This is a genomic window from Actinoplanes nipponensis (assembly GCF_016862275.1).
GTDB lineage: Bacteria > Actinomycetota > Actinomycetes > Mycobacteriales > Micromonosporaceae > Actinoplanes > Actinoplanes nipponensis.
The window spans coordinates 57,161-166,949 of the sequence record NZ_BOMQ01000051.1; the positions used below are offsets into that span (position 1 = coordinate 57,161).

Here is a 109,789-nt window from a genome sequence, read left to right on the forward strand (position 1 = left end):
CTGCAGTTCGATCAGCACCCCCTCCGGCGCGCGCACGTGGGAAACGCGCAGGTGCGGGCCCCAGTCCGGCCGGTCGGTCGGCGGCGCCACGAGCGTGGCGCCCAGCGTCAGGCACAGTTCGGTGCCGGCGTCGACGTCGGGCACGCGGCACACCAGCATCACCGTGCCTCCCGGGCTCGCCTCCGTCCCGGTCGCCGCGCTCATCGCCCCGGCGTCGAACATCGACAGCAGGCCTTCGCCGCCGACGTCCCAGCTCGCGTAGGGACCGTCCGGGCCGCCGGCCGCCTGGTGCGCGCCGACGAGTTCGGGCAGGAGGGCGGAGAAGAACGTGTGGACCGTCCGGAAGTCGTGGACCAGCAGGCGGGGATGCAGCGCGTCCATGCCTCTCCAATCGTAGGTTGTCACCCACTATAGGTGGTGACCTAGGATCGAGACCATGGAGTTTCCCACGGCCGCGCCGCCCACTCTGCTGGGCGTCACGTCCTACCTGCTCTCCCTCAACGGCAAGGCGGCGCGGGAACGCGTCACGACCCGGCTGGCCGGGCGCGGCCTGCGGCTGTGGCACATGGCGGTCCTCGCCGCCCTGGTGGATTTCGGCCCGCACGCCCAGCGCGATCTCAGCGTCCGCCTGTCCGTCGACCCCAGCGACATGGCGAAGGTGATCGACCAGCTCACCACCGCGGGTCACGTGGCGCGGGCGCGCGACGGCGCCGATCGTCGACGCGTGCTGGTCACCGTCACCGGGAGCGGGCGGGACCTGCTCGCGCGGCTCGTGGACGAGGCCACCGCGGTCGACGAGATCGTGCTGGCCGACCTCACCGCCGCCGAACGGGGCCAGCTGCACGCGCTGCTGCTCCGCGTGTTCACTGCCGCGCGTGCCCCCGGGGTGGCCTCGCGGAGCTGAGGCGCGGTGCTCGCGACCCGGCTCAGCGGCGCCGCGCCACCACAGAGCCGGCCAGCGCCGCCAGCGCCGAGCGGGCCTCGGCCGTCAGCGGCGCGCCGGCGAGGGCGGCCGTGGCCTCGGCGGCCCGCTGGGCGATCAGGTCCTCGATGCGGTCCCGGGCCCCGGTGGCCGTGATGAGCGCGCGCAGTTCCTCGGCCCCGGCGTCGTCGAGCCCGGGGTCGCCGAACAGGCGGCGGATCCGGGCCGCCTGGGCGCGGTCGGCCCGGTCCCGGGCCATCGCGATCATCACCGTCGGCTTGCCCTCGCGCAGGTCGTCGACCACCGGCTTGCCGGTGACGGCCGGGTCGCCGAAGACGCCCAGCACGTCGTCGCGCAGCTGGAAGGCGTCGCCCAGCGGGTCGCCGAACGCCTGCAGCGCGTCCAGCAGCCCGGGCGGGGCGCCGGCCAGCGCCGCGCCGATCTGCAGCGGGCGGGTCACCGTGTAGCGGGCGGCCTTCATCCGGATAACGGTCAGCGCGCCCGCCACCGAACCGTCGCCCACGCCCGAGACCAGGTCCAGGTACTGCCCGGCGATGACCTCGGTGCGCATCACCGTGAACAGCCGGTAGCCGCGGTGGATCCAGTCGACCGGCAGGCCCGACTCGTGCAGCATGTGGTCGGCCCAGGCCGCGCAGAGGTCGCCGCAGAGCAGGGCCGCGCTGTGGCCGTACCGGGTGGCCTCGCCGCGCCAGGAGTGCCGGGTGTGCACCTCCGCGAAGTGCCGGTGCACGGTCGGCTGGCCGCGGCGCAGCGTGCTGCCGTCCATGATGTCGTCGTGGATCAGGGCGAACGCGTGGAACAGCTCCAGCGCGGCCGCCGCGACGACGATCTGCGGGGTGTCCGGCTGGCCCGCCCCGCGCCAGCCCCAGTAGCAGAACATCGGGCGCAGCCGCTTGCCCCCGCTGAGCACGAACCGACGGACCGCGTCCAGCACGCCGGCCGGGGTGCCGTCCGGCCAGTGCGGCCGCTGCCGGTCCAGGTACGCCACCAGCGCCGACTCGCACCGGCGGGCCAGCTCGGCGTCGGTGCCGGGCGCGGCCTCGACGCTCACGGCCGGGGCCCGGGTCGGGCGAGCGCCGACGACCCGGCGCCGGCGGGTGCGGACGGTGGCAGGCCGGCCAGCGAGAGCAGCAGCTCCTTCACCTCGGTGGCCGCGACCGCGTCCCGCGCGGCCGCCGGGTCCGAGCAGATCAGCACCGGCGCGTCGCGCGGGTCGGCGGGCAGCCGCCCGTGCGAGCCCCGCACCGCGCGGGCCCCGGCGTCCAGGCCGACCACGCTCATCAGGTACCGCAGGCCCAGCTTCTTGCGCAGCAGCGCGAGCCCCGCGCGGGCCTTGGCGGCGGTCGGGCCGGCCGGGTCGAAGAACAGCTCCGCCGGGTCGTACCCGGGCTTGCGGTGGATCTCGACCAGCCGGGCGAAGTCCGGCGCCGCCCGCTCGTCCAGCCAGTAGTAGTAGGTGAACCAGGCGTCCGGCTCGGCCACCAGCACCAGCTCGCCGGAGCGTTCGTGGTCGAGGCCGTACGCCGCCCGGCCGTCCGCGTCGAGCACCTCGGCGACGCCCGGCAGGGTCGCGCAGAGCTTCGCCACGGCCGGGACGTCGGCAGGGTCGCGCACGTACACGTGCGCGATCTGGTGGTCGGCCACGGCGAACGCGCGCGACGTCCACGGGTCCAGGTATTCCATGCCGGCCTGGGTGTGCACCCGCAGCAGGCCCTCGGCCCGCAGCAGGCGGTTGATGTCGACGGGGCGGGAGACATCGGTGATGCCGTACTCGGAGAGCACCACGACGGTGGCGCCGCGGGCCGTGGCGGCGTCGAGCAGCGGGCCCAGGGTGGCGTCCAGCTCGGCGGCGGCCGCGGCGGCGCGGGGCGAGGACGGGCCGTGGCGTTGCAGGTCGTAGTCGAGGTGCGGCACGTAGACCAGGGTCAGGTCGGGGTGGTGCCGGTCCATGATCTGCTCGGCGGCCCGGCAGATCCACCGCGACGAGGCCAGGCCGGCGTTCGCGCCCCAGTAGCTGAACAGCGGGAACGGGCCGAGCGCGGCGGTGAGCTCGTCGTGCAGCTCCGGCGGGTACGTGTAGCAGTCCGGGTCCTTGCGCCCGTCGGCGTGGTAGACCGGCCGGGGCGTCACGGTCCAGTCCACGTCGGCGCCCATCGCGTACCACCAGCACACGTTGGCCACCGTGAAGCCGGGCCGGCGCGCCCGGGCCGCGTCCCACAGCTTCTCCCCCCGCACCAGCGCGTTGTGCTGCCGCCAGAGCAGCACCTCGCCGAGGTCGCGGAAGTACCAGCCGTTGCCGACGATGCCGTGCTCGGCGGGCAGCGTGCCGGTGAGGAAGGTGGACTGCACCGAGCAGGTGACCGCGGGCAACACCGTGCCCAGCGGCGCCCGGAAGCCGGCGCCGGCCAGCCGGGTCAGGCGCGGCATGTGCGCCAGCAGCCGCGGGGTCAGGCCGACGACGTCCAGGACGACCACGGGGGTCACGGCGTCACTCCCTCGTGGATCGTGAGGCCCAGCGCGGTCAGCTGGGCCCGGGCGAAGAACAGCTCGGCGGCGATGCCGGCCGCGAGCTCGGCCGGGCTGTGCGGGCGCGAGGTCGGGGGCAGCACGTGCCAGGTGTACGTCTCCACGTCGAAGTGGTCGCAGAGCGCCTCGGAGCCGCCGGCCAACAGCCGCAGCGACTCGGCCAGCACCCCGACGGTGGTCTGCAGCGGCGGCACGGGCGGCGCGTGCAGCGGCACGTGGTAGTGCACCCGCCAGGGCTGGTCGCCGCCGCCGGGCACGGCCAGCGCCTCGTCCAGGTCGTCGGTGGCCAGCCCGAGCCCGCCGCGGGTCTGGTGCAGGAAGCGCGGCTCGACGTACTCGCCGAGCACCGCGGCGTCGGCCCGCGGGTCGGCGCTGGCCAGCGCCACCGACACCTGCACCTTGACGATGGGCAGGCCGGCCGCGGCCAGGGTGCGCAGCGCCTCGGCCGGCTCCTCCCAGGCGCAGGCGAGATGGGCCAGGTCGAGGCAGACGCCGAGCCGGCGGGTGTCCATCCCGGCGAGCAGCTCCGCCGCCTGGGCGGTGTTCTCGATGACGCAGCCGGGCTCGGGCTCGAAGGCCACCCGGATCTCGCGGTCCAGCTGCGCCAGCGACCGGGCCAGCTCGTCCAGGTGGTGCCGGCAGTCGCCGAAGCGGGTGGCGTCCCACGGCTCGCGCCAGGCCAGCGGCAGCGTGGAGACCGAACCGCGGGCGGCGTCGGCCGGCAGCAGGTCGGCCAGCACCCGGGCCAGGTCCAGGGTGTACGCCAGCCGCTGCCCGGTGGTCCAGTCGGGCTGGTAGACCGCGTGCTTGACGACCGGCGCCTGGAACGCCTGGTACGGGAACCCGTTGAGGGTGACCACCTCCAGCCCGCGCGCGTCCAGCTCGCGGCGCAGCCGTTGCCGCCCGGCGACGTCCGCGGCGAGCCCCGCGGCCACCGGCGCGGCCAGCCACAGCCCGAGGCCGAGCACGTCCGCGCCGAGCCGTTCCCGGATCGGCACCGCGTACGTGTCGAGCTGGGCCAGGATGCCGGCGAAGTCCTCGGCCGCGTGCACGTTGGTGCAGTAGGACAGGTGCACGAGCTGGCCGTCCGGGTGGCGCAGGCGCATCAGCTGCCTCCCCGCGCTATCGAGCTGCCGGCGAAGGACGGGCCGGCGGCGGTGGCGGACAGGTCCAGGCGGCCGGACTGGCCGTAGAACTCGACCGGGTTGCGCCACAGCACCCGGTCCACGTCGTCGGCGGTGAACCCGGCCGCCAGCAGCGCCTCGCCGGTCGCCACGGTCAGCAGCGGGTCGGAGTGGCCCCAGTCGGCGGCCGAGTTCACCAGGATCCGCTCGGTCCCGTACGCCTTGATGATCTCCACCATCCGCGGCGGCGACATCTTGGTCTCCGGGTAGATGGAGAAGCCCAGCCAGCAGCCCGAGTCGCGGACCAGGCCGACGGTGACCTCGTTGAGGTGGTCGACGGCGACCCGGCCGGGTTGGATGCCGGACTCGGCGACGACGTCGAGGGTGCGCCGGGTGCCGGCGGCCTTGTCCCGGTGCGGGGTGTGCACCAGCGCCGGCAGCTCGTAGGAGATCGCCAGGGCGAGCTGGGCGGCGAACGCCTCGTCCTCGGCCGGGGTCATCGAGTCGTAGCCGATCTCGCCGACCGCGACCACGCCGTCCTTGTCCAGGTAGCGCGGCAGCAGGTCGAGCACGCCCCGGCAGCGCGGATCGTTGGCCTCCTTGGGGTTCAGCGCCAGGGTCGCGTGGTGCCGGATGCCGAACTGCGCCGCCCGGTACGGCTCCCAGCCGATCAGCGAGTCGAAGTAGTCGGCGAACGAGCCCGGGTTGGTGCGCGGCTGGCCCAGCCAGAACGCCGGCTCCACCACGGCCTGCACGCCGTGGGCGGCCATCGCGCGGTAGTCGTCGGTGGTGCGCGAGGTCATGTGGATGTGCGGGTCGAAGATGCGCATCACGCCTGCTTCCTCGAGGTGGGGGCGACGGTCAGCCGGTTGAGCAGGGCCAGCGCGTCGGCCGGCAGGCGGCGCCCGGCGGCGGCGCGTTCGGTGGCCAGCGCGGCCAGCATGGCGGCCAGCTCCGCGTCGGCGCGGTCGGCGAGGCCGGACACGGCGCTGAGCGGGATGCCCATGAAGACGCACTTGACCACGCCCTGCCGCCAGGCGGCGGCGTCCAGGCGCCGTGCGTACGGGCCCAGCGCCGCGGCGACGAGCCGGGTGTCGTTGGTCCGCAGCGCGTCGTGCAGCAGCGGCACCCCGGCGTCGCCGAGCTCCAGCAGCGGCAGCGCGGCCAGCACGGCGAGCCGTTCGGCGGCGTCGCCCTGCTGGTAGACGGTCACGATCCGCCCGGGGTCGGCCAGCTCCGCCAGCAGCAGCGCCCGGCCGGCCCGCCCGGCCGTCCAGCCGCCGGCGCCGGCCAGCGGATCGCGGCCGAGCTTGCGCCCGGCCCGGGCGAACAGGGCCCCGACGGCGTCCGGGTCGGCCCGCACGCGGGCCAGGGCATCGTCGAGCCAGGGCTTTGCCGGTACGGCGGCGAGCGCCGCGCGCAGGTCGTCAAGGGTCATCGTCCCTCCTGGTCGGCCGCGGTCAGAAAGGCCAGGGAGTCACGCGCGACGGCCGGGGCGGCGTGCGAGTGCCGGGGCAGCTCGACGGCGACCAGCCCGCGGTAGCCGCCGGCGCGCAGGGCCCGCAGCACCGGCGGGAAGTCGATCTCGCCGGCGCCGAACTCGAGGTGCTCGTGCACGCCCCGGCGCATGTCGTCGATCTGGACGTTGACCAGGTGCGGCGCCACGGCGGCCACGCAGTCGGGCACGGGCAGCGGCTCCAGGCAGCGGCAGTGTCCGATGTCGAGGGTGAGGCCGAACATCGGCGGCGCGCCCAGCTCGGCGTGCAGCCGCCGCCAGCCGGCGAGGTCGGCCACCAGCATGCCCGGCTCAGGCTCGAAACCCAGCGGCACGCGGGCGGCGGTGGCCGCCGCGGTGACCTCGGCGCAGCCGTCGACCAGGCGCTGCCAGGCGGTGCGGTGGTCGACGTCGTCGGGGCGTACCCCGGACCAGAAGGACACCGCCTCGGCGCCCAGGTCGGCGCCGACCGCGACCGCGCGCCGCAGGAAGTCCAGCCGCAGCTTGCGGTCGTCGTGCAGCAGGGTGGGCGCGTGCTTGCGCCACGGGTCGAGCAGGTACCGGGCGCCGGTCTCCACGACCACGGCCAGGCCGAGCTCGCGCAGCCGGTCGGCGGTGCGGGCGACCCGCCGGGCCAGGCCGGGCGCGAACGGGTCGAGGTGGTCGTGGTCCAGGGTCAGGGCGACGCCGGCGTAGCCGAGGCCGGCGATGACGGTGAGGGCGTCGGCCAGGCGGTGGTTGGCGAAGCCGTTGGTGCCGTAGCCGAACCGCAGCCCGGTCATGTCGGTGAGATCTTCCGGGCGAGCAGCCGGCCGAGGGGCGCGACGGCCGCGACGGCGGCGCCGAGCCAGGTGCGGCCGGCGCGGGCGGTGAGGGCGCCCTGCAGCGACGGCAGCGCGGTGATGCCGGCGCCGACCGCGGCGCGGACGGCGGCGGGTCCGGCTGGTGACGCGGCTCCCGCCCCGGCTTCCGGCACAGTCCCCGGCGTGCGGAGCGGCCCGGTTCCGCCCGCGGTGGGCGCCCCGGTGAGCAGGCGGGCCTGCGCCCGGCCGTAGCTGGTCAGGTACTCGCCGGCCAGCATCGCGGCGCTGGCGTTGCCGCGGGCGGCGACGGCCGCCGCCAGCCCGGCGGTCGCCGCCAGCGTCGCCGTGGGCAGGGCGGGACCGGCGATGCCGGACACCTCGCGGCGGGACAGCTCGGTGACCGTGTAGGTGTGGGCGGCGACGACCAGGGCGGCGGGCATCGCCCGTACCGGATCGCCGGCGCTCGCGCCCAGCAGGACGTCGAGGCCGCGGCAGAGGGCCATGCCCACCGGCCCGGCCGCGGTGTTCTTGGCCCGCAGGTCGTAGGCCCAGACGGCCGCGGCCAGCGGCACCGCGACGGCGAGGGCCCGCGCTCCCCCGGCCCGGGCCGCCAGCGTCAGCCCGGCCGCGGTGAGCCCCGCGGCGACGCCCAGCGCGGCGGGCGCCGGGATCCGGCCGGACGGGATCGGGCGCTCGGGGCGCTCGACGGCGTCGAGGTCGCGGTCGGCCCAGTCGTTGGCGGCCATCCCGGCCCAGTAGAGGCAGACCGACGCGCCGGCCAGGCCCGCGGTGCGCCGCCCGAGGGTCCCGGCCGCGGCCGCGCCGGCGATGACGTCGCCGGGCACGGACAGCGCCGCCGGCGCCCGGACCAGCTCGGCGAGGGTGCGCAGCGGGGCTTTCACCCGTCCAGTCCCGCCGTGAACGCGGCCAGCGCGGCCCACTGCTCGGCCAGCGCGGACGGCCCGGCGCCGAGCGGGTCCTTGAAGAAGAACCCGAGCTCGGTCAGCGGCCCGGCGTGTCCGGCGCGGTGCGCGGCGGCGGTCAGCCGGGCCAGGTCGAGCACGAGCGGGGCGGCCAGCGCGGAGTCGCAGCCGTGCCAGGTGAACTCCATCCGCATCCCGGTGCCCAGGAAGCCGTCGAAGGTGACCAGGTCCCAGGCCGTCTTGAAGTCGCCGATGGCGGCCACGTAGTCGATCCGGCTGGTGCCCTCCGGCCGGTAGCCGAGGGCGTCGCCGAGCACCCGCTGCTTGCTGGCGACCTTGGCGGCGTTGGCGGCCGGGTCGGCCAGGTTGGCGCCGTCGCCGCCGCCCAGCAGGTTGATCCCGGACCAGCTGCGCACCCGCAGGTTGCGCAGCGCGAACATGGGCGCCAGCACCGACTTGACCAGCGTCTCGCCGGTCTTGCCGTCGTGCCCGGCGTAGGGCACGTGCTGCCGCTCGGCCAGCTCGGCCAGCGCGGGCAGCCGGGCGCCGGTGGACGGCGTGAAGTCGATGAAGGAGCAGCCCGCGGTGAAGGCGGCGTACGCGGCCAGGGCGCTCGGCGGCAGCACCGGCTCCGGGCCGTCCAGCGCGGCGGTCAGCGCGGCCAGGCCGGCGTGCGCGGGGTGCGGCGCGGCCAGCGGCTCGGTGGTCGACACGTTGATCACCACGACCAGGTCGAGGGCGTGGCGCTCGCGGAACTCCCCCAGGTCGGCGGCGATCCGCCCGGCGGTGCCGGCCTGCGTGCCGGCGGCGGGCAGCGGCCGCAGCCCGGCTTCTATCGCGGTCAGCTCCTCGGCGAGGGCGGCGACGAGCCGGCCGGGCAGCACCCCGGCGGCGGCCAGCGCGTCGGCCTTCTTGAGCACCGGCGTGGTGACGATGTCGTGGCCCCCGAAGACCAGCTCGCCCCAGCCGGGCAGGGCCGCGCCGCGCAGCTGCGGCAGCTCGGTGACGCAGCCGGTCGGCTCGACCAGGCGGGCCCGCAACGCGGTGGCGCCGACCATGGCGGTGACCGCGACGGAGCCGCGCGCGCCGATCAACCAGATTCCCGTGCGCATACGGCATCCCTTCCGGCCACAGGCATAGATGGGCTTGACGCTAACGCGATGTGTCTCGCGTGTTACGTGAAGCGACGCTAACTCAGGCCGCAGGACAAAGGAAAGGCTCGATGTACAGAAACTTCTCCACGTGGGATCAGAACTTTCTCCCCTATGGACGAAAGTAGGGCCCGCGCGGGCGGAGTTGTAGCGCTACGGTGACGGCGTGGACTCGCTGACCGGGTTGCTGGACGGGCCGCGGGCGCGGGGGGCGTTCCTGCTGCGCTCGCTGCTCGAGCCGCCGTACGCGCTGCGCATCCAGGACGAGGCCCCACTGACCGTCATCACGCTGCTGCGGGGGACGGCGTGGGTGCTGCCCGACGGCGGAGCGGGGGTGCGGCTGCGGCCGTACGACGTGGCGCTGGTGCGCGGGCCGGGGCACTACACCGTCGCCGACGACCCGGACACGCCCTGGCAGACGCTGATCGGACCCGGGGAGGCCTGCACCACGCTGATCGGGCCGGACCGCACCAGCAGTGTGGACGCCGCCGGCCGCACCTGGGGCGACGGCCCGGACAGCGGCACCCTGCTGCTGACCGGCACGTACCAGCTGCACAGCGAGGTCAGCCGGCGACTGCTGGCTGCGCTGCCGGCCGTGCTGGTCCGGCCCGGCGCCCCCGGTCCGGTGGAGCTGCTCGCCGCGGAGATCGGCCGCCCCGAGCCCGGGCAGGAGCTGGTCCTGGACCGGATCCTGGACCTGCTGCTGGTGGCGGTGCTGCGCGACTGGCTGGCCACGCCGGGCTCCGGGGCGCCGGGCTGGCACACGGCCCGCGACGACGCGGTGGTCGGCCCGGTCCTGCGGCTGCTGCACGAGGAACCGGCCCGGCCGTGGACGGTCGCGGCGCTCGCCGCGCGGGGCGGGGTGTCCCGCTCGGCGCTGGCCCGCCGCTTCACCGAGCTGGTCGGCGAGCCGCCGATGAGCTACCTGACGGCGTGGCGGCTGACGCTGGCGGCGGACCTGCTGCGCGAGCCGGAGACCACGATCGCGGCGGTGGCCCGCCGGGTCGGCTACGGCAGCTCGTTCGCGCTCAGCTCGGCCTTCAAGCGCGAACGCGGGATGAGCCCCCAGGAGTACCGGCGCCGGGCCTGATCAGCCCTTGCCGCCGTGCCGGCCCTTGCCCTTGCCCTTGGACTTGGCGGCCTTGGCCTTCTTGGGGGCCTTGGCCTTCGGTTTCGGCGCGGCCTTCACCCGGTGGGCGACCACCGGCTGGACCGCCACCGGCCGGCGCGCGACCGGAGCGCTGACCGGCTTCGTGGGCTGCCCGGCGGCCGGCGCGGCCGGTGACGGCCGCGCGGTGGGCGACCCGGTGGTGGCGGGCACGGTCGCGGCCTCGGCCCGGACCGACCGGGGCGCGTCCGACGGCCACCAGGTGAACGACGACATCATCGCCAGGGCCACGACGGCCGCCGCCACCAGCAGCGCCGAGCGGCGGGGCCGGCGCGGGCGCGGCGCCGCCAGGGCCACGGTCGGCTCCCCCGCCTGGTCGGCCGCGGCCGGCAGCTCCCACGGCTGTGGCCCGGGCAGGCCCACGGCGGCGCCGAGGATCCGGGCCGCCTCGGCCGCCGTCGGCCGCTGCTCCGGGCGCTTGGCCAGGCAGCGGCGCACCAGCTCGGCCACCCGCGGGGGCAGGCCCTCGATCCGGGGCAGCGGGGCGGGATCGGTGTAGAGGTGGTTGCCGACCATCTGGGTCACGGTCGAGCCGCTCCACGGCAGGCGCCCGGCCAGCGCCCGGTAGAGCAGCAGGCCCAGCGCGTACACGTCGGTGGCGACCCGGACCGGACCGCCGTCGAGGCGTTCCGGGGCCAGGTAGGCCGGGGTGCCCAGGACCTCGCCGTCGGCCTCGTCGACCGCGCCGGCGGCGGCCGAGATGCCGAAGTCGACCAGCTTCACGCCGTCCGGGGTCACCATCACGTTGCCCGGCTTGACGTCACGGTGCACCACGCCGCGGGCGTGGGCGGCGGCGAGCGCGGCGGCCACCTGCGCGCCGATGCGGGTCGCGGTCGGCCACGACAGGGCGGTGCTCTTCAGCACGTCGTCCAGCGTCGGGCCGTCGACCAGCTCCATCACCACGTACGGGCGGGCCCGGCCGGCGGCGTCGATCTCCTCGCCGTAGTCGTACACGTCGACGATGTGCGGGTGACGCAGCCCGGCGGCGGCGCGCGCCTCGAGCCGGATGCGGGCCGGGCGGTGGGCGTCCCCGGCCGCGCCGGGGGCGAGCACCTTGACCGCCACGTCCCGGCCGAGCACCTGGTCGTGGGCCCGCCACACCTCCGACATGCCGCCCACGCCGAGTCGCTGCCGCAGCTGATACCGATCGTCCACGGGGCCTCTGTTTCCCGTGTTCCGGCGGTGAAACCCCGGGCGGCGCGGTTCGCACCCCGAGCGAGACCTGTGAGCACTAGATTGCGGTTTGTGAGCATCGAGGTCGCGGAGCTCGAGCTGCGGCCGGTCACCGAGTTCCGGGCCACGGCCGCCGCGGCGGCGCCGCTGGAGCGCGACGGCGACGAGCGCACCGCCATGCGCGCCCGGCTGATCCGGGCCGACGCGGCGCTGCGGGAGGGCCGCACCGCCGAGGGCGGCACCCTCGCCCAGCAGGTCAACGCCTGGGCGCTGGAGCACGGGGACACCTACGTGCTGGCCTGCAGCCACCGCACGCTCACCCACTTCCACTACTACATCGGCGACCGGGCCGGCGCCCTCGCCCACGCCGGGCAGGCGGTGGCCCACCTCGGCCCGGACGACCCGGCCGCCGTCCGGGTCCGGCACCTGATGACCCTGGCCGTGGTGCTCGGCGAGAGCGGCTCCCCCGGCGCCGCGGCGCGGCGCTACCGCGAGGCGCTGGACCTGGCCACCGCGATGGGCGACCACCAGCAGACGCTGATGATCCTGGGCAACCTGGCCAACCTGGCCACCCAGGAGGGCGACCCGCGCGCGGCCGAGCGGGCGATCGCGCGGATGACCGAGGTCCGGGCGGCCGCCGGCCTCACGTTGGACGGCCCGCAGCTGATCACCGTCGCCCGGGCCCGGCTCGCCGCCGGCGACCACCGGGCGGTCGAGGAGATCCTGCGCCCGCTCACCCAGGACGCGCGCCACCTGGACAGCACCGGCGCGGCGCTGCCGGAGGCGATGCTGACCCTCGGCGAGGCGCACCGGCTGGCCGGGCGGTACGCCGCCGCGCAGGCCGATCTGGACGCCGCCCGCCGGCTCGCCCGGGAACGCGGGCTGCGCGCCACCGAGGCGGCGATGCTGGAGCAGCAGGCCGCCCTGTACGCCGCGATGGACCAGCACCGGGCGGCGTACGACGCGCACATCGCCTACCACCGGTTCTTCGCCGAGCTCCAGTCGGCCCAGCGCGACGCGCAGGCCCGGACGCTGCAGGCGGTGTACGAGGCGACCGAGGCCCGCCGGATCGGCGAGCACTACCGCGAGCTGGCCCACCGCGACGCGCTGACCGGCCTGCACAACCGCCGGTACGCCGACGAGCGGCTGCCCGCGCTGCTGGCCGAGGCGGTGGCCGCGCGCAGCCCGCTGGCCGCGGCGATCGTCGACCTGGACCACTTCAAGCGGATCAACGACACGCTGTCGCACGACGCCGGCGACCTGGTGCTGCGCCAGGTGGGCCGGCTGCTGACCGAGGCGGTGAGCGAACCGGCCTTCGCCGCCCGGCTCGGCGGCGAGGAGTTCCTGCTGGCCCTGCCGGGCACCGCGGTGGCGGCGGCGGTCCGCACCTGCGAGGCGCTGGCCGCGCGGCTCCGCGGGCACGACTGGGCGCCGATCACCGGCCGGCTGCCGGTCACGGCCAGCATCGGCGTCACGGCCACCGCGGATCCCGGGGTCACGCCGGCCGTGCTGCTGGCCCGGGCGGACCGCCAGCTGTACGCGGCCAAGCACGCCGGCCGCGACCGGGTGGCCGCCGACGCCGGGTGAGCCTCGGGCCGGCGCGGTCAGGGGCCGGCGTCGGGCGGACGCCGCGGGCGGGGCAGGTGACCGAGCGCGAGGGCGGCGACCACCGCGGCGGCGAACGCCTCGCGGTCACCCGGCGGGTAGCCGTGGCGGGTGGTCGCCTCCGTCGCCGCGCCCCACACCTTGCGCAGCTGGTCCTCGTCGAAGGCGGGCACGGGCCGGTCCGGCGCCTGGGCCAGGTCGTCGGTGGGCCGCCGGCGCCACAGCGCGAAGAGCGCGGCGAACCGGCCCCGGGCGGGCTCGGCCGCCGGCTCACCGGCGGCCAGGGCGACCACCGTCTCGGCGACGAAACCCAGCACGAACGGCGCCCACGCGTCCCGCGGCCCGCCCGGCACGCCGGTCAGGGTCCAGGGGGCGATCCGGTACGCCTCCAGCACCGAAGCCACGTACGGCAGCTCGCCGGGCGCCAGCGCGGCCAGCACCTCGCGCACGACATCCTGCCCGGTCCGCTCCGCCTCGTCGTCGTCGTCCACGGTCCGCCCCCGTTCGCCGCCGTCCGCGCCGACCATAGGCAGGCCGCGGGCGCCCCGGCGACGGTGGTCATCCGTTCGGGCGCGGGCGGCTCAGCCCGGGTCCACCGCCAGGGCGACGGTCAGCTCCAGCAGCCACCGGGGGTCGCGCAGCCGGTCGCCGTACAGCTCGCGCAGCCGCGTCATCCGGTACCGCACCGTCTGCGGATGCACGAACAGCGCCGCCGCCACCTCGTCGCGCCGGCCCTGGTGCCGCAGCCAGGCGCGCAGGGTCTCGACCAGCTTGGCCGCGCTGGGCTCCTTCTCGCCGGCCAGCGGGGCCAGCACCCGGGCCCGCAGGTCGGCCAGCGCCTGCGGGTCCGCGCCGACCACGAGCGTGACCAGGTGGTCCTCGGTGTCGACCACCGCGCCGCCGCTGCTGGGCGCGAACCGGGCGGTGCGCGCGGCCCGCTCCAGCGAGTCACGGGCCTGCAGCCAGGGGCGTACCGGGCCGACGATCGCGCCCCGCCCGGCCAGCAGGCGGATGAGGTGCGAGCGGGAGACGCCCTGGGCGTCCGGGACCAGCAGCACCGACGTCTCGTCCGGCCCGGCCTCGGCGACCTGCAGGGTGCGGGCGTCGAGCAGGTCGAGCACCGCGCGGGCGAACGGCTCGGGCACCAGCACCGCGGTCAGGGTCTGCGGGGGCAGCCACTCCGCGCGCTCGGCCGCCGCGGTCACCGCGTGCGCCGGCTCCCCGGCCAGCAGGGCCTGGGCGAGCCGCTCCAGGTGCCGGCGGCGGACCCGGCCGGAGCTGGCCAGCTCGTCGGCGTGCCCGGCCACGCTGGCCGCGGACAGCTCGTCGATGTACGCGAACACCTGCTCGGCGAAGTGCGCGATGGTGGCCGAGTCCTGGCCGGCCCCGACGCTGATCGCGGCGAGCTCCCGCCAGGCCACCCGCGCGCCGAGCCGGTACGCCGCCAGCAGCGCGTCCAGGCTGCGGCCGTTGCGCGCCTCGCCCCGGCCCAGCGCGTACGCGGCCTCCAGCGCCGGGGTCAGCGGCGAGCCCCGCCCCTTGCCGGCCGAGCGCGACACCAGGTTGAGGAACGTGGCCAGGGCGGCCCGGACCGCCTTCTCGATCTGCGGGCCCAGCTCGCCGGCGAAGGCCTTGGCGTACGCCGGCACCCCCTCGGTGATCGCCTCCACGGTCTGCGTGGCGACCGCCGGCAGCGCGTGACGGAGCGGCGCGACCGCCTCGGCGGATAGGCGGAAGTCCTTCACATCGCTCACTGCGACCCTCCTTTGTTCGCTAGGAACAATAGCTCCGGGCCAAATTCCCTTGACCGGGTCAGGCATTCGTGCCCGGATCGCCGCACGCTTGTCACATGGCGGTGACTCAGACCCTGCGATCGGGCGCTTGGCGCGTCGTGGAGCTCCTCACGACCCCCGTGGTGCCGGCCGACTACCTCGACGTGGTCGCGCCCCTGCGCAACGCGGGCGTCCTGCGCGCGCGGATCGAGGCGGTCCGGCCCGAGACCCGCGACGCGGTCACCCTGGTGCTGCGGCCCGGCCGCGGCTTCCGGCCCCACGAGCCCGGGCAGTACGTGCGGATCGGCGTCGACGTGGACGGCGTGCGGCTCTGGCGGGCGTACTCGGTCACCAGCGCTCCGGGCCGGCTCTCCGTGACCGTCAACGCCGTCCGCGACGGCGCGGTCAGCTCCTACCTGGTCCGGCAGGCCAGGCGCGGCATGCTGGTCAACCTCGACCAGCCGGCCGGCGACTTCACCCTGCCCGCCACCCGCCCCGGCAAGATCCTTTTCGTCACCGCGGGCAGCGGCATCACCCCGGTGATGGGCATCCTGCGCAGCCTGCTGCCCGAGCTCGACGACGTGGTGCTGGTGCACTCGGCGCGGGAGCGCGAGGCCGTCGTCTTCGGCGACGAGCTGCGTGCCCTGGCCGCCGCGGGCCGGATCCGCCTGGTCGAGCGGCACACCGGCACCGACGGCCGGATCGGCCCGGCCGAGCTGGCCGCGCTGGTCCCCGACCTGGCCGAGCGGCCCACCTGGGCCTGCGGGCCCAACGAGATGCTCGACGACCTCGGCGCCCACTTCGCCGCGGCCGGCATCGCCCAGAACCTGCACGTCGAACGGTTCCGGCCGAAGGTCATCGCCACCGGCGACGGCGGCAAGGTGACCTTCGGGCGCACCGGCACGGTCGTGGACGCCGGCGGCAGCACGCCGCTGCTGGAGGCCGGCGAGGCGGCGGGCGTGCTGATGCCGTCCGGCTGCCGGATGGGGATCTGCTTCAGCTGCGTGCTGCCGATGACCGAGGGCGCCGTTCGCGACCTGCGCGACGGCTCGATCACCACCGCCGTCGAAGGCGACAACGTCCTGGTGCAGACCTGCGTGTCGGCCGCCGCCGGCAACTGCCACCTGGACCACTGAGACTCCGCTCCCGCTCCAAGACAGAATCCCGAGGACTGCCGTGACCACTCTGCAGCGCAAGCCCGTCAACCCGATCGCGCACCTGACCGAAGAGGACATCGAGGCCATCGGCCGCGAGCTGGACGCCCTGCGCGACGAGATCGTGGCCAGCCGCGGCGAGCGGGACGCGAAGTACATCCGCAAGGTGATCAGCACGCAGCGCCGGCTCGAGCTGGCCAGCCGGGCCCTGCTGCTCGTCTCGATCTTCCCGCCGGCCTGGCTGCTCGGCACGGCCGGGCTGTCGGTCGCCAAGATCCTCGAGAACATGGAGATCGGGCACAACGTCATGCACGGCCAGTGGGACTGGATGCGGGACCCGAAGATCCACTCGACCACCTGGGAGTGGGACAACGCCTCGCCGTCGGAGCAGTGGAAGCACTCGCACAACGAGCTGCACCACACGTACACCAACGTGATCGGCAAGGACAACGACCTCGGCTACGGCATCATGCGCGTCGACGAGCAGCAGCGCTGGAGCCCGATCCACCTGGGCCAGCCGCTCTGGAACTTCGTCAACGCCTGCTTCTTCGAGTACGGCATCGCCGCGTACGACCTGGAGCTGGGCAAGAACCTCAAGACCAGGAAGCGCCGCCAGTCGCCGCAGTTCAAGGAGCGGCTCAAGCAGGTCCGCCGCAAGATCGGCAAGCAGCTGCTCAAGGACTACGGCGTGCACCCGGCGCTGTCCGCGCTGACCGGCTCCTGGCTGACCACGATCGCCGCCAACGCCACCGCCAACCTGGTCCGCAACCTCTGGACCCACTCGGTGATCATGTGCGGCCACTTCCCCGAGGGCGTCGAGACCTTCGAGCGCACCTCGATCGAGGGCGAGACCCGCGGCGAGTGGTACCTGCGCCAGATGCTGGGCTCGGCCAACATCGACGGCAACCGGGCGATGCACATCATGACCGGCAACCTGTCGTACCAGATCGAACACCACCTCTTCCCCGACCTGCCGAGCAACCGCTACCAGGAGATCGCGCCGCAGATCCGCGACCTGTTCCAGCGGTACGGCCTGTCGTACACCAGCGGCTCACTGCCCCGCCAGGTCGGCTCCGCCTGGTACAAGGTCTTCCGGCTCTCGCTGCCCAACCGCGGCGAGGCCAAGGCGCTCGCCGAGGGTCCCCGGCCGGTCAGCGGCCGCAAGGTGAAGGCCACCCGCTGGCAGCGCCCAGCCACCCAGCCGGCGACCGAGCCGGCGACCGGGCCGGTGGCGACGGTCACCACGGAGCCGGTGGCGGCCGCTTCCTGATCGCCTAGGCTGGCCCGGTGAGCAACGTGGTGACCAACTGGGCCGGCAACATCACCTTCGGCGCCCGCCGGCTGCACCGGCCGGCGGGCCTGCCGCAGCTGCGCGAGCTGGTGGCGGCCGGCGGTCCGCTGCGGGTGCTGGGCAGTGGTCACTCGTTCAACCGGATGGCCGACACCACCGGCGATCTGATCAGCCTGGCCGACCTGCCGCGGATCGCGGAGATCGCCGCGGACCGCCGGACCGTCCGGGTGGACGGCGGCATCCGCTACGGCGAGCTGGCCGACCTGCTCGACGCCGAGGGGCTGGCGGTGCACAACATGGCGTCGCTGCCGCACATCTCGGTGGCCGGGGCGGTCATGACCGCCACCCACGGCTCCGGCGTGCGCAACGGCAACCTGGCCACCTCGGTCGCGGGCATCGAGCTGATCCGCGGCGACGGCGAGCCGGTGACGCTGCGCCGCGGCGACGACGACTTCGCCGGCGCGGTGGTGGGCCTGGGCGCCCTGGGCGTGGTCACCGCGCTCACCCTGGACGTGGTGCCGGCGTTCGAGCTGCGCCAGTACGTCTACGACGACCTGCCGCGGGCCGCGCTGGAGCAGCACCTGCCGGAGATCCTCGCGCACGGGTACAGCGTCAGCCTCTTCACCGACTGGAGCTCGCCCGACATCAACCACGCGTGGTTCAAGCGCACCGACGAGCTGCCGCCCGGCCCGCTGTTCGGCGCCCGCCCGGCCGACGGCCCGCGCCACCCGGTGCCCGGCCTGCCCGCGGACAACAGCACCGAGCAGTTCGGGGTGCCGGGCCCGTGGCACGCCCGGCTGCCGCACTTCCGCATGGAGTTCACCCCGAGCACGGGCGCGGAGCTCCAGTCGGAGTGGATGGTCCCGCGCGAGCGGGCGCTGGAGGCGATCGACGCGGTGGCCCGGGTCCGCGACCGGATCGCGCCGGTGCTGCAGGTGAACGAGATCCGCACGGTCGCCGCCGACGAGCTGTGGCTGAGCATGAACTACCGGCGCGACAGCCTGGGCCTGCACTTCACCTGGATCGCCGACACGGAGCAGGTGCTGCCGGCCGTGGCGGCCCTGGAGGAGCAGCTCGCGCCGCTGGCGGCCCGGCCGCACTGGGGCAAGGTCTTCACCCAGGATGCGGCGACGGTCCGCGGGCTGTACCCGCGCTTCGCCGACTTCCGCGCCCTGGTGGACCGGTACGACCCGCGCGGGGTCTTCCGCAATGCCTGGCTCGACGACATCCTGGGCGCCTGACCGGCTCCGAAACTTTCAGGTTTCGGCCCGAGAAAAAGGGTCCGAATCGGCGCCGTTTCGACCGCCTATGCCGCGCTTTACCCCGCTCTGAGCTCTCGGCTTCCTTCCGGAAGTTGTTGACAGCCCGTCCCGGCCGACCAATACTCGCCATCGATGGACTTCAACGCGGCCTCACGACAAGGATGCGCGCGCATGACCGACTCCCCCCTCCCCCCGCGCCGCCGGCGTGATCGCCTCCGGCTGCTCACCGGCGCCGCCTGCGCCGTCGTGCTGGCGGCGGCCTCGGTGACCCTGGCCGGCGCCGCCCACGCCGAAGCCGACCGCACGGTCACCTCCAACACCACCGGCACCCACAACGGCTACTTCTTCTCGTACTGGAAGGACAGCGGCAACGTCACCATGAACCTGGGCGCCGGCGGCCAGTACAGCGTCCAGTGGAGCGGCATCAACAACACCGTCGTCGGCAAGGGCTGGAACCCCGGCTCCCGGCACACGGTGAACTACTCCGGCTCGTTCAACGTCAACGGCAACGGCTACCTGGCGCTGTACGGCTGGACCACCAACCCGCTCATCGAGTACTACGTGGTGGAGAACTTCGGCAGCTACAACCCCAGCACCGGGGCGCAGCGGCTGGGCTCGGTCACCACCGACGGCAGCACCTACGACATCTACCGCACCCAGCGGGTCAACCAGCCGTCCATCATCGGCACCGCGACGTTCTACCAGTACTGGAGCGTTCGGCAGCAGAAGCGCACCGGCGGCACCATCACCACGGCCAACCACTTCGACGCGTGGGCCCGGCTCGGGCTCAACCTGGGCACCCACAACTACCAGATCCTGGCGACCGAGGGCTACCAGAGCAGCGGCAGCTCGAACATCACGGTGAGCGAGGGATCGACCCCCACCAACCCGCCCACCACGCCGCCGACGACGCCGCCGACCTCGCCGCCCACGTCGCCGCCGACCTCACCGGGCGGCAGCGGCGCCTGCCAGGTGACCAACGCCGTCAGCGCCTGGAACACCGGCCTGACCGACAACATCACCATCCGGAACACCGGCGCCACCCCGATCAACGGCTGGTCGCTGCGGTTCACCCTGCCCCCGGGACAGGCCATCACCTCCGGCTGGAACGCCACGTACGCGCCGGCCAGCGGCCAGGTGACCGCGACCAACGTCAGCTACAACGCCGCCATCCCACCGGGCGGCTCGACCACCATCGGCTACCAGGCCACCCACACCGGCAACAACGCCGCGCCGAGCGGCTTCACCCTGAACGGGGCCGCCTGCAGCTGAGCACCGCCGCCACGCCGGGTCCGGCCACCGCCGGGCCCGGCGCCGCGCGCCCGCCTCAGCCCAGCGCGGCCACCAGGCGTTCCCCGTCCGGCCAGGGACCGTAGCCACTCGCGGTCTCGAGGTGGCCCGCGTCGCCGGCGTCGACCAGCTCCGCGCCCCAGTCCCGAGGCGTACCGCTCGAACTGCGCGAAGGTGGTGTACGGATCGGTGCGGCTGGCCACCAGCGTCGTGCGGAACGGCAGCTCGTCCCGGGGCGCCACGCCGAACGCCAGGTCGGGCGGGTCGTCCGGGCCGGGGATCCGGCCGGGATCGAGGAACGGCGGCGTGACCAGCAACGCGCCGCGCACCGGGCCGGTGTGCCGGCCGGCCCAGGCGGCCACGGCGAGACAGCCGGCGCTGTGGGCGATCAGCACGGCCGGCTCGTCGTCGGCCCGGACCGCCGCGTGCAGGGCGGCCACCCGCTCCTCGAGGACGAACGGCGGACCCGGCGGCCGCGGCGCCCAACGCCAGCCGGGGTGCGCGCCGGCCCAGCGCCGCAGCCAGTGCTCGGGGCGCGGGATGCCCCGCCCCGGGACGAGCAGATGCCGGGTCATCCGTCCATCGTAGAGCGATCGCACGCCGCCGCGGGCGGCCGCCGAGCCCGGCGGTAACGTGTCGCCCGGCACGAACTTGTTGCGAGGTGCCCCGCCCGCGGGTGGGGAGAATCGGGAAGCCGGTGCGAATCCGGCACGGGCCCGCCGCGGTGACCGGGGAGCTGCCGTCCCTGCGCTCCGGGCGCAGCCACTGGCCCACGGGCCGGGAAGGCGGACGGTGAGGCGCTGATCCGGGAGTCCGAAGACCGGCCTCGCGCCTGACGCCCCGGCCGGCCCGGGGCACGAGCGCGGCGGGAGCCTGCCCATGACCCACGACCTGTACGAGACCATCAACCGGCGCCGGGACGTCCGGGGCGAGTTCACCGGCGACCCGGTGCCCCCGCCGGCGCTCGATCGGATCCTGGCCGCCGCGCACGCCGCGCCCAGCGTCGGGCTGTCCCAGCCGTGGGACTTCATCCTGGTGCGCGACCGGGAGCTGCGGCAGGCGTTCCACCGGCACGTGCACACCGAGCGGGACGTCTTCGCGACCGGCCTCACCGGGGACGCGGCCCGCCGCTTCGCCGGCATCAAGATCGACGGGATCCTGGAGTCGACGCTGTCGGTCGTGGTCACCTACGACCCGGGCCGCGGCGGGCCGGCGGTGCTGGGACGCCACGCCATCGCCGATGCCGGGCTCTACTCGGCCTGCCTGGCCATCCAGAACCTGTGGCTGGCGGCCACGGCCGAGGGACTGGGCGTGGGGTGGGTGTCGTTCTACCGCGAGGAGTTCCTGCGGGACCTGCTCGGCATTCCCGCCGGGGTGCGGCCGGTGGCCTGGCTGTGCCTGGGCCCGGTGAGCCGGCTGGCCGACGTACCGGATCTGGAACGCCACGGCTGGCGCCGCCGGCGGCCGCTGCACCTGGCCGTGCACGCCGACCGCTGGGGCGGCTGAGCCGGGCCCGGCCGCTCAGGCCGGGATGATCCGGCCGCCGATCTGCCGGGCCACCTCGAGGTCGTTGCCCTCGAACCAGCTCTCGGCCACCTTCTCCCCGGCCAGCCGGAAGATGATGATGCCGGTCTCCCGCACGCTCTGCCCGCCGGGCGGCAGGTCCAGGTACCCACCCCGGTACGTCGACCGGATCGTGTAGCGCACCACGACCTTGTCCCCGCTGCCGATGACGTCCTCGACGACCGGCTGCTGGTCGGCGAAGGCGGCCGGGTACCAGCGCAGCCAGGTGGTGAAGGCGGCCCGGTCCCCGCTGCCGCCCGGCCCGTGCGCCACGAAGTCGTCGGTGACCAGGTCGGCCAGCCGCTGCTCGTCCCCCGTGCGGCACATGGCGAACCACGCGCGCGCGATCTCGGTCGCATCCATGCGTCAAGTTCTATGTCATCCGGGCGGGCGGCGCACTGCAACACGGGCCGGCGGCCGGAACATCCCGGCCGCCGGCGCCGCCGTCAGTCCGTGACCGGCGGTGCGGTCCGCGCGGCCTCGCGCAGGTCGGCCCGCTCGGCCGTGTACGGGTTGTACGCGTACGCCCGCGCCAGCTCGCCCGGCACGGTGAAGTACTCGGCGGACAGCTTGGCCGGGTCGGTGGCGATCTCGCCGCGTCCCGGCAGGTCGTCGCCGTCGTCCCAGCCCCACGGCGCGTTGGCCGAGTTGGTGCCGCAGGAGTAGGTGCCCACGCCGCAGTCGCCCGAGGTGTCGCCGGCGAAGGTGCCCAGGTTCGCGAACAGGCCGGCGGCGTCGCGCCGGGCCCACAGCCCGCCGTCGGCGAAGATGTCGATCAGCTCGTACGGCACGTCACGGTCGTTGGTGCCGCTCGGCGCCTCGCCCCGGTCCGACGGGTAGTAGACCAGCCCGTCGCCGTTGATCCGGTACTGCGGGTACGCCTTGAGGCCGTGACCCTGCACCTCCTGCGCGGTGACCGGGTGCTGGAACGAGTCGTGCGGCGACGACTGCAGCTGCAGCGTCCCGTCGACGGTCTCCCGGCCCGAGGTCCAGGTGCTGCCGCTGGGGGTGTACGAGTAGAAGCTGGTGTGCGCCACCGTTACCGCCGAGCGCAGCACCCCGTAGGTGGAGCCGTCCTTCTGCACCGCGAGCAGCACGCCCTCGCCGTCGTTCTCGTGCTCGGTCTCGAAGAACGGGTGGTCCACCCAGTCGCGCGGGTGGAAGAAGAAGTACGTGATGAACCAGTGCGTGCCGGTCTCGGCCACCGAGTAGTACACCGCGGCCGAGAACGACGCGCCGGCCTGCCCGGCCCGGTCCCAGTTGTTGCGCCCGTTCCAGTCGCCGTCGAAGTCGACCCGGGTCAGGTAGTCCGACCGGCCGCCGAGCGCGTGGCTGCCGGTGGCGTCGACGTCCTGGTAGTGGATGGGCGCCCAGCGCAGCGCCAGCTCGGCCCGGCCGACCGCGGCGCCGGCGGGTGCCGGCGCCGCGAGGCCGATGGACACCAGCGCCACGGACAGCGCTGCCGCGATCCTGCTCCTACCGACCATGTGTGCTCCCACATTCCGCAATGGATAGACCACGGGCAATGTATGAGCTCGATGGTGCGCGTCGCGTGGCCGAACCACAACGCCCGGATGGCCGCGGGCCGAAGACTGGGAGCGGCGGATCAGTCGGGCTTCTTGAACTCCTGCTCCGGCTTGCCCTCCATGTAGTCCGCCATCGTGCGGTACACCGCCGGGTTCACGATGCCGTGCGACATCCGGTCGGTGTGCCCGGCCCAGTCGGGGTTGACCAGGTAGCCGGCCACCACCAGGTCCTGGGTGCCGACCACCAGCGCCGCGGTCTTGTCGTCGTCGGTGGTGCCGGTCTTGCCGAAGACCGGGTGGCCGACGACGCGGCGGGCGCTGGGCTCGGTGGCGCCGCCGCAGTTGCCCAGCTGGGCCCGGTCGCCGACCGGGCAGCGGGCCGCGTCCAGCGCCTTGCGGGCGACGTCCTTGCTGGTGGCCCGGTTGCACTTGGGCTGGCCGATGTCGCTCTTCTTGCCGTCCTGGGTGTAGATCTGCTGGATCGGGGTGGGCGCGCAGTACATGCCGTCACCGGCCAGCGTCGCGTACGCGTTGGCGATGTCCAGCGGTGTGGACGCCGAGACGCCGAGGGTGAACGCGCCCCACTGGTTCGCGGCCTCCTCGTTGTTCGCCATCTCCGCGTCCTTCTGCGCCCGGAACTTGACCCCGAACCGCTTCGCCACGTCGACCACGTTCTCCGCGCCGACCTTCTCCTGCAGCGGCACGAAGTACGTGTTGACCGAGCGGCCGAAGCCGGTCCACATGTTGAACGGGCCGACCTCGCTCTTGGAGGAGTTGCCGGGGCAGTAGAAGTGCGTGCCGGGGCAGGCCGCGTCGGAGCGCGGATCGATGATGTAGCCGGACCGGTACCGCTCCTGGGCGTCGATCGTGAAGCTCGGCTCGAGGCCGCTCTCCAGCGCCGCCACCATGGTGAACATCTTGAACACCGAACCGGCCTGGTAGCCGCTGATGTCCCCGCCGCCGGTGATGATGGGGTTGGTGGTGTTGGGGTACGTGCCGCGGATGCCCTCGGCCGCCTTGCGCGGGTCGGACGAGATCTTGTTCTCCGGGTCGCTGGTGCTGTCCAGCTTGTACTTGCGGTTCGCCGCCAGCGTGCGCACCCGGCCCGAGCCGGGCTCCACCCCGGCCAGCAGCAGCGCGTTGCGGTTGGTGTCCTTGATGAGCCCGGTGATCTCCTTGCGGGCCGCGCTCTGCGCCTTGACGTCCAGCGACGTGACGATCCGGTAGCCGCCGGTCTTGAGCTGCCGCTCGCGGTCGTACGTGGTCTTGCCGAACGCCTCCTGGCTCAGCCACCAGCGGTAGAAGTAGTCGCAGAAGAAGCCCCAGTTGTTCTTCGCGACCGACACGCAGCCGTTGCCCGGCCGGTTGGTGGTCCGGCCCAGCTTGACCGCCTTGGCCTTGGTGGCCTCGTCGGGCTTGAGGTACCCCAGGTCCCGCATGTTGTCGATGATGTAGTTGCGCCGGTCCAGCGCCTGCGGGTAGCCGCTGGTGGTGGTCGGGTCGAACGACGTGGGCGCCTTGACCATGCCGGCCAGCAGGGCGGCCTCGGCCACCGAGAGGTCACGCGGCTTCTTCTTGAAGTACACCTGGCTGCCGGCGTAGACGCCGTACGCGCCGTTGCCGAACGGGGCGATGTTCAGGTACCGCTCGAGGATCTGCTGCTTGGTCAGCTCCTTCTCGAGCTGCAGCGCGTACTTCATCTCGGAGAGCTTGCGCTCCGGGGTGTCCTTGGTCGCGTCGACCGCCTCCTGCGGGGTCCGCGCGGAGTAGGCCAGCGTCATCCGGACCAGCTGCATGGTCAGCGTCGAGGCGCCCTGCTTGTCGCCGCCCTGCTTGTTGTTGACGAAGGCCCGGGCGACGCCCTTGAGGTCGACGCCGTTGTGCTTGTAGAACTGGTGGTCCTCGGCGGCGACGATCGCGTTCTGCATGTTGACCGAGATGTCCTTGAGCGGGACGTCGCTGCGGAACTCGTCGTACATGACCGCCAGCTGGGTCTTGTTGTCCGCGGCGAAGACCCGCGTCACCTGCGGCGCGGTCTGCTGTTCGAGCTGGCTGGGCAACTGCGCGAACGTCTCCGACCCGGCCTTGGCCGCCAGCCCTGACATGGCGACGGCGGGGAACGAGGCTGCGGCGACCACCACGCCCGCCAGCAGCCCGCAGATCAGCAGTGATCCGGCGCTGGCGAACTTGTTGCGGTCGCGGGGAGGCGTTGGGGAGGTCACTCGAAACAGGTTAGTCACGAAGATCCAAGACCGCCGCTCAGAGGTCCGACTCGAGAGTCGCCACATCACCGGCCCGGGCGGCGGCCGGGATCCGCTGCCGGGCGGCGGCGTCGCCGTACAGGGCCCAGCGCAGGAACTCCGCCGATGTGCCGGTGGTCGCCTCGAAGTCGCCCGCCCGGGTGACGTGCCCGCCGTCGGTGATCGCCAGCAGCGCGCGTGACCAGGGCACCGCCGCGTACACGGCGTGCCCGGCCCGGAAGGTCACCGTCTCGTCCTTGCGGCCGTGCACGAACAGCAGCGCCGCGGAGGGGCCGGCGAAGGGCGCCGCCTGGAAGTCGGTGCCGGCCAGGACCACGCCCGCTTTGAGACGTTCATCACGATGCGCGCTGAACAACCCGACGGTGGTGATTCCCCCGGCGGAGTGACCGGCGGCCCCGATCCGGTCCGCGTCGATCATACGGCCGAGCGGGTCGGCCGGCGCGAGCAGCGCGTCCAGCACCGCGGAGGCGTCCGCGGGCTGGTTCACGATGTCCGGGGCGTAGAAGTCGCTGGCGCCGTACGACGTGCGCGGGTAGGTCGGGCCCGCCACGACGAACCCCGCCTGGGCCCAGCGGGAGAGCATCGCCGCGTAGTCGCCCGGCTGCGCGGTCAGGCCGTGACTGAACAGCACCAGCGGGAACCGGCCGGCGGCGGCCGGCGCGTCGTCGACCGGGTCGGGGCTGGGCGGGGCCGTACCGGCGGCCGGGTACCAGACCGTGGTCGGCAGCGGCCGGTCCGCGCCGCGGGCGAACTCCAGCACGCGCCGGCCGACCGCGAAGGCGCCCGCCGGGGCGATACCCGGCGGCGGGGTGTACGGCGCGGTCACGTCCCGCGGGGCCAGCGACGACGCGGTGGTGGAAGCGAGGATGGGCGCCGCCGACGCGGAGGCGGTGGTCGCGCCGGGCCGGGCGGCCCCGGGCTGCGCCGCGCACGCCGTCAGGGCCCCGGCGCCGGCGGTGGCGGCCAGCCCGGCCAGCAGTGTCCGTCTACGCATGGTGACCATCCTGCGCGACGAAGCTGTGCTGACCTTGAGAATCCCCCGAGCCGAACATCACACCGCGTGCGGGATTAGGCTGCGATCATGACCTCGAGGCCGGTAAGGATCGGGCTGCAGCTCCAGCCCCAGCACATGGACTACGCCACCATCCGCCGTACGGCGGCCGAGGCCGAGGAGCTCGGCGCCGACGTCCTGTTCAACTGGGACCACTTCTACCCGCTGTACGGCGAGCCCGACGGCCTGCACTTCGAGTGCTGGACCATGCTCGCCGCGTGGGCCGAGTCGACCTCCCGGGTGGAGATCGGCGCGCTCGTCACCTGCAACAGCTACCGCAACCCGGAACTGCTGGCCGACATGGCCCGCACCGTCGACCACATCAGCGACGGCCGGCTCATCCTCGGCATCGGCTCCGGCTGGTTCGAGCGGGACTACCAGGAGTACGGCTACGAGTTCGGCACCGCCGGCGGCCGGCTCGACGACCTCGCCGGGGCGCTGCCGCGGATCGAGTCGCGCTGGGGCAAGCTCAACCCGCCGCCGACCCGCAAGATCCCGGTGCTGATCGGCGGTGGCGGCGAGAAGAAGACGCTCAAGCTGGTGGCCCGGCACGCCGACATCTGGCACAGCTTCGGCGACGCCGCGACCATCGCGCACAAGCTCGGCGTCCTGCGCGGGCACTGCGCGGACGCCGGCCGGGACATCGCCGAGATCGAGGTGTCGACCGCCGCCCCCAAGGGCGACCCGGCGACCGGCGGCGCGGAGCTGCGGGAGCTGGGCGTCTCGCTGTTCACCGTCGGGGTCGGCGGGCCCAAGCCGGACCTGGGCGAGCTGAAGCAGTGGCTCGCCTGGCGCGACCAGCAGAACGCGTGACCGGTGCCGGCCGGGCCCGCGGGCCCGGCCGTCGCCCACCGGCGGCTCAGCGGGCGCGCTCCCGGCCGTCCAGGTAGCGCAGGACGGCGGCGACCCGGCGGTCCGAGCGGTCGTCCGGCGCCATGTCCAGCTTGTGGAAGATGCTGCGGATGTGTTTGTGCACGGCGCCCTCGCTGACGAACAGCCGCTCGGCGATCGCCACGTTGCCCAGGCCCTCGGCCATCAGGGCCAGCACGTCGCGCTCACGCGGGCTGAGCCGCTCCAGCCGCGAGTCCGGGCGGGTCCGGGCGAACAGCTGGGCCACCACGTCGGGATCGATCGCGGTGCCGCCCGCCGCGACCCGGTGCAGCGCCGCCAGGAACTCCTCGACCCGGCCGACCCGCTCCTTGAGCAGGTAGCCCAGGCCCCGGGCGCCGCCGGCCAGCAGCTCGGTGGCGAACATCTGCTCCACGTACGCCGAGAGCACCAGCACCGCCAGCTCCGGCCGCCGCCGCCGCGCCTCGACCGCCGCCACGATGCCCTCGTCGGCATGCGTCGGCGGCATCCGCACGTCGACGATCGCCACGTCCGGCCCGTACCGGTCGACGGCGGCCAGGAACGCGTCCGGGTCGCCCGCGGTGGCCACCACGTCCAGTCCCTCGGCCCGCAGCAGCAGCGCCAGCCCCTCGCGCAGCAGGGCGTCGTCCTCGGCGATCACGATCCGCACGGCAGCTCCACCTCCAGGGTCGTCGGCCCGCCGGGCGGGCTGGTCACGGTCAGGCCGCCGTCGAGCGCCCCGATCCGGCGGCGGATGCCGACCAGCCCGGACCCGCGCGCCTCGTCGGCGCCGCCCCGGCCGTCGTCGGTGATCCGCAACCGCAGCATGGTGTCACTGCCGCGCACGGCGACCTCGGCCCGGGTGGCGCCGCTGTGCTTGGCGATGTTGGTCAGCGCCTCCGCCACCACGAAGTAGGCCGTGGCCTCGACCGCGGCGGCGCAGCGGCCCGGCACGTCGACCTCGATCCGGCACGGCACGGCGCAGGCCGCGGCCAGCCCGCTCAGCGCGCCGGCCAGCCCGCGGTCGGCGAGCACCGGCGGCAGAATGCCCCGGGCCACCGCCCGCAGCTCGGCCAGGGCCTGCTCGGCCGCGCTCTGCGCGCGTTCCAGCAGGACCTCGGCCTCGGCCGGGTCGCGGGTCAGCATCCGGCGGGCCGCACCGAGCAGGACGGTGGTGGCGACCAGCCGGTTCTGGGTGCCGTCGTGCAGCGACCGCTCGATGCGGCGCAGCTCGGTGGCGTGCGCGTCCAGGGCCGCGGCCCGGGTCGCGGTCAGCTCGGCGATGCGCAGCGACAGGTCGGTCCCCGGGCCGGGCGCGAGCAGCCGCCGGCCGGGCGCGGCCTGCCACCGGGCCAGCGCCGGGGACAGGCCGACCGTCAGCACCGCCCAGCAGACGCCGAGCAGCGAGACGGTGACCACGCCGGGCCAGTCGTGCACGGTCCACAGGCCCAGCCCCGGGGTGCGCCCGCCCTCGGGGATCAGCCGCCACCACAGCGCGAACGTGCCGTCCCGGACCGCCCAGACGGGCAGCTGGATGCCGAGGACGCCGAGCAGCAGGCCGGCGGTGGCGTGGCGGATCAGCCAGCGCAGCTCGCGGCGGGTGGCCGGATCGGTGAGCACGGCCCGCCAGCGCCCGGGCGGCGGGCCAGGGCTGAGCACCTCGGCGCCGCGCCGCGACAGCCGCGCCCGCTCCAGATCCGCGACGGCGTGCAGGGCGCGCGCCGCCGAGGGCACCAGCGCCAGTCCGATCCCGATCAGCCCGGCGGCGGCCACCAGGGCCAGCCACAGCAGCACGCCCAGGGCCAGGGCGGCCGTGCCGAGCCCGCCGACCAGGTCGCGCAGCGCCCGCCCGGTGGAGCCGCGGGCCTCCCCCGCCAGCCGCCGGATCTGTGTCGCCTCCATGGCCGCTGACCCTAGGGGGCGAACGCCACCGGTGGCCCGGCCGGGGCCGGAAAGTACAGCTGGCTGTACCCCCGGCCGGGCAGGTGACGGGATGGGAGACCGGCCGGGACGCGCCTAGCGTCGACGGCATGACCGACATCGACCGCAACCACCCGTCCGCCGGCCGGGCGCTGGCCTGGACGCTGCTCGTGCTCTGCACGGTCGGCAACCTGGCGCTCTCGCTCTACGGCGGCGCGCTCGTGCTGCACATCGCGCTGGGCGTGGCCACCGTGGTGTGCGTCGCCGCGCTGGTGTTCACCTACCTGCGGCGTACCCGCTGAACGCCGGAGGCGGGGCCCGCGAACCGCCGGCCCCGCCTCCCGGTCCCGCGTCAGACGAAGACGTCCAGGATCATCACGCAGGCGAAGCCGACCACCGAGATGATCGTCTCCATCACCGACCAGGTCTTGATGGTCTGCCCGACGGTCATCCCGAAGTACTCCTTGACCAGCCAGAAACCCGCGTCGTTGACGTGCGAGAAGAACAGCGAGCCACAGCCGATGGCCAGGGCCAGCAGCGAGATCTCGGGCTTGTCGAGGGTCGCGGCGAGCGGGGCCACGATGCCCGCGGCGGTGATCGTGGCGACGGTGGCCGAGCCGGTCGCCACCCGGATGCCCACCGCCACCAGGAAGCCGAGCAGCAGGGCCGAGATGTTCGCGTCCTTGGCCGCGTCGGCGACCACGTTGCCGACCCCGGCGTCCACCAGCACCTGCTTGAAGCCGCCGCCGGCGGCGACGATGAGCAGGATGCCGGCGATCGGCGGCAGCGAGCCGCCGATGACCGCCGAGGTCTGCGCCCGGTCGAAGCCGGCCCGCTTGCCCAGCGTCCACATCGCCAGCAGCACGCCGGCCAGCAGCGCGACCACCGGCGTGCCGGCGATGTCGAGCGCCTGGCGCAGGCCGGTGTCCTCGTCCAGGGTGAGCTCGCCGACGGCGCGGATCAGCATCAGCACGATCGGTAGCAGGATCGTCAGCACCGCGGCGGTGACGCTGGGGTGGCGCCGGCGGTCCGGCAGGCCGGCGTCGACCGGCCGGTCCGGCTCCGCCGAGCCGGCGTTGGCCAGGTCGTCGCGGTCCACGAAGTCCTGACCGCCGGCTGGGCCGGAACCGGCGGACCGGTCGCCGACGCCCGCCGGCGCCAGCAGGGCGGGCACCGCGAGCGGCACCCGCTTGGCGATGAAGTTGCCGAAGACCGGGCCCGCGATGATCACCGTGGGGATGGCGCAGATGAGGCCGAAGGCCAGGGTGAGGCCCAGGTCGGCGCCGAGGCTGGACACCGCGACCAGCGGGCCGGGGTGCGGCGGGACCAGGCCGTGCAGCACCGACAGGCCGGCCAGCGCCGGGATGCCGATCTTCAGCAGCGGCACGTCGGTGCGCCGGGCCACCAGCAGCACGATCGGCACCAGCAGCACGACGCCGACCTCGAAGAACAGCGGCAGGCCGATGAGCGCCGCGACGCCGGCCATGGCCCACGGCAGCGCCGATCCGGAGAACCGCCGGACGATCGAGGTGACGATGCCGTCGGCGCCGCCGGACTCGGCCAGCAGCGCCCCGATCATCGAGCCGAGCGCGATCAGCAGGCCGACGCTGCCGACCGTGCTGCCGACCCCGGCGGTGAAGGACTTGATGGTGGCGTCGGGCGCGACGCCGGCCACGACCCCGAGGACGGCCGCACCGATGATCAGGGCGAGGAAGGGATGCCATTTGGCCCAGGCGATGAGCAGGACGACGGCCGCGATGCCGAGCACCGCGGCGAGGACGAGCTGGCCGGTCCCGGCGGAGGTGATCGCTTCCGCGGCCAGCACCGGTGCAGAGAGCGGGATCATGCGCGTGCCCTACCCGATGCCCCCGCTTTCCAACCCCGTCCTGCTGACCGGGCGGAAAGCCACGGCGGCCGGGGCCGCCGGGCCGCGGCTCAGTCCTGCAGCGCGGTGGACAGCCCGGCCTTGACGGTACGGCTGAAGTCGTCGGCCACGATCTCCGGACGGCCGGCCTCGACGCCGTCCAGGGCCAGCTTGGCCACCACGGCCGGGTCGACCTTCTGCTCCGCCGGGACTCCGGCCGCCATGTCGGTGTCCATGAAGCCCACGTGCAGGGCCGACACCGTGATGCCCCGGGGGGCGAGCAGATCGCGCAGGGCGTTGCTCTGCGCCCACTCGGCCGCCTTGGCCGCGGCGTACGCCCCGAACGGGGCCGGGTGCACCCAGGACAGCACCGACAGCACGTTCAGCACCGCGCCGCCGCCGTTGCGTTCGAGGACCGGCGCGAAGGCCCGGGTGACGGCCAGCGTGCCGAAGTAGTGCGTCTCCATCTCGGCCCGGATCTCGTCGAGGTCGCCGTCCAGCAGGCCGGCGCCGCGGCTGGTGCCGGCGTTGTTGATCAGCACGGTGGCGTCCCCGGCGAGCTCGGCCGCCCGGGCCACCGCCGCGGGGTCGGTGATGTCGAGGCACACGGGGATCACGCCCGGCAGGTCGATGGTCTCGGGGCGCCGGGCGGCCGCGTACACCGTGGCGCCGCGCTGCAGGAGCTGGGCGGCGAAGTGCCGGCCGAGGCCGCGGTTGGCCCCGGTGACGAGGGCGACGGAGTTCTCGAGCTGCATGGTGGTTCCTTCCGTAGGTCCGACGAAAAATAGATTATGACCCTCATCTAAACCGGGCAAGGTTGGATGACGGACGTCATATAAGATGGGGGCCGGAGGTGCGGCATGGCACGGTCGACGCAGGCCCAGGCCCAGCAGAACCGCGAGCGGGTGGTCGCCGAGGCGGCCCGGCTGTTCCGCGAGCGCGGCGTGCCGGGGGTCAGCGTCGCTGACCTGATGGCCGCCGCCGGGCTGACCCACGGCGGTTTCTACAAGCGGTTCGCGTCCAAGGAGGCGCTGGTCGCCGAGGCCACCGGCCGGGCCTTCGGTGAGCTCGGCGCGCGGCTGGCCGCCCTCGACGAGCAGCACGCCGGCGACCGCGCGGCCGCCCGGTCGGCGCTGCTCGACTACTACTTCTCCGCCGAGCACCGCGACGACGCCGGGCAGGGCTGCCCCGCCACCGCCCTGGGCGGGGACCTGGCCCGCGAGGCGGCCGACAGCCCGGCGCGGGAGCCGTACGCGGCGGGGGTGCGCGACTTCGCCCGCTGGCTGGCCGACGGCGACGAGGAGGACCTGGTGGCGGTGGCCACGATGGCGGGCGCCCTGATGCTGTCCCGGGCGACGGCCGGCACCGACCTCTCCGACCGCTTCCTGGCGGCCGCCCACCGGTCGCTGGCGGAGCGGAACCCGACCTGAGCGGGCGGGCTACGAGCCGGGCGGCCCGACCGGGAGCCCGTCCTGGAGCAGGGCGAGCGCCCGGTCGAAGTCGTCGTGGTACGTGACGCCCTGGGCCATGCCCATCCCGTCCCGGGTCGCGGCGAGCGCCGCGCCGATGACCGCGCCGGCCAGCACCCGGGCGGAGAAGTCGTCGGCCGGCAGCCCGGCGCGCTCGGCCACCACCTCGGCGAGCAACGTGATCGAGTCGGCGAACTGCTGCTGGTTGCGCATCCGCAGCTCGGGGACGGACCGGATGAGCTGCTGCCGGCGCCGCTCCTGGGCCCACTGCTCGTCGGTGAGCTGGCCGAAGAACTCGCGCAGGCTGCGCCGGACGGCCTCGAGCGGGCTGAGCTCCGGGGGCTGGGCCCGCAGCGCGGCGACCACGGCCGGGTCGTAGTCGTCGGCGAGGACCACGTCCTCCTTGGTCGGGAAGTACCGGAAGAACGTGCTCGGCGAGACGTCCGCCGCCTCGGCGATCTGGTCGACCGTCGTGGCGGCGTACCCCTGCGCCTCGAAGAGCCGCATCGCGTGCTCGCGGATGGCGGCCCGGGTCTTGGCCTTCTTGCGCTCGCGCAGCCCGATCGGCAGGGACGACGTCATACCACCGATTCTGCCGGGGCCGGCAGCGATCCGGGCGGCAGGGGTGCGGGCGCCGCCGGCGCCCGGCCGGGCAGGAAGAGCAGCGAGAGGACGGCGCCCACCGCGGCGACCACCGCGGCGACCACCAGCGCGCTGTCCATCCCGGCGGTGAACGCCGCCCGCACCGAGGCGAGCAGGGCCCCGTCGCCGAGCCCGCCGGCGACCGCGACCCCGGCGGTGGCGCTGTCGCGGACCGCCCCGGCCGCCGTCGCGCTCAGCCCCGTCACGTCCACCTGGTCGCGGTACGCGCCGTTGAGGACCGTGCCCAGCACGGTCACCCCGATCGCCGCGCCCACCTGGCGCATCGCCTGGATCAGCCCGGAGCCGACCCCGCTGCGCTCGACGCTCAGCGCGCCGAGGGCCGCGTTCATGGCCGGCGGCATGGTGCAGCCGAGCCCGACCCCGGCGACGGAGATCCACGCGGCGACGGAGCCGTAGCCGGTGTCCGGGCCGGTCGCGGCGCCGGCGAACAGGCCCGCCGCCATCAGCACCAGCCCCGCCGTCACCAGGGTCCGGGCGCCCAGCCGCGGCTCCAGCCGCCCGGCGACGCGGGCCCCGACCAGCAGCCCGCCGATGACCGGCAGCAGGCGCAGGCCGGTGCCCAGCGCGTCGCTGCCGCCGATCGCCTGGAAGAACTGCGGCAGCGCGAAGAGCATGCCGAACATGCCGAAGCTGGCCACCGTGGCCAGCAGCGAACCCCAGGTGAAGGCCCGGGAGCGGAACAGCGCCAGGTCGACCAGCGGGGCCCGGGCCCGCCGCTGCCAGGCCAGGAAGAGGGCCAGCAGGGCGCCGCCGCCGGCCGCGGTGAGCAGGGACAGCGGGTCGGTCCAGCCGCGCTCGCCGGCCTCGATGACGCCGTAGGTGACCGCGACCAGCCCGGCCGTGGACAGCACGATCCCCACCGGGTCGAAGCGGCGGCCGCGGTCGCCGTGCGACTCCGGCACCCAGAGCGCGACGGCGACCAGCCCGGCCAGCACCATCGGCACGTTGATGAGGAAGACCGCGCCCCACCAGAAGTGGTCCAGCAGCCAGCCGCCGACCACCGGTCCGAGCGGGATGCCGAGCGCGCTGGCGGTGACCCACACGGTCAGCGCCCGGGACCGCTCCGCCGGCTCGAACAGCACGGTCAGCACGGCTGAGGTGAGCGGCATGAGCACCGCGGCGCCGAGTCCGAGGGCGGCCCGGGCGGCGATGAGCTGACCGGTCGTGGTCGCGTACGCGCAGGCGACCGACGCCGCGCCGAAGACGACCAGCGCGCCGAGCAGCATCCGCTTGCGGCCGAACCGGTCACCCAGCATGCCGGCCGGCAGCAGCGCGGCCGCCAGCACCAGCAGGTAGGCGGTCGTGATCCATTGCAGGTCACCGGTCGTGGCGTGCAGGTCGCCGGCCAGGGTGGGCAGCGCGACGCTGAGCACGGTGCTGTCCAGGCCCACGGCCAGGGTGCAGAGGGCGAGCGCGGCCAGCGCCCACCAGCGAGATGTGGAAGTAGCCATGAAATGACAGTAACACTCAAAAACAAGTGGCTTTCATGTGGCGCGGTGCGCGATGATCGGGACGTGAACGACTTCATCGGCGCGCTGGGGCTCCCGGGCCTGGCGGATGTGCACACCCACTTCCTGCCCGAGCGCATGCAGCGCCGGGTCTGGGCCCACTTCGACCAGGCCGGGCCGCTGATCGGCCGGCCCTGGCCGATCCGCTACCGCGGCACCGAGGCCGAGCGGGTGGCCGAGCTGGGGAGACTGGGCGTACGGCTGTTCTCGGCCCTGGCGTACGCGCACCGCCCCGGCATGGCCGCCGACCTCAACACGTGGACGCTGGACTTCGCCGCGCGCACCCCCGGCTGCCTGCCCAGCGCGACGTTCTTCCCGGAGCCGTCCGCGCTCACCGACGTCCGCACGGCGCTGGACCGCGGCGCCCGGATCTTCAAGCTGCACCTGCAGGTCGGCGGCTTCGACCCGCGCGACGAGCAGCTGGACGAGGCGTGGGGCCTGCTGGCCGACACCGGCACGCCCGTCGTCGTGCACGCCGGCTCCGGCCCGGTCGCCAACGGCTTCACCGGACCCGGCCCGATCGGCGAGGTGCTCGCCCGCCACCCGCGCCTCACGCTGCTCGTCGCCCACCTCGGCGGGCCGGAGTACGAGGGCTTCCTCGCGCTGGCCGAGCGGCACGAGCGGGCCGGGCTGGACACCACGATGGCCTTCACCGACTTCTTCGAGCAGCTCGCCCCGTACCCGCCGGCCCTGCTGCCCCGGCTGCGCGAGCTCGGGCTGGCCGGCCGGGTGCTGCTCGGCAGCGACTTCCCCAACATCCCCTACCCGTACGGCCACCAGCTCGAGTCGCTGCGCCGGCTGGAGCTCGGCGACGACTGGCTGCGCGCGGTCTGCTGGCACAACGCCGCCCGGCTTTTCGGTATCGATACCGCGTAGCCGCCGGTCCCGCGTGCGCGGCTGTGCCACGATCACATCGATCAAGACGCGCGAGACGAGGTGTGCCATGAAGAAGGCCGTGGGCTGGATCGTCCTGGCGCTGGTCATCTTCTACATCGGCACGAACCCCGGGCCGGCCGCCGACATCGCCCGGGGCATCGGGGACGGCGTCGCCGAGGTGTTCCGCAACATCGGCGTGTTCTTCTCCGACCTGGCCGACTGAGGCGGCCGGCGTGCACGTCGTCTGCGTGGGGCTGGCCACCGTGGACCTGGTGCAGCGCGTCGAGCGGCTGCCCGGCGTGGACGCCAAGGCCGAGGCGCTCGCCGCGGACGTGGCCGCGGGCGGCCCGGCCACCAACGCGGCGATCACGGCGGCCGCCCTGGGCGCCACGGTCACCCTGGTCACCGCGGTCGGCGCGCACCCGCTGGCCGGCCTGATCCACGCCGACGCCGCGGCGTACGGGGTGACGGTGCTCGACGCGACGCCGCTGGCGCGTACCCCGCCGCCGGTCTCGGCCGTCACCGTGCTGGACGCCACCGGCGAGCGCACCATCGTCAGCCGCAATGCCGCCGGGGCCGAGGTGCCCGTGCCGCCCGGCCTGGCCGGGGTGCTGGCCGGCGCGGACGTGGTGCTGGCGGACGGCCACCACCCGCGGCTCGCCCGCGCCGCCGCCGCGTGCGGGCGGCCGCTGCTGCTGGACGCGGGCAGCTGGCGACCGGTCTTCGCCGACCTGCTGCCGGCCGCCGACGTGGTGGTCTGCTCGGCGGCGTTCCGCCCACCCGGCCCGGCCCCGGTCCGCGAGGCGCTGCGGGCCGCCGGGGTGCGGCGCGGGGCCGTCACCCACGGGCCGGCGCCGGTCCGCTGGTGGTCCGGCGACGAGAGCGGCGAGCTGACCGTGCCGCCGGTCGCGGCGGTGGACACGGCCGGGGCCGGCGACGTCTTCCACGGCGCGCTCGCGGTGGCCCTGGGCCGCGGCGACGAGCTGGTGCCGGCGCTGCGCTACGCGGTGGGCGTCGCCGGCGTCCGGGTCCGGCACGCCGGGCCGCGCGCGTGGCTGCGGGCCCTGCCGGGGGCTCCCCCGGCCGTGGCCTGACCGCCCGGCCGAGCGCCGGCCGCGGGCCTCACCGGGGGCGTCGCTGCGGGCCCGCCTGCGCGGCCGGCGGCGGGCCGAAGCTGTCCAGCACCACGGCCAGTCGCGGCAGCTCGCCCGCCCACGCCGCGGCCGGCGCCTGCCATTCGACCAGGTAGATGCGGTCCCCCACACTCAGCACCCGGCGCAGCCCGTGCATCGCGGCGCCCCCGGGGTCGCGGAACGTGTACTCCCACACCGCCCCGGCCGGCGCGCCCAGCGCCTCGATCCGCAGCCGCCGGTACGACGCCAGGGACACGGCGTTCTCCTCGGCGACCAGCGCCGCGACCACGTCGCGCGGCGCCGGGTCCCACCGGCCGACGCGCAGCACCGGCGCGCCGGCCGCGGCCCGGAACACCAGCGCCCCGGCGTCCCGGCCGCGGCGCCAGCCCACCGGCACCGCGACCCGGAACTGCCCGGTCTCGGTCCACCAGCGGAAGTCCCGGGGCAGCACGAAGGGGGCCCGGGCGGGCGGGAAGGCCGCCACCGCGGGCGCGTTGCCGGGCCGGTCGTCGTAGCGCACCGCCGCCGCCGTCCCGCCGAGGGCCGCCAGCAGGACGAAGACCGCGGCGGCGGCCATCCGGCGGTCCGCGCGGCCCGGCCCGGCGTCCGGCGCGGCCACCCGGCGCAACTGCGCCTCCACCTCGGACGCGCTGAGCCGCTGCACCGGATCGCGCCGCAGCAGACCCTCCAGCACGCCGGTGAGCGGGCCCGCGCGCGCCAGCGGGTCGGGCGGGCTGCCGGCCAGGGCGCGCAGGGTGTCGTCGACGGTCGCCCGCACGTACGGCGGCCGGCCCTCGACGGCGTGGTAGAGCGTCGCGCCCAGCGACCAGAGATCGGCCTGCGGGGTCGAAACGCCGCGGACCAGCCGTTCCGGCGCGATGTACTTGGGCGACCCGAGCAGGATGCCGGCGCCGGTGAGCGCGCGGACGCCCGCGTCGGTGCCGGCCGGGCCGAAGTCGGCCAGCACGATGCGCCCGTCGTCGCCGATGAGCACGTTGGCCGGCTTGACGTCGAGGTGCAGCACCCCGGCGCGGCCGGCCGCGTTCAGCGCCTTCAGCACGGCCAGCCCGACGGCCGCCGCCCGCTCCGGCGGCAACGGCCCCGACTCCTGGATGACCTCCAGCAGCGTGCGGGACGCGACGTACTCCATCACGATCCACGGCTCCCGGTGCCCGGGCAGCACGTCGAGGATCCGGATCACGTTGCGGTGCCGGACCCGGGCCAGCGCCCGCGCCTCCCGCAGTGTCAGATCTCGGACCAGGTCCTGCTGGGCGGGGGTGAGGCCGGGCGGCAGCGCGCACTTCTTGACCGCCACCTGGCGGGAGGTCAGCTCGTCGGCGGCCAGCCACACCCGGCCCATGCCCCCGGCCGCCAGCGCCCGCAGGAGCCGGTAGCGACCGGCCACCAGGTGTCCTTCCGGCGCCATGCCGTCACCTCAGGCTTTGCGAAGGTCAGCAGCACTTCGACGATACTGGACCCGGCCCCGGATGTCGGCCCCGCGGACGCGGAGTTCGGACGACCCCGGGCTGTCCACACAGGCGTGCCGAGGGCACCGCTCGGAGGACTTGACCATCGTCGATGCGCGCGTATCGTGGCTGCGACATCACCATGGGCAACCGTTGGGGTCGTCCGTGGTCACCGGCCCGCCGGTACGCCCGGCCGCCGCCCGGTGCGGCGGCTCGCGCGCGGCCCGGCCGGGCGACGAGGACGCTGGGCGATGAGGCGAATGCAGAGACGCGGACCCGGTCATCGACTGTTGCCGATGCTGTGCGTGGGGCTGGCCGTACTGGTGGCGACCGGTCCGGCCGCGGTGGCGACGCGCCGTCCGGCGGCGCTGGACCGGGCCGGGCCGGCGCACGACCACCAGCACGCCGCCGACACCGCCGACACCGCAGCCGGCCGGTCCCGCGCCTCGGCCGCCGATCTGGCGGTCCGCCTGCAGGCGCTGCTCGGGCAGCACTCCATCCTGGCGGCCGACCTGATGCGCAGCCGGATCCGCGGCGACGACAGCTTCGTCCAGGCGGCCAACGCCGCGCTCGGTGAGAACACCGAAGCGATGACCGACCTGGTGGGGCAGCTCTTCGGCCCGGCCACCGGGCGGCGGTTCGGTCCGATGTGGTCCCAGCACGTCGTGTCGCTGGTGACGTACGCCGCCGCGGTGGCCGACCAGGACGCCGGCGCGCTGACCCGCGCCCGGCGGGAGCTGGTCGAGTACGAGGAACAGCTCGCCGACTTCTTCGCCGGGGGGTCCCACGGCCGGCTGAGCCGGCCGGCCGCCCGGGCGGCGATCCTCATGCACGTCGACCACCTGACCCGGCAGGCGGACGCGTACGCGGCGGGCGACCACGCCACCGCCGACCGGCTGTACCGGCAGAGCTACCAGCACACCTACGACCTGGGCCTGACCCTGGCCGAGGCGCTGCTGCCGGCGGCCGACCGGGCGACCCTGCGCCAGCCCATCTGGCGGCTGCGCTCCCAGCTCGGCAAGCTGCTGGCCGAGCACGCCGCGCTGGTGGAGGACGTGACCCGGGCGGCGGAGACCGGCGGACCCGACTTCGACGCCGCCGCGGAGATGATCAACGGCAACACCCGGGACGTGGCGGCCGCGGTGGACACGCTGTTCGGCGCGGCGGCCGCGCGGCGGTTCCAGGCGCTCTGGGCCTCGCACGTGGAGCAGATCGTGGCGTACGCCGGCGCGACCGCCGCCGGCCGCAACGACCGCAAGGAGCGCGCCCGCGCTTCGCTGCGGGACTTCGAGCGCGGCCTGGCGGCGGTGCTGGCCCCGGCCACCGGCGGCCGGATGACCCCGGCCGCCCTGTCCGCGGCGCTGACCGAACACGACCGGATGCTGCTGCGCCACGCCGACCTGTACGCCGCCAAGGACTACCAGGGCGCCCAGGAGGTCGCCGGGCGCACGTACCAGCACATGTTCGACCTGGCCCGCCGGCTCGCCGACGGCTTCGGCGCCGAGGTCGCGTCGCGCCTGCCCCGCGGCGGCCCGGAGACCGGCCAGGGCGGCCTCGCCGGGCCTCGCTGACATGCGCGCGTACGCCCGCACCGCGTCGCTGGCCGGCCTGGCGCTGGCCGCCATCGCGGCCCTGGCCGGCGCCCAGCCCCAAGCCGGCGCCCCGCCGCCGGCCGGCGCTCCGCCTCGGGCCGGCGAGCAGCCGCGGGTCGCCGGCAGCGCGGCGGCGCGGGCGGACAGCTTCCGCTCGGCCCGCACCTATCCGTCGGTGGCGGCGCCGGTGCGGCTGCGCATCCGGGCGCTGCACGTCGACAGCCGGGTGCAGCGGCTGGGCCTGCGCGACGACGGCACGGTCGCGGTGCCGGAGAAGACCGACGTCGCCGGCTGGTACGAGGGCGGCCCCCGCCCCGGCCAGCCCGGCCCGGCGGTGATCCTGGGCCACGTCGACTCGCGCACCGGGCCGGGCGTCTTCGTCAACCTGAGCACGGTACGGCGCGGCACGGAGATCCGCGTCGACCGCGCCGACGGCAGCACGGTGAGGTTCCGGGTGCGCAAGGTGTCGCAGGTGGCCAAGACCCGCTTCCCCACCGACCTGGTGTACGCCCCCAGCCTCGATCCCACCCTGCGGCTGGTCACCTGCGGCGGAAGCTTCGACCGCTCTCGAGGAAGCTACCGGGACAATGTCATCGTGTTCGCCGACCAGGCCTGAGCGCCGCCGGGCACGCGCCGCCGCGCTGCTGCTGGCGGCGCTGCTGCCGGTCGCGGCCCCGACCCTGGGCGCCGTCCCGGCCTCGGCGGCCGCGCCCGTCCCGCTGTCCGTGGCCGCCGTCCTGGTCGACCGGGCGCAGACCACGCTGGTCGTCGACCTGAGCGCCGGCGCCCCGGACGGCCGGCGCAGCGTGTCGGTGACCCGCGACGGCGAGCGGCAACCGGCGACGCTGGCGCCGGTGGTGGCGGACGGCCTGGCGGTCACCCTGGTCGTCGACACGTCGACGGCGGGCGCCGCGGAACTGCCGGCCTGGCTCAGCGCCGCCGCCCGGTTCGTCCTGGAGGCGCCGGCGACCACCCGGGCCGCCGTGATCGCCGACTCGGCGCCCGCCGCGGTGACGATCGGCGCCCAGCGCGGCCCGACCGGCGTGGTGCGGGCGCTGACGTCCGTACGCCCGCGCGGCGAACGCGACACCGCGGCGGCCCTCGGGCTGGCGGCCCGGCAGTTCCCGGACGCCGCGGCGGGCCGGCGGGTGGCCGTGCTCTACACGACCGCACCCGACGCGGGCGGCGAGACGGCGGCGGCGCTGGCGGCCCGGTTCCGGGCGAGCGGCACGATCCTCGTGGTGGTGGCCACGGCCGTGGGCGGCCCGTACTGGGCGGCCGCGGCGGCGGCCACCGGCGGGTTCTTCGCGCCCGCGGGCGATCCCGTCGTCATCCCGGCCCTGGACCAGGTGACGACCACGCTGCGGGGCCGCTACCTGGTGCGGTTCCCCACCCCGCGGGAGCTGCCGGCGCGGGTCAACGTCCGCGTCGACGTCGGGCAGCTCAGCCTGGCGGGCGAGGCCGTGGTGGCCGCGCCCGCCGGCGCGCGGCCCGCACCGGGTCGCTCGTGGACCACGACGGCGGCGGTGGTGCTCGCCCTCGTGGTCGCCGGCCTCGCGCTTGCGGCGCTGGTGGTGGCCGTTCGATGGCGGCGGCTCCGGGATCGGCGGCGGCTGCCCCGGTATCCGGGCGACGGGCCCCCGGGGTGGAATGTTGCCGGTCCCCGGCCGGACGGCGGTCAGCTCGCGGCGGCGGGACATGCGGGCACCGGCTCGTCCGGCGGGCCACCGCCGGGGATGGCGGGCCGCTCGCTCACCGGGCTGTCCGGCGCTCGCCCGCCGGGGGCCGGGCTCTTCGGCGCTCGCTTGCCGGCAGCCGGCCTCCCCGGCGCTCACCCACCGGCAGCCGGCCTCCCCGGCGCTCACCCGCCGACAGACGGCCTCCCCGGCGCTCACCCGCCGACAGACGGCCTCCCCGGCGCTCACCCACCGGCAGCCGGCCTCCCCGGCGCTCACCCGCCGGTAGACGGGCTTCCCGGCACTCACCCGCCGGTAGACGGGCTTCCCGGCACTCACCCGCCGACAGACGGCCTCCCCGGCGCGCGTCCGCCGGCCGCATCCGGCCGGTCGCGGGCCGGTCCCGCCGCCGGGCGCCCTGCCGATCCCCCGCCGGGGGTCGCGCGCGGACGGGCGACGGTGCCCGGAACGGTGGCCCGGGGACGCGCCAAGGTGCCGGAGAGTTCCCGCGCCGACCGGCCGCCCGGGCGGTGACACCCCGCCGGCGTCATCTCTATCGTTGACCGCCGTGACCGATCTTGTGCACCTGACCCCGCAGCACAGCGCCCGGCGCGTCGCCCGGACGGGCATCGCCGCACGCAGCCGGGGCTGGTTCGGCGACCGGGGCGTCTTCTGCATGCCGGTGCTGCCGTCGTTCACGCTGACCCATCAATGGGTGCGCGAGCTGCGCCGGTGGCACCCGGGCGTGCTGGCCGCGGTGCAGCTCCGCCTGCCCGGCGACGAGCCGGTGACCGTCGGCCGGTACGGCGTCCCACCGCAGCGCCTCACCGCCGCCCGGGCCGCCGCCCTGGTCCGCGAGCTGGCCGATCCGCGAGGCTACGAGGTGTTCGTGCCCCGGGCCGTCACCGCGGCCGAGATCCGCCACGTGCGCAGCATCCCGCAGGGTGTCGGCTGGCGCTACCTGCCCGGCGCCCACGGCACCCGGCCGTGCGCCTGCCCCCGCTGCCTGGCCGCCGGCACGCCGGGCGCGGCGAAGATCCGGCGCCGGTTCTCCCCCGACGGGCCGGCGCCCACCAAGCCCGAACTCATGGCGGCGCTGCGGGCGGCGACCACGTCCGAGGAGATCATCGAGGCGCTGTGGATGCTCGGCGGCCGCCGTCGCGGCGGCGCCGAGGAGCTGGCCTACCTCGCCGTCCACCCCGACCCGGAGGTCCGGGAGGCGCTGGCCGAACTCCTGGGGAACTATCGCGGGCGCGCGGCGCGCGAGCTCCGGAGGACGCTCGACCCCCAGAGCGACGAAACGCCCGGCCGGTAGGGGCCCGACCAGCGCTACGCCCGGCCCGACCGACGCGGCGCCCGCCCGGCCGATGCAGCCAGCCGACTAACGCAACGCCCACCCACCCGACCGACACCACGCCCGACCGACCGACCAGCGCCACGCCAAGCCCACCGACACGGCGCGCGCCCGGCCGATGCAGCCAGCCAACCAGCGCGACGCCAACCCCTCAGCACGCCCGGCCCACCAATGCCGGGCCAGTCCACCCACGCGCCAGCCCGCCAACCAATGCGCCACCCCAATTGGCGCGCGCGGTGTCGGCCGTAATGCGCTGCGCCGGCCGCCGCGAGCGGGCAAGATCTCGGTGGTGGAGCTGTTCGCGGAGCCCGGCCGTCCGGCGCGCAAGCCGTGCGCCCGGTGCGGGCATCCCACGCGCGTCGACCGGATGGTGCACGGCTTCGGCGAGGACTGCGCCCTCAAGCTGGGCCTGATCGTGGCCGTGCCGCGGCTGCACGCGGGCGAGCAGACCGGCACGGACCTCCTGGACCTGCTGGCCGCGGAGCCGGACGACTGCTGCGACGGCTGGGACCGCTGACCGACCCGTCCGGCTGGCCGGAGTTTGTGCTCATACGGGCGGGATCCGCCCGGCGCCGAAGTGGACCCCTCAGCGGACGGCGGTCCGGCCAGTCCTCACCCCGTCCCGTCCGGTCAATTCGGACCGTACCGGCGCATGTCGATCGCTCCCGTCATCACTGCGGCCCCCGGGGGATCGGCCGACCCGGTGGTCCGGGACCCCCAACATCCGATGCGTGACAGAGCCCATTCCGCGTACGTTCTTTCATAATGATCATCAACAAGCCCCGGACCAGCGACGGAATGCGTCACGGCCGGGAACCGGGCACCGTACGGGCGCGCGTCCGGGCCCGCGGCCCGGTGCCGCGGCAGGCGTCGCCCGGCGAGCAGACCCGGCGGGTGCCGCTTCCGGTACGGACCCCGCGCGTCGTGGCGATCGTGCCCGCCTACAACGAGGCCGCCTCCATCGCGGCGACCGTGCGCGCCCTGCGCGGGCAGTGGGCGCCGCGCCTGGACGAGATCATCGTGGTGCCGAACAACTGCACCGACGACACCGCGCGGCTGGCCCGGGCGGCCGGCGCGACGGTGCTGGAGTTCCCCGGCGTCAACGTCCACAAGAAGGCCGGCGCCCTGAACTGGGCGATCACCCGGCTGCTGCCGCGGCTGCGGGACGAGGACCAGATCCTGGTCACCGACGCCGACAGCGTGCTGGACCCGGACTTCACCCAGCACGCCCGCCGGGCCCTGCTGCGCCCGCAGCTCAACGGCCACCGCCGCTCCCGGCGCCGCCGGCCGCCGGTCGGGGCGGTGTGCGCGTGCTTCCGCACCGACCTGGGCCCGACCGGCCTGCTGGCCCGGTTGCAGCGCAACGAGTACGAGCGCTTCGCCCGCCAGATCGGCCGGGGCGGCGACAACGCCCTCGTGCTGTCCGGCGTGGCCACCCTGTTCGACGTGGCGGCGGTCCGGGCCGTCATCGCCGCCCGCGGCCACTCCCTGCCCGGCTATCCCGGGGAGTTCTACCACCGTGACACCGCCACCGAGGACATCGAGCTGACGTTCGCGTTCCGCGCGCTCGGCTACCGGCCGATGGCGCCGGCGTCGGCCCGGGCGGTGACCGACATCATGCCCACCTGGAGGGCGCTGAAGGATCAGCGCCTGCGCTGGCAGCGCGGCATGCTCGACAGCCTGCGGATCTACGGCCTGACCCGGGCCACGGCGGCGGACCTGGCCCGCCAGCTCGGCATCTACGCGGGCTCACTGCTGGCCCCGGCCTATCTCGCCTTCCTGCTGCTGGCGACGCTGGGTTACGGCTCGGTGCCGTTCTCATGGCGGTGGGCGCCGCTGAGCTTGCTGTTCGTCATCGAGCGGGTGTGGACAGTGCGCCGGAACCGCCCGTCGGACCTGCTGCTGGCGGCGGTCCTGGCGCCGGAGTGGGCCTACGAGCAATGGCGCTCGGGGGTGTACTGGCTGGCGGTGTGGAAGACCTTGCGCGGCTCCCGCCGCGAATGGATCAACGTCTGATTCCTGGGGAGGAACTCATGTACGGACAGGTTGCCGGGGGCAGCGCGGTCGCCGGGGGCGGCGCGCTCGCCCTGACCGGCTACAACACGGTGTGGACGGTGGTCGCGGGCCTCACGGTCGTGGTCGCCGGCCTGGCGGTCATGCGCCTGGTGCCGAAGCGGCGCCGGGTACGCGGCTGACCGCTCGCCCAGCCGGACGCGGCCCCTGCCCCGGTGGGGGCAGGGGCCGCGCCCCGCCCGAACCAGACCGCGCCGCCGGGAGAAGGCCGCCGTTCAGCCCGCGACCGGCCTGGCCGCGGCGATCACCTGGGTCAGCGACGCGTGCAGCCGCTGAAGCTCCTCGATCGGCAGCCCGAGGCGCTGCACCACCGCCGGCGGGATCAGCTCCGCGCGGCTGCGCAGCGCCTGTCCCGTCGCGGTGAGCGTCACGGCGAGACTGCGCTCGTCGGCCGGGTCGCGTTGCCGGCGCAGGTAGCCGCTCGCCTCCAGCCTTTTGAGCAGCGGTGACAGCGTGCCGGGGTCGAGCTGCAGCAGGCCGCTGAGCTCGCGCACGGACAGCGGCGCATGCTGCCACAGCGCCAGCATCACCAGGTACTGCGGGTGGGTCAGGCCCATCGGCTCCAGCAGCGGGCGGTAGACCGCCACGACGCTGCGGGCCGCGACGGACAGCGCGAAGCAGACCTGCTGCTCCAGCGCCAGCGGGCCCGCGATGTCGACCTGCTCACTCATCGGCGTTCTCCTCAGCTCCCTGGTTAGACTACCAATGATTGGCGTACAAACCATTGGTGTTAAAACTATTGGTGTGGCAACGATGCTGGGAGGCGCGGCGATGTCGGAGGCGAAGGACGAGAGCGGCAACCGGTTCGTGCGGTGGTACCGCACAACCGTTCACAATTGGTTCTTCCGGTCCATGATCGGCCCCGCGCAGACCTCGAACGCGGTGCACGGCGCCGAGGCGTACGCCCGCGAGCAGTGGAAGCTCGACCTCGAGGCCCGTAAGCGCCACACCCGGCTGGAACGCGAACGCAAGCGGGCCGCCCGGGAGGCCCGGGAGCGCCGCTGAGCGGGGTCACCGCCGGCCCGAGATCCATCTGTGCACGTGTACATATCAGCGCGACATGATGTCGATGGGATTACCGACGGGTAACGAATGTGACAGAGCATTGACCTGCCTCGATGGCGAGGCCGTCGGGACCTTCGCTTCCGCAGGCCATCGCCTGCCGGGACCGGAGGGCCGGCGCTCCTCCCCACCCTAGGGAGCCAGGACATGCGAAATCCCGTCAAGCACCTGCTCGGTGCCGTCACCCTCGCCGCCGCCCTGATCGCCGCACCGGCCGCCCCCGCGCTGGCCGCCAACCCGTACGAGCGGGGACCCGCGCCCACCGTGGCCAGCATCGAGGCCAGCCGCGGCCCGTTCGCCATCGCCCAGGTCACGGTCGCCCGCTCCAGCGTCTCCGGGTTCGGCGGCGGGACCGTCTACTACCCGACCAGCACCACCGCCGGCACCTTCGGCGCGGTGGCCGTCTCGCCCGGCTTCACCGCCTCGCAGTCCAGCGTCGCCTGGTACGGACCCCGGCTCGCCTCCCAGGGCTTCGTGGTGATGACCATCGACACGCTGAGCGTCTACGACCAGCCGGCCAGCCGGGGCACCCAGCTGCTGGCCGCGCTCGACTACCTGACCCGTAGCAGCTCGGTCCGCACCCGGATCGACGCGACCCGGCTCGGCGTCATGGGGCACTCGATGGGCGGCGGGGGCAGCCTGTCGGCCTCCCGGACCCGGCCGTCGCTGCAGGCGGCCATCCCGCTGACGCCGTACCACAGCACCAAGAACTGGTCCACGGACACCGTGCCGACGATGATCATCGGGGCCGAGAACGACACGGTGGCCCCGGTGGCGTCGCATGCCGAGCCGTTCTACACCAGCCTGCCGAGCAGCTCGGAGAAGGCGTACCTGGAGCTCAACAACGCCTCGCACTCCGCGCCGACCTCGGCCAACGTGACCATCGCGAAGTACAGCATCTCCTGGCTCAAGCGCTTCATCGACAACGACACCCGCTACGAGCAGTTCCTCTGCCCGGCGCCCAGCGGCTCGGCGATCCAGGAGTACCGCGACACCTGCCCGCACTCCTGACCGCGCGGCGGCCCGCCACCGGCGCTCCGGTGGCGGGCCGCACCGTGCGGATCAGGCGATCCGGACCAGGTTCTTGCCCAGGCCGCCGCCGCGCAGCATGGCCAGGAACGCCTCCGGCGCGTTCTCGAGGCCCTCGACCACCGTCTCGCGGTGCTTGATGCGGCCGTCGGCCACCAGCGGCGCGACCTCCGCGACGAACGTCTCGCGCAGGTCGCGGTGGTCGTCGACCAGCATGCCGCGCATGGTGATGCGCTTGCCGATCAGCATCGACAGGTTGCGCGGCGCCGGGTCCGGCTCGGTGGCGTTGTAGCTGCTGATCATGCCGCAGACCGTGATCCGGCCGTGCACGTTCATCCGCGAGATGGCGGCCTCCAGGTGGTCGCCGCCGACGTTGTCGAAGTACACGTCGATGCCCTCGGGCGCGGCCCGCTTGAGCTGCTCGCGCACCGTGCCGTCGTGGTAGTCGAACGCCTCGTCGAAGCCGAGCTCGTCCCGCAGGAAGGCGACCTTGGCCGCCGAGCCGGCGCTGCCGACGACCTTGGCCGCGCCGCGGTGCTTCGCGAGCTGGCCGACCACCTGGCCGACCGCGCCGGCGGCGCTGGAGACGAAGACGACGTCGCCGGGCCGGAACTCGGCGGTGCGCAGCAGGCCCGCGTACGCGGTCAGCCCGGTCATGCCGAGCACCCCGAGGTACGCGCCCAGCGGGGCCACGGCCGGGTCGACCTTGGCCGCGGCACGGGCGTTGACCAGGGCGTACTCCCGCCAGCCGAGGCCGTGCAGCACGATGTCGCCGGGCTTGATCCCCTCCGCCCCCGAGGCGACGACCTCGCCGACCGCCCCGCCCTGCAGGGCCTCGCCCACCTCGAACGGCGCGATGTACGACGGCCGGTCGTCCATCCGCCCCCGCATGTACGGGTCGACACTCATCAGCAGGTTGCGCACCAGCAGCTGACCGGGGCCCGGATCGGGCACCTCGGTGCGGGCGACGGCGAAGGTGTCGGCGGTGGGCCAGCCGTGCGGACGGGCCGCCAGGCGGATCTCGGTGGACTGGACGGACACGGGCCCTCCCGGAGTTTCGCGAATGTATACACTGCGCACATTAGGAAGGCGGTGTGTGCAGTGTCAACTTCCCGGCCGTACCACCACGGCGATCTGCCGGCGGCGCTGCTGCACGCGGCGCTGGGCCTGCTGGAGGACGGTGAACCGTTCTCGCTGCGCGCGGTGGCCCGGCGCGCCGGCGTCTCACCGAACGCGCCGTACCGACACTACGCCGACAAGGAGGCGCTGCTGGCCGCGCTGGCGACGTACGGTTTCGGCCGGCTCGCCGACCGCCTGGAAGCCGCCGCCGAGCTGACCGACATGGCCGAGGAGTACGTCTCCTTCGCGCTGGCCCACCCCGGCCTGTTCCGGCTGATGTACGGCCGCCCCACCGCCAACGCCGCCGCGGCGCGCACGGCCGAGATCCTGGCCGGCCGGGTCACCGCGCCCGCGCTGCAGATCGGCGCCTGGGCGATGGTCCACGGGCTCGCGGTGCTGCTGCTCGACGGCAAACTGACCTGCCCCGATCCCGCGCAGCTGGTCCGGGCGACGGTGGCCGCGGTGCTGACCCCGGCGGTGCGGGGCTGAAATCCGTTCGACGGCTCCACCCGGCGGGCTCCGACCACGCGATCTACCGGCTGGGCACCACGTTGTCCGTCCGGCTGCCGCGCCACGGCGGCGCCGTCGGGCAGGCCGAGAAGAACCTGTTCTGGCTCCCCCGGCTGGCCCCGCAGCTGCCGCCCGCGGTCCCGTCCCCGGTCGCGGTCGGCCGCCCCGCCCTCGGCTACCCGTGGTCGTGGGGCGTCGCCCGCTGGCTGGACGGCGAGGTGGCCACCGTCGCCGGCCTCGGCGACTCCCGGGAGACGGCCCGCACCCTGGCGGCCTTCCTCCGGGCGCTCCAGGCGATACCGACGGTCACCGGCGACCCCCGCCTGGCCGGCCGGCCGCTGGCCGGCCGCGACGCGGACACGCGGGCCGCCATCGCCGAGGTCGCCGGCGTGTTCGACGCCCGCGCGATGACCGCGCTGTGGGAGGCCGCACTGCACGCACCCGCCTGGGACCGTCCCCCGGTCTGGTTCCACGGCGACTTCCACACCGGCAACCTGCTGACCCGCGGCGGGCGGCTGAGCGCGGTGATCGACTTCGGCGGCCTGGGCGCCGGGGACCCGGCCGGCGACCTCACCGTCGCCTTCACGCTGCTGTCGGCGGGCGCGCGGGCCGTGTTCCGCGACGCGCTGGGGGTGGACGACGCCACGTGGCTCCGGGGCCGCGGCCGGGCCCTGGCGGGCGGCCTGAACGCCTACGCCTCGTACGGGGCCGTCGATGCGAGGGTGGCCGCCCAGACCACCCGGCAGATCACCGCGGCGCTCGCGGGTTAGGGCTTGCGGCCGACGCCGCCGTAGTGCGACACCGGGACGGACGTGTCGCCCGGGGCGGGACGCCACTGCGAGCACGACACGATGCCCGGCTCCACCACGTCGAGCCCCGTGAAGAAGCTCGCCACCCCGGACCGGTCGCGCAGCCGCATCTCGGCGCCGCCGGTCGAGTTCCACAGCCGTACCGCCTCGGTCATCTCCCGGCCCTGGACCTCCGTGGTCGGGTGCGAGATCACCAGGTAGCTGCCCGACGGCACCGCGTCGAGCAGCCGCCGCACGACGGCCCGGGCCTCGCCGTCGTCGATCACGAAGTTGAGGATGCCGAGCAGGATGATCGCGACCGGCCGGGTGAAGTCCAGGGTGCCGGCCGCGACCTCCAGGATCTTCTCCGGCTCGCGCAGGTCGGCGTCGAGGTAGTCGGTCGCCCCCTCCGGCGCGCTGGTCAGCAGGGCGCGCGCGTGCGCGAGGACGAGGGGGTCGTTGTCCACGTAGACCACCCGCGACTGCGGGGCGGTCCGCTGCGCGACCTCGTGGGTGTTGTCCGCGGTGGGCAGGCCGGTGCCGATGTCGAGGAACTGGCGCACGCCCGCCTCGCCGGCCAGGTGCTCGACCGCGCGGCGCAGGAACGCCCGGTCCGCGCGGGCCGAGGTGACCAGGTCGGGCACCAGCGCGACGATCTGCTCGCCGGCCTCGCGGTCGACCGCGAAGTTGTCCTTGCCGCCGAGCCAGTAGTTCCAGATGCGGGCGCTGTGCGGCACCCCCGTGTCGACGACGCGGCTCGGTTCCTCGGCGGCGGACGGTTGCTCGGTCACCGGCTTCACCTTTCACGGGGCTCCACGAACGGGCGGCACGCGCAGCCTAGTACGTCCACGATGGATATTGCAGTCGCCCCGGGCCCACGGGGATGCCAGCATGACCCGGTGAGAATGCACGCGGATCAGGTCGATGTCTCCGCCGCCGGGGTCGCGGCCCTGATCGCCGCGCAGTTCCCGCACTGGCGGGACCGGCCGGTGCGGCCGCTGGCCTCGGCCGGCACCGTCAACGCGCTGTTCCGCCTCGGCGACGACCTGGTCCTGCGGTTCCCGCTGCGCCCGAGCGCCGCGGCCGGCCGGCGGGACGAGCTGGCCGGCGTGCAGGAGCAGGCCCGCCGCCTCGCCGCGGAGCTGCCGTGCGCGATCCCGGAGCCGGTCGCGCTGGGCGCGCCGGGCCCGGACTACCCGGGCTGGTGGTCGGTGTACCGGTGGATCCCCGGCGAGACGGCGGGCGGGCCGGGCCTGGACGCCGTGCCGTTCGCCCGGGACCTGGCCGGTTTCGTCGCCGCGCTGCACGGCACGGACACCGGTGGCCGTCGCTGGGACGGCGTCTCGCGCGGGGGCCCGCTGGCCACCCGGGACGCCGACGTCCGCGGCGCCCTGGCCGCGAGCACGCACCTGATCGACACCGCCGGGCTGGCGCGGATCTGGGCGCGGTGCCGGGACGCGGCGCCCGCGACCGCCGAGGTGCGCATCCACGCCGACCTCATGCCCGGCAACCTGCTCGTGCGCGACGGCCGGCTGGCCGCGGTGATCGACCTGGAGGCGCTGGCCGTCGGCGATCCGGCCGTGGACCTCATGCCGGCGTGGAACCTGTTGGGCGCCGCGGCCCGGGCCGCGTACCGGGAGGCGCTGGGCGTCGACGACGCGACCTGGCGGCGTGGGCAGGGCTGGGCGATCGTGCAGGCGATCGTCGCCCTGCCCTACTACGCCGGCACCAACCCGGTGATGGCGGCGACCGCCCGGGGGACGCTCGCCGCCATCCTCGACAGTCGCCCGCCGCGCGGCTGAGCCGGCGCGGCGGGCGACCCGCGGGGCTCAGACGGTACGGGCCAGGCGGTCGGCCAGCAGCTTGGCGAAGCGCGCCGGGTCGGCCAGGTCGCCGCCCTCGGCCAGCAGCGCGGTGCCGTAGAGCAGCTCCGCGGTCTCCGGCAGGTTGGGGTCGTCGGCGCGCTGCTCGTGCGCCGCCCGCAGGCCGGTCACCAGCGGGTGGTCCGGGTTCAGCTCGAGGATCCGCTTGACCGGCGGCACCTGCTGGCCCATCGCCCGGTACATCTTCTCCAGCGTCGGGGTGATGTCGTCGGCGTCGCTGACCAGGCAGGCCGGCGAGGTGGTCAGCCGGGTGGACAGGCGCACCTCCTTGACCTCGTCGTTCAGCGTCTCGCCGAGCCAGGTGAGCAGCGGGGCGAACTCGCCCGACTTCTCCTCCGAGGCCGGCTCGGCGGCCAGGTCCACCGAGCCGCGGGCGATGGACTGCAGCTTCTTGCCGTCGTACTCGGGCACGGCGTCGACCCAGATCTCGTCCACCGGGTCGGTCAGCAGCAGGACCTCGTACCCCTTGGCCGTGAACGCCTCCATGTGCGGCGAGTTCTCCACCTGCGCGCGGGTTTCGCCGGTCATGTAGTAGATCTCGTCCTGGCCCTCCGGCATCCGCTCGACGTACGCGGCCAGCGTGGTGGGCTCGGGGCCGGCGGTGGAGGCGAACGACGCCACGTCGAGGATGGCCTTCTGGTCGTCGGCCTCGCCGAGCAGGCCCTCCTTGATCGCGCGGCCGAACTCGCGCCACAGCGTCGCGTACTTCTCCGGCTGCTGGGCCTGCAGGTCCTTGATCGTGCTGAGCACCTTCTTGGCCAGCCGGCGGCGGATCAGCTGGATGTGCCGGTCCTGCTGCAGGATCTCCCGGGAGATGTTCAGCGACAGGTCGGCCGCGTCCACCACGCCCTTGACGAAGCGCAGGTAGTCGGGCATCAGCTCGCGGCTGTCGTCCATGATGAACACGCGCTTGACGTAGAGCTGGATGCCGCGGCGCCCGTCGCGCTGGAACAGGTCGTGCGGGGCGCGCGACGGGATGAACAGCAGGGCCTCGTACTCGAAGGTGCCCTCGGCCCGCATCTGGATGGTCTCCAGCGGGTCGGTCCAGTCGTGGCTGATGTGCCGGTAGAACTCCGTGTACTCCTCGTCCTTGACCTCGGAGCGCGGCCGCGCCCACAGGGCCTTCATCGAGTTGAGGGTCTGCTCCCCCAGCCGGATCGGGAAGGCGATGAAGTCGGAGTACTTCTTGACGATCTCCTTGATCTTCCATTCGTCGGCGTAGTCGAAGAGCGCGTCCTCCTCGTCCTTGGGGCGCAGGTGCACGGTGACCGCGGTGCCCTGCGGCGCGTCGGCCACGGGCTCGATCGTGTACGTGCCCTCGCCGGCCGACTCCCAGCGCGTGCCCTCGCTCTCGCCCGCCCGGCGGGTCACCAGGGTGACCCGGTCGGCGACCATGAACGTCGAGTAGAAGCCGACGCCGAACTGGCCGATCAGCTCGGCCGACTCCTTGCTCTCCTTGAGCCGGCTGAGCAGCTCGGCCGTGCCGGACTTGGCGATGGTGCCGATCAGCGCGACCACCTCGTCGCGGGACATGCCGATGCCGTTGTCGCGCACGGTCAGCGTGCGGGCCTCGGCGTCCACCTCCAGCACGATGTGCAGGTCGGCGGTGTCGGCCTCGAGCTCGCCGGTCAGCACGGCGAGGCGCAGCTTGTCCAGGGCGTCGGAGGAGTTGGAGATCAGCTCCCGCAGGAAGATGTCCTTGTTCGAGTAGATCGAATGGACCATGAGCTGCAGCAGCTGCCGCGCCTCGGCCTGGAACTCCAGCGTCTCCGTGGTCATGACATCCCTCCGTGCTGTTTGCGGCGTTTCCGCAGCGATCGTATGACCTCACCGTGACCGGCCCGCCACCCGTCCCCCGCCCGCCGCGCGGCCGTGGTGGAGTCTGCGGTCCGGCTGTGCTGAACTGTCGTCGTCAGCAGGCGGTACACCCTCACAGTGAACCGGATCGCCGACCGGCACGTGTGGGACACAGGGTCTGCGGACAGGAGAGAACGATGACGGCTGCCAATGAACGGCTGCACCGGGCGCCCGCGCGCGTGAGCATCCCGCCGGCCCGGCTGGCCCGGCTCACGCTGGGGGCCGTCGTGGCGGTCAACGTGCTGATCGTCGAGGTGGTCTTCCTGACCGCCGAGCCGGCCAAGAACCCGATCCTGGGCTTCGGCAAGTGGCTGGGGCTGCACCTGGCCCTGGTGATGGTCCTCCAGCTCGTGCTGGTGGCCCGGCTGCCCTGGCTGGACCGGCGGATCGGGATGGACCGGCTCACCTCCTGGCACCGCTGGACCGGCTTCACCCTGTTCTGGCTGGTCCTGCTGCACCCGAGCTTCATCCTGCTCGGCTACGCCAGCGAGTACAGCAGCACCCCGCTGACCGAGTTCAACAACCTCCGGGGTCAGCTGCCGGTCCTGCTGGGCATGCTGGCCGCCGGCATCGTGCTGATCGCGGCGGGCCTGTCGGTCCGCGCGGCCCGGCGCCGCCTGTCGTACGAGGCCTGGCACGCGGTGCACCTGCTGCTGTACGTGGCCGTCGTCTTCGCCCTGGTCCACCAGCTGTTCGAGGTGTCGACGTTCACCTCCTCGCCGCTCGCCGCGGCGTACTGGTGGGCGCTGTGGGTGTTCGCGCTCGGCTCCCTGCTGGCCGGCCGCGTCGTGCTGCCGCTGGTGCGCAACGCCCGCCACCGGTTCCGGGTCGCGGCGGTGGTGCCCGAGTCCGACGACGTCGTGTCCGTCTACGTGACCGGCCGGCACCTGGAGAAGCTGCCGGCCCGCGCGGGCCAGTTCATGATCTGGCGGTTCCCGGGCCACGGCCGCTGGTGGGAGGCCAACCCGTTCTCCCTGTCGGCCGCCCCGGACGGCCGCAGCCTGCGCCTGACGGCCAAGGCGGTGGGCGCGACGAGCGCCCGGCTGCGCACGATCCCGGTCGGCGCCCGGGTCTTCGCCGAGGGCCCGTACGGCTCGTTCACCGCGCTGAGCCGCACCCGCGAGTCCACTCTGCTGATCGCCGGCGGCGTCGGCATCACCCCGATCCGCGCCCTGCTGGAGGAGGCCACCGGACCCACCACGGTGCTGTACCGGGCGCACACCCCGGCCGACGCCGTCCTGCTGGCCGAGCTGCAGGACCTGGCCCGCTCCCGGGGCGCGCAGCTGCACCTGCTGACCGGCCGCACCGGCGCGGGCGACCCGCCGAACACGCCGTTCGCCCCGGAGAGCCTGGCGGCGCTGGTGCCGGACATCCGCGAGCGCGACGTCTACGTGTGCGGGCCGGCGGCGATGACCGACGCGGTGCTGCGCAGCCTGCGCGCGCTGAAGGTGCCGGCCGTGCAGGTGCACTCGGAACGCTTCGCCCTGGCGAGCTGACCCGGACGGCCGGGCGGGCCGCTCAGCCCCCGGGCCGAGGGCCGCGTCCTCAGCAGCCCGGGCCCGCGGCCCGGCCGTCGACGATCCGGTACGCCGAGATGTCGCCCCGCACCCAGGGCCGCAGCTGGGTGACCGCCGTGGGCGCGGTGCCGTGCTGGGCCACGTAACCCACGATGGCCTGGTCGACCGTGCGGCACGACACCTGGCTAGCGACCGTCTCGGCGGAGCCCCGGGCGCCGTCCGTGTTCAACGTTGCGTAAGAAACGCCGGCAATACTCACTGTGACGGCCGCGGCCATGGCGACCTCGCTCAGATGCACGATCTTCTCCTGCTCAGTACGCCGACCGATGCCGACCGAGCCACTCTAGGCGAGATCACGCCAAGTAGCCACCGAGCCATCCGGACACGATCAACGCCCGGATGGACAGCGGAGCGTGATCTCAGCTCAGCGCGGCATGCAGCAGCGCGCGGACGGCCGCCGTCAGGTCCGCCCGGCTCTCCGGCGTGCCGGGCGGCGGCGCGGCCAGCGAACCGGCCCCGGCCAGGCGGTCGAAGAGCAGCCCGTCCACGGCGGCGACGAGGTGGCTGCCGCGCCGGTCCGGCTCGGACGCGCCGGCGGCGGCCAGCAGCGCGGCGGCCCGGCTGCGCATGGCCACCCCGTACGCCAGGATCGGCCGCAGCTCGCGGTGGTGGGTGGCCTCCAGCAGGCACGCGTACCGGGCCAGGGTGCGGGCGCGCCCGGTGGTCAGCCAGTCGTCCAGCAGCGCCGCCACCCGCGCGGCCAGGACGTCCGGGTCCGGCGCCGTGCCGGCCTCGCCGGCGGCCACGTCCCGGGCGGCCAGGTCGCGCGTGTCCAGGTCGGCGATCCGCTGGACCACGGCCTCGACCAGCGCCTTGCGGGTGCGCAGGTAGGCCGACGCCGTGCCGGCCGGCAGCCCGGCGCGGGCGTCGACGGCCCGGTGGGTGAGCCCGCGCATGCCCAGCTCGGCGATCAGCGCGATCGCCGCGTCGGTGAGAGCGGCGAAGCGCTCGGGTGAGGTGGTGGCCACGACTGCGTAGTATGGCTTTCTACAGATGTAGAAGGGTGGCGACACATGAGGGCTGTCATCGTCGGCGGCGGCATCGGCGGGCTGTGCGCGGCCCTGGCGCTGCGCCGGTCCGGCTGGGAGGTGACCGTGCTGGAACGCGCGCCGCGCCTGGAGCCGGCCGGCGCGGGGCTCACCCTGATGGCGAACGCGCTGGCCGGCCTCGACGCGCTCGGCGTCGGCGCCGAGGTGCGCGCGCAGGGCCGGATCGACGCGCCCGGCGGCACCCGGACGCCGGACGGCCGCTGGCTGTCCCGCATCGACGGCCCCGACCTGGAGGCCGTGCTCGGCACCGCCGCGGTCGGCATCCACCGCGCCACCCTGCACCGCGTCCTGGCCGCCGCCCTGCCCGCGTCGGTGCTGGTCACCGGGGCCACGGTCGACGCCGTCGAGCCGGGCGCGGTGCTGTCCACCGCCGGCCGCCTCCCGGCCGACCTCGTCGTCGGCGCGGACGGCATCGACAGCGTCGTCCGCCGGCGGCTCTGGCCCGAGGCCGCGCCGCCCCGGTACGTCGGGACGACGGCCTGGCGGGGAGTCACCGACGAGCCCTGGCGCGGCGAGCTGACGGTGGCGATCACGTGGGGCGACGGCACGGAGTTCGGGATCGTCCCGCTCGGCGACGGCCGGGTCTACTGGTTCGCCGCCGCCAACGCGCCGGAGGGCATCCGGGCCGACGACGAGCGGGCGGCGGTGCGGGCCGTGGTCGGCGACTGGCACGACCCCGTGCCGGCGCTGCTCGACGCCACCACCACCGTGCTGCACCACGACCTGCGCCACCTCCCCCGGCCGCTGCCGACGTACGTCCGCGGCGCCGTGGCCCTGCTCGGCGACGCCGCCCACGCCATGACGCCGAACCTGGGCCAGGGCGCCGCCCAGGCCATCGAGGACGCGGTCGTGCTCGGCGCCGCCTGCCCGCCCGGACGGCCGCTGGCCGAGGGGCTGGCCGACTACGACGCGCGGCGCCGGCCCCGGTCGCAGGCGGTCGCGCGGGCCTCGTACCGGATCGGCCGGTTCGGCCAGCAGCTCACCCAGCCGCTGCTGGTGGCGGCCCGCAACGCCGCCATCCGGCACACCCCGCCGCGGCTGGCGCTGCGCTCGATGGCCCGGTACGCCGACTGGCGCCCCTGACCACCACCGTCACGCGCGGGCTCCGACGCCGTTGAACCAGGCGATGGAGAGCGCATGAGAAGGCGAACGCTGCTGGCCGGCGCCGGGGCCACGGCGGCCGGCCTGGCGGGCCTGGGCGCCTGGCGCCGGCACGCCACCCCGGCCACGCCGGTCATCCCGGACGCCCCGGTCGGCGACGAGCGGCTGGAGCGGCGCGAGTCGGCCGCGCGGGGCCGTACCGTCGATTTCTACACCGCCGTCCCGGCCGGGCACGGCGACGGCCGCGGGCTGCCGGTGCTGCTGGTCCTGCACGGGGCGTCGAAGACCGCCGCGGACTTCCCGGCGCTCGGGCTGGCCCGCTTCGCCACCGACTCGGTGCGGCGCGGCAACGCCCCGTTCGTGCTGGCCGGCGCGACCGGCGGCCGGCTCTCCTGGCGCCCGTCCGGCCCCGACGACCCCCAGGCCATGGTGCACGAGGAGGTCCCGGCCTGGTGCGCCGCGCGCGGCTTCGACACCAGCCGGATCTCGGTCTGCGGCTGGTCCATGGGCGGGTACGGCGCCCTGCTGCTCGCCCAGACGTTCCCCGGCTTCGTCCGCTCGGTGGCCGCGTTCTCGCCGGCCGTGTCCCCCGGCGACGCCGTCTTCACCCGGACGGACGCGCTGCGCGGCGTGCCGGTCGGGCTCTGGTGCGGCACCGAGGACGGGCTGCTGGCCGACGTGCGGGCGCTGGAACGGGCGCTGCCGCAGCCCAAGGCGGCCGGGTCGTACGGCGCGGGCCGGCACAACTTCGGCTACTGGAGCACCTGCCTGCCGGCCGCCTGCGACCTGGTCGCCCGGCTGAACGGGTAGCCGCCGCTCACCGGGCGCGGGCCCGCGTCCGATCCGCGGTGACCCACTGACCGCCCGGCGTCCGCAGCGCCAGGCCGGTCACCGGCGCGTCCGGCGCCTCGCCGTCGCGCAGGATCTCCACCACCGGGCAGCCCTCGACCGCCGGGTACCAGAAGCCCTCGGGATCGCGGACCGCCGAGAAGCGGCACCGGGGCTCGTCGGTCCAGCCCCAGGCCAGCAGCAGCGGACGGCCGCCGAGCGAGTAGCGGCCGGCGGAGGCGAGCCGGTCGCCCTCGGCGCGGTGGAAGAACTCGGCCCGCAGCCCCGGCACGGCAACGCCGTCGAAGGCGGCGTCCGTGACCGTCCGGTGCGGGGTGTAGGTGGTGAGATCAGGCACAGGCACGGCCCGAGCCTGCCACGGTGATGATCATCGCGGGTCGCGCCCGGGCGGGGTTGCGCCTTTCGGGGGACGCGCGCCTGCGGCAGACTGCCTGACCATGCGCCTGGTCTCGCTGCTCCCGTCCGCCACCGAGATCGTGTACGCCCTCGGCCTGGGCGACGATCTCGTCGGGGTCACGTTCGAGTGCGACGAGCCGCCGCAGGCCCGGCGGGAGAAGACGGTGGTGGTCGGCGGGCGCGACACCCGCGGCCTGGCCCCCGGCGAGATCGACGCGTACGTCAAGGAGCAGCTGGCCGCGGGCGGCGACCTCTACACGCTGCACGCCGGCGCGCTGGCCGAGCTGGACCCGGAGCTCATCCTCACCCAGGACCTGTGCCGGGTGTGCGCGCTGCCCTCGGGCCACGTGTCGGACGCCCTGGACCACCTGGGCTGCCGGGCGGATGTGCTGTCGCTGGACCCGTACACGCTGGCCGAGGTGCTCGAGACGTTCCTCGCCGTCGGGGCGCGGGCCGGCGTGCTGCCTCGGGCGGAGGAACTGGTGGCCGGCCTGCGGCAGCGGCTCGCCACGGTCGCCGCGGCGGTGGCCGGGCGACCGCGGCCGCGGGTGGCTGTCGTGGAGTGGGTGGAGCCGCCGTTCACGGCCGGGCACTGGGTGCCGGATCTGGTCACGGCCGCGGGCGGCCGGCCGGTCGCGGCCCGGCCCGGGGCCCGGTCGGTGCAGACCACCTGGGCCGAGCTGGCCGCCGGCGAGCCGGAGATCGTGCTGGTCACGCCGTGCGGGTTCCGGCTGGACGGGGCCGCGGCGCAGGCCGCCGGGATCGCGGCGCACTTCCCCGGCGCCCAGGTGTGGGCGATCGACGGCGACGCGCTGGTGGTCCGGCCCGGGCCCCGGCTGATCGACGGCGTCGAGGCGATCGCGGCGATCCTGCACCCGGGGGCCGTGCCGGCTCCCCCACCGGGCGCGATCGCCCGCGTCGCCTGACCCGCGACCCTCGGGCCGGTCCGTCGAGCCGGGCGGGGATCAGGCGTTGACCGGGGCCGGCTGGGGGCGCAGGCGGGGCGCGGGCAGCACCACCACGCGGCGGGCGGCCACCCGGGCCCGCGCGTCGGCCAGCCGCTGCCGCCGTTCCGCGGCCCACAGCCACCGCACGTCGCGCCCGAAGGACCAGGTCAGCGCGGCGAGGGCGGCGGCCACGACGGCGAATGCGACGGCGTCCGGCAGCAGGCTCGCCGTGGCCACCACCAGCACCACGCCCTGGACCGCGGCGACGACCTTGCGGGAGAACTTCGGCGGCAGCGGCTGGTTCAGCCACGGCCACGCCCACGAGGCGGCCACGAAGACGTACCGGAACGCGCCCATCGCGATGGTCCACCAGCCGAAGGCGCCGGCCACGAAGACGCTCAGGACCAGGATCAGGAACGCGTCGACCTCCATGTCGAAGCGCGCGCCCAGCTTCGTGGTGGAGTGGGTCCGGCGCGCCACCTGGCCGTCCACGCCGTCCAGGGCCAGCGCCACTGCGACCAGGGTGACCAGCACGGGCAGCGGCACGGGCGCCGTGAAGGACGTCACCACCAGCGCGGTCACGCCCCCGACCAGCGTCGCGCGGCCCAGGGTCACGGCGTTCGCGGGCCCGAGGGCGCGCATCCCGCTGCGGCGCAGGCCCGCGCCGAGGACCACGGTCAGGACCACGGCGTACGCCGTGCCCGCCAGCCAGCCGGCCGCGCTGAGCCCCGTGGTGGCGGCCAGGGCCGTCATCAGGACCAGCTGGGCGGCCAGGCCGACGATCGGTCCCCGGCCCTCGCGAGCCGTCATCGTGGCGATACTGATAGTCACCGTGCCTCCGGGTGGGCAAGATCCGTTGCCGCGTATGGTTGCCGCTGTCGTCACTGAACACGCTTGATCCGCGCGTTCGGTTCAGCGCACGGAGGAGAATTACCGATGACGGGTGACGCCCGCGCCTTCTGGGTCGCCGCGCCCGGCCGGGGCGAGATCCGGCCGGTGACCGTCGCCGACCCCGGCCCGGACGAGGTGCTCGTGCGGACCCTGCACTCCGGGGTCAGCCGCGGCACGGAGACCCTGGTGTTCCGCGGCGGCGTCCCGCAGAGCCAGCACGCGGCGATGCGCGCGCCCTTCCAGGAGGGCGACTTCCCGGCCCCGGTCAAGTACGGCTACCTCAACGTCGGCGTGGTCGAGCAGGGCCCGCCGGAGCTGCGTGGCCGTACCGTCTTCGCCCTGTACCCGCACCAGACCCGCTACGTCGTCCCGGCCGCCGCGGTGACCGTGGTCCCCGACGGCGTGCCCGCGCGCCGGGCCGTGCTGGCCGGCACCGTGGAGACCGCCGTCAACGCGCTGTGGGACGCCGCGCCCCTGGTCGGCGACCGGATCGCCGTCGTCGGCGCCGGCATGGTCGGCGCGAGCGTGGCCGCGGTGCTCGCCCGCTTCCCCGGCGCCCGGGTGCAGCTGGTCGACGCGAACCCGCAGCGCGCCGCGGTGGCCGCCGCCCTCGGGGTCGGCTTCGCCCTGCCGGCCGAGGCCACCGGCGACTGCGACCTGGTGGTGCACGCCAGCGCCACCGCGGCCGGGCTGACCCGCGCGCTGGAGCTGCTCGCGCCGGAGGCTACGGTCATCGAGCTCAGCTGGTACGGCGACCGCGAGGTCAGCGTCCCGCTCGGCGAGTTCTTCCACTCCCGCCGGCTGGCCATCAGGAGCAGCCAGGTGGGCGGGATCGCGCCGGCCCGGCGCGGGCGCCGCGACTACGCCGACCGGCTGGCGGTCGCCCTGGACCTGCTCGCCGATCCGGTCTACGACGCCCTGCTGACCGGCGAGTCGGCGTTCGAGGAGCTGCCCGCGGTGCTGCCCCGGCTGACCAGCGGGGAGCTGCCCGCCCTGTGCCACCTGATCAACTACCCGACAGGAGAGTGAATGTTCAGCGTCACCGTCCGTGACCACATCATGATCGCCCACAGCTTCTCGGGGGAGGTCTTCGGACCGGCCCAGAAGCTGCACGGCGCGACCTTCGTGGTCGACGCCACGTTCAAGCGCCCCGAGCTGGACGCGGACAACATCGTCGTCGACATCGGCCGGGCGCTGGAGGAGCTGCACGCCATCTGCGGCGCGCTCAGCTACCGCAACCTCGACGACGAGGCCGATTTCGCCGGCGTGAACACCTCGACGGAGTTCCTGGCCAAGGTCATCGCCGACCGGCTGGCCGGCAAGGCCGCGGCCGGTGAGCTCGGGGCCGGGGCGGCCGGCCTGACCGGCATCGCGGTCACGCTGCACGAGTCGCACATCGCCTGGGCCAGCTACGAGCGGGTCCTGTGACCGCTGCCCTGCACGTGGTGCTGCCGGGCGGGATCGACGACCCGGCCGCCCCGAGCGGCGGCAACACGTACGACCGGCGGGTGCTGACCGGGCTGGCCGGGACCCGCGAGGTGCACGAGATCGCGGTCGGGGCGGCCTGGCCGTACCCGGCGGAGGCGGACCGGGCGGTGCTCGCCCGGGCGCTGGACGAGCTGCCGGCGGGCGCCACGGTGCTGCTCGACGGCCTGGTCGGCTGCGCCGTGCCGGAGCTGCTGGAGCCGCTGGCGGGCCGGCTGCGGCTGGTCGTGCTGGTGCACCTGCCGCTCGGCGACGAGACCGGGCTCCCGCCCGCCGCGGCCGCCGAGCTGACCGCCCGCGAGCGCCGGACGGTCCGGGCCGCGGCCGCGGTCGTGGCCACCAGCGACGCGGCGGCCCGGCGCCTGGAGACGCTGCACGACCTGAACGCCGGCAGCGTGCACGTCGCCGCGCCCGGCGTCGACCCGGCGCCCCTGGCGACGCCGGGCCCGGCCGGCGACCGGCTGCTCTGCGTCGCCGCGCTCACCCCCCGCAAGGCCCAGGACGTGCTGGTCCGGGCCCTGCACGCGGTGGCCGAGCTGCCGTGGACGTGCACGCTGGTCGGCGCCCTCGACCGGGACCCGGCGTTCGTGGACCGGGTGCGCGACCTGGCCGCGCCGCTGTCCGGCCGGGTCGTCTTCGCCGGGACGCGCACCGGCGAGGCGCTGGCCGAGACGTACCGGCAGGCGGATCTGCTGGTGCTGCCGTCGCTGGCCGAGACGTACGGCATGGTGGTGACCGAGGCGCTGGCCCGCGGCGTACCGGTGCTCGGCACCCTGGTCGCCGGCGTGCCGGAGGCCCTCGGCGCCGCCCCGGACGGCGCCCGGCCGGGCACGCTCGTCCCCCCGGGCGACGTCCCGGCCCTGGCCGCGGCGCTGCGCCGCTGGCTCACCGACCCGGCCGTGCGCCGCGACCAGCGGGCCGCGGCCGCCGCCCGCCGGCCCGGCCTGCCCGGCTGGGACCTCACCACCCGACGAATGAGCGAGGTACTGCACCCATGACCGGAGAGTTCAGCTCGGCGTGGCTCACCCTGCGCGAGCCCGCCGACGCCGACGCCCGGGCCCGTGACCTGGTCGCGACGCTGCGCCTGCCGGCCGGCGACGAGCTGGTCATCCGCGACCTGGGCTGCGGCACCGGCTCGATGGGCCGGTGGCTGGCGCCGCTGCTGCCCGGACCGCAGCGCTGGGTGCTGCAGGACCGCGACCCGGCCCTGCTGGCGCACGCCGCCGCCCACCTGCCGTCCGCGGCGGCGGACGGCAGCCCGGTGACCGTGCGGACCGCCGAGGGCGACGTCACCGCCCTGACCGTGGCCGACCTCGCGGACACCTCGCTGGTCACCTGCTCGGCGCTGCTGGACCTGTTCACCGCCGCCGAGGTGATGGCGCTGGCCGAGGTGTGCGTGGCGTCGGACACCCCGGCGCTGTTCACCCTGTCGGTGGTGGGCGAGGTCACCCTGGATCCCCCCGATCCGCGGGACGCGGTGGTCGCCGAGGCGTTCAACGCCCACCAGCGGCGTTCGGCCGGGGGGCGCCAGCTGCTCGGGCCCGAGGCCGTCGGCGCGGCGGCCGGGGCCTTCGCCGCCGCCGGCGCCAAGGTGTGCGTCCGGCCGAGCCCGTGGCAGCTCGGCCCGGAGCACGCCGCCCTGACCGTGCAGTGGCTGCGCGGCTGGGTCGCCGCCGCCGTCGAGCAGCGCCCCGAGCTGGACCTCGACGACTATCTCGCGGCGCGCACGGCGGCCGCCGAGGCGGGTCGGCTGCGGGTAACAGTCGCGCATCAAGATCTTCTCGCCCAGAAAGACTGAACCGCCTGCCGCCGCCGGGACGTACTAGTTCCAGAAGGGTGAACCTGAGGGGGCAGCGGCATGAACCGATCGATCTGGGCGTGGGTGCGGGTAATCGGCGGGGTGGGGATCCTCGCCGTATTGCTGTGGCGCCTGGGTACCGGCGCCTTCATCGACGGGCTCCGGGTGATCGACGGCCCGGCGCTGACCCTGGCGTTCCTGATCGGCGTGGCGACCACGGTGTTCTCGGCCTGGCGCTGGTGCCTGGTGGCCCGCGGCCTGGGCATGACGCTGTCGCTGCGCGGCGCCGTCGCCGACTACTACAAGGCGCTGTTCATCAACGCCGCGCTGCCGGGCGGCGTGCTCGGTGACGTCGACCGCGCGGTGCAGCACGGCCGCGAGGAGGGCGACGTGGGCCGTGGCGTACGGGCCGTGGTGCTCGAGCGGACCGCCGGTCAGGTGGTGCTGATCTCCGTGGGGGTGACGGTGCTGGTCACCGTACCGTCGCCGGTCCTGTCCCACCTGCAGGCCCACGCCCGTGGCCTCGCCGTCGCCGCCGCGACCACCGTGGGCCTCGCGGCCCTGCTGGTCTTCGCCTTCGGCCGGCTGCGCAGCGGCGCCTCCCGGTGGGCGCGCGCCGCGCGCACCGGGGTCACGGAGGTCCGGTCCGGGCTGCTGACCCGCCGCAACTGGCCGGGCATCGTGCTCGCCTCGACCGTCGTGCTGGCCGGGCACCTGGCGACCTTCGTCGTGGCCGCCCGCGCCGCCGGCTCGGACGCCTCGCTGCTGCGTCTGGCCCCGCTGATGCTGCTCGCGCTGCTGGCCATGACGCTGCCGGTGAACATCGGCGGCTGGGGCCCGCGCGAGGGGGTGACCGCGTGGGCGTTCGGCGCCGCGGGCCTGAGCGCCACCCAGGGTCTGACCATCGCCGTGGTCTACGGCCTGTTCGCCTTCGTGGCCGCGCTCCCCGGCCTCGTGGTGATCCTCACCCGGGCCGCCGCCGGGGCCCGGGACCGGGCCCGCCAGCGCGCGGCGGCCCAGCTCACGGCGGTCGAGCCGGTCGTTGGGCCGGTCGCCGGGCCGGCCCCGACGCTCGTGCTGCCGGTGCGGGAGCTGGTCGGCAGCGGTGCATGACGGTGCCGCCGCCCCGGGTTCGCCTTATGGTGGACGCCGGGGTGACGCTGGTCGCTCCGTAGGAGGACCGTCCGTGCTCGATCGCCCGTACGTTCTGCTCAGCTGCGGCATGTCCATCGACGGATACGTGGACAGCCCGAGCGACGAACGGCTGCTGCTCTCCAACGACGCCGATTTCGACCGGGTCGATGAGGTACGGGCGGGTTGCGACGCGATCCTGGTCGGCGCCACCACCGTCCGCGTCGACAACCCCCGGCTGCTGATCCGCGACGAGAACCGCCGCCGCGACCGGCTCGGCCGCGGGCTCCCCCCGGATCCGGTCAAGGTCACCGTGACCACCAGCTGCGACCTGGACCCGGCGGCCCGGTTCTTCACCCTGGGCGACGCCGACAAGCTGGTCTACTGCGCCAGCTCGGCGCTGCCCGGCGCGGAGGAACGGCTCGGCAAGGTGGCCACGGTGGTCGACGGCGGCGAGCCGGTCGATCTGCACCGGGTGCTCGCCGACCTGGCCGCCCGCGGCGTCGGCCGGCTGATGGTCGAGGGCGGCGGCACCATCCACACCGGCTTCCTCACCGCCGGCCTCGCCGACGAGCTGCAGCTGGTCGTGGCCCCGTTCTTCGTCGGCGACTCGCGGGCGCCACGCTTCGTCGGCGACGGCGTCTTCCCGTGGGGCCCGGAGCGCCGGGCCCAGCTGACCGAGGTGCGGCAGATCGGCGACGTGGTGCTGCTGCGCTACGCCCTCTCCGACCGGTGCCGGGGCTGACCGGCCGTGACCTGCGAAACTGAACCGTCCGAAGATCGAAATGGGGGGCCGATGCCCGAGACCGCCGGCTGGCAGACGCTCGACGTCGGGACCATCCCGCAAGCCACGGTGCGGACCCGCGTCACGGTCCCGCTGCGCTTCCCGGACGGGTACGCGACCACCGCCCGGGTGCTCACGTTCGACGGCCTGATCGACGGCCGCGAGCACCTGGCGCTGGGACTGGGCGACTGGGAACGCGCCGTGCAGTCGGCCCCGCTGGTCCGCCCGCACAGCGAGTGCCTGACCGGCGACGTGTTCGGCAGCCAGCGCTGCGACTGCGGCCCCCAGCTGCGCGAGGCCGTCGAGCGGATCGCCGAGCCCGGCGGGCTGCTGCTCTACCTGCGCCAGGAGGGCCGCGGCATCGGCCTGTACGCCAAGCTGGACGCGTACGCGCTGCAGGAGGCCGGGCTGGACACCTACGAGGCCAACGTGGCCCTGGGGCGCGGCGAGGACGAGCGCGACTACACGGTGGCGGCGCAGATGCTGCTGGCGCTGGGCGCCGGGCGGATCCGGCTGCTGAGCAACAACCCGGACAAGGCGGCCCAGCTGGAGGCCCGCGGCGTCGAGGTCGCCGAGCGCATCCCGACCGGGGTGCACCTGTCGGCCGCGAACCTGCGCTACCTGGCCACCAAGGCCACGCACACCGCACACACCCTGGACCTGCCGGGCCTGTAGCCCGGCCGGCCAGCGCGCATTCCGCGGCGTTTGCCGTCGCGGAGCAGGTCGGCCCGGCTGCCGGTCCGCGATGATGCCCGCCATCGTCGTGCCGAGGTCCTGCGGTACACCCCCAGAAGGCCGGCGGCGCCATGCCCGCGCCGGGCCCGGAGTACCGCGCCGTCAGCCGGTCGCCGGCGGCCCCAGGCTGATGAATGCGAAGACCTCGTCCTTGGCCATCACACCTCCCTCGGAAGGTCTCCTCACAGCGCCCTCCATGCCCTTGACGGCAGTGGCTAATGGCAGTAGCTTTCTGGCTATGAGACTTCAGACGACGCAGGGCGCGCTGGCCTACGACGACACCGGCCACGGACCGCTGGTGGTGTGCCTGCCCGGAATGGGGGACAACCGCACGACGTACCGGCACCTCGTCCCGCTGCTGGTCGCCGCCGGCCACCGGGTCGTCACGGTCGACCCGCGCGGGCAGGGCGAGAGCGACGCGGTCTGGCCCGACTACTCCCCCGAGGCGATCGGCGCCGACCTGCTCGAGCTGCTGCGCCACCTCGACGCGGGGCCCGCCCTGCTGGTCACGAACTCCTACACCGGCGCGACCGCCGTCTGGGCCGCCGCGGAGGCGCCCGACGCCTTCTCCGGGCTCGTGCTCATCGCCCCGTTCGCCCGGGAGATGCCGCCGCTCAACGCGATGATGCGGCTGGCCTTCGCCGCCGTCGGCCGGTTCCGCCCGCTCTGGCTGGCGTACTGGTCGAGCCTGTTCAAGACCCGGCGGCCGGACGACCTCGCCGCCGCCCGGGCGCGGCTGTCCCGGCAGCTCGCCGAGCCGGGCCGGATGGCCGCGCTGCGCGCCATGGGCACCGCCGGCAAGGCGGCCTGCGAGGCCCGGTTCCCCGAGGTCAGCACGCCCGCGCTGGTCGTCATGGGCACCCGGGACCCGGACTTCCCGGCCCCCCGGGAGGAGGCCGAGCTGATCGCCGGGCGGCTCGGCGGCCGGGTCGTCATGATCGAGGGCGCCGGCCACTACCCGCAGACCGAGTATCCCGCCGAGACGGCCGCGGCGATCCGCACGTTGTCCACAGGGTCCGGGCCGGCCGCGGGGGAAGTCACTACTATCGCGGAGTGACTTCCGCCCCCGAGATCCCCCGGTCCGCCACCGACGTGCTCAACCGGGTCTTCGGCTATGCCTCCTTCCGCGGTGAGCAGCGCGAGATCATCGAGCACGTCGTGGCCGGCGGCGACGCCCTGGTGCTGATGCCGACCGGCGGCGGCAAGTCGCTGTGCTACCAGATCCCGGCGCTCGTCCGCGACGGCGTGGCCGTGGTGATCTCGCCACTCATCGCCCTCATGCAGGACCAGGTCGACGCGCTGCGCACGCTGGGCGTGCGGGCCGGCTTCCTCAACTCGACGCAGGATCTCACCGAGCGCCGCCGGGTCGAGCAGGCGTTCGTGGCCGGCGAGCTCGACCTGCTCTACGTCGCGCCGGAAGGGCTCGGCGTCCCGGCCACGCAGCGGCTGCTCGACCGCGGCCGGATCGCGCTGTTCGCCATCGACGAGGCGCACTGCGTGTCGCAGTGGGGCCACGACTTCCGCCCCGACTATCTCAACCTGTCGATGCTGCACGAGCGCTGGCCGGACGTGCCGCGCATCGCGCTGACCGCCACCGCCACCGCCGCCACCCACCGCGAGATCGCCGAGCGGCTCGACCTGACCGGGGCCCGGCACTTCACCGCCAGCTTCGACCGCCCCAACATCCAGTACCGCATCGTGGCCAAGAACGAGCCTCGGCGGCAGCTGCTCGATCTGCTGCGCACCGAGCACGCCGGCGACGCCGGCATCGTCTACTGCCTGTCCCGGGCCTCGGTGGAGAAGACCGCCGAGTTCCTGGCGCAGAACGGGATCCCCGCGCTGCCCTACCACGCCGGCCTCGACGGGCGCGTCCGCGCGGCCAACCAGTCGCGCTTCCTGCGCGAGGACGGGCTGGTCATGGTGGCGACCATCGCGTTCGGCATGGGCATCGACAAGCCCGACGTGCGTTTCGTCGCCCACCTCGACCTGCCCAAGTCCGTGGAGGGCTACTACCAGGAGACCGGGCGCGCCGGGCGCGACGGGCTGCCGGCCACGGCCTGGCTGGCCTACGGGCTGCAGGACGTGGTGCAGCAGCGCAAGATGATCGAGACGTCGGAGGGCGACTTCGCGCACCGGCGCAACCTGGCCGCCCACCTGGACGCCATGCTCGCGCTCTGCGAGACGGTGCAGTGCCGCCGCGGCCAGCTGCTGGCCTACTTCGGCCAGCCCGGCGCGGCCGCCTGCGGCAACTGCGACACCTGCCTGAACCCGCCGGAGTCCTGGGACGGCACAGTCCCGGCGCAGAAGCTGCTGTCCACAGTGCTGCGGCTGCAGCGTGAACGCGGGCAGAAGTTCGGCGCCGGGCAGTCCATCGACATCCTGCTCGGCAAGACCACCGACAAGGTCACCCAGTTCCGCCACCACGAGTTGAGCGTGTTCGGCATCGGCGCCGAGCTGCGCGAGGCCGAGTGGCGCGGCGTGGTGCGGCAGCTGCTCGCCCAGGGGCTGCTCGCGGTGGAGGGCGACTACGGCACGCTGGTGCTGACCGACGAGAGCGGCAGCGTGCTGCGCAAGGAACGCCAGGTGATGCTGCGCCGCGAGCCGGAGCGCACCGCCCGGGCGCCCAGGGCCCGCTCGGCCAAGGCGGCCCCGGCGGCGGACCTGCCGGCCGAGGCGGCGCCGGTGTTCGAACGGCTGCGCGCGTGGCGCGCGGCGGCGGCCAAGGAGGCCGGCGTCCCGGCGTACGTGGTGTTCCACGACGCGACGCTGCGGCAGATCGCCACCCAGCGCCCGGGCAGCCTGGCCGAGCTGTCCACGGTCAACGGGGTGGGGCAGAGCAAGCTGGACAAGTTCGGCGAGCAGGTGCTGGCGGCGCTGCAGGAGGCTTGAGGTGGCTGGGCCCTTCGACACCGGCCGGCTCACCGGCCAGTTGGCCGCGGTCGCGCATCCGGCCGCCTCCAGGCGGGACCTGGACCGGGGCGTCGTGGCGGCATCTGGATCTCGGGGCGGCGGCCGGCACGGGGCCACCGTGCACGTCGACGACATCGCGGGGCTGGGCGCCTGGTCGGCGCCACGGGCCAGAACCCCGGCGGTGCGCGAGCTCAGCGAGGCCGCGGCCGGTGCGGCCCCGGAGAGCGCCGACGCGTCGCGGGAGCGGCTCGGGGATTTGTTCGCGGACGTGCTGCTGCTCGATCAGCAGGCGAGCGGGGAGCGGGCCCCGGAGCTGGGATGGGTGCCGGCCCGTCGCTGGTCGACGAGCTCCGTCCGGGCAGTTCCGCCTCCGGAAGGCGGGCGCTGGGCGGGTGGCCGGCCGCTCGCGGCGGTTCGGCGGCCGGGCCGGCCGCGCCGTAATGTCCGGGCGCGACCTCTCCCGCCCTGGACCGGCATGCCGGACTCCTCGCTACGCCCTTCCGGCCCCGGCCCGGCTTGCCAACCGGCCTGCCGGGATGGCTCGCTACGCCCTTCCCGCCCAGCCCGGCCTTCCATCCGGCCTGCCGGGATAGCTCGCCACGCCCTTCCCGCCCAGCCCGGCCTTCCATCCGGCCAGCCGGGATAGCTCGCCACGTCCTTCCCGGCTTGCCGGGCTCCCGCACGGGGTCCCCGCCGCGGTTCCTCCCCCACCGGGATCCTTGGCGCGTCCTTCCCGGCGCGCGTCGACCGGATCTCAGCCGAGCGCCACGTCCTCGCCGGCCGCCGACGCCGGGCCGGGGCCGCCGGCCGTGCGGGCGGCGCCGGCCGCGATCAGCACCGGCCCGAGCAGCAGCGCGGCCATCGCAAGGGCCGCCCCCACCCGGAAGTCCACCGAGATGCCGGCGGTGGCGCCGGCCGACAGGTCCGCCCGCAGGCCCGGCTGCAGGAACGCCGAGGTCGCCTCGACGCCCCGCACGACCTCGCCGAGGTACCAGGATCCCGCCATGTCCCGGGTCGTGTGCGCCACCGCCGCCTGCACCAGCAGGGCCCCGGCCGGCGCCAGGAACCACCGGTCGGCCCGGGACACGGCCAGCACCGCCGCCAGCCCGGCCAGCCCGGTGGCCAGCAGGCCCGGGGCCAGGTGCGCGGCCAGGTGCGCGGCCAGGTGCTGGGAGCCGGCGAAGGAGGACGACCCGGCCCGCTCGTCCGCCACCTCGGCCGCCACCGCCACGACCGGCAGCAACGCCACGCCGCAGGCCAGCGCGGTCAGCCCGGCGGGCCGGCGGAACTGCGGCAGGGCCACGATCCCGACCAGCAACGCGGCCACGGCCGGCACCAGCAGCACCGCTGTTGCGTCCTCGAACGCCAGCGCCTGCCGGTAATCCACAGAGGAGGGCTGCCGGAAGTCCGGGACGGAGGACGGCGCGAATCCGCGTACGGTCGACGCGGCCGCCAGCAGCACGACGCCCGCGGCCAGCGCCCACCGCGGGACAGGCCGGTGGACGTACAGGACGAGCGTCAGTGCCGTGATCAGAAGCGCGACCACCCCGGCCGCGTCGGGCACCCAGCCCTCCAAGCCGAGCAGCGCGCTCAGCACCGGGACGGCCGCGGCGGCGGCCGACGCCAGCAGCAGTTTGCGGACGGCAGGCACGGGCCGGAATCCTGCCACACCGAAATGCGGTCCCGCTCACCCGTGTGCCGGTGCCATGATGCGGCCATGGACTTCCCCACTGCCGTGAACGGGCACCTGGCTGCGATCGGCCGCCGGGACCTCGACGGCTACCTCGCCACCGTGCACCCGGACGCCACCCTGATCATGCCGAACGGCACGCTGCTGAACGGCCGCGACCAGATCGCCGCGATGCACCGGGACTGGTTCGGCGACCCGGACTGGAGCTGGGAGCTGGACCTGCGGCACTCGGCGACCGCCGGCGACACCGGCGTCGCGATCTTCGCGGCCGACTACCACGACCTGGACGGCGAGGGCCGGCCGTACGGGCTGAGCTACCTGCTCACCCTGGTGTTCGTCCGCGACGGGGACCGGTGGCTGCTGCTGCACGACCAGAACACGCCGGGCTGACCGCCGGGCTCGGATGATCGGCCGGGCGGAAAGCTCAAGCAGTGACGGCGCCGGCCGATCAGTCTGACCGTGAACCCAACGGTGCCGTTCCCCCTGCCGGGCACACAGCTCGTGCACGTCGGCCGGCAGCCGATCTTCGACCGGACCGGCGACGTCGTCGCCTACGAGCTGCTGTTCCGCGGCAGCATGGACGCCGTCGACGCCGGCCGCCGCGACACCTACGCGACCAGCCAGGTGATCGTTAACACCTTCACCGAGTTCGGCATCGACGAGGTGGTCGGCGACCGTACCTGCTTCATCAACCTGACCCGGGAGTTCCTGACCGGTGAGCTGGTCCTGCCGTTCGGCCCGGAGCACGTGGTGCTCGAGGTCCTCGAGACCGTCGACGTCGACGAGGAGGTCATCACCGGGGTCACTAACCTTGTCGCGCAGGGCTACCGGATCGCGCTGGACGACTTCGTCTACGGCTCCGGACACGAGCGGCTGCTGCCGCTGGCCTCCTACGTCAAGCTCGACCTACTGCAGGGCGACCTCACCCACCTCGACGAGATCGTCGCCGCCTGCCGGCGGCACCCCGGCATCCAGATCGTCGCCGAGGGCCTGGAGACCACCGAGCATCTCGCGCTGAGCAATCGCTACGGCTTCGAGCTGCGCCAGGGGTACGTGCTGAGCCGCCCGCAGGTGCTGACGGCCACCTCGCTTACACCCTCCCGGCTGCGCCGCCTCGAACTGCTCGGCGCCCTCACCGCCCCCGACACCGACCTCGAACGCATCCTGTCCATCATCGCCGGCGACCCCGCCCTGACCATCCGCGTCCTGCGGGCCAGCAACTCCGCCGCGGTCGGGGCCACCAGCAGGATCTCCTCCGTCCGCCAGGCCGTCGTCATGCTCGGGTTCGCGCACATCCGCCAGTGGGCCATGCTCATGGTGGTCGACGACGTCGCCGAGGCGACCGAGGTGCAGATGGCCGAGGCGCTGACCCGCGCCCGGCTCTGCGAGAACGTGGCCGGCGCATTCGGCGCGGCACCGGACGCGGCGTTCATGGCCGGCCTGATCACCTCGGTCGCCGCCATGCTCGGCCTGTCCTCCGCCGCCATGGCCCACCAGCTCCCGCTGAGCACCGACATCGCCGGCGCCCTGGAACGCGGCACCGGGCCGCTGGGCCAGGTGCTGCGCGTGGTCAACGCCTACGAGCGCGGCGACCTCGCCGAGGTCGCCACCGCGTACGTCGGCGACGACCTCACCGGCACGGTCATGGACGCGATGCGCTGGTCGCGGCAGGCCGTGCGGGCCACCAAGTCCGCCGCGTAGGCGCCGCCCCCGGCATTGCCCATCTCCTACGGAAGCGATAGGCTTTCGGGGCAGCCTCGCCGCGGGCAAGGAGAGGGTCATGCCGAGAATGTCGAGCGCCACCCCCCTGGCCACCCCCGTCGACACCGCCACCTACGGCGAATACCGCATCCCCGACGGCCCCGGCCCGCTGCTGCGCTTCACCGGCCGGATCACCGCCGACGGCCCGTTCACCCCGCGACCCTTCCGCTACCACGTGTACGGCGGCTGGTTCTGCCCGTGGTCGCAGCGCGTCGCGATCACCCGCGTCCTGGCCGGTCTCGAGGACATCGTCACCATGTCGTTCGTCGACGGCGCCCGCGACGGCCGGGGCTGGGCGTTCCGCGAGCAGTACGGCCCCGACCCGGTCAACGGCTTCATCCTGCATGTCAAGGACGCGGGCAAGGACGTCCGCGACGCCGGCGCGCCTGGTCAGCAACGACAGCCACGGCATCGGCATCGACCTGGCGACCGCGTTCCGGCACCTGGCCACGCCGCTGGTGGACACGTACCCGCCGCACCTGCGAGCCCGGATCGAGGAGCTGGACCGGTGGCTCGGCCCGGCGGTCAACCACGGCGCCGGCGCGGCCGCCGGGTCGGCGCCGGCCCGCGAGACCCTGCTGGAGGCGTTCGAGCAGCTGGACGCGCGGCTGGCCCGCTCCCGCCACCTGCTCGGCGACGAGCTGACCGAGGCCGACATCCGGCTGTGGGTGACCCTGGTGCGCTACGACGTGGGCCCGAACGCGTACCGGGCGATCAACCCGGGCCTGCACGTCTACCCGCACCTGTGGTCGTACGCCCGCGCGCTCTACCGCATCCCCGCCTTCCGTGACACCACCGACTTCGCCGCGTTCAGCCGCGCCGGCGCCGCCCTGCCCGACTGGACCGCGCCGGCCGACCGCTGACTACCCCAGCTCGGCGAGCCGGGCGGCCAGGAACGCCCGTTCCACCTCGTTGTCGGTCAGCGCGAGCGCCTCCTCGTACGCCCCGGCGGCCTCGGCGTGGCGGCCCAGCCGGCGCAGGAAGTGGGCCCGGGCCGCGCTGAGATAGCCGTAGGTGGCCAGCGCGGGCTCGGCCAGCAGCGGCGTCAACGCGTCCAGGCCGGCCTGCGGTCCGTCGCGTTCGCCCAGCGCCACCGCCCGGTTGAGCTCCACCACCGGCGACGGCCAGAGCTCCCGCAACACGTCGTAGAGTCCGACGATCTCCGTGAAGTCGGTGTCTGCCCACGCCGGCGCCTCGGCGTGGACGGCGGCGATGGCGGCCTGCACCGCGTACCGGCCGGGCGGCCCGCGGCGCAGCGCCTCGGCCAGCAGCGCCGTACCCTCGGCGATCCGGCCGCGGTCCCACCGGCCGCGATCCTGCTCGGCCAGCAGGACCAGCCGCCCATCGGCATCGACCCGGGTCTCCCGCCGCGCGTCGGTGAGCAGCAGCAACGCCAGCAGCCCGGCCGCCTCGGCGTGCCCGGGCAGCAGCCGGTGCAGCATCCGCGCCAGGTGCAGGGCGGCGTCCACGAGGTCGCGACGGGCCAGCGCCGCCCCGGCCGGCGCCGTGTGCCCGGTGGTGAAGATCAGGTGCAGCACCGCCAGCACGGCGTCGACCCGCTCCCCCAGCTCCCCCGCCCCCGGCACCCGGTACGGGATCCGGGCCGCGGCGATCTTCTTCTTGGCCCGGGTGATGCGCGCCGCCATCGTGGCCTGCGGCACCAGGAACGCCCGGGCCACCTCGGCGGTGGTCAACCCGCCCAGCAGCCGCAGGGTCAGCGCCACCCGGGCCTCGAACGCCAGCGCCGGGTGACAGCAGGTGAAGATGAGCCGCAGCAGGTCGTCCTCGGCGGGACCGGCAGCCGGCTCGTCCATCACGAGCAGCGGCAGGGTGCGGCGCAACAGGGCCGCACGCCGCAACGCGTCCAGCGCCCGGTTCCGGGCCGCGGTGGTGAGCCAGGCGCCGGGCCGCTGCGGCACCCCGGCGGTCGCCCAGGTGGTCAGGGCCTGCGCGTACGCGTCCTGCGTGCACTCCTCGGCCAGGTCGAGATCGCGGGTGACGCGCACCGTCGCGGCGAGCACCCGGGCCCACTCGCGACGGTGCGCGTCCGCGACGGCCTCGCGCACGCCGTCCGGGATCAGGAGTGCTCCATGACCGGCCGGATCTCCACCCCGCTGTGGCTCGCGGCCACCTCCGGCAACAGCCCGGCCAGGGAGATCGCCGCGTCGAGGTCGTCCGCCTCGATCAGGTAGAAGCCGCCGAGCACCTCCTTGGTCTCCAGGAAAGGCCCGTCGGTGACGGCGGGACGCTGGTCCGCGCCCTGCCGCAAGCTGGTGGCCGTGGCCGGCGGCATCAGCTCGTGACCCCCGAGCACGGCGGCCCCGCCCGCGGCGGCGAAGCGCCGGTGGCCTGCTTCGATGCGCTCACGCTCCTCGGGCGCGGTGTTCGCCCATTCCTTCTCGTCGCCGTAGATCAGCACCAGGTACTTCGCCATGTCACCCATCCGTTCACGCGGGACCCTGTGCGGGCCCGACCACCACTGCGACGAACGAGCCCGGCGGGAATCGACAACCGGCCTCGCGTCCCTCGTGTCACTCGTCCCTCTTCGCCACCGTCCCTCGCCGCCGGCCCTCGCCGCCGGCCCTCGCCGCCGTTCCTCGCCGCCGCTGGTGCCGTCGCCGCCCCTGGTGCCGCCGCCGCTGGTGACGCCGCCGCCGCCGCTGGTGCCGCCGCCGCCGCTGGTGCCGCCGCCGGTGTCTCTGGCGTCGCCGTCACGGCAGCCGCCGCGTCCAGGCGTCGGCGTCGGCGTCGGCGTCGGCGTCGGCGTCGGCGTCGGCGATGCCAGCCTATCGCTCACGGAAGGTGACAAGCCGTCGCCAAACAAGATCAATTCCTTACGAATTGGTGGCGGACAATAGGGTCGCGGAATTGGCATGATCCATGACCAGTGGGCTGCCGAAAATTGTCGGTCGGGTGCGAGATGATGGGACCCATGCGGCAGTTGCAGATGTTCACGACGGCTGAGCTAGCAGCCATGCGGGATCGGACGGCCTCGCGCAATTACTCGCCCGAGGGAGAGGCGTTCCGGCGCGCGCATCAGCGTCATCGTGCCTGGGGACTGGCTCGGCGTCACGCCGAGCGGCTGCGCCGCGTGCGGAACAGCGCGGAAGGGCACCAGGCGGCGGCCGGTCGGTGTCCGCATACAGGAGTGGGGCAGCGCGCTCCGGTGAGTGGTGAGCAACGGCCGGAGGTAGATGTCGGGCAACGCCCACCCGCCCGTAGGGACCAGAGCCCACCCGCCCGTGCCGAGCAGCGCCCACCGACACGTGGCGAACAACGGCCAACCGCCCGTGCCGGGCAATGCCGGACCGCCGGCGCCGGGCAATGCGCACCCGGCCGGACCCAGCAACGGCCAGCCGACTGTCCTAGGCAACGCCGGCCGGCCCGTGCCGAGCAGCGCCCACTCGCCCCAGCCGAGCAATGCCCAACCGGGCAACTCCGGCCACGGCCACCGGCAAGTGCCGAGCAGCGCCCATCCTCCCCTGGCAATGCCCGCCCCAGCATCGCGGGCAACGGCCACCGGCAGATACCGAGCACCAGTCACCCACCCGCGCACGCCCAGCAACACCCACCGAGACGCGGCGGCATGGCCCCGGTGGCCAAGCCTGTACTTGTCAACGGGCCGCCGGTCTCACGGCGCAGCGCTCCGTTTACGAAAGAGGCCACCGCCACGCCGGCCTCCACCTCAAGGTCCCCTACGCGCTCCGACCCACGAACCCCACTCCACCAAGCAGACCTCGGCGTCACCCAGCCCTGCGATGCCCGAACCGATCAGTGCCATCCAGACCTCAACGCCCGGCGCCGAACCAGCACCACCCGCGAACGGTTCCCGCAAACCGTCGCCACCGGTCAACCACCCCACCCGGCACCCGGGCATCGCCGGGCAACGCCGGGCAACGGACTACCAGCAAGCCGCAACGAAACAGACCTCCGCCCCGCCCGCGAACCCGCCGCGGCCGGACCCCGTCCACACCCGACCGCGAGCACACCGCAACGGACGAGCTCGTCCACATCCGACTGCCAGCAAACCGCCACGGACAGGCCCGTCCACCGACCGCCAAGACACTGCCACCGAACAGACCCACCCCCGCCCCCACCGCCACGAAGCACCCCCAGCCGCCAACACACCACCACCGACCGGACCGCCCACGGCCCCATCGCGAGCCCATCACCGCTGAACAAGGCACCAGGCCCCGATCCAGAACAAACACATTCCCGCCGCCCACGCTAACCAGACGCGACAATTCGCCGGCATCCCCGAGAACCTCACAAGGAGAGCAAATCTCCGGACGACAATATTCACTCCACCCGATCGGCGCAGAAACACACCAACAATGCGCGCCGAGAACAGCAGGGACGGCCCTACCAACGAACACGGAACGTCACGCGCCGCTCCAAACCCCACAGGAGGCGCCACCCCGCCACCGCTACCCCGAACGGATCCCGCCCCCTACCATCGTCCGGTGCGTTATCCCCTCGTCCTCCTGCTGGCGCTCTCCGGCTGCAGCACCGCCGCCCCGACCTCCGTCGCACCCTCACCCGCGCCACCACCGCCCCGGGCGTCGGCCAGCGTCAGCGCGCAACCGGGCCCGACCGCGTCCCGGCGCCCCACCACATCCCCGAGTCCCGCCCGTGCCGCGCTCCCGAGCCCCGGCAACCCGGACGGCGACGCCCCGGTGCCGGCCGAGGCGCGGGCGGAGGACACCCGCCGGCCCGACCGGGTGGTCGGGCGGGGCACGCCGGGGAGTTGCACGTCGGCCGCGGTGGTCGCGGCGGTGGCGGCCGGCGGGGTCATCACCTTCGATTGCGGGCCGGCGCCGGTCACGATCACCATGACGGCCACCGCGAAGGTGCGCAACGATCATGGTCCGGCCGTGGTGTTGGACGGCGGCGGGCGGGTGACGCTCAGCGGTGGCGGGCGGCGGCGCATCCTGTACCAGAACACCTGTGATCAGGCGCAGCGCTTCACCACCTCGCACTGCCAGGATCAGCCCACGCCCCGGCTCACCGTGCAGAACCTGGCGTTCGCCGACGGCGATGCCAGCGGGGAGACCGCCGAGGGGGGCGGCGGTGGGGCGATCTTCGTTCGTGGCGGGCGGTTGAAGGTGGTCAACGCGCGTTTCACCGGCAACCGCTGCGACGGTACGGGTCCGGACCTGGGCGGCGCCGCGATCCGGGTGCTCTCGCAGTCGGGCAACAAGCCGGTGTACGTCGTGCACAGCACGTTCACCGGCGGGCGCTGCGCCAACGGGGGCGCGCTGAGCAGCATCGGCGTCTCGTGGACCGTGCTCAACAGCGTGTTCACGGGGAACCGGGCGGTCGGGCGGGGCGCCAACCCGGCCCGGCCCGGCACGCCCGGCGGGGGCTCGGGCGGCGCCATCTACACCGACGGCAACGCCTTCGCCGTGACGCTGCGGGACACCGTCCTTCAGGACAACCGGGCGAACGAGGGTGGCGGCGCCATCTTCTTCGTCAGCAACGACCGCACCGGCACCCTCACGCTCACCGGCTCGGCCCTGCGCCGCAACCGCAGCGCGGGGTTCGAGACCGCCGGGCAGCCGGGGATCTTCTTTCTCGGCCGGCGGCTGAGCCGCTAGTTGCCGTACCAGCGCAGCAGCGCCGCGCCCACCGACATGCCGCCGCCGAAACCGGCCAGCAGCACCAGCTCGCCGTCCTTCAGGTCGCCGGCGCGTGCCGCCGCGTCGAGCGCGATCGCCGCGGACGCGCTGCCGGTGTTGCCGTAGCGGTCCAGGACCAGATGGGTACGGGCGGCGTCCAGCCCGGCCGCCGCCACCAGCTCGCCGATCATCATGCCGTTGGCCTGGTGCGGCACGAAGTGGTCGACGTCGCCCGCGGTGACCCCGGCCCGCTTGAGCAGGTCGGCGAGCACCGGCGGCACCCCGGCCATGACGAAGTCGCGGACGCCGCGGCCGTTCATCCGGAAGAAGTGGTCGCCGTCGGCCACCGTCGCCGCGGACGCCGGCAGCCGGCTGCCCCCGGCCTTGACGTGGATGAGCTCGTGCGCGTCGCCGCGGGTGACCAGCTCGACGTCGACCAGCCCGTACGGCGCCGGCACGGCACCGACCACGGCGGCCCCGGCGCCGTCGCCGAACAGGATGGCGGTGCGCCGGTCGTCGAAGTCGAGGATCCGCGAGTACACGTCGGCCGCCACCACCAGCACGACCGCGCCGGGCCGGGTGGCGACGAGGCTGTGGGCCAGCGCCAAGCCGAAGACGAACCCGGCGCACACGACGTTGATGTCGAAGGCCGCCGCCCGGTGCGCGCCGATGGCGTGCTGCACCAGCGAGGCGGTGGGCGGCTGCGGCGAGTCGCCAGTCGACGTCGAGACGATGAGGAAGTCGAGCCGGTCGGCGGCGATCCCGGCCCGGTCCAGCGCCGCGACGGCGGCCCGGGTGGCCAGGTCGGAGGTCGCCTCGTCGGGGGCGGCGAAGCGGCGCGCCTCGATCAGGGTCTTCCGGGCGATCCACTCCGGCGTGGTGTCGGTCACCCGCTCGGTCAGGGCCTCGTTGGTGACCTCGTGCTCGGGCAGGTAGGAACCAGTGCCCAGGATGCCGACTCGCGCTACCGATTGCATGTCCCCGCTTATCGGCGGCGGCGCGGCCCGGTTGAGGATCGGCGGCGCTGCCGTGCGGGCCGGCGATCACCAGCGATAATCATGACTGTGACGAATTGGGAGTACGCACGACTCGAGTACCGGGCGGCCGGCACGTTCGGTGCGGACAAGTTCATGGACTGGACGGCCACGTTCCACCATCCGGGCGGGACGCTGCGCTGGGGCACCGACGAGCGCTTCGACGACCTGCGGCACCTCAACCGGGCCGGGGCGGCGGGGTGGCAGGCGTACGACCGGGCGGCGATCCACGTGATCAACGAGCCGCACCGGCTGCACGGGGTCACGTATTCGATGCGCCGCCCGATCCCGTAGGGCGGGCCGGAGCCGGCCTCAGCAGGGCCCGTCGCAGGCCAGCACGCGCAGGCGGTCCAGGGTGCCGTTCCAGACGTTCTGGTCGCCGGGCAGCGGGCCGGCGTCGGCGTACTGCCAGAACGAGTACGTGGACCACCCGGCCGGCAGCGTGCCCACGCCGCTGCTGTAGCGGGCCACCCACAGCGGGCTGGTCGCGCCGAACCCGCTGTAGTTGCCGGTGCAGGTCCGCCACCAGTCGGTGGTGGTGTAGATCGTCGCCCAGCGGCCGGTCCGGGCCCGGTAGCGGTCGCGGAACGCGCCGATCCAGCTGCGCATAGCGCTCTGCGAGAGGCCGTAACAGGTGGCGCCGTACGGGTTGTACTCGATGTCGAGGGCGCCGGGCAGGGTCCGGCCGTCCTTCGACCAGCCCCCGCCGTGGTTGACGAAGTAGTCGGCCTGGGCCGCGCCGCCGCTGCGGTCCGGCAGCGCGAAGTGGTACGCCCCGCGGATCATGCCCACGCCGTACGAGCCGTTGTACTGCTGGGCGAAGGACGGGTTGGTGTAGCCGGTCCCCTCGGTCGCCTTGACGTAGGCGAACCGGGCGCCGGCGGACCACGCCGCCGACCAGTTGACGCTGCCCTGGTGGCTCGAGACGTCGACGCCCTTGACGCCGGCCGGGGCGGCCTGCGCGGGGGTGGGCACCAGGATGGATGCGGCGGCCAGCAGGCCGGCCAGGAACACGCGCACGGATTGACACCTTTCGTCGGCACGGACGGGCGCGGGGACACGCGGCGGGTCGCCGCGTGCCCCCGGCCCGGTGGGTCAGCTGCTGAAGACCTCGAACTCCGCGGCCACCACGTTGGCCGCCGCGGGCGCCGCGCTCGCGCAGTCGCTCGCGCTGCGCGGGTCGTTCTCCCGCTCGCCGGCGTACAGCGGGTTGCCGGTGCACTGGTTGGTGAGCACCCGCAGCCGGACGTGGGTGGCCAGGACCGGGCGCACCGGGAACGACTTGATCAGCAGGTTCGGCACCTTGGGCCGGAACGACCCGGTGTCGAAGGCGTTGGCCGGGCTGGCGTAGGCCACCCGGTAGCCGGCGTCGCTCGCGCAGTCGGCACCCGTGGTCGCGTTGCAGGTGAGGATCTCGAACTGGCGCACCGTGCTGTACATCGTCGCGGTCGCCGCGCCGGCGCCCGGGAAGGCGCTGAGCTGCACCCGGGAGACCAGCTTGGCGGACTCCGCCGGGAGGTCGACGGTGACCTGGCGGCCGGCCGCGCCGCCGGTGGCGGTCCAGGCCGTGCCCTCGGCGTCGTCGGTCAGCCGGCCCGGGTCGGCGCCGTCGCCGCTGATCGTGGCGCCGGACGCGGCCGAGGCCAGGTTGGCCGGCATGACCACGCCGACCGTCGCGGTGACCCCCGGGTAGACGGTCTGGGTGAACCGCTTGTGGCCGTAACCCGCGCCGATGGCCAGGAACCTGTACGTGCCCGGGGCCAGCGTCACGGTGGCCGGCAGGTCGGTCGCCGGGTCGGTGTCGGCGATCGGGACCGTGCCGAAGTCGTGGTCGCCGACGTAGAGCCGGACCGGCTTGCCCGACGCCTCGCCCAGCGCCTTGAAGGTGACCTCGACGTTGTCGGCGTACGGCGAGGCGAAGCTGGGCACGGGGTCGGTGTCGGACGGGCCGCTGGCCGCGCCGGCGCCCATGCCGCGGGCGGCGAACGCGTTCCACAGCAGGTCGGCGTTCGCGCCGTCGAAGCGCAGCGCGTCGGCGGTGATCATGTTGTCCCGCATGTCCAGCATGCTGATCGAGCCGCTCGCCGCGAGCAGGAACGAGTCGAACACCAGCTGCGCCCAGCGCCGGTTGCCCGGGCACTCGGCCGCGGGTGTGGCGCCGGCCGCGCAGCTCTCCTGCAGCGCCCGGGTGCCGGTGCCGTAGCGGGCGACGAACGCGCGCCGCACGTCGAAGTTCGTGGCGCTCCAGATCTCACCGTCGGGGTGCACGGCCGCGCCGCGGTCGTAGCCGTAGTTCGAGTAGTTGAGCGGGCTGTTGCTCATGTCGTAGTTGCGGATGCCCGTGCTCAGGTCGCCGGTGACGTACGCGCCGGTGATGTACGGCGTGTTGCCCCGCGGGGTGTAGCCGCTCTCGAACAGGTACTCCATCGCCAGGAGGTCGGACCAGCTCTCCCCCATCGCGCCGCCCTGGCTGGAGCTGATGCCGCTGTCCGGCCCGGCGATCATCCGGTTGCTGACCGCGTGGGTGTACTCGTGCCCGATCACCGTCATGTCGAAGTCGCCGTCGACGCAGGGCGGGTACGCGCTGCCGGCGAACGGCTGCCACATGTACATGTTCGTGGTCGGCTGCATGCCGTCCGGCGGCGTCGCCTGGTTGGCGTTGTTGCGCGTGGTCGCCGTGGCCGCGCCCTGCTGGGCGTTGCCGCGCTCGGCGTCCCCGCCCTTGCCGTAGGGCCCGGTGTTGGTCTTCTGCAGGTTCCAGGTCGCCTCGGTGAAGCCCAGCCCGTACGACCAGTCGTGCATGCGGTTGTGCATGGCGAACAGGTTCGCGGTGGCGGCGTCGGCGTCGGCCTGCTCCGGCGAGGTCAGCGCGTTCGGGTCGCACCGGCTGGTGTTCCACTGGTTGGTGAACGGGTAGACGTACTCGCGGTCGGGCCGGCTCGCCGCGGGCACCGCCGGCGCCCCGTTGCCCCACAGCCGCACCGCGTCGGCGGAGTTGCCGCTGCTGGTGAAGGTGGGGGTGCCGGTGGCCGGGTCGACGTCCCAGGGCTTGCCGGTGGCCGGGTCGAGGACCTGGCGGGCGCAGCCGGTGGCGGCGGTGGCGCACCAGAGCTGGCGGGTGTCGGTGCCGGCCGCGGTCGGGGTGGCCGGGAAGACCTTCCAGTGCGGGTCGTCCTCGGCGAAGTTGACGAGGTTCTCCCGGATCAGCACCTTGCCGTCGCGGGCGTCGACGTAGGTGGTGTAGCCGAGCGGGTGCTCGGCGTCGTTGGACAGCACCACGACCTGGTAGGCCGCGCGCGGGGCGGCGCCGGGCATGGGCACGGCGACCTGCTTGACGCGGGAGTCGGCGAGTTGGTCGCGGGCGATGCCGGCGTCCTGCAGCGCCGCCGCCAGGGCGGCGTCGGGGGTGAGCGTGGCGGCGGCCGGGGCGGCGGTGCGCGGGCTCAGCGACGAGGTGACCCGCAGCACGTCGCCGCCCTTGACCGCCACGGCGACCAGGCCGTCGTGGGCGGCGGGCAGGCCGCCGTACCGCTGGCGCAGCAGCACGACCGTGCCGTTGCCGACCTTGGTCTCGGCGACGGTCTCGAGGTCGTCGACCGCCGCCGTCTTCAGCGAGAAGAGCCCGACCCTGTTCTTGAGGAAGCCGCGAGCGACCGCCTCGGCGTCGCCCTTGAGCCCCGCCGCCAGCTTGCCCTTGGCCGGGGTGACCGAGGCCGGGGTGCCGAGCTTGTTCCAGCGGGTGACCAGGTTGTCGTCGCGGACCAGCGAGCGCTGGCCGGCGGTGGGGGCGGCGCTGCCGCCGCGGTTGTCGACGAAGGCGTACTCGTCGTCGAGGTGCTCGCCGGTCAGCGGCGTGGCCGCGGCCGGCGGCTGGTCGGCGGGAGCCGCGGTGGCGCCGATGGGCGCGGCGGCGATGATCGTGGTCGCGGCAAGGATTCCGGCGACGGCGGACCGTCTGCGTAAACGCACGCATGCCTCCTGGGATCGGCTGGAGGATCTCCCCAGACGTCCGAGACATTACGCTTTGATCGACAGTCATAGATGAACGAATTGTTGCAACCGTGACGGCGGCCCTCGACCGGGCCGCCCGGCGGAGGTTAGGTTGTCGGCAGGGGGCCGCCGATGACCACGCTTGACGTTCTCGCCGCCCGGCTGCGCGCCGAGCTGGGCGCCGACCGGATCGTGAACGACCGGCAGGAGCTGCGCACCTACGAGTGCGACGGGCTGGCGCACTACAAGGTCGTGCCCGGCCTGGTGGTGCTGCCCCGGGACGCGGCCGAGTGCGCCCGCACGGTCCGGGCCTGCGTCGCGGCCGGCGTGCCGTACGTGGCCCGCGGCTCGGGCACCGGGCTCTCCGGCGGGGCCCTGCCGCACGCCGAGGGCGTGCTGATCGTGACCTCGCGGATGCGCGCCATCGTCGAGGTCGCGCCGGACGACGAACGCGCCGTCGTCGAGCCGGGCGTCATCAACCTGCACGTGACCAGGGCCGCCACCCCGCACGGCTACTACTACGCCCCCGACCCGTCCAGCCAGCAGATCTGCTCGATCGGCGGCAACGTGGCGGAGAACTCCGGCGGCGCGCACTGCCTCAAGTACGGCTTCACCACCAACCACGTGACCGGCGCCGAGGTGGTCACCCCGGACGGCGAGCTGATCGAGCTCGGCGGGCGGGCGCCGGACCCGCCCGGTTACGACCTGCTCGGCGCGTTCGTCGGCTCGGAGGGCACGCTGGGCATCGCCACCCGGGTCACCGTCCGGCTGACCCGGCTGCCGGAGTCCGTGCGGACCCTGCTGGCCGCCTTCGCCACCACCGACCAGGCCGGCGCCGCCACCTCGGCGATCATCGCCGCCGGGGTCGTGCCGGCCGCCGTCGAGATGATGGACGCGCTCGCCATCGAGGCCGCCGAGGCGGCCGTGGCCTGCGGCTACCCGCCGGGCGCGGGCGCGGTGCTGATCGTCGAGCTGGACGGCCCGGCCGCCGAGGTGGACGCCCAGTTCGACCAGGTGACCGCCCTGTGCGAGGCGAACGGCGCGTTCGAGCTGCGGATCGCGGCCGACGCGGCCCAGCGGGCGCTGTTCTGGAAGGGCCGCAAGTCGGCCTTCGCCGCGGTCGGGCGGATCAGCCCCGACTACATCGTGCAGGACGGGGTGATCCCGCGCACCGCGCTGCCCGAGGTGCTGCACCGCATCGGCGAGGTGGCCCGCGAGCACGGCGTCCGGGTGGCCAACGTCTTCCACGCCGGCGACGGCAACCTGCACCCGCTGGTGCTGTTCGACGACGCCGTGCCCGGCGAGGCCGGGCGGGCCGAGGAGGTGTCGGGCGCGATCATCGACCTGTGCATCGAGTACGGCGGCTCGATCACCGGCGAGCACGGGGTCGGCATGGACAAGGCCAAGTACATGCCGCGGATGTTCACCGACGACGACCTCGAGACGATGCACCTGCTGCGCTGCGCGTTCGACCCCGACGGGCTGGCCAACCCGGGCAAGGTCTTCCCCACCCCGCGGCTGTGCGGCGAGGTGCCCCGCCGGCACCGGGCCGGCGAGCCGGCCGCGGCGGAGCTGTTCTGATGTGGACGACGGCCGGTGCGCAGGACACCGTCGCCGGCGTGCCGGCCCGGTTCGTGGCGGCCCCGGCGAGCACCGAGGAGGCCGCGGCGGTGCTGGCGGCGGCCGCCCGCGACGACCTGGCCGTGGTGGTCCGCGGCGGCGGCACCAAGCTGGACTGGGGCGTGCCGCCGCGCCGGCTCGACCTGATCGTGGACACCCGCCGGCTCACCGGGGTGGTCGAGCACGCGGCCGGCGACCTCATCACCGTGGTCCGGGCCGGCACCCCGCTCGCCGCCCTCGACCTGCCCGGCCAGCAGCTCGCGCTGGACTCGCCGCTGCCCGGCGCCACCGTGGGCGGCACCGTGGCGGTCAACACCAGCGGGCCCCGGCGGATGCTCTACGGCACGGCCCGCGACCTGCTGATCGGCGTGACGGTGGTCCGGCCCGACGGCCGGGTGGCCCACTCCGGCGGCAAGGTCGTCAAGAACGTCGCGGGCTACGACCTGGGCAAGCTCTTCACCGGCGCGTACGGCACCCTGGGGCTGGTCACCGAGTGCGCGTTCCGCCTGCACCCGGTGCCCCCGGTCGCGGCGATCGTGCGGCGCACGGCGCCGGCCGACCGGATCGGCGCGCTGCTGGCCGCCGTCCGGGCCGAGCAGGCGGTGCCGTCCGCGGTCGAGCTGGACGCCCCGGCCGAGGGCGAGGTGACCCTCGCGGTGCTGGTCGAGGGCACCGCCGCCGGGGTGCGGGACCGCGCCGCCCGGCTGGAGAAGGTGCTCGGCGGGCCGGCCACGGACGAGTTCCCGCCCTGGTGGGGCCGCTACCCGTGGGACAGCGTGGGGATGAAGCTGACCGTGCCGCTGTCGCGGGTGCCGGATCTGCTCGGGCTGGGCGCGGCGGTACGGGGTTCGGCCGGCACCGGCGTGCTCTACGCCGATGTGCCGGTGGCGTCGGCGCCCGCGGTGGTGGAGCGGCTGCGGGCGGCCGCCGTCCGCGCGGGCGGGCACGCCGTGGTGCTGACCGCCCCGCCGGCGGTGCGCGAGGTCGTGGACATGTGGGGGCCGGTGGCCGGGCTGGCGCTGATGCGCCGGGTCAAGGACCGCTTCGACCCGGAACACCGGTTCGCGCCGGGACGCTTCGTGGGAGGCATCTGATGGTCGACACCCCGCACGGCAGCCGGCCCGCGCCGCCCGACGTGCTCGGGCCGGTGGCCGGCGAGCCGGCCTTCGACGGGCACCGCCCGCCGCGGCGCGAGCTGGTGGACGACTGCGTGCACTGCGGCTTCTGCCTGACCACCTGCCCGACGTACGTGCTGTGGGGCGAGGAGATGGACTCCCCGCGCGGGCGGATCTACCTGATGAAGCAGGGGCTGGACGGCGAGCCGATGACCGACTCGCTGGTGCGGCACATGGACGCCTGCCTCGGGTGCATGGCGTGCGTGACGGCGTGCCCGTCCGGGGTGCGCTACGACCGGCTGATCGAGGACACCCGCGCGCAGGTGGAGCGGCGGCACACCCGGCCGCCCCGGCAGCGGGCGCTGCGCGGGGCTATCTTCGCGCTGTTCCCGTACCCCCGGCGGCTGCGCCTGCTGCGCGGGCCGCTGCGCGCGTACCAGGCCAGCGGCCTGCAGCGCCTGGTCGGCCGCAGCGGCCTGCTGCCGCGGCTGGCGCCCACGCTGGCCACCCTCGAGTCCCTGGCCCCGCCGCTGACCCGGGTGCCGCGCCCGCCGCGCCGGGTGCCGGCCCGCGGCCCGCGGCGCGCGGTCGTGGGGGTGCTGACCGGCTGTGTGCAGAGCGCGTTCTTCCCCGACGTGAACGCGGCCACGATCCGGGTGCTGGCCGCCGAGGGCTGCGAGGTCGTCGTGCCGCCGCAGGGCTGCTGCGGCGCGCTGAGCATGCACAACGGGCGCGAACGGGAGGCCCAGGGCTTCGCCCGCAAGCTCATCGACAGCTTCACCCGGGCCGGCGTCGAGCACGTGGTGGTCAACGCGGCCGGCTGCGGCTCCTCCATGAAGGAGTACGCCGACCTGTTGCGCGACGACCCCCGGTACGCCGAACGGGCGGCGGCGTTCGCGGCCCGGGTGCGCGACCTGTCGGAGATCCTCGTCGAGCTGGGCCCGGTGGCGCCGCGCCAGCCGCTGCCGGTGACGGTGGCGTATCACGACGCCTGTCACCTCGCCCACGCCCAGGGCGTACGGGCCCAGCCGCGGGCCCTGCTGGCCGGTGTTCCGGGGCTGACGGTCCGGGAGATCGCCGATCCGGAGATCTGCTGCGGCTCGGCCGGCGTCTGGAACGTGCTGAACCCTCAGCCGGCGGCCGAGCTGGGCGACCGCAAGGCCCGCGACGTGCTGGCCACCGGCGCGCAGCTGCTGGTGACGGCCAACCCCGGCTGCCTGATGCAGGTGGCGGCCGCGGTGCAGCGCCTCGGCGGCGAGATCGCGCTGGCGCACACCGCCCGGGTGCTGGACGCGTCCATCCGCGGCCTGCCGGTGAGCGCGCTGCTTCAGCCGGCGAGCTCCGCGAGGTAGGCGTCGAGCTCGGCCACCGCCGCCTCCGGGCTCAGGTGGCCGGCCATGATCTGCAGGGAGAGCCCGTCGACCAGCGCGTGCAGCCGGCGCGCCACCGCCTCGCCGCCGGCGCCCAGCTGGGCGGCCAGGCTGCGGCACAGTTCATACAGCGCGGCGTGCTGCTGGCGCTGCACCCGGGCCAGCGCGGGATCACCCAGGCCGAGGGCCAGGAACGCGAACGAGATCGAGGCCTCGATGCGCCGTTCGGTGTCCAGCGGCATGACCTCCAGCAGCACGGCCCGCACCTGCGCGCGGGGCGGCCCGGGCGGGTCCAGGTCGCGGATCCGCGCGGTGGCCCGCTCGGTGACCTGCTCGCAGGCGAAGGCGAGCAGCTCGCCGCGGGTGGCGAAGTAGTGCCGCAGCGCGCCGGACGACCAGCCGGACTCGGCGGCCACCGCGCGGATGGAGACCTCGGCGACCCCGTCGCGGGCGATGACCCGCCAGACCGCCGCGGCGAGCTCGCGGCGGCGGGCGGCATGGTCCACGAGCTTCGGCACCCGCCGATTATGGCACGACTGTGTTATCAAGGAAGTAACACAGTCGTGCGATAACGGGGAGGCTTCATGGTCGCGCTCATCGTCGCCTGCGAGATCGGGTTCTGGGTGCTGCTCGGCGCCGCGCTGGTGGCCCGCTACCCGCTGCGGGCCCGGGCGCTGAGCACCGCGCTGCTGCTCGCGGTGCCGCTGGTCGACGTCGTGCTGCTGGCCGCGACCGTGGTGGACCTGCGCCGCGGCGGCACGGCCGGCGTCACCCACGGCCTGTCGGCCGTCTACCTCGGCATCTCGGTGGCCTTCGGCCACCAGCTGGTCGCCGGGGCCGACCAGTGGTTCGCCCACCGGTTCGCAGGTGGGCCCGCACCGGTACGCCCACCGCGTACCGGGCGGGCCCACGCCGCCCGCGAGCGCCGGCAGTGGCTGAGGCATGCGTTGGCCTATGCCCTCGCCGCCGCCGTGCTCGCCGTCCTCACCCTCGCCGTCGGCGACCCCGGACGGACCGCCGCGCTGTGGTCCGTGCTGGGTCCGTGGACCCTGGTCCTGGTCATCGACTTCGTGGTGTCGTTCAGTTACACCGTCTCGCCCCGCGCGAAGTAGTCACGGCTGGGTGATGCGGGGCCGCGGCGGGGTCGCCATGTTCGCCCCGATGAAGAAGCTCGGGTGCGGCGGCTGGTTGTAGGCGGTGTTCTGCCAGGCCAGGGCCAGCCGGTACTGCGCGTCCTGGAGCAGGGTGGTGATCCGGCGGTCGGTGGCGGTCGGCGTCGCGTAGATCCGCAGCGCCGTGTTGTCGGCGGTCGGCCAGATCACCTCCTCGCGCCAGTCGCCGAACAGGTCGCCGGAGAGCGACGGCGTCGACTTGGTGCCGTTGTTGGAGTGCACGTTGGCCGCCGTCAGCAGCCGGGTGTCGCCGGAGGTGCCGTACTTGTCGATGTGCGTGCCGTCCAGCAGCTCGCGCACCGGGTCGCCGTCCCACCAGGCCAGGAAGTTGGTCGAGCCCGGCTTGCGGCTGCTGACCACCGCCCCGGACGGGCCGCGGACGCCGTCGGCGGCCGCGGACCACGACTCGGCGCCCGCGCTGCCGGCCCAGACGTCACCGGAGACCCCCCGGCCGTTGTCGCCGTTGGCCGGGGTGGTCCACAGCACCTGGCCGGTACGGGCGTCGGCGAACCAGGACGACGGCTTGCTGGCGTCCTCGTCGACCTTGAACACCTCCAGCCCGGCCCGCGCCGGGTCCAGGTCGCCGACGTGCAGCGTGTCGCCGTGGCCGTTGCCGGTGTTCCACAGCTTGGCGCCGTTGTCGTCGATGGCCAGGGAGCCGTACACGATCTCGTCCCGGCCGTCGGCGTCCACGTCCGCCACCGACAGCTGGTGGTTGCCCTGCCCGGCGGTGCCGGAGTTGGTGCTGCTGTTGCTGTCGAAGGTCCAGCGGCGGGTCAGCGTGCCGTTGCGGAAGTCCCATGCCACCACGACCGTGCGGGTGTAGTAGCCGCGGGCCATGATCAGGCTGGGCCGGGCGCCGTCGAGGTAGGCGGTGCCGGCCAGGAAGCGGTCGACGCGGTTGCCGTACGAGTCGCCCCAGGAGGAGACGGTGCCGCGCGGCGGGACGTAGTCGACGGTCGACAGGGCGGCGCCGGTGCGACCGTCGAACATGGTCAGGAACTCCGGCCCGGTCAGCACGTAGCCGCTGGAGTTGCGGTAGTCGGCCGAGGCGTTGCCGATCACCTGGCCGGTGCCGGAGACGGTGGCGTCGGCGGTCTTCATGGCCACCTCGGCGTCGCCGTCGCCGTCGTAGTCGTACACCTGGAACTGGGTGTAGTGCGCGCCCGCCCGGATGTTGCGGCCCAGGTTGATCCGCCACAGCCGGGCCCCGCTGAGCTCGTAGGCGTCCACGTAGACCGGGTCGGTGACCCCGGACTGCGAGTTGTCCTTGCTGTTCAGCGGGTCCCACTTGAGCACGATCTCGAGCTGGCCGTCGCCGTCGAGGTCACCCACGCTGGCGTCGTTGGCCGCGTACGCGGCGCTGCCCGGGCTCTGGATCGGCACGTCGAGGTAGCCGTTGGCGAAGTTCAGCGAGGTCCCCGACGCCGCCTGCTCGACCCCGCCGACCACGGCCCGCACGGTGTACGCCGCGCCGGCGGCCGCGCCCGCGTCCAGGTAGTTGGTCGAGGTGGTGATCGGCGTGGCGTTGACCCGGGTGGCGCCCCGGTAGACGTTGAAGCCCACGTCGGCCGGGTCGGCGGCGAGCCAGCGCCAGCTGACCAGGTTGCCGCTGCCGGAGCGGACGCTGATCAGCCCGCGGTCCAGCCGCTCCATCTGCCGCCCGCCGCCGGTCGGTGGCGGGCTGGTGACCGGGGGCGGGACGATGGTGGGCGGCGGCGTGGTCGACGTCGCCGGCGGGGTGGTGGTGGCGCCGGTGCAGGCCACCCCGTTGAGGGTGAACGCCATGGGGTCGGTGTTGGCGCCGGTGGCCGCGCCGTTGAAGCCGAACGAGACGGTCGCCCCGGTGGCCACGGCGGCGTTGTAGCCGGCGTCGCGCACGGTGACCGCGGCCCCGGACTGGGTCGCGACGCCGTTCCAGGCCTGGGTCACGGTCTGGCCCGACGGGAAGCTCCAGCCCAGGGTCCAGCCGTTCACCGGGTCGCCCAGGTTGGTGATCTCCACGGCGGCGCCGAAGCCGCCCTGCCAGGTGCTGGTGACCGCGTAGGAGACCCGGCAGCCGGCCGCCGCGGACGCGTTGACCGCCGACAGCAGCGCGGCGCCGACCGCCACGACGCTCAGGCCGGCGACTTTCGTGATGGTGCGCATGAGGTCCCCTCGCAGTGACGCCCGTCGATTGGGAGCGCTCCCAACCCTGCCGCCGCGACACGATTCCGTCAAGTCCTGAAATCTGATGGCCATCTATTTTTGGGAGCGCTCCCATGCAATGATGCGGGACACCCCTTACGCGGTTCAGCCCCGTCCGTCGTGACCGCGACGACGTCCCCCAACCTGAGGTGAGAACGATGTCGAACCGAAAGCTCGCGATCGCGCTGGCCGCGGCCGCCCTCGTGCCCGCCGGCCTGCTCGCCGCGCCCGCGCCCGCCTCCGCCGCGGCCGGGTGCCAGGTCACGTACACGGTCACCAGCCAGTGGCAGGGCGGCTTCGGCGCCGCGGTGGCCGTGACCAACCTGGGCGACCCGGTCACCGGCTGGACGGTGGGCTGGAGCTTCCCGTCCGGCCAGACCGTGACCCAGCTGTGGAACGGCGTGGCGAGCCAGTCCGGCGCCGCCGTGACGGTCCGCAACGCCGGCTACAACGGCTCCCTGGCCACGAACGCGTCCACGTCGTTCGGCTTCAACGGCGCCTGGACCGGCAGCAACGCCGTGCCCACCGCCTTCACGTTCAACGGCGTCTCCTGCACCGGCGGGGTCACCACGCCGCCGAGCACGCCGCCGACCACGCCGAGCACCCCCACGCCCACCCCGAGCACGCCGCCCCCGGCCGGCGGCCCGGTCAAGGTGATGGCCCTGGGCGACTCGATCACCGGCTCGCCGGGCTGCTGGCGGGCGTTGCTCTGGCAGAAGCTGCAACAGGCCGGGCGCGCGTCGCAGGTCGACTTCGTCGGCACGCTGCCGGCCCAGGGCTGCGGCTTCGCCTACGACGGCGAGAACGAGGGCCACGGCGGCTTCCTGGCCACCAACGTGGCCGACCAGAACCAGCTGGTGGGCTGGCTCGCGGCCACCGACCCGGACGTGGTGATGATGCACTTCGGCACCAACGACGTCTGGAACAACCGCTCCACCGCCACCATCCTGGCGGCGTTCACCAAGCTGGTCGGGCAGATGCGGGCCGCCAACCCGGCGATGCGGATCCTGGTGGCGCAGATCCTGCCGATGACGCCGAGCAACTGCGCCGAGTGCAACCAGCGGGTCGTCGCCCTCAACGCGGCGATCCCGGCCTGGGCGGCGGCCACCAGCACCGCGGCCTCCCCGGTCACCGTCGTCGACCAGTACACCGGCTTCGACACCGCCACCGACACGCCGGACGGGGTGCACCCCGACGACAGCGGCAACCGCAAGATCGCCGACCGCTGGTACCCGGCCCTGACCGCCGCGCTGGGCTGACCCGCGGCAGCAGCCGCGGCCCCGGACCGGGCGGAGGTCCGGGGCCGCGCCCCTCTCACCGGCCCGGTACGGCCATCTCGCCGAGTTCGGACCAGTCGTCCTGCTCCACCGTCTGGCTGACGATCTTCGGGGTGGCCGCGAGGTGGGGCGGCAGGTCCTGCTGGGCCTGCTTGAAGTGGGCCGAGCCGACGTGCGCCCCGCCGGCCTCGCCGTCACGGAACGCCTCCACCAGGACGTACTCGTCGGGGTTGTCGAGGCTGCGGGACCAGTCGAACCACAGGCAGCCCGGCTCGGCGCGGGTGGCCTCGGTGAAGGGCGCCGCGATCTGCGGCCAGCGGTCCGCGTGCTCGGGCTTGACCAGGAACTTGGCGGTAATGAAGATCATCGTTGACCGTCCTCTCGTGCAACTCGGTGCAATGCTTTCCCGCGCGCCACCGGCGTGGTGATGCTGGGGCTCATGAGCAGCCACCCCCGTACCGGCCTGCTGCAGTCCGTCGAGCGCGCCATGGCCGTGCTCGACCACGTCGCCGCGGCGCCCGGCCCGCTGCCGGCCCGCGACATCTCCCGCGCCCTCGGGCTCGCCCTGCCCACCACCTACCACCTGCTGACCACCCTGGTGACGGGCGGCTACCTGGTCCATCTTGCCGAGGAACACGCCTACGCGCTCGGACACCGCGTCGACGACCTCGCCCGGGGACTGCGCCGGCAGATCGCGGTGCCGCCCGAGGTCGAGCGGGTCACCGCGGTGGTGCACCGCCAGGCCCACGCCGCGGCCTACTACGCCGCGCTGCGCGACGCCGAGATGATCGTCGCGCATGTGGCCGAGTGTCCCGCGCACCCCCGGATCCGGGTCCTCGACGTCGGCTTCCACCGGGTCCCGCACGCCACGGCGTTCGGCAAGCTGATGCTGGCCATGCTCGAACCCGCCGCCGCCGAGGACCTGCTCGACACCACCGGGACGCCCCCGGTGACGGCCGGCACGGTCACCGACCGGCGGTTGCTGCGCCGCCAGCTCGCCCAGGTGCGCAGCACCGGCCTGGCCATCGAGGTGGACGAGTTCCAGGCCGACCTGTCGTGCATGGCCGCGCCCGTCACGGACGCCGCCGACCGGTTCGTCGGCGCGGTGGCGGTCTCGATGCCGACCGCCCGGATGCGCGAGCACCGCTGGGCGGTCGAACGGGCGGTCCGCCTGGGCGCGGTACGGGCGACGCGGGCGGTGTCGCTGAGCGCCGCCGCCCGCGCCGGCCGCTGTCACACCGACGGCGCCAACCCGTAACGGGTCCGCAGCAGGCCCTGGCAGAAGCCCGCGTTGCCGTCGATGCTGACCCGTACCGTCCTCGCGAAGCGCAGCCACCCCGGCAGCCGGTCCGCCGGCAGGGCCGCGCCCTCGTCGTCGCAGAGCGCGTGGTCGCTGGTCAGGCCCAGCCGGGCGCGACGCCGGGCCACCGCCTCGGCCGCCTCCGGGGCGATCCCGGCCGCCGCGGCGAACGACAGCGCGCCCAGCCCGGCCGGCTCGGCCCCGGCCGCGATCAGCGCGCGGGCCAGCCGGTCCTGGGCCGCCAGGTGCGCCTTGCGCTCGAAGGTGGACCGCAGCTCGGCCAGCGACGGGTCCAGGCCGCCCTCGGTGTCGCCGGTGAAGGTGGCCGCGAAGTCGCTGACCGCCGCCACGCCCCGGTTGATCTCCGCCGCGACGAAGTGCTCCAGCAGCACCACCTCGACGCTGGTCACCCCGGGCAGCGCGGCCAGCGCGTCCCGTGCGTCGGCCACCATCAGCCAGGCGAAGTTGGGCGCGCAGAAGTACGTCGGCAGCCGCAGCTCCGCGCGGACCGCGCCGGCCCCGGTCACGAGCCGGGCGACGAAGCCCAGCTCGGTGATGGGCCGGTCCAGCTCGGGGTCGCGGACCTGGGCCAGGGCCGCCCAGGCCGCCTCCTCCGGGCTCATGCCGGGGCGGCCGGGGCCGCGCCGACGGCCGGGCCGCTGTCGCCGGCGCCGCGGGGGACGGTCAGCTCGCCGGGGACCTTGACGTCGTAGAGCGCGGCCGCGTTCAGGCCCAGGATCTTGCGCTTGACCTCGGTGGTGAGCACGCCGTACTCGCCCTGCAGGTCGTCGGGGATCTGGAAGTCGACGAACTTCTCGACCAGCCACTTCGGCTGCCAGATCGCGTAGTCGCTGCCGAACAGGATGCGGTCGGAGTCCAGCCAGTAGAGCAGCTCGCCGATGATCTGGGCGAAGTAGCGCGGCCGGCTGTGGATGAACGGCAGGGCCACGGCCAGGCCGCCGTACACGTTGGGCTCCTGGGTGGCGATCCAGCAGAAGTCCTCCAGCCGGGGCAGGCCCACGTGCTCGACGATGAAGCGCAGCTCCGGGAACATCGTGGCGGCGTCGTCGACGTCGGCCACGTCGAACGCGTCGCGGTTCATCGGGTAGACCGTCGGGCCCTTGTGCACGTGGATGTTGCGGATGCCCAGCTCCTGGCACTTCTCCAGGTAGCGGTAGGCCCACGGGTCGGACAGCTTCCAGCCCTTGGAGGCGCCCTTCCACTCGGCCGTGTAGACCTTGACGCCCTTGAGCTGCCAGCGCTCGTGCAGCCGCTCCAGCTCGGCCAGGCCGTTCTCGCCGTCACGCGGGTCGAAGCGGCCGTTGACGATGAACCGGCCGGGGTGCCGCTCGGCCATCGCGCCGTTCTGCGCGGTCGTGTTGAAGCCGTTGACGTACCAGTCGGTCAGGTACGTCGACTGCAGGATCGCCATGTCGTCGGGGCCGGCCTCGAACAGGTCGTGGATCATCCGCTCCTCGGGGTAGCGCTCGAACTCCTCCAGCGTCCAGCGGTACTCCTCGGGCGAGAGGTTCGAGTGGTAGTCGTAGAAGCACTTGATGAAGCCCTCGCCGTACCGGTTGATCTGGTTGGCCGGGCTGCCGTCCCAGAAATGGGTGTGCCCGTCGAGGATGAAGTAGCTGACGCCGTCCTTGGTGTACATCGGGTCCCCCTAGGGCACGAGGATGCCGCGGCCCTGCAGCCGCCCGGCCTCCAGGTCGTCCATGGCCTCGTTCACGGCGGCCAGCGGGTACCTCCGGGTGTGCAGGCGCACCCGGCCCTGGGCCGCGAGGATCATCAGCTCGTCCAGGTCGTTGTAGGAGCCGACCAGGTTGCCGACGACGTTGCGCTCGGTGGAGATCAGGTCGATGGTGGGGATGTCGACGCGGCCGCCGTACCCGATCACGAAGTAGCTGCCGGCCCGGCGGGTCATCGCCAGGCCCCGGGCCTCGGCGCCCTGCTCGCCGACGAAGTCGAGCACCACGTGCGCGGGCTCGTCGAGCTCGTCGGTGGACGCCACGACCCGGTGCGCGCCCAGCGTCGTGGCCAGCTCGCGGGCCGCGGGGTTGGGGTCGGCCACGACGACGGTGGTGGCGGTCATCGCCAGCAGGCACTGGATGCCGATGTGGCCGAGGCCGCCCGCACCGATCACCAGGCACGTCGTGCCCGGGTACAGCAGCGGCACGGCCTTGCGGACCGCGTGGTAGGCGGTCAGGCCCGCGTCGGCGAGCGCGGCGACGTCCGCGGGCTCCAGCCCGGGCCGCAGCCGCACGCACGAGCGGGCGGTGGTCAGCAGCAGCTCGGCCATGCCGCCGTCGGTGTCGATGCCGGGGAACGCGGAGTTCTCGCAGTGCACGTCGTCGCCGGAGCGGCAGGGCCGGCAGAGCCCGCAGGTGACCAGCGGGTGCAGGATCACCGCGTCGCCGGCGGTCACGTTCGTGACGGCGCTGCCGACCGCCTCGACCCAGCCGGCGTTCTCGTGGCCGATCGTGTACGGCAGCCCGACCCCGGACTTCTCCGCCCACTGACCCTCCACGATGTGCAGGTCGGTGCGGCACAGCCCGGCCGCCCCGACACGGACCAGCACGTCGAGCGGGCCGGTGATCCCCGGCTCGGGCACCTCGTCGACCGTGGGCCGCTTGCCGTAGTCATGGACGCGGACAGCCTTCATCGGCCTCATCTCCTCGTGCTCCGGCTCTGCCGGCGACTCTCGACGCCGCTCCGGGGGCCGGGCCAGAGCGCGTTCAGATGGCGACAACGGGCGTACCGGGCCGGGCCGGAGCTTGACATCGACCCGGCGCCGCCCGGAAGCTACGAAGAGTCACCGCACGCCTCCCACCACGCTGGACGCTGGTCATGGATCTCCTCCGGGTCGGTCAGTGGGTGTTCGTCCTGCTCCTGCCGACCCTCGCGATCGGCGCGGCGATCTATCTGCCCCGCGCCGCCCGGGCGCTGTGGCGCACCCTGCGTCCGGACCCGCCGAGCACGCCCACCTCCCCGCCCATCGAGCAGCTCGCGGCCACCCTGCACCGGCTGCTGCGCCAGCACCACGCGCTGCGGCACTCCCCCGACGTGGCCCTGCGCGCCCGGCGCCTGCACGGCGTCGAGGCCGCCATCAGCGACTGCGCGCTGGCGGCGGCCGCGGCGCTGGGCGTGCAGGCCCCGGCCGCGGCCGGGCCCACGGGCCTGCGGCCGGCCGCGCTCAGCCGGCTGCTGCGCGACCTGGCCGCGGCCGGTCTGGTGCTGCCCCGCGGCGTCGACCTCGTCGACGGTGACCGGGGGGTCTGACGCGGGCCCGCCCCTTTTTGCGAGGATGGACGGCAGGCGAGGGGTCCGGCGACAGCGAGGGGGCGGCCACGGCCAGGGAGACCGGGCGCAAGGTCATCGCGTCCAACAAGAAGGCGCGGCACGACTACGCGGTCCTCAAGACGTACGAGGCCGGCCTGGTGCTGGCCGGGACCGAGGTCAAGTCGCTGCGGGCCGGCTACGCCTCGATCGTCGACGCGTTCGCCCAGGAGCACGAGGGCGAGCTCATGCTCTACAACCTGCACATCGCCGAGTACGGCTTCGGCTCGTGGACCAACCACGCGCCCCGCCGGACCCGCAAGCTGCTGCTGCACCGCATCGAGATCGACCGGATCCTGGAGAAGTTGCGCGAGCCCGGCAACACGCTGGTCCCGCTGTCGCTGTACTTCCAGGACGGCTGGGCCAAGGTGGAGCTGGCCCTGGCCCGCGGCAAGCGCGAGTACGACAAGCGCCAGGCCATCGCCGAGCGCGACGCCAACCGCGAGATCGCCCGGGCCCTGGGCCGCCACCTCAAGGGCCGCACCCGGGTCACACGCGGATGAGGTGACCCGCGCACTGGAAGTGTTCCGCGGCGTGCAGGCTGTGCCAGTACGTCACCGGCACGGAGCTCTGCAGGCAGCCCTCGTGGAAGCAGCGCACCCGCAGCCTGGTCCCCTCCGGCACGAAGTGGGTCTGGCCGGGATGTCGCCGGCACGAGGTGGTGGGCGTCAGCTCGTGCACGAAGTTCCGCCACTGGCAGGTCTCCTCGGCGCAGACCGCCAGCTTCCCGCGCGGATGGACAGGGCGCATGTCGACCATCTCCGGCTGAAGGCTCCGGTTGGGACGTTACGCCGCTGCGGCGCTGCTCACAATGGGTCCCGGCGCGGCTCGGGCAGGGGCAGCTCGGCCACCTCGGCGGCGCCGGCCGGGGCCGCCGAGTGGGTGGGCGCGGGCCGGGCGGGCGCGGTGCTGTGGGAATACCGGCCGCGGGCCCGGTCCACCGGCAGGGCGATCAGGTGGATCGGCGCCGGCGGCTCGGCGATGCGGCCCGGCCCCCAGCGGACCCACACGGCGACCCGGCCCGCATCCGCCTCGGCGAGCAGCTTCTCCACCGTGCGCCGGCGGTCGGTGTGGTCCACCTCGACCACGATCGGCGGCGCGGCCGGGCGGGCCAGCGCCACGTCCACGACCGAGTGCTGCTGGTCCATCGGCGGCGGCAGCCGGACCACGCTGGGCGCCCGCCGGTAGACCCGCCAGCCGCGCGCCCGGCCCCAGGCCACGACCTCGTCGATGATCAGGCCGGTGACCTCGTCCTGGGTGAGGCCCGCGAAGGTGAGCCCGGCCAGCCGCCGCGCCAGGTCGTCCATGGGGGCAGATTAGCCGCACCCGGCGCCGGCCGGCGCACCGAACCACGCCGCCAGGGCCCGCTCGAGCCCGTCGCCGGTGTCGCCCTCCCACGCGACGTAGCAGTCGGGGCGCAGCAGCATCCCGGCGGCGAGCCCCGGCACGACGGCGACGTCCACCCGGCCGGCCCACGGTCCCACCCCGAGGCCGCCGGTGGGGTCGAGCAGCAGCGGCCGCCCGGCCCGGGTCAGCGCGCGGAGGCCGGGCACGTCCGGCGCCCACCGCCCGACGTGTGGGCCGTCGGCGCCGGGCATGGCGTAGCGGATGTCGGCGCCGGCGAGCATCGCCGCCACGTGCCGCCGGTTCAACGGCGACTCCAGCAGCTCGCCGAGCAGGACCCGCAGGGCGGTCACGTCTCCGCCGGGCCCGATCAGGACGGATTGCGCCCGGGTGTGCATGTTCACCCGTTCGGCGGCCGGCCGGCGCTCCGACTCGTAGGTGTCCAGCAGGCCGGGCGGGGCGGTGCCGCGTACCTCGGCGGCGAGCTTCCAGCCCAGGTTGATCGCGTCCTGCAGGCCCAGGTTGAGGCCGGACCCGCCGAGGGCGGAGTGCACGTGGGCCGCGTCGCCGACCAGCAGCACCCGCCCGGCCCGGTACGCCGCGGCCAGCCGGGTGTTACCGCCCACCATGCGCCGCAGCAGGTGCGGGCCCGGCCCGGCCGGCGCGGACAGCGGCAGGTCCGCGCCGAGCACCCGGGCCGCCGCCGCGCGCAACTCGGCCAGCGTCATCGCGCCGTCGTCGTCCGCGCCGGACCCGCGTCGCTCGCCCACGCTGACCAGCGGGTCGCGGCCGGGCATGGGCGCCCAGGCGATCAGGCCCCGCTCGGTGCGGGTGTGCAGGAACGGCGGCACCACCCCGAACCCCGGCACACGCAGGCCGCCGTCCGGCTCCACCAGGCCCGCGGGCACGCTGACGTGCGCCGTCCGGGACACCGTGTCGTCCCTGGTCACGCCGGGGAAGTCGATGCCGGCCAGCTTGCGGACCACACTGTGCCCGCCGTCGGCGCCGACCAGGTAGGACGCCCGCACGGGCGGCGCCCCGGCGACCTCGACGGTCACCGAATCGTCATCCTGGGTCAGGCCGAGCACCTCGTGACCGCGGCGGATCTCGACGCCCAGCTCGGTCGCGCGGGCGGCCAGCATCTGCTCGATCCGCCGCTGCGGTACCAGCATCGTGTAGAGCGGGTTGTCCGGCAGGTCGTGCAGGTCCAGCGGGAACGCGCCGAAGACGAACCCGGGCGTCGGGCGGGGCGGTCCGGGACCGTCGGCGAGGCGCTCGTACAGCCCGCGCCGGTCCAACATGGGCACGATCTGCCCGACCAGGCCGTTGGCGCGCTGCTCGCCGGTGGGCTCGGCCAGCCGCTCGAGGACCAGCGGCCGGGCCCCGGCCAGGGCCAGCTCGCAGGCGAGCATGAGGCCGTTGGGCCCGGCGCCGGCGATGACGACGTCGATCATGGTGAAACCCCTTCCGGGTACGGCGCACCGGCCCGCCGTGGCACGGCGGGCTGCGGTGGTGACGGGGTGCGGTGGGCGGGGCGGCGGCGACGGTCGCGGCCGTGGTCCCCACGGTGGGCTGCGTTCGTAGCCGGCGGCCGCGACGGTCACGGCCGTGAGCTGCGTTTCAGGACGGGCAGTGGCGTTGGTCGCGGCCGTGGCCCCACGGTGGGCCGCGTTCGTGGCCGGCGGCCGCGACGGTCACGGCCCTGAGTTGCGTTTCGGGAACGGGCAGCGGATCGGGCGGCCGCGACGGTCGCGGCCGTGGCCGCCGCCGGGGCTGCGGTGGTGATCGGGGCGGCGGCCCGGCGGCGCGGCCGTGGTCCCACGGTGGGCTCGGATCAGGCAGGCGGCGGTGTGGTGGAAGGGCGGTCGTCGGTGGCGGGTGGCGGCAGGCCCGCGGCGACGAGGGCGAGCGTCTCGGTGAGCAGGTGGCGCATCGACACCGGCGGTCCGGCCCGCAGGTGGTGCGACTGGGCGACGTTGGCCGCCGCCATCACCACGGCGGCCACCAGGTGCGGGTACAGGTCGTCCGGGTCGGTGCCGGTGCGCTCGGCCACGGCCACGGCGAACTCCGCCTCGGCCGTCGCCGCGGCCCGCAGCATGTCGCCCTGCAGGGCCGGCTCGGCCAGCATGGCGCGCACGCCGGGGATCCAGGCGTCCCGGTCGGGCACCGGGTGGGCGACCAGCTCGGGACCGGGCTCGAGCTGGGCCAGGACGGCCTCGGTGATGGCCGTCCACAGCGGCTCGTCCGCGGGCCGGGCGTGCAGCTCGTCCGCGACGCGCCGCAGCCGGTCGAGGTGGCGGGACACGATGGCCTCGCCCTTGCCGGCGAAGTAGTTGTTGAAGGTGCGGGGCGAGACCCCCGCCGCGGCGGCGATGTCCTCCACCTTGACGTTGTCGAAACCGCGCTCGACGGTGAGGCGGATGGCGGCCCAGCTCAGCGCGGCCCGGGTGGCGGCCTTCTTGCGCTCGCGGAGTCCCATGCCCACCACCGTAGCGGAAAGTGCGGGCCACGCAAAGATGCGGGGGACGCAAGTTTCTGCCTTGTGCCGATCCGGCGGGCGCCGGATTCCGTACCGGTCAGCGGCACCGACATGGAGGTATCACCATGCACGGAATCCCCGACGCCGGTCCCACCGGCGGACCGCCCGCGTCGCCACCGCCCGACTGGCCCGCGCCGGGCACCCCGCTGCCCGCCGACGAACCGACGGTCGAGCTGCCGGTGATCACCGAGGCCCTGCTCGCGCAGTTCGCACCCGCCCCGCCGCCCTCGGCCGCCCCGCCCGGACCATCCCCACCACCCTCGACTCCCCCGCCAGCCGCGACTTCCCCACCGCCCTCGGCCTCCCGGCCGCCGTCCGCATCCTTACCGATCTCGGCTTCCCTGCCGGCGCGGGCCGCCTTCGCCCTCGCCCGCGCCCGGCCGTCCCGGATCCGGCGCGTCCCGGCACTGGAACGCCGGGGTCCCCGGCCGCTCGCTCCCCCGGCCAGTACCGTCACGCTGCATGATCTCCTGAGCGACAAAACCGACATTCCGGACCGGCCGAGCAAACCGAAGTTTTGGCAGCGAAGGGCTGCCGGACAAGCCACCGGCTACCCGACCGGCGATTCCACAGTCGGTGCTTTCGCAGCGGGCGCAATCGCGACCGGCGGCCTGACGACCGCCGATCCCGCCGCCGGCGGTCTGGCCGCCGGCGGAAGCACAGCGGGTGAACCAGTACCCGGCAGTCCGGCCCCCGCTGATCATGCAGGCCGCAAAACCGCAGCCGGTGGCCCGACAGCCGGCAATCCGACAGCCGGTGGCCCGACAGCCGGTGGCCCCACAGCCGGCGATCCAACAGCCGACAGCCCAACAACCGGCGATCCAACAGCCGACAGCTCAGCAACCGGCGATCCAACAGCCAGTGGCCCGACAGCAAGTGGCCCAACAACCGGCGATCCAACAGCCAGTGGCCCGACAGCAAGTGGCCCAACAACCGGCAATCCAACAGCCAGTGGCCCGGCAGCCGGCGATCCGGCAATCGCCGCCCCGATGACGGGCGAGCCGTCGGCCCGGCGCGCGCCGCACCGGCTGGTCGGAGCCGGGATCGGCGCCGCCGCCCTGCTGCTCACCGCCGCGACCGTGGTGGCGCTGAGCCACGACGGCGAGGCCCCGCCCACCGGCCGCGGTCCCGCCGCCGCGGCGGCCGCTCCGCACCTCGCCACGGCCGCGCTCGACGGGCGTACCAGCGCCGGTTTCGATCTCATCGACGGCGCCGAGCGGGTCACCGTGCGGGCGGCGGATCTCGGCGAGAGCCTGTACCGGGTCACCACGCCGCCGGGCGGGGCCGGGGTGCCCCGGGCCGAGGAGCGGGACGGCCGGGTGCTGTTGCGCCTCGACGGCGATGCCCGGGCCGTCGACATCACCCTCAACGCGGTGGTCCGCTGGGATCTGCGGGTGGCCGGTGGCGCCGGGTCGTCCGTCATCGATCTGGGCGCGGGCCGGGTCGGCGGCGTCGACCTGGCCGGTGGCGCCGGGCGGATCATCTTGACGCTGCCCCGGCCGGACGGCACGCTCGGCGTCCGGATGAGCGGCGGGGTGGACCTGTTCGACGTGCGGACCGCGCAGCGGACCCCGGTGCGGGTACGGGTCGGCAGCGGCGCCGGGCAGGTGACGCTGGACGGGCGCCACCATGCCGGGGTGGCGGCGGGGCGCACCTTCACCCCGGCGAGCTGGGACACCGCCGTGGACCGGGTCGACGTCGACGCCTCGGCGGGGATGTCGGCCCTGACCGTCGCCGGTTACTAGCCGGTAATGCGAGGATGGCGGGCATGATCAACCCGTCCCCCGCCCTGGCCCGCGAGGCCTGGCGCCGCACCGAGCCGCTGCACTCGATGATCTACTTCGCGCCGGAGGTGCGCGAGCGGTTCGCCGCGCTCGGCGTGCCCGCCGTCGCCGACTACTTCGTCTCGCGCGGGGCCGCCCTGGGCGCGGTGGGGGCCGGTCCGGTCGTCGCCACCTTCTACAACTTCCATCCCGCGCTGGTGGCGCGGGCGCTGCCCGCGGCCTGGGAGATCGTGACCCCGGCGGCGGCCGTCGCGGCCCGGCTCGACGCCGCCGACGCGGCCCTGGTCCGCGGCCTGGGCGACACCGTGCACAGCGCCGAGGTGGCCGAGGCCGCCGGGCTGGCCCGGCGGGCGGCGGAGTCGGCCGGCGCGTACGCCGCCGGCCGCCCCCTGTTCGCCGCGCACGCCGACCTGCCCTGGCCAGAGGCCCCGCACCTGGTGCTGTGGCACGCCCAGACGCTGCTGCGCGAGTTCCGCGGCGACGCCCACGTGGCCGCGCTGCTGCTGGCCGGGGTGAGCGGACCCGAGTCGGTCATCCTGCACGCCGCCTCGGGCACGGCCGATGCCACGTTCCTGCGGACCACCCGCGGCTACACCCGGGCGCAGTGGGCGGAGGGCGTCGCCGCGTTGCAGGAGCGGGGGCTGCTGGCCGGCCCGGAGCTGTCCGACCAGGGTCGCGAGCTGCGGGCGGCCCTGGAGGCCGACACCGACCGGCTGGCCGCGCCGGCGTACCGGGCGCTCGGGGCCGAGGGCACCGCCCGGCTGGCCGAGCTCACCCGGCCGCTGAGCCGGACTCTGGTCAAAGCGGGCTTCCTGGACCCGGTGGCCCCGCCCCGCCAGTGATCCACATCCCAGCCCGCTCGGCGCTGTTGCCAATTCTTTGCAACTGCCAGGGTGCGTCATATGCTGGCCCGTGGAGTGGCCGCGGTCCGGAGGGGGATCCATGGACGTAGAGGCGATGCACATCGCCAACGGCATCGTGAACGGCACCGTGTCGGCGGTCTTCGCCGCCTTCGCCGCCCTCGCGCTGGCGTTCTGCGCGTGGCGGGCCCGCGCCGACCTCGACGACCGCCTGGCCCCGATGGCCGGGCTGGTGGCGGCCTTCATCTTCGCGGTGCAGATGCTCAACTTCCAGGTGCTGCCGGGCGTCTCGGGCCACCTGCTCGGCGGCACGCTGGCCGTGGTCCTGGTCGGACCCTGGGTCGGCGCGCTCTGCGTCTCCACCGTGCTGATCATCCAGTGCCTGCTCTTCGCCGACGGCGGCCTGACCGCGCTCGGGCTCAACATCACCAACATGGCGATCATCGGCACGGCGGCCGGCTACCTGCTGGTGGCCGGGCTGCTGCGGGTGCTGCCCAAGACGCCGTCCGGCCTGGGCGCGACCGCTCTGGTCGCCTCCGTGGTCGGGGTCGTCGCCGCCTCGCAGGGCTTCGTGTTCGAGTACTGGCTGGGCGGCACCACCCAGCTGTCGCTGCCCTGGGTCTCGGGCACGATGGCCGGCACCCACGTGCTGATCGGCATCGGCGAGGGCCTGATCGCGGCGACGACCGTGGCCACCGTGGCCCGGGTCCGGCCGGACCTGGTGTACGCGCTGCGCCGCTTCCGCAAGCCGCCGGCGCCCGTCCCGGCGACCACCGCCGCGGCGTCCGCCACCGTCTCGGGCGGGCCGGCGTGACCCGGCGGCTCGGCTGGTTCCTGGCCGGCGGCCTGCTGGTCGCGCTGCTGCTGGCCGGCGTGGTCAGCAACTTCGCCTCCGGCAGCCCGGACGGCCTGGACGCGACGGCGCGCCAGGGCTGCACCTTCGACTCCCACGGCGAGATCACCGGCGGCGACTGCATGGCCCGGCGGGAACAGGACCACCAGCTCGCGGACGGCCCGCTGGCCGGCTACGGGATCCGCGGCATCGACAACCCGTACCTGTCGACCGGGCTGGCCGGGGTGCTCGGCGTGCTGGTCACCTTCGCGGTCGGCGGCGGCGTCTTCTGGCTGGCCCGCCGCCGCTCCCCCGGGAAGGTCTGATGGGCGCGGGACACGCCCACCCGCTGCACCTGGCCCGGCGCAGCCCGGTGCACGCGCTCGCCCCCGAGGTGAAGATCCTGGCCACGCTGCTGTTCACCGTCGTGGTGGTGGCCACCCCGCGCACCGAGTTCGCCGCCTTCGGCGGGTACGCCCTGCTGCTCGCGGCGGTGACCGTGCTGGCCCGCGTACCGGCGGGGTGGCTGGCCCGGCGCGCCACCATCGAGCTGCCCTTCGTCGTGCTCGCCGTCGCCCTGCCGTTCGCCGGGCACGGCGACCGGGTCACCTGGCTGGGCCTGTCCCTGTCGGTCGACGGGCTGTACGGCGCGTGGAACATCGCCGCCAAGGGCACGCTCGGGGTCGTGGCGTCGCTGCTGCTGGCGGCCAGCACGACCATGCGCGACCTGATCCTGGGCCTGGACCGGCTGCGCTGTCCGCGGGTCTTCACCCAGATCGCCACGTTCATGCTGCGCTACCTGGACATCCTGGCCGACGACGCGCGCCGGATGCGGATCGCCCGGCTCTCCCGCGGCTACGACCCGCGCTTCCTGTGGCAGGTCAAGGCGTTCGCGGTCGGCGTGGGCGCGCTGTTCCTGCGGGCGTACGAGCGGGGCGAGCGGGTGTACCTGGCGATGGTGTCGCGCGGCTACGACGGGCGGCTGCCCCGGCCCGAGGCCGGCGGCGCGACCACCGCCGACTGGGCGGCCTCGGCCGTGCTGCCCGCCGCGGCCGCGGCCATCGCGCTGACGGCGGTGCTGGCGTGAGCCTGGAGATCGCCGGCCTGACCTTCGCGTACCCGGACGGCAGCGTGGCGCTGCACGGCGTCGACCTGAGCGTCGCCGCGGGCGAGCGGGTCGCGCTGCTCGGGCCCAACGGCGCCGGCAAGACGACGCTGGTGCTGCACCTCAACGGCATCCTGCACGGCGGCGCCGGCACGGTCGAGGTGGGCGGGCTGCGGGTGGACGCGCGCGACCGGGCCCGGCTGGCCGAGATCCGCCGCCGGGTCGGCCTCGTCTTCCAGGACCCGGACGACCAGCTGTTCATGCCGACGGTGGCCGAGGACGTCGCCTTCGGCCCGGCCAACCTGGGGCTGCGCGGCGCCGAGCTGCGGGCCCGCGTCGACGAGGCCCTGGCGGCGGTGGACATGGCCGCGCACCGCGACCAGGTGCCGCTGCACCTGTCGTTCGGCCAGCGGCGGCGGGTCGCGGTGGCCACCGTGCTGGCGATGCGGCCCGAGCTGCTGGTGCTGGACGAGCCGTCGTCCAACCTGGACCCGGCGAGCCGCCGGGAGCTGGCCGAGATCATCGAGCGGCTGCCGGTGACGGTGCTGATGGTGACCCACGACCTGCCATACGCCATGCAGCTCTGCCCGCGCTCGGTGATCCTGGACGACGGCCGGATCGTGGCCGACGCGCCGACCGCCGAACTGCTCGCCGACGAGGAGCTGCTCCGGGCGCACCGGCTGGAGCTGCCGTTCGGCTTCCAGCCGCTGCGCCGCTGAGCACGGCCGCCCGGACGGGGCTCAGCCCAGCCGTTCGATGATCGTGGCGTTGGCGGTGCCGCCGGCCTCGCACATCGTCTGGAGCCCGTACCGGCCGCCGGTGCGGTCCAGCACGCCCAGCAGCGTGGTCGCCAGCCGCGCGCCGCTGGCGCCCAGCGGGTGCCCGATCGCGAGCGCGCCACCGTCCACATTGACCTTCGCCGGATCGGCGCCGGTCTCGTCCAGCCAGGCCAGCACCACGGATGCGAACGCCTCGTTGACCTCGAAGGCGTCGATGTCGGCCAGGGTCAGGCCGGCCCGGGCCAGCACCTTGGCGGTCGCCGGGATGATGCCGGTCAGCATGAGGATCGGGTCGTCGCCGACCGCGGTCGCGGTGTGCACCCGGGCCCGGGGCCGCCAGCCGCGGCGCGCGGCGATCTCGCTGGTGGTGACGACCAGGGCGGCCGCGCCGTCGTTGACCGGGCTGGAGTTGCCGGCGGTGACCTTCCAGTACAGCTCGCCGAAGCGCCGCAGCCAGCGCTCGTCGGCGAAGGCCGGGGGCAGCGCGGCCAGCATCTGCACGGTGCTGCCGGGGCGGATCGACTCGTCGGTCTCCAGCCCGGCCAGCGGCGCCACCTCGGCGGCGAACCGGCCCTGCTTCCAGGCGTCGGCCGCGCGCTGGTGACTGGTCGCGGCGTACTCGTCCAGCCGGGTGCGCGACAGGTGCCAGCGGCGGGCGATCAGCTCGGCGCTGATCCCCTGGGGGATGAGCCCGCCCGGATAGCGCTCGGCGACCGCCGGGCCGCCGACGAACGCCCGGTCCCCGCCGACCAGGGCCGCGCTGCCGATCGGGACGCGGCTCATCGACTCGACCCCGGAGGCGATCACGATGTCGTAGGCGCCGGCGGCGACCCCCTGGGCGGCGAAGCTCAGCGCCTGCTGGCTGCTGCCGCACTGCCGGTCGACGGTGGTGCCGGGCACCGACTCGGGGAAGCCGGCGGCCAGCACGGCCAGCCGGGTGTTGTTGGTGCTCTGCTCGCCGACCTGGGCGACCGTGCCGCCGATGACGTCGTCGATCTCGGCCGGGTCGAGCCCGTCGAGCCGCGCGGTCACCGCGCGCAGCACGTGGGCGTGCAGGTCGACCGGGTGGATGTCCGCGTACGCGCCGCCGGGCTTGCCCTTGGCGACCGGGGTGCGTACCGCTTCGACGATGACCGCGTCGCGCATGGGGTGCCTCCTCGCTGTGACGGACCGATCGGTCCGATCCTACGAGGATGGCGGACCGACCGTTCCGTTATATTGGCCACATGGCCCGCACGGCAGCACCCGGCGCCCGCGAGCGCATCCTCGCGGCGGTGAGCCCGCTCTTCTACGCCGAGGGGATCCGCGCGGTCGGCATGGCGCGGGTCGTCGCCGCGGCCGGCTGCGGCAAGAACCTGGTCTACTCGCACTTCCCGGCCAAGTCCGAGCTGGTGGCGGCCTACCTGACGGCGGTGCGCAGCCGGCGCGAACGCTCGGCGGAACGCGCCGTGGCGGCGGCCGGGGAGCCCGCGGCCGGGCTGGTCGCCCTGGTCGCCGAGGTCGCCGACCGGGTCCGGGAGCCCGGGTTCCGCGGCTGCGCGCTGCGCAACTACCTGACCGAGTGCCCGGCCGAGGACGACACGGCCGGACGCATCGCCCGGGACTACCTGGACCGCAGCCGGGCCACCGTCGACGGCCTGGTCCGGTCGCTGGGCGGCGAGCCGGCCCTGGCCGACCGGGTGTGGCTGGTCGTGGAAGGGCTCTACGCGGTGGCCGGCCGGCCCGACGCCGCCCGCCAGGCCGACGCCGCGGTGGAACTGGTCCGCGAGCTGGTCAGCCGGCCCGCAGCCAGACGGAGCGCAGGTCGGCGTCGGTGATCAGGTCCCGGACGTCCGGCCCGGCCGCGCACGGCAGCACGAACCGGCGCCGGTCGCGCAGGTCGCCGAGGTCGAACTCGCGCCGCGCCTCCAGCCCGCCACCAGGAAGAACAACGTCATCAGCCGCCTATTGACCCACGTCCGCAGGTCCTCGGTGATGCCCGCCGCGGCGCGCCCAGCGCCCGACTCCACGGCGTCCGTCCCCGCATCCCGCCCGAAGAAGTCCCCGCCCCACCCTGCCACCCGCACGTCGCCGCCGCGTTTACCGCGCCGCCGACCGCGGTAAGCGACCATGTCATGACCCAGGAGACGGCGACCCGCGAGCGCACCTTCTTCGGACAGCCGCCGGTGCTGGCCAACCTGTTCGGCGTCGAGCTGTGGGAACGGTTCTCGTTCTACGGCATGCAGGGCATCCTGTTGATCTACCTGTACTACGCGGCGGCCGACGGCGGCCTGGGGCTGTCCGAGCGGACCGCGACGAGCATCGTGGGCGCGTACGGCGGCTCGGTCTACCTGGCCACCATCCTCGGCGCGTGGGTGGCCGACCGGCTGCTCGGCCCGGAGCGGGTGCTGTTCCTCAGCGCGGTCGCCGTGATGGCCGGGCACATCAGCCTGGCCGTGCTGCCCGGGCTGACCGGGGTGACCGTGGGGCTGATCCTCATCGCGATCGGCAGCGGCGGCGTGAAGGCCAACGCGACCTCGCTGGTGGGCACCCTCTACGACGAGCACGACGAGCGCCGCGACGCCGGCTTCTCGCTGTTCTACCTGGGCATCAACCTCGGCGCCCTGGTCGGCCCGCTGCTGACCGGGCTGCTGCAGAAGACCTGGGGCTTCCACGCCGGTTTCGCCCTGGCGGCGGTCGGCATGGCGATCGGCCTGGCCCAGTACGCGCTCGGCCGCAAGCGGCTCACCGGCGCCGCCCGGGTCGTGCCCAACCCGCTGCCGCCGGGGCGCCGGCTGCCGGTCGCGCTGGCCGTCGCGGCGGCCGCCCTGCTGGTCGTGGTGCTGGCGCTGACCGGCGTGCTGGGGGCCGGCCAGCTGTCCACTGTGGTGATCGGGCTGAGCGCCGTCGCCGCCGTCGCCTACTTCGTGGTCATCCTGCGCAGTTCCCGGATCACCGAGGTGGAGCGCCGGCGGGTGCTCGCCTTCATCCCGCTGTTCGTCGCCAGCGCGGTGTTCTGGTCGCTGTACCAGCAGCAGTTCACCGTCGTGACGATCTACTCCGATCAGCGGCTCGACCGGAACCTGGGCGGCTGGGAGATGCCGGTCTCCTGGGTCCAGTCGATCAATCCGGTCTTCATCATCGTGCTGTCCGGCGTCTTCGCCGCGATGTGGACCCGGCTCGGCCCGCGCCAGCCCGGCACGCCGATCAAGTTCGCCGCCGGCACGGCCATCATGGGCCTGGCCTTCCTGCTGTTCCTGCCGCTGGCCGGCGGGGGCCCGAACAGCGCCCCGCTGCTCGCGCTGGCCGGCATCCTGCTGGTCTTCACCATCGCCGAGCTGCTGCTGTCGCCGGTGGGGCTGTCGCTGTCGACCAAGCTGGCGCCGGCCGCGTTCCACACCCAGATGGTCGCACTGTTCTTCCTGTCGGTGGCCCTGGGCACGGCCGCGTCGGGCACCCTCGCCCGGTTCTACAGCGAGCAGCACGAGGCCGCGTACTTCGGCATCCTGGGGCTGGTCGCGATCGCGATCGGGGCGGCGCTGGCGCTCGGCGCCCGCCCGATCGGCCGCCTGATGAGCGGGGTGCGCTGACCGGCAGCCGGCGACGGCGTCCAACCCGGTTCCGAACCGAGGTCTGTCGGTAGCACGTCACCCAATAGTGTGTGCCACACGCTATAGTGTGAGCCATGTCCGATGACGAGCTGCTGGCGACGCACCTGCAGGAGCTGCGGCGCGGGACGGTCGTGCTGGCCTGCCTGCTCGTGCTGATCCGGCCCAACTACGGCTACGCGCTGCTCGACCTGCTCGCGCAGCGCGGCTTCTCGGTGGACGCCAACACCCTCTACCCGCTGCTGCGCCGGCTCGAGAAGCAGGGCCTGCTCACCAGCGACTGGAACACCGACGAGGCCCGGCCGCGCAAGTTCTACCGCACCAGTGCCGCCGGCGCCGCGCTGGCTGACACCCTCAGCCGCGACTGGGACCAGCTCGACGCCGCACTGCGCATCCTGAAGGGAGCGTCATGAGCAGCCTGACCGATCGCTACGTCCAGGCCACCCTGCGCCGCCTGCCCGCCCGGCAGCGCACCGACATCGAACGGGAACTCCGGGTCTCGATCGCCGACGCCGTCGACGACCGGGTCGAGGCCGGCGACGACCCCGGTCCGGCCGAGGTGGCCGCGCTGACCCGCCTGGGCGACCCGGCCCGGCTCGCCGCCGGCTACGCCGACCGCCCGTTGCAGCTGATCGGGCCCGCCGTGTTCCTCGACTACACGCGGATGCTGAGCACGCTGCTCGTCTCCGTGGTCCCCGTCGTGGCCGCCGTCGCCGCGTTCTTCGGCGCGCTGGACGAGAAGCCCTGGCTCACGGTGGCCGGCGACAGCCTCGGCGCCGCGGTGACCACCGCCGTGCACATCGCGGTCTGGACCACCCTGGCGTACGCGCTCCTGGACCGCAGCTCGGCGATGACGCCGAGGCGGAGCTGGACCCCCGACGCGTTGCCGCAGCCGCCCAGCCGCCGCGCCCGCTGGGGTGAGCTGATCGCCGAGACCGTGATCCTGGTGCTGGTCACGGCGTTCCTCCTGCTCTCCCCCGATCTTCTCGCACCCTGGCTCTACGACACCGGCTTCGTCTGGGTCTTCATCGCCCTGGGCGTCCTGTCCCTCGGCACCT

Annotated in this window: 111 protein-coding genes and 1 riboswitch (2 of these 112 cut by a window edge); of the genes, 62 read left to right on the plus strand and 49 right to left on the minus strand. The window is 74.7% G+C overall.

Annotated features, from left to right (window positions below; translation table 11 throughout):
* On the minus strand, positions 1-381 hold the 5' portion of the coding sequence (locus Ani05nite_RS20435; protein WP_203770418.1) for a VOC family protein. Its footprint begins 9 nt before the window's first position; only the first 381 of its 390 coding nucleotides appear in the window; it begins with the start codon at positions 379-381; its stop codon lies beyond the left edge, outside the window.
* A gap of 55 nt (positions 382-436) precedes the next feature.
* On the opposite strand from Ani05nite_RS20435, the gene Ani05nite_RS20440 reads away from it, so the two are divergent.
* Positions 437-904, plus strand: a complete 468-nt coding sequence (locus tag Ani05nite_RS20440) for a MarR family winged helix-turn-helix transcriptional regulator (RefSeq protein WP_203770419.1) — start codon at positions 437-439, stop codon at positions 902-904.
* A gap of 22 nt (positions 905-926) precedes the next feature.
* Here Ani05nite_RS20440 and Ani05nite_RS20445 read toward each other — a convergent pair whose 3' ends face one another.
* The 8 genes from Ani05nite_RS20445 to Ani05nite_RS20480 are packed head-to-tail and all read right to left on the minus strand — an operon-like array spanning position 927 to position 8,926.
* Positions 927-1,994 (minus strand): polyprenyl synthetase family protein, encoded by a 1,068-nt coding sequence (locus Ani05nite_RS20445; protein WP_203770421.1) that lies wholly within the window; start codon positions 1,992-1,994, stop codon positions 927-929.
* Positions 1,991-3,427: an alkaline phosphatase family protein gene (locus tag Ani05nite_RS20450; protein WP_203770423.1), complete on the minus strand. Its 1,437-nt coding sequence runs from the start codon at positions 3,425-3,427 to the stop codon at positions 1,991-1,993. The genes Ani05nite_RS20445 and Ani05nite_RS20450 overlap by 4 nt, the downstream gene beginning before the upstream one ends.
* Positions 3,424-4,575 (minus strand): metabolite traffic protein EboE, encoded by a 1,152-nt coding sequence (eboE, locus tag Ani05nite_RS20455; protein ID WP_203770424.1) that lies wholly within the window; start codon positions 4,573-4,575, stop codon positions 3,424-3,426. Before eboE ends, Ani05nite_RS20450 begins: the two co-directional genes overlap by 4 nt.
* On the minus strand, positions 4,575-5,423 hold the full coding sequence (locus Ani05nite_RS20460; protein WP_203770426.1) for a TatD family hydrolase: 849 nt from the start codon (positions 5,421-5,423) through the stop codon (positions 4,575-4,577). The genes eboE and Ani05nite_RS20460 overlap by 1 nt, the downstream gene beginning before the upstream one ends.
* A complete protein-coding gene (locus Ani05nite_RS20465; RefSeq protein WP_203770428.1) occupies positions 5,423-6,031 on the minus strand; it encodes an EboA domain-containing protein in 609 nt (202 codons plus the stop codon). The genes Ani05nite_RS20460 and Ani05nite_RS20465 overlap by 1 nt, the downstream gene beginning before the upstream one ends.
* Positions 6,028-6,870, minus strand: a complete 843-nt coding sequence (locus Ani05nite_RS20470) for a sugar phosphate isomerase/epimerase family protein (protein WP_203770430.1) — start codon at positions 6,868-6,870, stop codon at positions 6,028-6,030. Before Ani05nite_RS20470 ends, Ani05nite_RS20465 begins: the two co-directional genes overlap by 4 nt.
* On the minus strand, positions 6,867-7,793 hold the full coding sequence (locus Ani05nite_RS20475; RefSeq protein WP_203770431.1) for an SCO3242 family prenyltransferase: 927 nt from the start codon (positions 7,791-7,793) through the stop codon (positions 6,867-6,869). Before Ani05nite_RS20475 ends, Ani05nite_RS20470 begins: the two co-directional genes overlap by 4 nt.
* Positions 7,790-8,926 (minus strand): inositol-3-phosphate synthase, encoded by a 1,137-nt coding sequence (locus Ani05nite_RS20480; protein WP_203770432.1) that lies wholly within the window; start codon positions 8,924-8,926, stop codon positions 7,790-7,792. The genes Ani05nite_RS20475 and Ani05nite_RS20480 overlap by 4 nt, the downstream gene beginning before the upstream one ends.
* Positions 8,927-9,131: 205 nt before the next feature.
* Between Ani05nite_RS20480 and Ani05nite_RS20485 the strand changes: the two genes are divergently transcribed.
* The gene (locus Ani05nite_RS20485) at positions 9,132-10,055 is read left to right on the plus strand and encodes an AraC family transcriptional regulator (RefSeq protein ID WP_203770433.1); all 924 of its coding nucleotides are present in this window, start codon (positions 9,132-9,134) and stop codon (positions 10,053-10,055) included.
* Here the strand turns inward: Ani05nite_RS20485 and Ani05nite_RS20490 are convergent, their stop codons facing one another.
* Complete coding sequence (locus Ani05nite_RS20490; protein ID WP_239130427.1) at positions 10,056-11,288, minus strand: serine/threonine-protein kinase; 1,233 nt, start codon at positions 11,286-11,288, stop codon at positions 10,056-10,058.
* A gap of 90 nt (positions 11,289-11,378) precedes the next feature.
* Between Ani05nite_RS20490 and Ani05nite_RS20495 the strand changes: the two genes are divergently transcribed.
* Positions 11,379-12,893: a GGDEF domain-containing protein gene (locus Ani05nite_RS20495; protein ID WP_239130430.1), complete on the plus strand. Its 1,515-nt coding sequence runs from the start codon at positions 11,379-11,381 to the stop codon at positions 12,891-12,893.
* Positions 12,894-12,910: 17 nt separating this feature from the next.
* On the opposite strand, the gene Ani05nite_RS20500 is transcribed toward Ani05nite_RS20495, so the two are convergent.
* Complete coding sequence (locus Ani05nite_RS20500; RefSeq protein ID WP_203770435.1) at positions 12,911-13,402, minus strand: hypothetical protein; 492 nt, start codon at positions 13,400-13,402, stop codon at positions 12,911-12,913.
* A gap of 90 nt (positions 13,403-13,492) precedes the next feature.
* Complete coding sequence (locus Ani05nite_RS20505; RefSeq protein ID WP_203770436.1) at positions 13,493-14,731, minus strand: PucR family transcriptional regulator; 1,239 nt, start codon at positions 14,729-14,731, stop codon at positions 13,493-13,495.
* A 29-nt stretch (positions 14,732-14,760) separates the two neighbouring features.
* Between Ani05nite_RS20505 and Ani05nite_RS20510 the strand changes: the two genes are divergently transcribed.
* The 4 genes from Ani05nite_RS20510 to Ani05nite_RS20525 all read left to right on the plus strand — a co-directional run bounded on the left by Ani05nite_RS20510 (position 14,761) and on the right by Ani05nite_RS20525 (position 19,662).
* A complete protein-coding gene (locus tag Ani05nite_RS20510) occupies positions 14,761-15,819 on the plus strand; it encodes a ferredoxin reductase (protein ID WP_203770438.1) in 1,059 nt (352 codons plus the stop codon).
* A gap of 40 nt (positions 15,820-15,859) precedes the next feature.
* Positions 15,860-17,107 carry a fatty acid desaturase family protein gene (locus Ani05nite_RS20515; RefSeq protein ID WP_203770440.1) on the plus strand — a complete coding sequence of 416 codons (1,248 nt, stop codon included), beginning with the start codon at positions 15,860-15,862 and terminating at the stop codon, positions 17,105-17,107.
* Between the two features lie 17 nt (positions 17,108-17,124).
* Positions 17,125-18,369: a D-arabinono-1,4-lactone oxidase gene (locus Ani05nite_RS20520; RefSeq protein WP_203770442.1), complete on the plus strand. Its 1,245-nt coding sequence runs from the start codon at positions 17,125-17,127 to the stop codon at positions 18,367-18,369.
* 192 nt (positions 18,370-18,561) lie between these two features.
* A complete protein-coding gene (locus tag Ani05nite_RS20525) occupies positions 18,562-19,662 on the plus strand; it encodes a glycoside hydrolase family 11 protein (RefSeq protein WP_203770444.1) in 1,101 nt (366 codons plus the stop codon).
* On the opposite strand, the gene Ani05nite_RS42395 is transcribed toward Ani05nite_RS20525, so the two are convergent.
* The gene (locus Ani05nite_RS42395) at positions 19,590-20,255 is read right to left on the minus strand and encodes an RBBP9/YdeN family alpha/beta hydrolase (RefSeq protein ID WP_203770446.1); all 666 of its coding nucleotides are present in this window, start codon (positions 20,253-20,255) and stop codon (positions 19,590-19,592) included. The genes Ani05nite_RS20525 and Ani05nite_RS42395 overlap by 73 nt on opposite strands.
* A gap of 67 nt (positions 20,256-20,322) precedes the next feature.
* A riboswitch (cobalamin riboswitch) is annotated at positions 20,323-20,523 on the plus strand.
* A gap of 36 nt (positions 20,524-20,559) precedes the next feature.
* Between Ani05nite_RS42395 and bluB the strand changes: the two genes are divergently transcribed.
* A complete protein-coding gene (bluB, locus tag Ani05nite_RS20535) occupies positions 20,560-21,186 on the plus strand; it encodes a 5,6-dimethylbenzimidazole synthase (RefSeq protein WP_203770448.1) in 627 nt (208 codons plus the stop codon).
* Positions 21,187-21,201: 15 nt separating this feature from the next.
* Here bluB and Ani05nite_RS20540 read toward each other — a convergent pair whose 3' ends face one another.
* The 4 genes from Ani05nite_RS20540 to Ani05nite_RS20555 form a co-directional block, all read right to left on the minus strand.
* The gene (locus Ani05nite_RS20540; RefSeq protein WP_203770450.1) at positions 21,202-21,606 is read right to left on the minus strand and encodes an ester cyclase; all 405 of its coding nucleotides are present in this window, start codon (positions 21,604-21,606) and stop codon (positions 21,202-21,204) included.
* A gap of 83 nt (positions 21,607-21,689) precedes the next feature.
* Positions 21,690-22,730, minus strand: coding sequence for a hypothetical protein (locus Ani05nite_RS20545; protein ID WP_203770452.1), 1,041 nt, complete (start codon positions 22,728-22,730; stop codon positions 21,690-21,692).
* A 119-nt stretch (positions 22,731-22,849) separates the two neighbouring features.
* Positions 22,850-24,991 carry a transglycosylase domain-containing protein gene (locus Ani05nite_RS20550; RefSeq protein WP_239130434.1) on the minus strand — a complete coding sequence of 714 codons (2,142 nt, stop codon included), beginning with the start codon at positions 24,989-24,991 and terminating at the stop codon, positions 22,850-22,852.
* A 37-nt stretch (positions 24,992-25,028) separates the two neighbouring features.
* Positions 25,029-26,024 (minus strand): alpha/beta hydrolase family protein, encoded by a 996-nt coding sequence (locus Ani05nite_RS20555; protein WP_203770456.1) that lies wholly within the window; start codon positions 26,022-26,024, stop codon positions 25,029-25,031.
* A gap of 87 nt (positions 26,025-26,111) precedes the next feature.
* Between Ani05nite_RS20555 and Ani05nite_RS20560 the strand changes: the two genes are divergently transcribed.
* Positions 26,112-26,894, plus strand: coding sequence for an LLM class F420-dependent oxidoreductase (locus Ani05nite_RS20560; RefSeq protein ID WP_203770458.1), 783 nt, complete (start codon positions 26,112-26,114; stop codon positions 26,892-26,894).
* A 46-nt stretch (positions 26,895-26,940) separates the two neighbouring features.
* Here Ani05nite_RS20560 and Ani05nite_RS20565 read toward each other — a convergent pair whose 3' ends face one another.
* Both Ani05nite_RS20565 and Ani05nite_RS20570 read right to left on the minus strand, forming a co-directional pair.
* Positions 26,941-27,600: a response regulator gene (locus Ani05nite_RS20565; RefSeq protein WP_203770460.1), complete on the minus strand. Its 660-nt coding sequence runs from the start codon at positions 27,598-27,600 to the stop codon at positions 26,941-26,943.
* Positions 27,588-28,832 carry a sensor histidine kinase gene (locus Ani05nite_RS20570; protein WP_203770462.1) on the minus strand — a complete coding sequence of 415 codons (1,245 nt, stop codon included), beginning with the start codon at positions 28,830-28,832 and terminating at the stop codon, positions 27,588-27,590. Before Ani05nite_RS20570 ends, Ani05nite_RS20565 begins: the two co-directional genes overlap by 13 nt.
* A 128-nt stretch (positions 28,833-28,960) precedes the next feature.
* On the opposite strand from Ani05nite_RS20570, the gene Ani05nite_RS20575 reads away from it, so the two are divergent.
* The gene (locus Ani05nite_RS20575) at positions 28,961-29,152 is read left to right on the plus strand and encodes a hypothetical protein (RefSeq protein WP_203770464.1); all 192 of its coding nucleotides are present in this window, start codon (positions 28,961-28,963) and stop codon (positions 29,150-29,152) included.
* Positions 29,153-29,202: 50 nt separating this feature from the next.
* Here Ani05nite_RS20575 and Ani05nite_RS20580 read toward each other — a convergent pair whose 3' ends face one another.
* Positions 29,203-30,696: a GntP family permease gene (locus Ani05nite_RS20580; RefSeq protein WP_203770466.1), complete on the minus strand. Its 1,494-nt coding sequence runs from the start codon at positions 30,694-30,696 to the stop codon at positions 29,203-29,205.
* Between the two features lie 89 nt (positions 30,697-30,785).
* Positions 30,786-31,469, minus strand: a complete 684-nt coding sequence (locus Ani05nite_RS20585; protein WP_203770467.1) for an SDR family oxidoreductase — start codon at positions 31,467-31,469, stop codon at positions 30,786-30,788.
* A 105-nt stretch (positions 31,470-31,574) separates the two neighbouring features.
* On the opposite strand from Ani05nite_RS20585, the gene Ani05nite_RS20590 reads away from it, so the two are divergent.
* The gene (locus Ani05nite_RS20590) at positions 31,575-32,144 is read left to right on the plus strand and encodes a TetR family transcriptional regulator (RefSeq protein ID WP_203770468.1); all 570 of its coding nucleotides are present in this window, start codon (positions 31,575-31,577) and stop codon (positions 32,142-32,144) included.
* A 9-nt stretch (positions 32,145-32,153) separates the two neighbouring features.
* On the opposite strand, the gene Ani05nite_RS20595 is transcribed toward Ani05nite_RS20590, so the two are convergent.
* Positions 32,154-32,765: an acyl-CoA-like ligand-binding transcription factor gene (locus tag Ani05nite_RS20595; RefSeq protein ID WP_203770469.1), complete on the minus strand. Its 612-nt coding sequence runs from the start codon at positions 32,763-32,765 to the stop codon at positions 32,154-32,156.
* The gene (locus Ani05nite_RS20600) at positions 32,762-34,297 is read right to left on the minus strand and encodes a DHA2 family efflux MFS transporter permease subunit (protein WP_203770470.1); all 1,536 of its coding nucleotides are present in this window, start codon (positions 34,295-34,297) and stop codon (positions 32,762-32,764) included. Before Ani05nite_RS20600 ends, Ani05nite_RS20595 begins: the two co-directional genes overlap by 4 nt.
* A 3-nt stretch (positions 34,298-34,300) precedes the next feature.
* On the opposite strand from Ani05nite_RS20600, the gene Ani05nite_RS20605 reads away from it, so the two are divergent.
* The 3 genes from Ani05nite_RS20605 (at position 34,301) to Ani05nite_RS20615 (ending at position 36,324) form a co-directional block, all read left to right on the plus strand.
* Positions 34,301-35,230, plus strand: a complete 930-nt coding sequence (locus tag Ani05nite_RS20605; protein WP_203770471.1) for an amidohydrolase family protein — start codon at positions 34,301-34,303, stop codon at positions 35,228-35,230.
* A 67-nt stretch (positions 35,231-35,297) separates the two neighbouring features.
* Positions 35,298-35,453: a hypothetical protein gene (locus Ani05nite_RS20610; protein WP_203770472.1), complete on the plus strand. Its 156-nt coding sequence runs from the start codon at positions 35,298-35,300 to the stop codon at positions 35,451-35,453.
* A 10-nt stretch (positions 35,454-35,463) separates the two neighbouring features.
* The gene (locus tag Ani05nite_RS20615) at positions 35,464-36,324 is read left to right on the plus strand and encodes a PfkB family carbohydrate kinase (RefSeq protein WP_203770474.1); all 861 of its coding nucleotides are present in this window, start codon (positions 35,464-35,466) and stop codon (positions 36,322-36,324) included.
* Positions 36,325-36,352: 28 nt separating this feature from the next.
* Here Ani05nite_RS20615 and Ani05nite_RS20620 read toward each other — a convergent pair whose 3' ends face one another.
* Positions 36,353-37,789 (minus strand): serine/threonine-protein kinase, encoded by a 1,437-nt coding sequence (locus Ani05nite_RS20620; RefSeq protein ID WP_203770476.1) that lies wholly within the window; start codon positions 37,787-37,789, stop codon positions 36,353-36,355.
* 336 nt (positions 37,790-38,125) lie between these two features.
* Between Ani05nite_RS20620 and Ani05nite_RS20625 the strand changes: the two genes are divergently transcribed.
* The 7 genes from Ani05nite_RS20625 to Ani05nite_RS20655 all read left to right on the plus strand — a co-directional run bounded on the left by Ani05nite_RS20625 (position 38,126) and on the right by Ani05nite_RS20655 (position 44,646).
* The gene (locus tag Ani05nite_RS20625) at positions 38,126-39,400 is read left to right on the plus strand and encodes a hypothetical protein (RefSeq protein WP_203770478.1); all 1,275 of its coding nucleotides are present in this window, start codon (positions 38,126-38,128) and stop codon (positions 39,398-39,400) included.
* 1 nt (position 39,401) lies between these two features.
* Positions 39,402-40,037, plus strand: coding sequence for a class F sortase (locus Ani05nite_RS20630; protein WP_203770479.1), 636 nt, complete (start codon positions 39,402-39,404; stop codon positions 40,035-40,037).
* Positions 40,009-41,631 (plus strand): VWA domain-containing protein, encoded by a 1,623-nt coding sequence (locus Ani05nite_RS20635; RefSeq protein ID WP_203770480.1) that lies wholly within the window; start codon positions 40,009-40,011, stop codon positions 41,629-41,631. Before Ani05nite_RS20630 ends, Ani05nite_RS20635 begins: the two co-directional genes overlap by 29 nt.
* 34 nt (positions 41,632-41,665) lie before the next feature.
* Positions 41,666-42,412 carry a HEAT repeat domain-containing protein gene (locus tag Ani05nite_RS20640; RefSeq protein ID WP_203770481.1) on the plus strand — a complete coding sequence of 249 codons (747 nt, stop codon included), beginning with the start codon at positions 41,666-41,668 and terminating at the stop codon, positions 42,410-42,412.
* A 328-nt stretch (positions 42,413-42,740) separates the two neighbouring features.
* Entirely contained in the window at positions 42,741-42,968 is a 228-nt protein-coding gene (locus tag Ani05nite_RS20645; RefSeq protein ID WP_203770620.1) for a hypothetical protein, read from the plus strand.
* A 248-nt stretch (positions 42,969-43,216) separates the two neighbouring features.
* Positions 43,217-44,467 (plus strand): glycosyltransferase family 2 protein, encoded by a 1,251-nt coding sequence (locus Ani05nite_RS20650; protein ID WP_203770482.1) that lies wholly within the window; start codon positions 43,217-43,219, stop codon positions 44,465-44,467.
* Positions 44,468-44,484: 17 nt separating this feature from the next.
* The gene (locus tag Ani05nite_RS20655; protein WP_203770483.1) at positions 44,485-44,646 is read left to right on the plus strand and encodes a hypothetical protein; all 162 of its coding nucleotides are present in this window, start codon (positions 44,485-44,487) and stop codon (positions 44,644-44,646) included.
* 93 nt (positions 44,647-44,739) lie between these two features.
* On the opposite strand, the gene Ani05nite_RS20660 is transcribed toward Ani05nite_RS20655, so the two are convergent.
* Positions 44,740-45,195, minus strand: coding sequence for a MarR family winged helix-turn-helix transcriptional regulator (locus tag Ani05nite_RS20660; RefSeq protein ID WP_203770484.1), 456 nt, complete (start codon positions 45,193-45,195; stop codon positions 44,740-44,742).
* Between the two features lie 100 nt (positions 45,196-45,295).
* On the opposite strand from Ani05nite_RS20660, the gene Ani05nite_RS20665 reads away from it, so the two are divergent.
* A complete protein-coding gene (locus Ani05nite_RS20665) occupies positions 45,296-45,529 on the plus strand; it encodes a hypothetical protein (RefSeq protein WP_203770486.1) in 234 nt (77 codons plus the stop codon).
* 204 nt (positions 45,530-45,733) lie between these two features.
* Positions 45,734-46,597 carry a poly(ethylene terephthalate) hydrolase family protein gene (locus Ani05nite_RS20670; protein WP_203770488.1) on the plus strand — a complete coding sequence of 288 codons (864 nt, stop codon included), beginning with the start codon at positions 45,734-45,736 and terminating at the stop codon, positions 46,595-46,597.
* A gap of 51 nt (positions 46,598-46,648) precedes the next feature.
* Here Ani05nite_RS20670 and Ani05nite_RS20675 read toward each other — a convergent pair whose 3' ends face one another.
* The gene (locus Ani05nite_RS20675) at positions 46,649-47,656 is read right to left on the minus strand and encodes an NADP-dependent oxidoreductase (RefSeq protein ID WP_203770490.1); all 1,008 of its coding nucleotides are present in this window, start codon (positions 47,654-47,656) and stop codon (positions 46,649-46,651) included.
* A gap of 60 nt (positions 47,657-47,716) precedes the next feature.
* Here Ani05nite_RS20675 and Ani05nite_RS20680 point away from each other — a divergent pair, with 60 nt between their 5' ends.
* Positions 47,717-48,223, plus strand: a complete 507-nt coding sequence (locus Ani05nite_RS20680; RefSeq protein WP_203770491.1) for a TetR/AcrR family transcriptional regulator — start codon at positions 47,717-47,719, stop codon at positions 48,221-48,223.
* On the plus strand, positions 48,220-49,014 hold the full coding sequence (locus Ani05nite_RS20685; protein WP_275410588.1) for an aminoglycoside phosphotransferase family protein: 795 nt from the start codon (positions 48,220-48,222) through the stop codon (positions 49,012-49,014). Before Ani05nite_RS20680 ends, Ani05nite_RS20685 begins: the two co-directional genes overlap by 4 nt.
* On the opposite strand, the gene Ani05nite_RS20690 is transcribed toward Ani05nite_RS20685, so the two are convergent.
* Positions 49,011-49,823, minus strand: a complete 813-nt coding sequence (locus Ani05nite_RS20690; protein ID WP_203770492.1) for an SAM-dependent methyltransferase — start codon at positions 49,821-49,823, stop codon at positions 49,011-49,013. The two genes, Ani05nite_RS20685 and Ani05nite_RS20690, sit on opposite strands and share 4 nt — an antisense overlap.
* A 114-nt stretch (positions 49,824-49,937) precedes the next feature.
* Between Ani05nite_RS20690 and Ani05nite_RS20695 the strand changes: the two genes are divergently transcribed.
* Complete coding sequence (locus Ani05nite_RS20695) at positions 49,938-50,834, plus strand: aminoglycoside phosphotransferase family protein (protein WP_203770606.1); 897 nt, start codon at positions 49,938-49,940, stop codon at positions 50,832-50,834.
* Between the two features lie 27 nt (positions 50,835-50,861).
* Here Ani05nite_RS20695 and htpG read toward each other — a convergent pair whose 3' ends face one another.
* Complete coding sequence (gene htpG / locus Ani05nite_RS20700) at positions 50,862-52,694, minus strand: molecular chaperone HtpG (RefSeq protein WP_203770493.1); 1,833 nt, start codon at positions 52,692-52,694, stop codon at positions 50,862-50,864.
* A 215-nt stretch (positions 52,695-52,909) separates the two neighbouring features.
* Here htpG and Ani05nite_RS20705 point away from each other — a divergent pair, with 215 nt between their 5' ends.
* A complete protein-coding gene (locus Ani05nite_RS20705; RefSeq protein ID WP_203770494.1) occupies positions 52,910-54,268 on the plus strand; it encodes a ferredoxin reductase family protein in 1,359 nt (452 codons plus the stop codon).
* Positions 54,269-54,317: 49 nt separating this feature from the next.
* On the opposite strand, the gene Ani05nite_RS20710 is transcribed toward Ani05nite_RS20705, so the two are convergent.
* On the minus strand, positions 54,318-54,518 hold the full coding sequence (locus Ani05nite_RS20710) for a hypothetical protein (RefSeq protein ID WP_239130445.1): 201 nt from the start codon (positions 54,516-54,518) through the stop codon (positions 54,318-54,320).
* Between the two features lie 190 nt (positions 54,519-54,708).
* Positions 54,709-55,317 (minus strand): TetR/AcrR family transcriptional regulator, encoded by a 609-nt coding sequence (locus tag Ani05nite_RS20715; protein ID WP_239130446.1) that lies wholly within the window; start codon positions 55,315-55,317, stop codon positions 54,709-54,711.
* 45 nt (positions 55,318-55,362) lie between these two features.
* Here Ani05nite_RS20715 and Ani05nite_RS20720 point away from each other — a divergent pair, with 45 nt between their 5' ends.
* Positions 55,363-56,481, plus strand: a complete 1,119-nt coding sequence (locus Ani05nite_RS20720; RefSeq protein WP_203770495.1) for an FAD-dependent oxidoreductase — start codon at positions 55,363-55,365, stop codon at positions 56,479-56,481.
* Between the two features lie 54 nt (positions 56,482-56,535).
* Entirely contained in the window at positions 56,536-57,309 is a 774-nt protein-coding gene (locus Ani05nite_RS20725; protein ID WP_203770496.1) for an alpha/beta hydrolase, read from the plus strand.
* 7 nt (positions 57,310-57,316) lie between these two features.
* On the opposite strand, the gene Ani05nite_RS20730 is transcribed toward Ani05nite_RS20725, so the two are convergent.
* Positions 57,317-57,691, minus strand: coding sequence for a hypothetical protein (locus tag Ani05nite_RS20730; protein WP_203770498.1), 375 nt, complete (start codon positions 57,689-57,691; stop codon positions 57,317-57,319).
* A 94-nt stretch (positions 57,692-57,785) separates the two neighbouring features.
* Between Ani05nite_RS20730 and Ani05nite_RS20735 the strand changes: the two genes are divergently transcribed.
* Complete coding sequence (locus Ani05nite_RS20735) at positions 57,786-58,670, plus strand: ABC transporter substrate-binding protein (RefSeq protein ID WP_203770500.1); 885 nt, start codon at positions 57,786-57,788, stop codon at positions 58,668-58,670.
* 39 nt (positions 58,671-58,709) lie between these two features.
* Here the strand turns inward: Ani05nite_RS20735 and Ani05nite_RS20740 are convergent, their stop codons facing one another.
* On the minus strand, positions 58,710-59,522 hold the full coding sequence (locus Ani05nite_RS20740) for a CDP-alcohol phosphatidyltransferase family protein (RefSeq protein ID WP_239130447.1): 813 nt from the start codon (positions 59,520-59,522) through the stop codon (positions 58,710-58,712).
* A 105-nt stretch (positions 59,523-59,627) separates the two neighbouring features.
* On the opposite strand from Ani05nite_RS20740, the gene Ani05nite_RS20745 reads away from it, so the two are divergent.
* The 9 genes from Ani05nite_RS20745 (at position 59,628) to recQ (ending at position 68,404) form a co-directional block, all read left to right on the plus strand.
* Complete coding sequence (locus Ani05nite_RS20745) at positions 59,628-60,611, plus strand: zinc-dependent alcohol dehydrogenase (RefSeq protein ID WP_203770502.1); 984 nt, start codon at positions 59,628-59,630, stop codon at positions 60,609-60,611.
* Positions 60,612-61,010: a 6-pyruvoyl trahydropterin synthase family protein gene (locus tag Ani05nite_RS20750; RefSeq protein WP_203770504.1), complete on the plus strand. Its 399-nt coding sequence runs from the start codon at positions 60,612-60,614 to the stop codon at positions 61,008-61,010. It begins immediately after the preceding gene.
* On the plus strand, positions 61,007-62,065 hold the full coding sequence (locus tag Ani05nite_RS20755; RefSeq protein ID WP_203770506.1) for a glycosyltransferase family 4 protein: 1,059 nt from the start codon (positions 61,007-61,009) through the stop codon (positions 62,063-62,065). Before Ani05nite_RS20750 ends, Ani05nite_RS20755 begins: the two co-directional genes overlap by 4 nt.
* Complete coding sequence (locus Ani05nite_RS20760) at positions 62,062-62,865, plus strand: methyltransferase domain-containing protein (protein WP_203770508.1); 804 nt, start codon at positions 62,062-62,064, stop codon at positions 62,863-62,865. The genes Ani05nite_RS20755 and Ani05nite_RS20760 overlap by 4 nt, the downstream gene beginning before the upstream one ends.
* 60 nt (positions 62,866-62,925) lie before the next feature.
* Positions 62,926-63,978 carry a lysylphosphatidylglycerol synthase transmembrane domain-containing protein gene (locus Ani05nite_RS20765; protein WP_203770510.1) on the plus strand — a complete coding sequence of 351 codons (1,053 nt, stop codon included), beginning with the start codon at positions 62,926-62,928 and terminating at the stop codon, positions 63,976-63,978.
* 73 nt (positions 63,979-64,051) lie between these two features.
* On the plus strand, positions 64,052-64,741 hold the full coding sequence (locus Ani05nite_RS20770) for a RibD family protein (protein WP_203770512.1): 690 nt from the start codon (positions 64,052-64,054) through the stop codon (positions 64,739-64,741).
* Between the two features lie 51 nt (positions 64,742-64,792).
* On the plus strand, positions 64,793-65,455 hold the full coding sequence (locus Ani05nite_RS20775) for a GTP cyclohydrolase II (protein ID WP_203770514.1): 663 nt from the start codon (positions 64,793-64,795) through the stop codon (positions 65,453-65,455).
* Between the two features lie 298 nt (positions 65,456-65,753).
* Entirely contained in the window at positions 65,754-66,572 is an 819-nt protein-coding gene (locus tag Ani05nite_RS20780; RefSeq protein ID WP_203770516.1) for an alpha/beta fold hydrolase, read from the plus strand.
* The gene (gene recQ, locus Ani05nite_RS20785; protein WP_203770518.1) at positions 66,569-68,404 is read left to right on the plus strand and encodes a DNA helicase RecQ; all 1,836 of its coding nucleotides are present in this window, start codon (positions 66,569-66,571) and stop codon (positions 68,402-68,404) included. Before Ani05nite_RS20780 ends, recQ begins: the two co-directional genes overlap by 4 nt.
* 775 nt (positions 68,405-69,179) lie before the next feature.
* On the opposite strand, the gene Ani05nite_RS20790 is transcribed toward recQ, so the two are convergent.
* Entirely contained in the window at positions 69,180-70,076 is an 897-nt protein-coding gene (locus Ani05nite_RS20790) for a hypothetical protein (protein ID WP_203770520.1), read from the minus strand.
* 66 nt (positions 70,077-70,142) lie between these two features.
* Here Ani05nite_RS20790 and Ani05nite_RS20795 point away from each other — a divergent pair, with 66 nt between their 5' ends.
* From Ani05nite_RS20795 to Ani05nite_RS20805, 3 genes are all read left to right on the plus strand, one after another.
* Positions 70,143-70,505 (plus strand): YybH family protein, encoded by a 363-nt coding sequence (locus tag Ani05nite_RS20795; protein ID WP_203770522.1) that lies wholly within the window; start codon positions 70,143-70,145, stop codon positions 70,503-70,505.
* Between the two features lie 81 nt (positions 70,506-70,586).
* Entirely contained in the window at positions 70,587-71,816 is a 1,230-nt protein-coding gene (locus Ani05nite_RS20800; protein ID WP_239130448.1) for an EAL and HDOD domain-containing protein, read from the plus strand.
* Between the two features lie 404 nt (positions 71,817-72,220).
* Complete coding sequence (locus tag Ani05nite_RS20805; RefSeq protein WP_203770525.1) at positions 72,221-72,739, plus strand: glutathione S-transferase C-terminal domain-containing protein; 519 nt, start codon at positions 72,221-72,223, stop codon at positions 72,737-72,739.
* Here Ani05nite_RS20805 and Ani05nite_RS20810 read toward each other — a convergent pair whose 3' ends face one another.
* On the minus strand, positions 72,740-73,897 hold the full coding sequence (locus tag Ani05nite_RS20810) for an RNA polymerase sigma factor (RefSeq protein WP_203770614.1): 1,158 nt from the start codon (positions 73,895-73,897) through the stop codon (positions 72,740-72,742).
* 56 nt (positions 73,898-73,953) lie between these two features.
* Positions 73,954-74,310 (minus strand): YciI family protein, encoded by a 357-nt coding sequence (locus Ani05nite_RS20815; RefSeq protein WP_203770527.1) that lies wholly within the window; start codon positions 74,308-74,310, stop codon positions 73,954-73,956.
* Positions 74,311-76,339: 2,029 nt separating this feature from the next.
* Between Ani05nite_RS20815 and Ani05nite_RS20820 the strand changes: the two genes are divergently transcribed.
* Positions 76,340-77,473 (plus strand): hypothetical protein, encoded by a 1,134-nt coding sequence (locus tag Ani05nite_RS20820; RefSeq protein WP_239130449.1) that lies wholly within the window; start codon positions 76,340-76,342, stop codon positions 77,471-77,473.
* On the opposite strand, the gene Ani05nite_RS20825 is transcribed toward Ani05nite_RS20820, so the two are convergent.
* A complete protein-coding gene (locus Ani05nite_RS20825) occupies positions 77,470-78,471 on the minus strand; it encodes a 3-oxoacyl-ACP synthase III family protein (RefSeq protein ID WP_203770528.1) in 1,002 nt (333 codons plus the stop codon). The two genes, Ani05nite_RS20820 and Ani05nite_RS20825, sit on opposite strands and share 4 nt — an antisense overlap.
* Before the next feature lie 81 nt (positions 78,472-78,552).
* Between Ani05nite_RS20825 and Ani05nite_RS20830 the strand changes: the two genes are divergently transcribed.
* On the plus strand, positions 78,553-78,822 hold the full coding sequence (locus Ani05nite_RS20830) for a hypothetical protein (RefSeq protein ID WP_239130450.1): 270 nt from the start codon (positions 78,553-78,555) through the stop codon (positions 78,820-78,822).
* Positions 78,823-78,840: 18 nt separating this feature from the next.
* Here the strand turns inward: Ani05nite_RS20830 and Ani05nite_RS20835 are convergent, their stop codons facing one another.
* Both Ani05nite_RS20835 and Ani05nite_RS20840 read right to left on the minus strand, forming a co-directional pair.
* Positions 78,841-79,548 (minus strand): lysozyme, encoded by a 708-nt coding sequence (locus Ani05nite_RS20835; RefSeq protein WP_203770530.1) that lies wholly within the window; start codon positions 79,546-79,548, stop codon positions 78,841-78,843.
* Between the two features lie 75 nt (positions 79,549-79,623).
* Positions 79,624-82,497, minus strand: coding sequence for a M36 family metallopeptidase (locus Ani05nite_RS20840; RefSeq protein ID WP_203770531.1), 2,874 nt, complete (start codon positions 82,495-82,497; stop codon positions 79,624-79,626).
* A 153-nt stretch (positions 82,498-82,650) separates the two neighbouring features.
* On the opposite strand from Ani05nite_RS20840, the gene Ani05nite_RS20845 reads away from it, so the two are divergent.
* From Ani05nite_RS20845 to Ani05nite_RS20855, 3 genes are read left to right on the plus strand one after another with little or no spacing between them, the layout of a single operon-like run.
* Complete coding sequence (locus Ani05nite_RS20845) at positions 82,651-84,099, plus strand: FAD-linked oxidase C-terminal domain-containing protein (protein ID WP_203770532.1); 1,449 nt, start codon at positions 82,651-82,653, stop codon at positions 84,097-84,099.
* Entirely contained in the window at positions 84,099-85,232 is a 1,134-nt protein-coding gene (locus Ani05nite_RS20850; RefSeq protein ID WP_203770533.1) for an FAD-binding oxidoreductase, read from the plus strand. Before Ani05nite_RS20845 ends, Ani05nite_RS20850 begins: the two co-directional genes overlap by 1 nt.
* Complete coding sequence (locus Ani05nite_RS20855; RefSeq protein ID WP_203770534.1) at positions 85,232-86,605, plus strand: (Fe-S)-binding protein; 1,374 nt, start codon at positions 85,232-85,234, stop codon at positions 86,603-86,605. Before Ani05nite_RS20850 ends, Ani05nite_RS20855 begins: the two co-directional genes overlap by 1 nt.
* Here the strand turns inward: Ani05nite_RS20855 and Ani05nite_RS20860 are convergent.
* On the minus strand, positions 86,581-87,141 hold the full coding sequence (locus Ani05nite_RS20860) for a TetR/AcrR family transcriptional regulator (protein WP_203770535.1): 561 nt from the start codon (positions 87,139-87,141) through the stop codon (positions 86,581-86,583). The genes Ani05nite_RS20855 and Ani05nite_RS20860 overlap by 25 nt on opposite strands.
* A 66-nt stretch (positions 87,142-87,207) precedes the next feature.
* Here Ani05nite_RS20860 and Ani05nite_RS20865 point away from each other — a divergent pair, with 66 nt between their 5' ends.
* Complete coding sequence (locus Ani05nite_RS20865) at positions 87,208-87,735, plus strand: hypothetical protein (protein WP_203770537.1); 528 nt, start codon at positions 87,208-87,210, stop codon at positions 87,733-87,735.
* On the opposite strand, the gene Ani05nite_RS20870 is transcribed toward Ani05nite_RS20865, so the two are convergent.
* Positions 87,736-89,943: a rhamnogalacturonan lyase family protein gene (locus Ani05nite_RS20870; protein ID WP_203770539.1), complete on the minus strand. Its 2,208-nt coding sequence runs from the start codon at positions 89,941-89,943 to the stop codon at positions 87,736-87,738.
* A gap of 197 nt (positions 89,944-90,140) precedes the next feature.
* Here Ani05nite_RS20870 and Ani05nite_RS20875 point away from each other — a divergent pair, with 197 nt between their 5' ends.
* A complete protein-coding gene (locus tag Ani05nite_RS20875; protein WP_203770541.1) occupies positions 90,141-91,241 on the plus strand; it encodes a cellulose binding domain-containing protein in 1,101 nt (366 codons plus the stop codon).
* 55 nt (positions 91,242-91,296) lie between these two features.
* Here Ani05nite_RS20875 and Ani05nite_RS20880 read toward each other — a convergent pair whose 3' ends face one another.
* The gene (locus tag Ani05nite_RS20880; RefSeq protein ID WP_203770543.1) at positions 91,297-91,626 is read right to left on the minus strand and encodes a putative quinol monooxygenase; all 330 of its coding nucleotides are present in this window, start codon (positions 91,624-91,626) and stop codon (positions 91,297-91,299) included.
* Between the two features lie 72 nt (positions 91,627-91,698).
* Here Ani05nite_RS20880 and Ani05nite_RS20885 point away from each other — a divergent pair, with 72 nt between their 5' ends.
* Positions 91,699-92,517: an IclR family transcriptional regulator gene (locus tag Ani05nite_RS20885; protein ID WP_203770545.1), complete on the plus strand. Its 819-nt coding sequence runs from the start codon at positions 91,699-91,701 to the stop codon at positions 92,515-92,517.
* Here the strand turns inward: Ani05nite_RS20885 and Ani05nite_RS20890 are convergent.
* From Ani05nite_RS20890 to Ani05nite_RS20900, 3 genes are read right to left on the minus strand one after another with little or no spacing between them, the layout of a single operon-like run.
* On the minus strand, positions 92,493-93,182 hold the full coding sequence (locus Ani05nite_RS20890) for an iron-sulfur cluster assembly protein (protein WP_203770546.1): 690 nt from the start codon (positions 93,180-93,182) through the stop codon (positions 92,493-92,495). The genes Ani05nite_RS20885 and Ani05nite_RS20890 overlap by 25 nt on opposite strands.
* Positions 93,179-94,219 (minus strand): amidohydrolase family protein, encoded by a 1,041-nt coding sequence (locus Ani05nite_RS20895; protein ID WP_203770547.1) that lies wholly within the window; start codon positions 94,217-94,219, stop codon positions 93,179-93,181. Before Ani05nite_RS20895 ends, Ani05nite_RS20890 begins: the two co-directional genes overlap by 4 nt.
* A gap of 9 nt (positions 94,220-94,228) precedes the next feature.
* Positions 94,229-95,227, minus strand: coding sequence for an NAD(P)-dependent alcohol dehydrogenase (locus Ani05nite_RS20900; protein WP_203770548.1), 999 nt, complete (start codon positions 95,225-95,227; stop codon positions 94,229-94,231).
* Between the two features lie 185 nt (positions 95,228-95,412).
* Here Ani05nite_RS20900 and Ani05nite_RS20905 point away from each other — a divergent pair, with 185 nt between their 5' ends.
* Together Ani05nite_RS20905 and smpB are read left to right on the plus strand one after the other, a co-directional pair.
* Positions 95,413-95,844: a hypothetical protein gene (locus Ani05nite_RS20905; protein WP_239130451.1), complete on the plus strand. Its 432-nt coding sequence runs from the start codon at positions 95,413-95,415 to the stop codon at positions 95,842-95,844.
* A gap of 17 nt (positions 95,845-95,861) precedes the next feature.
* On the plus strand, positions 95,862-96,404 hold the full coding sequence (gene smpB / locus Ani05nite_RS20910) for an SsrA-binding protein SmpB (RefSeq protein WP_203770549.1): 543 nt from the start codon (positions 95,862-95,864) through the stop codon (positions 96,402-96,404).
* On the opposite strand, the gene Ani05nite_RS20915 is transcribed toward smpB, so the two are convergent.
* The 4 genes from Ani05nite_RS20915 to Ani05nite_RS20930 all read right to left on the minus strand — a co-directional run bounded on the left by Ani05nite_RS20915 (position 96,391) and on the right by Ani05nite_RS20930 (position 99,724).
* Positions 96,391-96,651 carry a hypothetical protein gene (locus Ani05nite_RS20915; protein ID WP_203770550.1) on the minus strand — a complete coding sequence of 87 codons (261 nt, stop codon included), beginning with the start codon at positions 96,649-96,651 and terminating at the stop codon, positions 96,391-96,393. The genes smpB and Ani05nite_RS20915 overlap by 14 nt on opposite strands.
* Before the next feature lie 56 nt (positions 96,652-96,707).
* Positions 96,708-97,208 (minus strand): hypothetical protein, encoded by a 501-nt coding sequence (locus Ani05nite_RS20920; RefSeq protein ID WP_203770552.1) that lies wholly within the window; start codon positions 97,206-97,208, stop codon positions 96,708-96,710.
* Between the two features lie 9 nt (positions 97,209-97,217).
* Entirely contained in the window at positions 97,218-98,699 is a 1,482-nt protein-coding gene (locus Ani05nite_RS20925; RefSeq protein ID WP_203770554.1) for an FAD-dependent monooxygenase, read from the minus strand.
* 380 nt (positions 98,700-99,079) lie between these two features.
* The gene (locus tag Ani05nite_RS20930; RefSeq protein ID WP_203770556.1) at positions 99,080-99,724 is read right to left on the minus strand and encodes an acyl-CoA-like ligand-binding transcription factor; all 645 of its coding nucleotides are present in this window, start codon (positions 99,722-99,724) and stop codon (positions 99,080-99,082) included.
* A 1,049-nt stretch (positions 99,725-100,773) separates the two neighbouring features.
* On the opposite strand from Ani05nite_RS20930, the gene Ani05nite_RS20935 reads away from it, so the two are divergent.
* From Ani05nite_RS20935 to Ani05nite_RS20960, 6 genes are all read left to right on the plus strand, one after another.
* A complete protein-coding gene (locus Ani05nite_RS20935) occupies positions 100,774-101,529 on the plus strand; it encodes a hypothetical protein (RefSeq protein WP_203770558.1) in 756 nt (251 codons plus the stop codon).
* A 23-nt stretch (positions 101,530-101,552) separates the two neighbouring features.
* Positions 101,553-102,410 carry an SCO6745 family protein gene (locus Ani05nite_RS20940; protein WP_203770560.1) on the plus strand — a complete coding sequence of 286 codons (858 nt, stop codon included), beginning with the start codon at positions 101,553-101,555 and terminating at the stop codon, positions 102,408-102,410.
* A gap of 100 nt (positions 102,411-102,510) precedes the next feature.
* Positions 102,511-103,242, plus strand: coding sequence for an energy-coupling factor ABC transporter permease (locus Ani05nite_RS20945; protein WP_203770562.1), 732 nt, complete (start codon positions 102,511-102,513; stop codon positions 103,240-103,242).
* Positions 103,239-103,586 (plus strand): PDGLE domain-containing protein, encoded by a 348-nt coding sequence (locus Ani05nite_RS20950; RefSeq protein ID WP_203770564.1) that lies wholly within the window; start codon positions 103,239-103,241, stop codon positions 103,584-103,586. Before Ani05nite_RS20945 ends, Ani05nite_RS20950 begins: the two co-directional genes overlap by 4 nt.
* Positions 103,586-104,347 carry a cobalt ECF transporter T component CbiQ gene (cbiQ, locus tag Ani05nite_RS20955; protein WP_203770565.1) on the plus strand — a complete coding sequence of 254 codons (762 nt, stop codon included), beginning with the start codon at positions 103,586-103,588 and terminating at the stop codon, positions 104,345-104,347. The genes Ani05nite_RS20950 and cbiQ overlap by 1 nt, the downstream gene beginning before the upstream one ends.
* Complete coding sequence (locus Ani05nite_RS20960; protein WP_203770566.1) at positions 104,344-105,084, plus strand: energy-coupling factor ABC transporter ATP-binding protein; 741 nt, start codon at positions 104,344-104,346, stop codon at positions 105,082-105,084. The genes cbiQ and Ani05nite_RS20960 overlap by 4 nt, the downstream gene beginning before the upstream one ends.
* A gap of 21 nt (positions 105,085-105,105) precedes the next feature.
* Here Ani05nite_RS20960 and Ani05nite_RS20965 read toward each other — a convergent pair whose 3' ends face one another.
* Entirely contained in the window at positions 105,106-106,290 is a 1,185-nt protein-coding gene (locus tag Ani05nite_RS20965) for a thiolase family protein (protein ID WP_203770567.1), read from the minus strand.
* 80 nt (positions 106,291-106,370) lie between these two features.
* Here Ani05nite_RS20965 and Ani05nite_RS20970 point away from each other — a divergent pair, with 80 nt between their 5' ends.
* From Ani05nite_RS20970 to Ani05nite_RS20985, 4 genes are all read left to right on the plus strand, one after another.
* Complete coding sequence (locus tag Ani05nite_RS20970; protein ID WP_203770568.1) at positions 106,371-106,961, plus strand: TetR/AcrR family transcriptional regulator; 591 nt, start codon at positions 106,371-106,373, stop codon at positions 106,959-106,961.
* A 297-nt stretch (positions 106,962-107,258) separates the two neighbouring features.
* Positions 107,259-108,713, plus strand: a complete 1,455-nt coding sequence (locus Ani05nite_RS20975; protein WP_203770569.1) for a peptide MFS transporter — start codon at positions 107,259-107,261, stop codon at positions 108,711-108,713.
* A 95-nt stretch (positions 108,714-108,808) separates the two neighbouring features.
* Complete coding sequence (locus tag Ani05nite_RS20980; RefSeq protein WP_203770571.1) at positions 108,809-109,144, plus strand: PadR family transcriptional regulator; 336 nt, start codon at positions 108,809-108,811, stop codon at positions 109,142-109,144.
* Positions 109,141-109,789, plus strand: partial view of a permease prefix domain 1-containing protein gene (locus tag Ani05nite_RS20985; protein WP_203770573.1) — the 5' portion only. The gene runs 236 nt beyond the window's last position; only the first 649 of its 885 coding nucleotides appear in the window; its start codon is at positions 109,141-109,143; the stop codon falls past the right edge of the window. The genes Ani05nite_RS20980 and Ani05nite_RS20985 overlap by 4 nt, the downstream gene beginning before the upstream one ends.

Coding starts and splice junctions, on each gene's coding strand:
- Ani05nite_RS20585 (WP_203770467.1), bottom strand. CDS start 31,469: ATGCAGCTCGAGAACTCCGTCGCCCTCGTCACCGGGGCCAACCGCGGC.
- Ani05nite_RS20620 (WP_203770476.1), bottom strand. CDS start 37,789: ATGGCGCCGGAAGGACACCTGGTGGCCGGTCGCTACCGGCTCCTGCGG.
- Ani05nite_RS20915 (WP_203770550.1), bottom strand. CDS start 96,651: ATGCGCCCTGTCCATCCGCGCGGGAAGCTGGCGGTCTGCGCCGAGGAG.
- Ani05nite_RS20670 (WP_203770488.1), top strand. CDS start 45,734: ATGCGAAATCCCGTCAAGCACCTGCTCGGTGCCGTCACCCTCGCCGCC.
- Ani05nite_RS20980 (WP_203770571.1), top strand. CDS start 108,809: ATGTCCGATGACGAGCTGCTGGCGACGCACCTGCAGGAGCTGCGGCGC.
- Ani05nite_RS20845 (WP_203770532.1), top strand. CDS start 82,651: ATGACCACGCTTGACGTTCTCGCCGCCCGGCTGCGCGCCGAGCTGGGC.
- Ani05nite_RS20760 (WP_203770508.1), top strand. CDS start 62,062: ATGACCGGAGAGTTCAGCTCGGCGTGGCTCACCCTGCGCGAGCCCGCC.
- Ani05nite_RS20850 (WP_203770533.1), top strand. CDS start 84,099: ATGTGGACGACGGCCGGTGCGCAGGACACCGTCGCCGGCGTGCCGGCC.
- Ani05nite_RS20470 (WP_203770430.1), bottom strand. CDS start 6,870: ATGACCGGGCTGCGGTTCGGCTACGGCACCAACGGCTTCGCCAACCAC.
- Ani05nite_RS20865 (WP_203770537.1), top strand. CDS start 87,208: ATGGTCGCGCTCATCGTCGCCTGCGAGATCGGGTTCTGGGTGCTGCTC.
- Ani05nite_RS20570 (WP_203770462.1), bottom strand. CDS start 28,832: ATGGAGGCGACACAGATCCGGCGGCTGGCGGGGGAGGCCCGCGGCTCC.
- Ani05nite_RS20745 (WP_203770502.1), top strand. CDS start 59,628: ATGACGGGTGACGCCCGCGCCTTCTGGGTCGCCGCGCCCGGCCGGGGC.
- Ani05nite_RS20610 (WP_203770472.1), top strand. CDS start 35,298: ATGAAGAAGGCCGTGGGCTGGATCGTCCTGGCGCTGGTCATCTTCTAC.
- Ani05nite_RS20580 (WP_203770466.1), bottom strand. CDS start 30,696: ATGATCCCGCTCTCTGCACCGGTGCTGGCCGCGGAAGCGATCACCTCC.
- Ani05nite_RS20605 (WP_203770471.1), top strand. CDS start 34,301: ATGACAGTAACACTCAAAAACAAGTGGCTTTCATGTGGCGCGGTGCGC.
- Ani05nite_RS20525 (WP_203770444.1), top strand. CDS start 18,562: ATGACCGACTCCCCCCTCCCCCCGCGCCGCCGGCGTGATCGCCTCCGG.
- Ani05nite_RS20540 (WP_203770450.1), bottom strand. CDS start 21,606: ATGGATGCGACCGAGATCGCGCGCGCGTGGTTCGCCATGTGCCGCACG.
- Ani05nite_RS20630 (WP_203770479.1), top strand. CDS start 39,402: ATGCGCGCGTACGCCCGCACCGCGTCGCTGGCCGGCCTGGCGCTGGCC.
- Ani05nite_RS20695 (WP_203770606.1), top strand. CDS start 49,938: ATGCACGCGGATCAGGTCGATGTCTCCGCCGCCGGGGTCGCGGCCCTG.
- Ani05nite_RS20665 (WP_203770486.1), top strand. CDS start 45,296: ATGTCGGAGGCGAAGGACGAGAGCGGCAACCGGTTCGTGCGGTGGTAC.
- Ani05nite_RS20870 (WP_203770539.1), bottom strand. CDS start 89,943: ATGCGCACCATCACGAAAGTCGCCGGCCTGAGCGTCGTGGCGGTCGGC.
- Ani05nite_RS20625 (WP_203770478.1), top strand. CDS start 38,126: ATGCTGTGCGTGGGGCTGGCCGTACTGGTGGCGACCGGTCCGGCCGCG.
- Ani05nite_RS20575 (WP_203770464.1), top strand. CDS start 28,961: ATGACCGACATCGACCGCAACCACCCGTCCGCCGGCCGGGCGCTGGCC.
- Ani05nite_RS42395 (WP_203770446.1), bottom strand. CDS start 20,255: ATGACCCGGCATCTGCTCGTCCCGGGGCGGGGCATCCCGCGCCCCGAG.
- Ani05nite_RS20945 (WP_203770562.1), top strand. CDS start 102,511: ATGGACGTAGAGGCGATGCACATCGCCAACGGCATCGTGAACGGCACC.
- Ani05nite_RS20660 (WP_203770484.1), bottom strand. CDS start 45,195: ATGAGTGAGCAGGTCGACATCGCGGGCCCGCTGGCGCTGGAGCAGCAG.
- Ani05nite_RS20545 (WP_203770452.1), bottom strand. CDS start 22,730: ATGGTCGGTAGGAGCAGGATCGCGGCAGCGCTGTCCGTGGCGCTGGTG.
- Ani05nite_RS20940 (WP_203770560.1), top strand. CDS start 101,553: ATGATCAACCCGTCCCCCGCCCTGGCCCGCGAGGCCTGGCGCCGCACC.
- Ani05nite_RS20830 (WP_239130450.1), top strand. CDS start 78,553: ATGACTGTGACGAATTGGGAGTACGCACGACTCGAGTACCGGGCGGCC.
- Ani05nite_RS20705 (WP_203770494.1), top strand. CDS start 52,910: ATGACGGCTGCCAATGAACGGCTGCACCGGGCGCCCGCGCGCGTGAGC.
- Ani05nite_RS20930 (WP_203770556.1), bottom strand. CDS start 99,724: ATGGGACTCCGCGAGCGCAAGAAGGCCGCCACCCGGGCCGCGCTGAGC.
- Ani05nite_RS20885 (WP_203770545.1), top strand. CDS start 91,699: ATGAGCAGCCACCCCCGTACCGGCCTGCTGCAGTCCGTCGAGCGCGCC.
- Ani05nite_RS20780 (WP_203770516.1), top strand. CDS start 65,754: ATGAGACTTCAGACGACGCAGGGCGCGCTGGCCTACGACGACACCGGC.
- Ani05nite_RS20510 (WP_203770438.1), top strand. CDS start 14,761: ATGGCGGTGACTCAGACCCTGCGATCGGGCGCTTGGCGCGTCGTGGAG.
- Ani05nite_RS20935 (WP_203770558.1), top strand. CDS start 100,774: ATGACGGGCGAGCCGTCGGCCCGGCGCGCGCCGCACCGGCTGGTCGGA.
- Ani05nite_RS20975 (WP_203770569.1), top strand. CDS start 107,259: ATGACCCAGGAGACGGCGACCCGCGAGCGCACCTTCTTCGGACAGCCG.
- Ani05nite_RS20765 (WP_203770510.1), top strand. CDS start 62,926: ATGAACCGATCGATCTGGGCGTGGGTGCGGGTAATCGGCGGGGTGGGG.
- Ani05nite_RS20925 (WP_203770554.1), bottom strand. CDS start 98,699: ATGATCGACGTCGTCATCGCCGGCGCCGGGCCCAACGGCCTCATGCTC.
- Ani05nite_RS20775 (WP_203770514.1), top strand. CDS start 64,793: ATGCCCGAGACCGCCGGCTGGCAGACGCTCGACGTCGGGACCATCCCG.
- Ani05nite_RS20750 (WP_203770504.1), top strand. CDS start 60,612: ATGTTCAGCGTCACCGTCCGTGACCACATCATGATCGCCCACAGCTTC.
- Ani05nite_RS20460 (WP_203770426.1), bottom strand. CDS start 5,423: ATGCGCATCTTCGACCCGCACATCCACATGACCTCGCGCACCACCGAC.
- Ani05nite_RS20465 (WP_203770428.1), bottom strand. CDS start 6,031: ATGACCCTTGACGACCTGCGCGCGGCGCTCGCCGCCGTACCGGCAAAG.
- Ani05nite_RS20905 (WP_239130451.1), top strand. CDS start 95,413: ATGGATCTCCTCCGGGTCGGTCAGTGGGTGTTCGTCCTGCTCCTGCCG.
- Ani05nite_RS20920 (WP_203770552.1), bottom strand. CDS start 97,208: ATGGACGACCTGGCGCGGCGGCTGGCCGGGCTCACCTTCGCGGGCCTC.
- Ani05nite_RS20595 (WP_203770469.1), bottom strand. CDS start 32,765: ATGACGTCGTCCCTGCCGATCGGGCTGCGCGAGCGCAAGAAGGCCAAG.
- Ani05nite_RS20555 (WP_203770456.1), bottom strand. CDS start 26,024: ATGCGTAGACGGACACTGCTGGCCGGGCTGGCCGCCACCGCCGGCGCC.
- Ani05nite_RS20900 (WP_203770548.1), bottom strand. CDS start 95,227: ATGAAGGCTGTCCGCGTCCATGACTACGGCAAGCGGCCCACGGTCGAC.
- Ani05nite_RS20480 (WP_203770432.1), bottom strand. CDS start 8,926: ATGCGCACGGGAATCTGGTTGATCGGCGCGCGCGGCTCCGTCGCGGTC.
- Ani05nite_RS20875 (WP_203770541.1), top strand. CDS start 90,141: ATGTCGAACCGAAAGCTCGCGATCGCGCTGGCCGCGGCCGCCCTCGTG.
- eboE (WP_203770424.1), bottom strand. CDS start 4,575: ATGCGCCTGCGCCACCCGGACGGCCAGCTCGTGCACCTGTCCTACTGC.
- Ani05nite_RS20655 (WP_203770483.1), top strand. CDS start 44,485: ATGTACGGACAGGTTGCCGGGGGCAGCGCGGTCGCCGGGGGCGGCGCG.
- htpG (WP_203770493.1), bottom strand. CDS start 52,694: ATGACCACGGAGACGCTGGAGTTCCAGGCCGAGGCGCGGCAGCTGCTG.
- Ani05nite_RS20590 (WP_203770468.1), top strand. CDS start 31,575: ATGGCACGGTCGACGCAGGCCCAGGCCCAGCAGAACCGCGAGCGGGTG.
- Ani05nite_RS20970 (WP_203770568.1), top strand. CDS start 106,371: ATGGCCCGCACGGCAGCACCCGGCGCCCGCGAGCGCATCCTCGCGGCG.
- Ani05nite_RS20895 (WP_203770547.1), bottom strand. CDS start 94,219: ATGTACACCAAGGACGGCGTCAGCTACTTCATCCTCGACGGGCACACC.
- Ani05nite_RS20440 (WP_203770419.1), top strand. CDS start 437: ATGGAGTTTCCCACGGCCGCGCCGCCCACTCTGCTGGGCGTCACGTCC.
- Ani05nite_RS20880 (WP_203770543.1), bottom strand. CDS start 91,626: ATGATCTTCATTACCGCCAAGTTCCTGGTCAAGCCCGAGCACGCGGAC.
- Ani05nite_RS20725 (WP_203770496.1), top strand. CDS start 56,536: ATGAGAAGGCGAACGCTGCTGGCCGGCGCCGGGGCCACGGCGGCCGGC.
- Ani05nite_RS20815 (WP_203770527.1), bottom strand. CDS start 74,310: ATGGCGAAGTACCTGGTGCTGATCTACGGCGACGAGAAGGAATGGGCG.
- Ani05nite_RS20855 (WP_203770534.1), top strand. CDS start 85,232: ATGGTCGACACCCCGCACGGCAGCCGGCCCGCGCCGCCCGACGTGCTC.
- Ani05nite_RS20890 (WP_203770546.1), bottom strand. CDS start 93,182: ATGAGCCCGGAGGAGGCGGCCTGGGCGGCCCTGGCCCAGGTCCGCGAC.
- Ani05nite_RS20505 (WP_203770436.1), bottom strand. CDS start 14,731: ATGCCTGACCCGGTCAAGGGAATTTGGCCCGGAGCTATTGTTCCTAGC.
- Ani05nite_RS20650 (WP_203770482.1), top strand. CDS start 43,217: ATGATCATCAACAAGCCCCGGACCAGCGACGGAATGCGTCACGGCCGG.
- bluB (WP_203770448.1), top strand. CDS start 20,560: ATGACCCACGACCTGTACGAGACCATCAACCGGCGCCGGGACGTCCGG.
- Ani05nite_RS20735 (WP_203770500.1), top strand. CDS start 57,786: ATGCGCCTGGTCTCGCTGCTCCCGTCCGCCACCGAGATCGTGTACGCC.
- cbiQ (WP_203770565.1), top strand. CDS start 103,586: ATGGGCGCGGGACACGCCCACCCGCTGCACCTGGCCCGGCGCAGCCCG.
- Ani05nite_RS20635 (WP_203770480.1), top strand. CDS start 40,009: ATGTCATCGTGTTCGCCGACCAGGCCTGAGCGCCGCCGGGCACGCGCC.
- Ani05nite_RS20825 (WP_203770528.1), bottom strand. CDS start 78,471: ATGCAATCGGTAGCGCGAGTCGGCATCCTGGGCACTGGTTCCTACCTG.
- Ani05nite_RS20805 (WP_203770525.1), top strand. CDS start 72,221: ATGTCAAGGACGCGGGCAAGGACGTCCGCGACGCCGGCGCGCCTGGTC.
- Ani05nite_RS20600 (WP_203770470.1), bottom strand. CDS start 34,297: ATGGCTACTTCCACATCTCGCTGGTGGGCGCTGGCCGCGCTCGCCCTC.
- Ani05nite_RS20795 (WP_203770522.1), top strand. CDS start 70,143: ATGGACTTCCCCACTGCCGTGAACGGGCACCTGGCTGCGATCGGCCGC.
- Ani05nite_RS20720 (WP_203770495.1), top strand. CDS start 55,363: ATGAGGGCTGTCATCGTCGGCGGCGGCATCGGCGGGCTGTGCGCGGCC.
- Ani05nite_RS20965 (WP_203770567.1), bottom strand. CDS start 106,290: ATGCGCGACGCGGTCATCGTCGAAGCGGTACGCACCCCGGTCGCCAAG.
- Ani05nite_RS20560 (WP_203770458.1), top strand. CDS start 26,112: ATGACCTCGAGGCCGGTAAGGATCGGGCTGCAGCTCCAGCCCCAGCAC.